This is a genomic window from Allobosea sp. LjRoot9 (assembly GCF_964252745.1).
Lineage (GTDB): Bacteria > Pseudomonadota > Alphaproteobacteria > Rhizobiales > Beijerinckiaceae > Allobosea.
The window spans coordinates 1,188,248-1,273,100 of record NZ_CAXUPC020000002.1; the positions used below are offsets into that span (position 1 = coordinate 1,188,248).

The window sequence follows — 84,853 nt, forward strand, 5'->3', positions numbered from 1 at the left end:
CTGCCGATAGCGGTCTCATAAGGGCTGCCGCACATGAACAGCGCGGGACAGAGCTGATAGAGATCTTTGCGGTTGCCGAAGAGGGCCTGCATGGAATCCGACTGGCTGATCGCATATTGCAGCGCCTGCCTGATCTTGATGTTGTCCATCGGCGGCTGCGTGTGGTTGATCACCACCTGGAGGTTCTTGCCGAGGACAGGCGCCTTCTCGACCTTGATCGACTTGTCCTTCTCCAGCACCGGCAGCATCTCAGGGGGCAATTCGGCGACATAGTCGATCTCGCCCGCCAAGAGCGCGTTGACCGCGCTCAGATCGTCGCTGAACTGGATGCGTTCGATGCGGTCGACACCGGCGATCTTGCCGCCGGCCAGCCCGCTCGGCGCTTCGCTGCGCGGCTTGTAGTCCGGGTTCTTCGCGAGGACGAATTTCACGCCGGGAATCCAGTCCTCCGGCATCAGCTTGAAGGGTCCCGAACCGACGAACTCCTTGAGCTCGGTGGTTGCCGGCGTCTTCGCCAACCGCTCCGGCATGATGAACAGCGGATAGGCCGTCATCCGGGCAAAGCCGTCGAGAATCCGCGCGAAGGGTTCCTTCAGCCGCACCTCGAATGTCGCGGGATCGACCGCCTTGATCGCCTCGAGCCGCTTTTCGAGCTCGGCGCCGAGGCTGTCCTTTTTCATCCAGCGCTCGATCGAGGCGATGCAGTCCGCGCTCGTGACGGGCTTGCCGTCGTGGAACTTCAGCCCGTCGCGCAGCTTGAACAGATAGGTCCGGCCATCCTGCGAGCGCGTGTAGCCATCGACCATCTGCGGCTGGACCTGGTAGTTCCCGTCCAGCGAAAACAGCGTGTCGTAGATGAGATAGGCCATGTCCCGGGTCGGATAGGACGAGGTGAAGAGCGCATCGAGCTGCTTGATGTCGCCCGTGTTCTTGATGCGCAGGACCGTTTCGGCCTGCGCGGGGGCGCGTGCCCCTGCTGCGAGCACGAGCGACCCGGCCAGCCCTGCTGCGATGACAGCGGCTCTCAACATGGTTTCCTCCCAGCGTTTCCGTAACGTCGACCCGATCTGCGCCGGGCTTGTCGTTGGCCAGCGAACCTAGCGAAGCGCCATCCCTGCACCTAGTCCCGCGCCTGCGATTCAGATATAAAAAACTGTTATATCCAACCGGTCGAGGCGGGCGTGAAACTGCGGCAGCTCAAGAATTTCCTGCTGATCGCGGAGACCGGCAATCTGCTGCGCGCCGCAGCCCATCTCGGCGTGGCACAGCCCGCGCTCAGCCGGGACCTGAAGCTGCTCGAGGAAGAGCTTTCGACACGCCTCTTTGTCCGCGACGGACGCGGCGTCAGCCTGACCCGGGATGGCGCAACCTTTCGGGCCGCGATCGCCTCGCATGTCGCGGGGCTGGACGCGGCGAAGCAGGCGCTGATCGGGCGCCGGAACGGAACCGCCGGATCGATCCGCCTGGGCTGGACGGGCACGATCAGCATTCCGCTTGCGTCACGGGTCATCTCGGCGTTCACGCAGCGCTTTCCCGGTGTGGAGCTCCATGCGCGCGGCGGGTCCAGCTTGCAGATCGCCGAATGGCTGGCGCGCGACGAGATCGACATCGGGGTTTTCAACTCCGAGCGCGCCGCATCCGGTTCCCTCGTCGAGACCCTGATGAGCGCGCGGCTGTTCCATGTCGCGCGCGCCGGAGGCGAGGCCGCGCCGACGATCAGCTTCGCAGAGGCGACTGCGGCGCCCTTGTTCATGCACAGCCGCGAGAACGCGCTGGGGCGGATCGTCGAAACCTGCGCGCGCGAGCACGATATCGCCCTCAAGATCTATGCGGAGGTCGATGATTTCGTCGCCGTGCGGCCGATGATCGAAGAGGGGCATGGAGCCGCGATCGTGCCGCTGAGCCTTCTGCATGGCGGCGGCCTGGATCGCCTCGCCATCCGGCAGGTGACGGACCCCGATCTGACCCTCTATTTCCACCTCGCAGTGTCCAAGATCAAACGCAGCAACCCGACCGTTCGCGGCCTCGCCGACACGATCCGGAGCGAGCTGCGGCAAGCCATCGCGCAGGGCCATGTCGACGGCGAGTTCCGGCCTGCCTGACCCATGGACGGCAGGCAGGGTCGATCTTCCGCCGGCAAGGCGCGGAATGGCTCGTCTCATTCCGCCCCTGCCGCGACGCATCCCTCCATCACCGTGGCGATTTCGGCAGCAGACAAGGCAGACAGCTCGGCGATGAACACGATCCGCGCGCGCGGCAGACCCGGTGCCGGCGCACCTGCCGGAACCAGGGTCGCCCGACCGCCGGCGAGCTGAAACAGGAACTGCCGGCCCGGTTGCTCCACCGTCTCGAACAGCCCCTTGGCGCGGGCGAGCTTCGGGGCAAGCCGAGCGATCGCCTGTTGCAGGCGCGGCAGCGAGACCGGCTGGTCGGAGGTCCAGCTCAGGCTTTCGAACCGCTCGAAGCTTGGACGGCGGCTGCCGGGAGCGCGCGGTACGGGCGGCCGGTCCGGACTATCAGGGAAAACCAGCTCCAGCGGTACCTGGCCGTGCGGGGCCTCGATCTGGAGCACGCCCGGGCGGATCGCCGCGACGGCATCGGCAATCCGCTGCCGCTGCGCTGCATCGACGAGGTCGACCTTGCTCAGCGCCACCATAGTGGCGGCGCGAAGCTGCGCGCGCAGCAGGGGATCGTCCAGCCCTGCGGGAGACATCGTCGCATCCACCACGCACAGCACCGTCTCGAGCGGCGCCTCCTGGAAGGTCACGGGATCCAGGAGATTGCGGACGATGTCCTCGGGGTCGGCGACGCCGCTCGTTTCGATCAGGATAGCGTCCGGCCTGGGCTTGCGCCGCAGGATCATCGCCAACGTGCGCAGCAGGTCGCCCTCCAGCGAGCAGCAGATGCAGCCATTGGCCAGGCTGACGACCCCGTCGCTGGCCCCGGCGATGAGCTCGGCGTCGATATTGATGGCGCCGAAATCATTGACCACGGCGGCGATGCGCCGCCCCTCGGCATGGGCCAGGATGTGGTTCACCACCGTCGTCTTGCCGGCCCCCAGAAAGCCGGCCACGAGCAGGATCGGGACGGGCATGCCGGTTCAGGCGCCCGAGGCGACGGGCCGGCGCACGGGCTGGCCGGGGCGCGCCGCCACCTCCATGACGCCGTCACTGATCACGGCCTGCCCATTGACCAGAAGATGCTTCACGCCCTCGGCCGGGCGGTTCATTGCCGTGAATTCGGCCCGGTCGGTCAGCGTCTCGAAATCGAAGACGACGATATCGGCATCGGCGCCGCGCCGCAGCCGCCCCTTGTCGCGCATGGCAGGCGTGCTCGCCGCCAGGATCTCCGCCGGGATCAGCGTGCATTTCGCGATGCCGTCCAGCAGCGAAACCGCCTGGCGCTCGCGCACCCAGTGGCGCAGGAAGCGGGTGAAGGTGCCAGCCGAGCGCGGATGCGAGGTCGCGTCCTCGGGCAGAGGCCAGGTATCGCCGGTATAGGTCGTGGCATCCGGCAGGCTCCAGGGCATGGCGTCGGAGGCGATCGCGCCGCCGGGATAGAGCACGGAGAGATCGAGCATGCGGCGGTGCTGTTCGTTGTTCTCGGTGTCGAGGATGTGCCAGAGCACCAGCGTGGAGGGCTCCTCGGCCTGCGCCGCCAGGAGCTCCTGGCGGTCGCGGAAGCGGCGCCCATCGGCGACGCGCTGCACGGAATCATAGCCGGTGCCGTTGCGCGTCTCGAATTCGGGATCGCTGAAGAAGGCGGCCGCCAGCACGGTGGAGCCGGTGCCATAGGGATAGGCCTCGACCGTGATCGGCAGGCCCTGTGCCTGCGCCTTCATCACCAGCTCGGCGCAGCGTTCCACATCGGTTTTGCTGGAGCTGTTGAAATGGCAGATATGCATGTGCGCGCCGGTCGCGCCGGCATAGCCGATCAGGCGGATATAGGCCTCGACGGCACTTTTCGGGTCGATGCGCGACATATAGGCGATGTGGGTGAATGTCGGCACGCCCTGCGCCGCCGCGAGCTGGCAGACCGCCGTCAATTCCTGCACGCCGGCGCCCGGCGCATAGGCATTCAGAATGCCGATGCCGATGCCGCCCTCGTCCAGGCCCTGCGCGATGCGCGCGATGATCCCGGCCTGCTCGCCGTCGCTGGCGATATTGTCCATCCAGCGCGGGTCGCGCATGGCGCGGCCGAACGCCTCCAGCGACGATTCCTCGTTGATGCCGACCATGGCGCCGATCCGGGCGAAGGCCCAGTTGGTGGAGGCGCCATAGTTCAGGATCCGCCCCTGCTCGGCCTGGCGCCGATACCAGGAGGCGACCGGCATCACGCCGGCTTCCAGATCCAGCGTCGTGGTGACGCCGTCGAAGGCCTGCATGCGGTCGGCAGGGATGGACTGGCCATGCGCGTGCAGGTCGATGAAGCCGGGCGCGACGACCAGCCCCGTCGCGTCGATGACCCGTTCGGCCTCGCCGAGCCCGGTTCCAACAGCGGCGATCTTGCCGTCGAGCAGCGCTATCTCGGCCACCGCATCGATCCCGCTTTCAGGATCCACCACCCGGCCGCCCCGGATCACCAAACCGCTCATTTCGCCGCTCCGCATGCCAAAACCCTGCGCCTCGGGCCGGTGTCGCCCTCAGGCGACGCATTCGACCGGCCACGGGCGAACAGGGCCGGCAGTAGAGGCAGATTCTCCGGCGACCGCAATCGGCTGGCGACGCATGACATGGCCGCGGATTTGCTTTCGCAGCGTGACGCAGCAGCGCTCACGCTGACGAGGCTGGCCTCATGGCCAACAGTTCAGCCGCTTTGGGCACATGCCGCAGGAATCAGGAGCACAGATCAGCATGAAACGCCGTCACTTCCTTCTGGGCGCAGGCGCCGCCCTGGCCGGCAGCCGCCTCGCGGCTCCCAGCATCGTCCGAGCGCAGGACGCCAAGGTGCTTCGCTTCGTGCCCCAGGCCGACCTGCCCAATCTCGACGCCGTCGCCGGCACGCAGCTTGTGGTGCGCAATGCGAGCCTCTTGGTCTTCGACATGCTCTACGGCATCGGCGCCGACCTCACCCCGAAGCCGCAGATGTGCGAGGGCCATGAGGTCTCGGCCGACGGCAAGACCTGGACGCTGAAGCTGCGCGACGGCTTGAAGTTCCACGATGGCGAGCCGGTGCTGACCAGGGACGTCATCGCCAGCATCAACCGCTGGATGCCGCGCGACGGCATGGGACAGATGATCCAGTCCCGGCTCGATGCACTGGAGGCGGTCGATGACCGCAGCTTCCGCTTCCGCCTGAAAGCGCCGTTCCCGAAGCTGCTTTACGCGCTTGGCAAGAGCAACACCCCGCTGCTGGTGATCATGCCGGAACGGATCGCCAGGACCGACCCCTTTACCCAGATCAAGGAATATGTCGGCTCCGGCCCGATGGCCTTCAAGCGCGACGAATGGGTCTCGGGTTCACGCGCCGTCTTCCAGCGCTTTGCCGGCTATCAACCGCGGCAGGAGAAGAGCGATTGGCTCGCCGGCGGCAAGATCATGAAGCTCGACCGCGTGGAATGGATGACCATGCCCGACCCCGGCACGGCCGCGAGCGCGCTCCAGAACGGCGAGATCGACTGGTGGGAGAACCCGATCGCAGATCTCGTTCCGCTGCTGGCCAAGAACCGCGCCATCAAGGTCGGCATTGCCGATCCGCTGGGCAATGTCGGCGCCATGCGCATCAACCACCTGCTGCCGCCCTTCAACAACAAGCTCTGCCGCCAGGCACTGCAATGGGCCGTCAGCCAGGCCGACTATATGCAGGCCATCGCCGGCGAGGACACCGCGCTGTGGAAGGAGATGCCGAGCTTCTTCACGCCCGGCACGCCGCTCTATACCGAGGCCGGCGCCGAGCGCCTGAAGGGTCCGCGCCAATACGACAAGGCGAAGGAGCTGCTGAAGCAGGGCGGCTATAACGGCGAGAAGGTGGTGATGCTGGTCGCGGCCGATGTGCCGATCACCAAGGCCCAGGGCGACGTCACCGCCGACATGCTCGGCCGCATCGGCGTCAATGTCGACTACCAGTCGCTGGACTGGGGCACGGTCGGCTCGCGCCGCACCAGCAAGAAAGCGGTCACCGAGGGCGGCTGGAACATCTTCTTCAGCTGGCATTCCGGCGTCGATTGCATCAACCCCGCCCCTTACAAGGGCGTCAGCGCCAGCGGCGACAAGGCCTGGTTCGGCTGGCCGAGTAATGACGAGGTCGAGCGGAACATCGCGGCCTGGTACGATGCGCCCGACCTCGCCGCCGAGAAGACGGCGATCGAGGCGGTCAATCGCGCCGGCATGGACGATGTCACCTTCGTGCCGACCGGCTTCTTCCTCGGCCATTCCGCCTGGCGCAATGCGCTCTCGGGCGTGGCGCAGGCACCGTTTCCGCTGTTCTGGGACGTCAGCAAGAGCTGAGCAGCAAGGGCTGAGCAGAACCTCTTGCCAGATCTCCGTTCCGGAGCCGGGATTTCGTGTCCGCGGTCTCCGGAATGGACGCCTCTGCAACGCGAAGCAGCTGCTTCCGTTCAGGCGACGCTGTCTGCCTCTTGCCGATAGCCGAGCCGCTCGCTGATCTGCCGGCAGGCCTGCTTCAGCATCATGACGAGCTCGTGGCTGCGGGCGTGGTAGCGCATCGTCACCACGCCCAGATTGAGCGCCGCCACGACGCTGCCGTCCCGGCCGTGGATCGGCGCGGCGAGGCCTGTCGAGCCGGTGACATGCTCTTCGTCGCAGACGGAAACGCCCTCCGCGCGTATCCTCACGAAGAGAGCGCGGATCGCCTCGGGATCGGTCACGGTCTTCGGCGTTCGCGCGATCAGGGGAACGCGCGCCAGATAGGCATTGGCGAGGCCGGCCTCCCAATGCGCCAGCAGCAACCTGCCGGTCGCGGTGCAGTAGGAATCGCTCTGGCCATCGAGATCGACATCGAAACGGATGGCCTGGCGGCTCACGCATTTCGCCAGCCGCTTCGATTCACCCCGGGTGGTGCGCACGGCCAGGACGACGGTCTCGCCGGACATGTCGCGCAACCGCTCCATGATCGGATGCGCGGCGGAGAGCAGCCTTGCCTCATGGGCGCGGGTCGCGGAGCGATGGCGGCTGGCGTGAACCAGCACATAGCGTTCGGTGGAATCCTGGATGGCGTAGCCGCGGGACACCAGGGTCTGGGCGAGCGCATGGGCGCTGCTTTTGGGGAAGCCCAGCGCGGCGACGATCTCCTTGAGTTTCACCGGCTCAGCGCAGCCCGCGAGATACTCCAAGAGATCGAGGATCCGGGCCGCCGACTTCACTTCAGTATTCATATATGTGAACCCGATCCTGCTTGTCGAACAAATTAGCCGACGATACGCTCCCCTTCAATCCTGATGAATTCAACACGTTCACGCGGCAACACTTGCAAGCGGCAACACCTGCAAGCGGAGTGAATTCAGCGCATGACGGCAGCGAGCGAAAGATCAGTGGCGATCGTGACCGGTGGCGCGCGCGGCATCGGCCGGGCTTGCGCCAAGGCGCTCGCCGGAGCCGGCTTCGACATCGCGCTCGTCGATCTGCTGCGACCGGAGCTTGACCGAACCGCCGGCGAAATCCGCGGGCTTGGCCGAGAGGTCCTGACCTTCGAGGCGGATGTCTCCTCTTTCGCGGATGCACAGCGCATCGCCACGGAGATCGTCGCGGAATTCGGCCGCATCGACGTGCTGCTGAACAATGCCGGCCGCTCGATGGCCAAGGGCATCCTCGAGATCACGGAAGACGAGTTCGACCGCACCATCGCGATCAATCTGAAGAGCTGCTTCAACTATGTCCGCGCGGTCGCCCCGGCCATGCTGGCGCAGGGCGGCGGCCGCATCGTCTCGATGTCGTCGCTCAACGCGCATTCCGGCGGTGTCACCGCAGCCGTCAGCCGCTTCGCCTATGCCTCGGCGAAGGCCGGCATCATCGGCATGACCAAGGCCCTGGCCAAGGAGCTGGGGCCGACGATCCTCGTCAATGCGATCTGCCCGGGCGTGATCGAGACCGAACTGGGCAATGTGCTGACGCGCGAGCGCGGCGCCGCCATCGCCGCAAATGGCATCGCGCTGCATCGCCTCGGCACCCCGGAGGATGTCGCGCAGCTCGTGCTGTTCCTGGCCGCCTCAAAACCCTGCTTCATCACGGGCCAGGCGATCACCATCGACGGCTTCCAGTATCAATGGTGAGCGCCCGCCAATGACCTTCTCCATCCGAAGCGAGCCCCGGATCTGGCCCGGGGATGTCCGACGCAACACGGCCGATGCTGCTCACGCCGGCACGCCAGGCATCCCTGTGATGCCGAACGGGCGGAGCTGAATCATGGGCTATCGCGTCGGCGTCGATATCGGCGGCACCTTCACCGATTTCTGCGTGTTCGACGAGGACAGCTCTGCGCTCCGCACGCTCAAGGTGCTGTCGCGGCCGGACGCGCCGGGAGCCGAGGTGCTGCAGGGGCTCGACGAGATCGAGCGCCGCTTCGCGATTTCACCCGGCGCCATCTCCTATTTCACCCATGGCTCGACCGTGGGCGTGAACAGCATCATCCAGGGCACCGGCGCGAAACTCTGCCTGTTCGTGACCGAAGGTTTTCGCGACGTGCTGGAACTGGCGCGCCTGAAGATCCCCGACCCTTACGACCTGTTCTCGCGGAGGCCGCCGCCGCTGGTGCCGCGCGACCGCGTGATCGAGCTCGGCGAGCGGATGAACGCGGCCGGCCAGGCCGAACGCGTGCCCAGCGATGCGGCCATCGCTGACGCGCTGCGGCACGCCGAAAAGGCGGGCGCGGAAGGCATCGTTCTCGCCTTCCTGCACAGCTACACCAATCCGGCGCATGAACGGCTGGTCAAGGCCCGCATCGCTGAGCTCAACCCGGCACTGCCGGTGTTCTGCTCGGCCGATGTCTGGCCGATCGTGCGCGAATATGAGCGCACCATCACGGCCTGCATTCACGGCTCGGTGCAGCCGCGCGTGTCGCATTACATCGGCCGGCTCGAGGCGGCGCTCACCGAGCGCGGCGTTGCGCCTGCCCCGATGATCACCAAGTCGAATGGCGGCGTCATGACCGCCGCCGCCGGCAAGGACCGCAGCATCGAGATGCTGCTCTCGGGCACGGCGGCGGGCGTGATCGGCGCCGGCTTCGTGGCGCAGCGCTCCGGTTTCAGCCGGGTGATGAGCCTCGACATCGGCGGCACCAGCGCCGACGTCGCGCTGCTCCGCGACGGCATGCCGGATTTCCGCTCCGGCGAGCTCGTCGGGCGCTATCCGATCTATCTCCCGACCGTCTCGGTCTCGTCGATCGGGGCCGGGGGCGGCTCCGTCGCCAGCGTCGATACGCTCGGCGTGCTGCGCGTCGGGCCGGAAAGCGCCGGATCGACACCCGGCCCGGCCTGCTATGGACGCGGCGGCGAGCGTGCGACGATCACCGACGCATTCGCCGCCATGGGCGTCCTTGGCGCTGGCGGCCTCGGCTATGGCGCCGTCAATGTCGACCGGGAGCGGGCGCTTGCGGTCCTCGCGCCACTGGCGGCGGGGCTTTCACGCGATGTCGCGGCAACCGCCGAGGCGATCGTCGATCTCACTGTCGCCAACATGTATCGCGAGATCAGCCGCCTGTTCTCGCAGGTCGGCGAGGAGCCGAGCGGCTATGCGCTGCTCGCTTTCGGCGGCGCCGGGCCGATGCTGGGTTGCCTCGTCGCCGAGGCGATCGGGATGGAGGCGGTGATCATCCCCGAGACGCCCGGCGTGCTCGCCGCGCTCGGCGGCCTGCTCGCCGATCTGCGCTCCGATTTCGTGCGCGTGGTCTTCCTGGACGCGACAGCCGAGGCGATGGGCGCGCTGGCCAATGCGTTCGAAGGGCTCGCCGCGGAGGCGCGGGACTGGCTCCACGGCAGCCAGGGCCACTCCGGCGAGGCTGCCCTCACCATCTCCGGCGACATGCGCTATCGTGGCCAGTCCTACGAGATCGAAACGCCTCTGGAGGCGGCCTGGATCAGCGCAGGCGACCAGGCTGCGATCGCTGCCGCCTTCCACGCCAAGCATGCCGAGATCTATGGCCATGCCGACGACAAGGCGGCGGTGCAGATCGTCGCGCTGCGCGTCGTCATCGCCGGCCGCACGCCCAAGCCGGCCTTGCCGGCGCGCGAGATGACGAAGACCCATGTCGTCGCCAGCCGAAGGCTGACCGTCACGCATCGCGGTGCGGATATTGCGGCCGGCCTGTTCGAACGTCACGAACTGCCGCCCGGCAGCCGCTTCGATGGGCCGGCCGTCGTGATCCAGGACGACACCACAACATGGGTGCCTCCCGGCTTCACCGGCGAGGTCGACGCCTACGCCAACCTCATCCTGCGACGGAGCGGCATGGGACGGAGCAATACGGGACGGAGCAGCATGACATGAGCACGCTCGACCCGGTCACGCTCCAGATCCTGAAGAGCCATTTCGAGGCCGCGGCCGAGAGCATGGCCTATACGCTGCTGCGCACGGCCCATTCCGCCTTCGTCAAGGAGACCGAGGATTTCACCAGCGGGCTGACCACGCCATGCGGGCAGACCTTCGCCAGCCCGAAGGATCTCGGCGCGACCTGGTTCATCGGGCTCGACTATGCCGGCGCCATCGAAGCGATCGCGGATTACCGCCCCGGCGATATCTGCGTCACCAACGATCCCTATTCCGGCTTCGTCTGCACGCATGCGCCCGACATGCATCTGTGGATGCCGATCTTCGCGGGCGAGCGACTGATCTGTTTCGCCGTCGGCCATATCCACAACACCGATATGGGTGGCGCGGTGCCGGCCTCGCTGTCGCGGGCGCTGACGGAGGTCCATCAGGAGGGCATCCGGATTCCGCCGATGAAGCTCGTCGATGCCGGCCGAATGAACGACGCGGTGCTGCAGATCATGCTGCGCAATGTGCGCATGCCGGATCAGAACTGGGGCGACCTCAAGGCCCAGATCGCCTCGCTCAAGACGGGCGAGCGCAAGATCATGGACGCGGTTGCCCGCTTCGGCGCTGAGACGGTCTGCGACGCGATGTATGGCGTGCTCGACCTGGCCGACCGGCAGGCCCGGCGCCTGTTCGCGGAGATGAAGGACGGCGACTACGTCTTCACCGACTATATCGACGAGGACAGCCCCGGCGGCGTGCCGTGCCGATTGAAGCTCTCAGTACAGGTGCGCGGCGACGAGGCGGTGTTCGATTTCAGCGGCAGCGACCCGCAATTGCAATCGGCGCTCAACATGCCGACCGGCGGGCTGCCGAGGCATATCCTGCCCCTGGTCGGCTACAACTATGTCGTCTACTCGCTCGACACGACGGTGGCGCTCAATGCCGGGCTGCTGCGGCCAGTGCGCTGCATCCTGCCCGAAGGATCGGTGGTCAATCCGGTCTATCCGGCGGCGACCGGCATGCGCAGCCTGACCTGCACCCGGATCCAGGGCATGGTCGTGGGCGCCTTCTCCCAGGCCATGCCGGACCGGCTGCCGGCAGGCCCCGCCGGCGGCGGCGGCATCCTCAATGTGCGCACCACCGACAGCCGAACCGGGCGCCTCGCCATGGCCTCGATCAATCCGATCACGGGCGGCGGCGGCGGCTCGGCGCGCGAGGACGGACAGGACGGCTCCAACTCCTTCCTCAAGAACACGCCGATCGAGATCACCGAAGCCGAGGTGCCGATCAAGGTGCTCGGCTACGGCCTGGTGCCCGATAGCGGCGGCGCCGGGCGCCATCGCGGCGGGCTGGCCGCCCAGATGACGTTCCAGCTGTTCTCGCCGAACTCGGTGGTCACGGCACGCAACCGCGACCGCGTGCGTTTTTCCTGCTGGGGCCTGGAGGGCGGCCAGCCCGGCGCGACCTGCGGCTTCCTGCGCAACCCCGGGACCGCAGGCGAGGAAGCGCTCGGCAACACCGATGTGGTGCGCTGCGCGCCCGGTGACGTGCTGATGATCTCGGCCTCGGGCGCCGGCGGCTGGGGCGATCCGTACACACGCCCCCTCGCCGAGGTGCGCGACGATGTCGCTCAAGGCAAGGTCAGCGAAGCCGGCGCCTTGGCCTATGGCGTGGTGATCGAAACGGGCATCCTCGACCAGGAGAAGACGCTCGCCTTGCGCGCCCGGCCAAACCCGGCGCCGAACGGCCTGACGTTCGATCCGGCGCGCCTCGCCTTCGAGACGATCTGGTCCGATGCCGCCTGGGACCATCTCTCGGAGAGGCTCTTTGCCCTTCCCGTCGAATGGCGCTTCTTCATGAAGCACCAGATCTTCGCGGCCGTGAGCGTCGACGCTGCCGCCGCAAGCGATCCCGTCGCTGCGATCGAGCGCGCCTATGCGAGCCTTCTGGTGTTGTATCCGCAGATGGCGCCCCCGACGATCGGAGCAGCGGCATGAACATCACGTTCGCGGGCCAGAGCGTGCTGATCGCCGGCGCCGCCCGGGGCATCGGGCGCGGCATCGTCGAGAGTTTTGCCACGCGCGGAGCCAACGTCTTCGTCGGCGACCGATTGGCCGACGAGATGGCCGGGCTCGAGGCGCACAAGACCGCGCTCGACCTGCGCGACAAGAGCCAGGTTCAGGCCTGGGTCGCAGAGAGCGAGACGATCGCCGGCCGGCCGGTCGATGTGCTGGTCTATGTCGCGGGCGGCGTGCTCGGCCAGAGCGCCAAGCCGCTCGAAGAGGTCGATGAGGCGGATTGGCGCGCCATTCTGGACGTCAACCTGACCGGGGCCTTTCTCGCCGCGCAGGCGGTCGCGCCCGGCATGAAGTCACGCGGCAAGGGCCGGATCGTGCTCATTGCCAGCGGCGCGGGCCTGCGTACCTCGCTCACCGGCATCCAGGCCTATGCCTCGGCCAAGGCCGGTGAGATCGGGCTTGCGCGCCAGCTCGGCCAGGAGCTCGGCCCCTTCGGCATCACGGTCAATGCGGTGGCGCCGGGCTTCCAGCGCACCAGCCCCGATTACGAGCGCCAGTGGAATTCCTATTCGCCCGAGCGCCAGGCCGGCATGATCGAGAACACGGCGCGCCGGCGGGCGGGGACGCCGCAGGATATCGCGCATGCCGTGATGTTCCTGGCGTCCGACTACGCCGACTTCATCACCGGTCAGGTGCTTTCGGTCACGGGAAGCCCCTGACCCAGCAACAGAGGAGGATGGCATGACCAAGACACGCAGAGATGCTCTGAAGACGGTTCTGGGTTCGGTCGCCCTCTCCTCGGCCGGATGGGCCGGCGCCTCGGCGCAAAGCGGCGGCAAGTTCGTCTATGCGAACAACAGCCCCTACGACAATCTCGACCCCCATACGATCTTCGACACCGCCCGGGCCGCGTCGCGCTTCAACCTCTATGACGGGCTTTACCGCTGGGTCGACAATCCCCCGAAGATGATCCCCTGGCTCGCCGAGAGCCACAGCGTCTCCAGTGACGGCAAGGTCTACACCTTCAAGCTGCGCCAGAACGCCAAGTTCCATGACGGAAAACCCGTCACCGCCAACGATGTGGTCTATTCGATCGAGCGCATCATCGCGCTGAAGAAGGGCGCGGCCAGCCTCTATCTCGATGCGATCAAGCCCGGCTCGACCAAGGCGCTCGACGCCCACACGGTCGAGTTCAATCTCAGCCAGCCTTCCGCGATCTTCCTGACCACGGTGCCCGACATCCTCGTCGTCAACAGCGAGCTGGTGAAGGCCAATGAGAAGAACGGCGACTGGGCCGAAGCCTGGCTGGCCCGCAACGAGGCCGGCAGCGGCTCCTATGCCCTGCGCCGGCATGATCCGGCGGTTGGTTGGACCGGCCGGCGCTTCGTCGAGCATTTCGCCGGCTGGACCGGGCAGCCCTTCGACGATGTCGAGTTCCGCACCGTGCTGGAGACCAATACCCGCGTGCTCGGGCTGATCCGCGGCGATTATCAGGGCGCGGACGGTTACCTGCCCTACGACCAGATCCAGCGCCTCAAGCAATCGCCCAATGTCCAGATCATCGACCAGGAGTCGATGCGCGTCTTCATCCTGGCGCTGAACACCAGCAAGCCCCTGATGAACAACGTCCATTTCAGGCGGGCCCTGGCCTATGCCTTCGACTATGACGGCTTCATCGCCAACATCATGAAGGGCTCGGTCAACCGCAATCCGGGTCCGAACCCCAACAACATCTGGGGCACGCCGCCGGGGCTGAAGGGCTACAGCTACAATCTCGACCTCGCCCGCGAGGAGCTGAAGAAGGTGACCGAGCCCTTGCGGCCGATCACCATCAACGCGCTGGCCGGCTTCAGCGAATCCGAGCAGGCGGCGACCTTGTTCCAGAACACGCTGCGGCAGATCGGCGTCGAGGTCGTGGTCGAGGTCTCGCCCTGGTCGGTCGTCTCAAACCGGATGCGCAACGCCCAGACGCAGGCCGACATCATCCCGCTCTGGAAGAGCACCTATTATGTCGACCCCAACAACTGGGTCGGCGAGCTCTACGGCACGCGCTACCACGGCACGCGGACCTTCTCCTATTACAGCAATCCCGAGATCGACAGGCGGCTCGACCGTGCCCTGGTCTCGAGCGACCAGGAGGAGCGCCGCAAGCTCTATGAGGAGATGACCCAGATCGTCAGCGACGAGGCGGCGGGCATCTTCGTCTACAACACCAAATGGTACGGCCCCTATTCGAGCAAGGTCGAGGGCATCCGCTTCTCGCCCGTCAGCAACGGGCAGGACATCCGCTGGGCCTCGTTGAAACGAGGCTGAGCAGGCGATGCGAGCGGAGGCGACTGCATGAACTGGCTGTCCCTGGTGGCGAACCGGCTGATCTGGTTTGTGCCGACCATGCTTGGCCTGCTTGCGATCGTCTTCGTCCTGTCGCGCGTCGTGCCGATCGACCCCGCGCTTCTCGCCGCCGGTGAAAACGCCTCCGCCGAGCAGCTGCAGCAGGTGCGGGAGCGCTTCGGCTTCGACAAGCCACTGCCGGTGCAGTTCCTGCGCTATGTCCTCGATGTCGCCCAGGGCAATTTCGGCATCAGCCTGTTCACGCAGCAGCCGATCATCCACGACCTCGTCGCGCGCCTGCCGGCAACGCTGGAACTGACCCTCGTGGCGGTGCTGATCGCGGCGCTGGTCGGGATTCCGCTCGGCGTGCTCTGCGGGCTCAACCGCAATTCCTGGATGGACCACATCCTGCGCGTCGTCACGGTGTCGGGGCTTGCCGTCGCCTCGTTCTGGTTTGCGATGCAGCTCCAGTTCCTGTTCTCGATGAAGCTCGGCTGGCTGCCGCTCTCGGGGCGGATCGAGGGCTTTCCGCCGACCCCGGTGACGAATCTCATGGTCGTCGACGCCCTGATCGAAGGCGATGGCGAAATGCTGGGCGATGCGTTGCGCCATCTGGCACTGCCGGCGCTCACGCTGGCCTTGCCGGCGGCCGCGACGGTGGTGCGCTTCACCCGCAACGGCGTCATCGGCGTGATCAACTCGCCCTCCGTCGCGTATCAGAAGGCGATGGGCTTTCCGCGCCGGGTGATCGTCTGGAAATATGTGCTGCGCATGGCCATGACGGCCACGGTGACGCAGCTCGGCCTGATCTTCGGCATCCTGCTCGCCGGGGCCGTCGTGGTCGAGACGGTGTTCGACTGGCCCGGCCTTGGCGCCTATGCGGTGCGCTCCATCCTGCAATCCGACTACAACGCCGTGATGGGCTTCACGCTTTGCACCGGAGCGCTGTTCGTCTTCATCAACCTGCTGGTCGACCTGCTGCAGGCGGCGATCGACCCGCGCGGAGCAGCCTGATGCTGGCGCTGCTCAAACGCTTCGCGCGCGACAAGGCGGCCCTGCTCGGCGCCTGCCTGCTCGGACTCCTCGTCATCGCGGCGATCTTCGCGCCATGGCTTGCGCCCCATCCCGGCGACATCACCGATTTCCACATCGAGCGGCGTCTGCAGGCGCCGGCGGCCGCAGCGCTGTTCGGCACCGACCGGATGGGCAGCGACATCTTCAGCCGCCTGCTCTTCGGGGCGCGCATCACCTTGATGCTGGCCGCCATCGCCGTCGGCTCGGCCCTGCTCATCGGCGTCCCGATCGGCCTCGTCGCCGGCTATTACAAGAACTGGGTCAGCGACGCCCTGATGCGCATTGCCGAGATCTTCCTGGCGGTGCCGCAGATCGTTCTCGCCATCGCCATCGCGCAGACGCTCGGCCCCTCCATCGAGAACGTCATCCTGGCGCTGTCGCTGACCTATTGGCCGTTCTGGGCGCGGCTCGTCTATGCCGAGACGCGCTCGATGCGAAACGAGGTCTTCATCGAATCCGCCGTGGCGCTGGGGGCCTCGCCCTGGCGCGTCATCGTGCTGCACATCCTGCCCAACATCGCCTCGCCGATCATCGTCCGCACCTCGATCGGCATGGGCGCGACGATCCTCACCGCCGCGACGCTCGGCTTCCTGGGCCTGGGCGCTCCGCCGCCGACCCCGGAATGGGGCCGCATGATCGCCGAAAGCCGCGAATATCTGCCCGAAGCCTGGTGGTATGCGCTCGCGCCGGGCATCGCCATCTTCCTGACCGTGCTCGGCTTCAACCTGTTCGGCGACGGCCTGCGCGACATTCTCGACCCGCGCACACGGCGGAGCGTCTGAGGCGATGGTGCCCCTGCTCAACATCGCGAAACTCTCCCTCAGCTTTCGCACCGAGAGCGGGCCGGCGCGCGTGCTCGACCAGATCGACCTTGTCGTGCAGCCCGGCGAGATCGTCGGCCTCGTCGGCGAATCCGGTTGCGGCAAGACCACACTGGCCCGCGCGATCCTCGGCACCTTGCCCGAGCGCCTGACCGAAATCGGCAGCGGCCATATCCGCCTCGACGGCGTCGACATGCTCCGCGACGACCAGGCGGCCGAGAGCCTGCGCGGCCGGGTCGTGACCTTCGTTCCCCAGGACCCCTTCGCCAGCTTCAACCCGCTGTTCCGCATCAGTGCCCAGATCGGCGACCTGATGCGCTGGAAGACGCCGCGCAGGACGGCCTCGCGCTTCGGCTGGCGTTCGCGCGCGGAGCAGAAGGCCGATGACGAGGCCGTGCTCGCCATGCTGGATACGGTGCAGTTGCCGCAGCCGCGCCGCATCCTGGAGAAATACCCCCATGAGCTCTCCGGCGGCCAGCGCCAGCGCGTGATGATCGCTATGGCGCTCCTGCCGGAGCCGCGCCTGATCATCGCCGACGAACCGACCACGGCGCTCGACGTCACGGTCCAGGCACAAATCCTCGGCCTGCTGCGCCGGCTGGCGGTCGAGCGCGGCGTCTCGGTGCTGTTCACCACCCATGATCTCGGCGCCGCCTGGGAGATCTGCGACCGCGTCGTCGTGATGTATGCCGGGCAGACCGCCGAGATCGCACCGCGCGAGGCCTTCTTCGCTCATCCCCGCCACCCCTATACCCGCATGCTGCTGCAGAGCCTGCCGGAAGAAGGGCGCGACGCGGTCGGCATTCCCGGCGCGGTGCCAAGCCCATTGCAGCCGCCGCCGGGCTGCCGCTTCAACCCGCGCTGCCCGCAAATGACCGGGATCTGCCGCGACGAGCGCCCTGCCTTGTCCGGACAGCACGGCGCCCATCAGGTCGCCTGCCATCATCCCGTCGCGGTGAGCGAGGTCGCTGGGAATGTCTGACCTCCCGGCGCCGGCCCTGCTCGAGGTCGATCGGCTCGGCCGCCACTTCCCGGTGCGCGGCTTCCTCAACCGCCGCGTCGGCACGCTGCGGGCCCTGGACGATGTCAGCTTCGCGGTCGGGGAAGGCGAGGTGCTCGGCATCGTCGGCGAATCCGGCTGCGGCAAATCCACCCTCGGCAAGACCCTGATGGGCATTCACGAGCCGACCAGCGGCGAAGTCCGCCTGCAAGGCGAGCGCATCGCCGCGCCCGGCCAGAAGCGCGCCGCGGCGGTACGGGCCAAGCTGCAATATGTCTATCAGGATCCCGGCGCCTCGCTCGATCCCCGCTGGACCTTGCGGCGCTCGCTGCATGAGCCGTTGATCATCCACACCGACTGGTCCCGGGCCAAGCGCGAGGAACACGTCCAGGCGATCGTCAGCGCAGTCGGCCTGCCGCAGGCGCATCTCGACCTCTACCCGCATGAGATCAGCGGCGGCCAGCAGCGCCGCGTCGGCCTGGCGCGCATCCTCGTGCTCGGCCCGCAATTGATCATCTTCGACGAGCCGACCTCGGGCCTCGACGTCTCCGTGCAGGCGACGGTGCTGGCGCTGTTTCGCGACCTGCGCGAGGAATTCGGGCTGACCTATCTCTTCATCAGCCACGACCTCGCCGTCGTCCGCTCGATCTGCAACCGCATCGTCGTGATGTATCTGGGCCGCATCGTCGAGATCGGCGACACCGCAGAGGTCTTCCGCGCCCCGCGCCACCCCTATACCCGCTCGCTGCTCGCCGCCGCCCCGCGCATCGGCGGGCCGCGCGTCACCGAGAGCTTCACCCTTCAAGGCGAGCCGCCGGACCCGTCCAACGTGCCGTCCGGCTGCCGCTTTCGCACACGCTGCCCGCTCGCGATCGACAAATGCGCGACAATCGAGCCGGCTATCGATTTCGAAAGCGGCCATGGCGTCGCCTGCCTGCGCTGGCGCGAATACGCCGCGTGAGGTCATCGATCACGCAACTCATTCCCAAGTCCTCTGACCCCACGGGCTGACCCAAGCGATGTCTTCAGACGAGGCACGGCCGGCGGCCGACAGTTCCGATGCTCCGCCGCAATGGATCTCGGCGCTCGTGACCATGACCGCCGTCCAGGCGGCAACGGCGTTCCTGACGCGCATCCCGCCGACGCTCGCGCCGGCCTTCACGGCGGAACGGGGCTGGTCGGATGCGATCATCGGCTATCTGGCGAGCCTGGGCACGCTCGGCTCGATCATCTTCCTGACGCTCGGCGCTCCGATGCTGCGCCGGCTGGGCTCGGTCCGCGCGCTGCAATGCGGGCTCTGCCTCGGCGTCATCGGATTGCTGCTGCTCCTGCCGCCGTTCTGGCCGGCGGCCGCCGCTGCCTCCCTGCTGATCGGGCTGGGCTACGGACCGTCCTCGCCGGCGGGCAACGATGTGCTGCACCGGACAGCGCCCGCGCGCTACCGCGCGATGATCTTCTCGATCAAGCAGGCCGGCGTGCCGGCGGGCGGCATCGTCGCCGGCCTGATCCTGCCGCCGGTCGTGGAAGCCTTCGGCTGGCGGGCCTCGCTGCTGGTATCCGCTATTCTGGTCATGCTCGTGCTTCTCGCCGTGCAGCCCATGCGCGAGCGGCTGGATGCCGGCAGGACGCGCGACCAGGCGGTGACGGTGCGGGCCTTCCTGTCACCGGCGAATATCCGGGCACCACTCGCGGCGCTGACCAGCTCGGCCTCCATCGTCAGGCTCGCCATGGCTGGGGCGTGCCTGGCGCTCGGCCAGGGCATCTGGTTTGCCTATCTGATGACGTTCTCGGTCTCAGGCCTAGGGCATGATCTCCGCGCGGCCGGCATCGCCTTCGCGATCATGCAAGCGAGCAGCGTCGTCGGCCGCATGCTGCTCGGCTGGCTGGCGGACCGGCTCGGTTCGCCGCGGCAGCTTCTCGGGCTGATGGGCCTGGCCTCCGGCCTGACCTCGCTCGCCATGGCCTTTGCCGGGCCGGAATGGTCCTACGGGCTTTTCTGCATTCTCGCAGCGGTGGCGGGTGTCACCGTATCGAGCTGGAACGGCGTCCAGTTGTCGGAGGTCGCCCGGGCCTGCCCGGCGCATCTCGTGAGGGAAGCCTCTGCCGGCGCGACCTTGATCATCTTCCTGGGCTATGTCGTGGGTCCATCCGTCTTCGCGGTTCTGCTGATGCTCACGCATCGTTTCGATATCGGCTTCCTCCTATGCGCTCTCTTCGGCGTCATCTGCTTCGCGATCATGCCGCGTCGCGCTTCGACCGCGCCTGGCAGCCACGACTAGAGCCGGATCAATGCGAAAAGCCGGTTCCCGCTTTTTCGCATCGTGCTCTAGGTTGCGGCTCGATCACATTGGAGTTGGCTGCGATGAGGATGGACGTCCTGGGCCTGCAGGCTTTCGTCAGCATTGCCGAACGCGGCAGCTTCCGGGCGGCGGCCTCGCATCTCAACCTGTCGCAGACCGCGCTCAGCCATCGCATCCGCAAGCTCGAGGAATCGCTTGCGACGCCGCTCCTGCTGCGCACGACCCGGCAGGTCTCGCTCACCCCCGCCGGCCTCGCTTTGCTGCCACGGGCGCGCAAAATCTTCGAGGAGCTCGGCTCCGCGATCGACGAAGTCCGGGCCGATGCGAAGGATGGCGGCGAGCAAGTCGTCATGGGGTGCCTGCCAACGGTGGCGATGCATTGCATGCCAGGCGTGATCGCCGAATTCGAGAAGCGCTATGACGGCTTTCGGGTCAGGGTCCATGACAACTCGGCCTCCGAGATCGCCAGCAAGGTGCAGTCCGGCGAGGCGGAGTTCGGCGTGACCATCGTTGCGGCCAATCGCTGGGACCTCGAGCTCAAGCCGGTGGTCAAGGAGCCCTTCCTCCTCGTCTGCCATCGCAGCATGCCGCTCGCTCAATCCGAATCCCTGACCTGGGCGCAATTACAGGGGCTGCCGCTGGTGCGCATCAGCGCCGAGACCGGCAACCGTATCCTGATCGACGATGCGCTCGGATCGCGCCGCGAGACGCTCACCTGGCGCTATGAGGTGCAGCGCGTCATCACTGCCGTCAGCCTGGTTCGCTCGGCGATCGGCTATGCCATCGTGCCGCAGCTCGCACTGGACATCGTCGATGCCGGCGAACTCGTCGCGATCCCGCTGCGCTCGCCTACGGTGACGCGCACGCTCGGCATCATCACCCGCAAGAACCTGCCGCTGAAGCCCCCCGCCCGATACCTCCTGAAGCTGATCAGCGAGGCCCTCAAGCGCAGCGTCTCGGTGCGGTGACCACAATCATTGCTGCATAAAAATCATCAATCGCTGCAAAGTGATCATTTGAAGTAAGAATAACTAGGCCCCAGGCTTGTCGCGGGACATGGAAACGCACAAGCAAGGGGTCGACGGATGGCTGAAGCCACACCGGCAACGATCGCATTCATCGGATTTGGCGAGGTCGGGCAGACCTTTTCGCGCGGCCTGCTCGCCAGCGGCCGCGTGCGCATTCGCGCCTATGACGTGCTGTTCGGATCAGGCGCAGGACAAAAGCTCGAGACGGCGGCGGGCACCATCGGCGTCGCGACGGCGGCATCGCTCGAAGAAGCCTGCGCCGGGGCCGATATCCTGTTCTCGGCCGTGACCGCCGACAAGGCGGAAGCGGTCGCGGCCCAGGCCGCGCTGTGGCTCAAGCCCGGACAGATCGTCGTCGACGTCAACTCGGCCGCGCCATCGACCAAGCAGCGCGCGGCGAAGGCCGTCGAGGCCGGCGGAGCGGATTATGTCGAGGGCGCCGTCATGGCTCCCGTGCTCAAGCCCGGCATCAAGGTGCCGATCCTGGCCGGCGGCCCGCTCGCCGAACTGACCGCGACCTCGCTCAACAGCCTGGGCATGAATCTGACGCCCGTCTCGGAGGTCCATGGCCGCGCCTCGGCGATGAAGCTGTGCCGCAGCATCATGATCAAGGGCCTGGAAGCGCTGATGGTCGATTGCACGGCAGCCAGCGAAGCCTGGGATGTGAAGGACGCGGTCTTTGCGAGCCTCCACGCGACATTCCCCTCGATCGATTTCCACGCGCTGTCTGCCGACATGCGCGAGCGTGTCGCGACGCATGGCGTCCGCCGGGCAGCGGAAATGCGTGAAGCCGCCGAGATGCTCGCCGCGCTCGGGCTGGATCCCGAGCTCGCCCGCGCCGTCGCCGACAGCCAGCAACGGGGTGCTCGCCCAAGCTAGCCCAAGGCCTGACCAACCAACTCAAAAAGCAAGATTAAGAGGGAAACGCACCATGTCGCTCAATCGCCGCTCGCTGCTCGCAGGAGCGAGCCTTTCAATGGTTGCCGCCGCCGCGCCGCGCGCTTTCGCGCAGGCCGACACGATCAAGATCGGCCTCATCGCTCCAATGACCGGGCCCTTCACCTCGACAGGGCGCATGCTCGATGCCGGCACGCGGCTTTATATGCGCCAAAAGGGCGAGACGGTCGCCGGCAAGCGCGTCCAGCTCATCCTGCGCGACGACACCGGCGTCGCCGATGTGACGCGCCGCATCGCCCAGGAGATGGTCGCCAATGACGGCGTCCATGTGCTGGCCGGCTTTGGCCTGACGCCGCTGGCGCTGGCCGTCGCGCCGCTCGCGACACAGGCGAAGGTGCCCCAGATCGTGATGATGTCGGCGACCTCCGTCGTCACCGAGCGCTCGCCCTTCATCATCCGTACCGCCTTCACCCAGGCCCAGACCACGGTGCCGCTGGCGCAATGGGCCTATGCCAACGGCGTGCGCAAGGTGGTGAGCCTCGTCGCCGACTATGCGCCCGGAATCGATGCGGAAGCCGGCTTCAACAACCGCTTCAAGGCGCTCGGCGGCGAGATCGCCCAAACCATCCGCGCCCCGCTCGCCAACCGCGACTTCGCGCCCTTCCTGCAGCGCGCCGCCGACGCCAAGCCCGATGCCTTGTTCGTCTTCGTGCCGACCGGGCTGGGTGCTGCGCTGATGAAGCAGTTCGTCGAGCGCGGCCTCGACAAGGCCGGCATCCGCGTCCTCGGCGAGGGCAGCGTCACCGAGGACGACATCATCACTCAGATGGACGATTCCGTACTCGGCATGGTGACCTCGCACCATTACTCGGCCGCCCATCCCGGGCCCGAGAACGAAGCCTTCTGCAAGGCTTTCCGGGCGGAGGCCGGCACGCGGCCAAACCATATCGCCGTCCATGCCTATGACGGCATGCACCTGATCTACGAGGCCCTGAAGAAGACCGGCGGCGCGACCGGCGGCGAAGCGCTCGTCGATGCGATGAAAGGCCTGTCCTGGCAGAGCCCGCGCGGCCCCCTGAGCATCGACCCCGAAACCCGCGAGCCGATCCAGAACATCTACATCCGGCGCGTCGAGCGGGTGAATGGCGAGCTCTTCAATGTCGAGTTCGCGACGGTGCCCAACGTCAAGGATCCCGCGAAGGTCAAGGCCTGAGCGGTCGGCACCGGCACGGAGGGACAGGATCATGATCAACCGACGCAGCGTTCTGGCCGGGCTCGGCCTTGGCGGCTTCTCCGGCTCAGGGCAATTGATGGCCCAGTCTCCCTGGCCGTCGCAGATCATCAGGCTCGTGGTGCCGTTCACGCCCGGCGGCAGCACGGATGTGCTGGCGCGCCTGATCGCCAACAAACTCGAGCGCACGATCCCGGGCAAGGGCTTCGTGATCGAGAACCGTCCGGGTGCAGGTGGCATGAACGCCGCCGGCCAGGTCGCTAAGGCAGAGGCGGACGGATACACGCTGATGATGGGCCATATCGGCACGCTGGCCTTCTCGCCCTCGCTCTATCCCAACGTACCCTACGACCCGGTGAAGGATTTCCAGCCGGTCGCGCTGGTCGCGATGCTGCCCAATGTGCTGGCGATCAATCCCAAGCTCCCGGTGAACGGTTTCCAGGAGTTCGTCGCCTATGCGAAGGCCAATCCCGGCAAGCTGAACTACAGCTCCGGCGGTCAGGGCAGCGCCGCCCATATCGCCGGCGCCTATCTCTGCTTCCGCGCGGGGATCGAGGCGGTGCATGTGCCTTATCGCGGCACCGCTCCTTCCGTGAACGACCTCGTCGCCGGCTCGGTCGATTTCACGCTGACGGGCGGGCCAGCGGTATTGCCTCTTGCCGAAGGCGGCCAGTTGAAGGTTCTGGCCGTCGCCAACCGCGACCGCGTCCCCTTCGCCCCGAACCTGCCCACCATCGCGGAGAGCGGCCTGCCCGGTTTCGAGGCGGTCCAGTGGTATGGCGTCGTCGCGCCGCGGCGCACGCCGATGGAGATCGTCACCCGGCTCAACCGCGAGATCAATATCCTGCTCGGCGAACCGGAATTCTCCGCCGCGCTGATCCGCGACGGTGCGATCGCCCGGCCGGAAACGCCCGACGGCTTCGGCAAGCTGATCGCATCCGAGCTCGTGCTGTGGCGCGACGTCATCACCAAAGCCCACATCACGGCTGGAGGCTGAGCGATGCAACGCGCGACCCCCTGCATGCTGATCCGCGGCGGCACCTCGAAGGGCGCCTATTTCCTCAGCGATGACCTGCCCACCGACCCGGCCGCGCGCGATGCGTTCCTGCTCGCGGTGATGGGCTCGCCGGACAAGCGTCAGATCGACGGGCTCGGCGGCGCGCATCCGCTGACCAGCAAGGTCGCGATCGTCTCACGCTCGAGCGAACCCGGCTGCGATATCGATTTCCTGTTCGCGCAGGTCGGCATCGAGGCGGCCAAGGTCGACACCACGCCCAACTGCGGCAATATCCTCGCCGGCATCGGCCCCTTCGCCATCGCGCGCGGGCTCGTCACTGCTACGGGCGCATCCACGACCGTGCGGGTCAGGACGCTGAACACCGGCACGATCGCCGATCTGGTGCTGGAGACCGCGGACGGCCAGGCGAATGCCGATGGCGATGCGCGCATCGACGGCGTGCCCGGCACCTCGGCGCCGATCAAGATCAGCTTCCTCGATACCGAAGGCTCCGTCTGCGGCGCCTTGCTTCCGACCGGAAACACTGTCGACATCGTCGATGGCGTCGAGGTCACGCTGATCGACAACGGCATGCCGGTCATCGTGCTGCGCGCGGCCGATGTCGGGCGCAGCGGCTATGAGCCGCGCGAGGTGCTGGACAAGGACACTGAGCTCAAGGTCCGGCTCGAGCGCATTCGCCTCGCCGCCGGTCCCTTGATGAATCTCGGCGATGTCTCGGCGAAGGTCGTGCCCAAGATCGCTCTGGTCGCGCCGCCGCGCGAAGGCGGCGCCATCGCGACGCGCAGCTTCATTCCCCATGAATGCCATGCCTCGATCGGCGTTTTTGCGGCCGTCACGGTCGCCACCGCTGCGGCTCTGCCCGGCTCGCCGGCTGCCTCAGTCGTCGCCATGCCGGCGGGGCGCGAACGCTCGATCTCGGTCGAGCATCCGACCGGTGAGTTCACCGTCCACTTGACCATGGGCGGCACTGCGGAGCGCCCGGTGGTCGAGCGGGCCGGATTGCTGCGCACCGCGCGCATCCTGATGGAGGGCATGGCCTTCGTGCCGGCGCGCGCCCTCGAGCACAACACAGACGGCGCTCTCCGCGCCGCCGAATGAACCCGAGACGAGAGGATTTTCGAGATATGTCGAGCCTGCAGAAGACAGGTCTGGTGATCACCGCCCATCCCGGCGATTTCGTCTGGCGGGCCGGCGGTGCGATCGCGCTCCATGCCAAGCGCGGCTTCCGCGTAAAAATCCTCTGCCTCTCCTATGGCGAGCGCGGCGAGAGCCAGTTCGCCTGGAAGAAGGCGGGCGTAGAGATGGCGGACGTCAAGGCGCAGCGCCGCGACGAGGCGGAACGGGCCGCCGCGATCCTCGGCGCCGAGATCGAGTTCATGGATGCCGGCGACTATCCGCTGCGCACCACGGACGCCATGCTCGACCGCGCGATCGACATCTTCCATGAGCTTGGGCCGAGCTTCGTGCTGACCCATGCGCTCGAAGACCCCTATAATGTCGACCATCCCGAGGCGACGCGCTTTGCCCAGGAGGCGCGGATCATCGCCCAGGCGGCCGGCCACAAGCCCGATCCGGAGCGGGCCTATGCCGCCCCGCCGGTCTTCCTGTTCGAGCCGCACCAACCCGAACAGTGCAATTTCAAGCCGAACGTGATCCTCAACATCGACGAGGTCTGGGAGGCGAAACGCCAGGCCTTCGAGATCCTCGCCGCCCAGAAGCATCTCTGGGAGTACTACACCCGCGTGGCGCTGAACCGCGGCATGCAGGGCGGGCGCAATTCCGGCAAGGCCATGACCTATGGCGAAGCCTATCAGCGGCTCTTCCCCGAAGCGTTGGAGGCGCTGGCATGACCCCCGTCGTCATTCGCACCAACAAGCGCGCCGCCGCCTCCGACATTGTGGACTTGGCCGAACTCGGCGTCTCCACAACCCATGAGGCAATGGGGCGCAGCGGGCTGCTGAAGCCCTATATGCGGCCGATCTATCCAGGAGCCTTCATCGCCGGCTCCGCCGTCACCGTGCTGGCGCAGCCCGGCGACAACTGGATGATCCATGTCGCGATCGAGCAGGTGAAGCCGGGCGATGTCCTCGTCGTCGCCTGCACCACCGACAACACCGATGGCATGTTCGGCGACCTGCTCGCGACATCGCTCAAGGCACGAGGCGGTATCGGCCTCGTCATCGATGCCGGCGTGCGCGATGTCCGCGTGCTCACCGAAATGGGCTTCCCGGTCTGGTCGCGGGCGATCTCGGCCAAGGGCACGGTCAAGGCGACGCCGGGCAGCGTCAATGTTCCCGTCATCTGCGCCGGCGCGCTCATCCATCCCGGCGATGTGATCGTCGCCGATGATGACGGCGTCGTCGTGGTGCCGCGCCTGGATGCAGCGACCGTCGCGGCTGCCGGGCGCAAGCGCGAGGCGAATGAGGAGGAGAAGCGGCGCCGCCTGGCGTCGGGCGAGCTCGGCCTCGATATGTATGCGATGCGCGAGGGGCTGGCGAAGGCCGGTCTCGTCTATCGCGACGACCCGGAAGGGTGAGGCCATGCTGACGATCCTGTTCGACGGCGTGGCTTATGGGATGCTGCTGTTCATCCTGGCTTCGGGCCTGGCCGTGACGCTCGGCCTGATGAACTTCGTCAACCTGGCCCATGGCGCCTTCGCCATGGCCGGCGGCTATGTCACGGTCGTGCTGATGCAGCGCTACGATGTGCCTTTCGTGGCGACATTGCCCTTCGCCTTCCTGGTTCCAGCCGCCATCGGCGCCGTGCTGGAGCGGACGATCTACCGGCCGATGTATGCCAAGAGCCATCTCGACCAGGTGCTGTTCTCGATCGGCCTCGTTTTCATGGTGGTGGCGGCGGTCGACTACGTCATGGGCTCGCAGCAGCAGCTCATCCGCCTGCCGGCCTGGCTGCAGGGCCGCTTCGACATCGCCGGTATCGGCATCGGGCGCTACCGCAGCTTCGTGATCGCGATCTGCGTCGTCCTGACCATCGCACTCCAATATGTGCTGGTGCGCACGCGCTTCGGCAGCCGCCTGCGCGCGGCGGTTGACGACCAGCAGGTGGCGCGCGGGCTCGGCGTCAATGTCGGCGTGATCTTCTCGCTGACCTTCGCCGTCGGCTCGGGCCTTGCCGGGCTTGGCGGGGCGCTCGGGGTCGAGATGCTCGGGCTCGACCCGACCTTCCCGCTCAAATTCATGATCTACTTCCTGATCGTCGTGACCGTGGGCGGCCGCTCAGGCCTGATCGGCCCGTTCACTGCTGCGCTGCTGATCGGCGTCGTCGATGTCGCCGGCAAATATTACGTGCCCCAGCTCGGCGCCTTCCTGATCTATGCCCTGATGGTCGCAGTGCTGTTCCTGCGCCCGCAAGGCCTGTTCGCGGTGGCGCGATGACCATGGCTCTCGACACACCGCGTCCGGCGCTGAGCGATCTGGTCGGCAAGACCCTGTCGCGGCGGCGACGCTGGAAACTGGGCGAGGTCGTCTTCTGGGGCCTCACGGCCGCCGCCCCCTTCATGCTCCCGCGCGGCATGTTGCTCCTGAACGAGGTCGCGATCCTGGCGCTGTTTGCCTTGTCGCTCGACCTGATCCTCGGCTTCGCCGGCATCGTCTCGCTCGGCCATGCCGCCTTCCTCGGCGCTGGCGCCTACGCGGCCGGGCTCTTCGCCCTGCATGTCAATGCCGATCCGTTGACGGGGCTCGTCGTGGCCGTGCTCGCAGCAGCGCTGCTCGGCTTTCTCACAAGCTTCCTCGTCCTGCGCGGGACCGATCTGACGCGGCTGATGGTGACGCTGGGCATTGCCCTGCTTCTGTTCGAACTCGCCAACAGCTTCAGCGCAATCACCGGCGGCGCGGACGGCCTGCAAGGCATCAGCATGGGCCCGCTGCTCGGGCTGTTCCCCTTCGACCTGCAGGGGCGGACGGCCTATCTCTATTCGCTATCGGTCTTGTTCGTCCTGTTCCTGGCGGCGCGGCGGATGATGGCCTCGCCCTTCGGCCTGTCGCTGCGTGCGATCCGCGACAATCCGCTGCGCGCCTCGGCGACGGGCGTGGCGATCAACGGCCGGATCGTCATGGTCTATACGATCGCGGCGGCCTATGCGGGCGCTGCCGGCGCGCTGATGGCCCAGACGACGCAGTTCGTCTCGCTCGACGTGCTGGAGTTCCACCGCTCGGCCGATCTGATGCTCGTCGTTATCATCGGCGGCGCCGGCTGGCTCTATGGCGGCATCATCGGCGCGATCCTGTTCAAGGTGCTGCAGGACGCGATCTCGCTGGCGACACCGCAATACTGGCAGTTCTGGATCGGTCTCCTGCTGGTCGTCTTCGTGCTCGGCGGCCGGGAGATCCTCCACGGCCTGCTGGCCAGGTCGCGCGCAGCGCTTGCGAAACTCGTCTCGCGGAGAGCGCCATGACTGCGCCGGCGCTCCAGACCATCGGGCTGGTCAAGCGTTTCGGCGGGATCGTCGCGACCAACGACGTCTCGCTCACGATCGAACGCGGCGCCCGCCACGCGCTGATCGGCCCCAACGGCGCCGGCAAGACGACGCTCGTCAACCAGCTTACCGGCGTGCTCAAGCCCAGCGCAGGCAGGATCCTGCTGGAGGGCCGCGACATCACCACGGCCAAGCCGGAAGCACGCGTGCGCCTGGGCATGAGCCGGACCTTCCAGATCAACCAGCTCTTCCAGTCGATGACGCCGCTCGACATGCTGCTGCTCGTCCTCTGCGAGCAGAACGATCTCGGGCTGAAGCTCTGGCAGAAGCTGGACAAGAGCGGCGATCTGGCGCGGGAGGCGGCTGCGATCGCCGAGCGCTTCCGGCTCGACGACGTCATCGGGGAGAAGATCTCGACCTTGCCCTATGGCAAGCAGCGCCAGCTCGAGATCGCCGCCGCTTTCGCCGCCCGACCGCGCGTGCTCCTGCTCGACGAACCGGCAGCCGGCGTGCCGGAGGCCGAACGCCGCGACCTGCTCGCAACCGTCGCCGATCTTCCCGCCGATGTCAGCGTGCTCCTGATCGAACACGACATGGACCTCGTCTTCCGCTTCGCGACCCGCATCACCGTGCTCGTCAACGGCACGGTGATCACTGAGGGAACACCGGCCGCCATCGCGGCCGACCCCGCTGTGCGCGCCGCCTATTTGGGGGAAAGCCTCGATGCCTGACCTGCTTTCCATCACCGGCCTGTGCGCGGGCTATGGCGAGGCGGCGATCCTGCATGATGTCAGCCTCTCGCTCGGCGAGGGCCGCTCGCTGGCGCTGCTCGGCCGCAACGGCGTCGGCAAGACCACCCTGATCAACAGCATCGTCGGCGTCACCCGCCGGACGGCAGGCGAGATCGGCCTCGGCGGCGTCGCGCTGACGCGGCTCAAGCCCGAGCGCCGGGCGCTGGCCGGCATCGGCTGGGTGCCGCAGGAGCGCAACATCTTCCGCTCGCTGACCGTGACCGAGAACCTGACGGCCGTCGCCCTGCCCGGCCCCTGGACACCGGAGCGCGTCTTCGCGATGTTCCCGCGCCTGGCCGAGCGCAAGCGCAATCTCGGTCACCAGTTGTCCGGCGGCGAGCAGCAGATGCTGGCGATCGGCCGCGCGCTGGTGCTGAACCCGAAGCTCCTCCTGCTCGACGAACCGACCGAAGGCCTGGCGCCGATCATCGTCGAGGAACTGCTCAGGGCGTTGAAGCGGATCTTCATGGAAGAGAGGATTTCAGGGATCATCGTCGAACAGCACGCCCAGAAGATCCTCAGGATGACCGACGACGCCATCATCATCGAGCGCGGGCGGGTGGTTCATGCGGCGCCCAGCGCGACGCTGCTCGCCGACCCCGCCACGCTGCAGCGCTATCTCGGCGTCACGCATCAGGCCGGGCCGCCACCATCCGACCGCGCGGCCTAGCCACGCTGTCGCAACCACCAGCTCGAACGAGCATGACCAAAAAGCAGGCCGCATCGACGGCCAAAGACCAGCGGGAGCAGACGCCATGAAGCCCGAACCGATCCACGACATCGCCCATCTCGCGCATGTCGAACTCCTGACCGACAAGCCCGAGGCCAGCCTCGACTTCTTCGTCAATGTTTACGGCCTGACCGAAGCCGGCCGCGAGGGCGACAGCGTCTATCTGCGGGCCTGGGACGATTACGAATTCCACACGCTGAAGCTGACGGCCTCGAACACCACCGGCGTCGGCCATATCGGCTACCGCGCGACGAGCGAGCAGGCCCTCCTGCGGCGGGTCGCAGCGATCGAGGCGCTCGGCGCCGGCATCGGCTGGGTCGAGGGCGATCTCGGCCATGGCCGCGCCTTCCGTTTCCGCGACCCCGACGACCACATCTTCGAGATCTATTTCGATACGCACAAATATGTCGCGCCGCCCCAGGAAAAGCCGGCCCTGAAGAACCAGCCGCAGCGCAACCATGGCCGGGGCTGTGCTGTGCGCCGCCTCGACCACCTCAACCTGCTGGCGCGTGACGTCGCCGCGATCCGGGACTTCCTGCCGAAAGCGCTGGGCAGCCGCGTCACCGAGCAGATCGTGCTCGATTCAGGCGAGGTCGGCGGCTGCTGGTTCACCGTCAACAACAAGAGCTACGACATCGCCTATACGCGCGACCACACCGACAGCCTGGGCCGCTTCCACCATGTCACCTATGCGGTCGACCAGCGCGAGCATGTGCTGGAGGCCGCCGATATTTTCCTCGAGAACGGCGTCTTCATCGAGACCGGGCCGCATAAGCACGCGGTCCAGCAGACCTTCTTCCTCTATGCCTATGAGCCGGCCGGCAACCGTGTCGAGATCGCCAATGCCGGCGCGCGCCTGATCCTCGATCCAGACTGGCAAACCGTGACCTGGACCGAAACCGAGCGGAAGAAGGGGCAGGCCTGGGGGCTGAAGACGATCGAGAGCTTCCATACCCATGGCACCCCGCCCGTGCCGACAGCGGGGCATTGAACCGGTCTGGCCGATCTCTGGAATCGTCGCCCCAGGATGCCGCTCCTTTGCCTTCTTTGAGTGGCTTTTCCGCAGGTGACAGCGGTCCCACCGTGTGCGGCGGTTCCGGCTGCCTGTCATTGCTTCGGCGCAGGATGGATCGATGGACGGACAAGTTACGGCTGTACTCGAAGCCTATCATGCACGAATGCAGGAAGAGGTCGGGACGAGGCAGGCCGCGTCGCAGGCCGGCCTCAAGGACGCTCTGCGCGATCAGTTCCTGCTTTCCGTGGGGCCGGAGAGCGGGCAACTCATCAACATTCTGGCGCGCAGCCTGAAGGCACCGAACATCCTCGAACTGGGGACGTCCTACGGCTATTCGACCATCTGGCTGGCGGAAGCGGCGCGCTCGGCCGGCGGGCGGCTGACGACGATGGAACTGCACGACTACAAGGCAGCCCATGCGCGCGACATGGCAGGGAAGGCCGGGCTGGCCGAGCATGTCGACTTCAAGGTCGGCGATGCGGTCCGGATGATCGCTGAGCTTCCAGATGGGATCGATTTCGTGCTGATCGACCTCTGGAAGGAGTTCTACGTGCCCTGCCTGGAGGCGTTCTATCCCAAGCTCAATCCCGGCGCGATCATCGTCGCCGATAACATCATCCGCCCCGGCAAGGACGGCGCCCTGCGCTATGTCGAGGCCGTGCGCGCCAAGCCCGGCATGAGCAGCATCCTGCTGCCGGTCGGAGCGGGGCTGGAGGTCAGCCGCTTCGACAGGCCGTAGCCGCCAGGCACGCGTCGATGATCGGATGACGCAGCCGCACCCTCAATCCTGCCACTCGAAGCGCAGCGGCGCCTCGCGGAAAGCGAAGCGGTCGAGATGGCTTGCAACGACGCCTTTCAGCGCCGCGAGCTGCTCGGGCACGCTGGCCTCGATGCGGCATTCGAGATTGTCGTCATGGGCCTGCAGGTCGAGCGTGGCGTCACCGGGCCAATCCGCGCCGCGTACATCTCGCGGAAAGGTCACCCGTCCCATTTGAGGCGTGAACGTGACCTCAAGATTATGGCTCCAGTGCTTGCAAAGCTGCTGGAGATAGCGGTTGCCATTTTCGGTCGGCACGCGCGCGCTGCTGGAAACGGTCATGGTCTCTCCTGAATGCGATGGGCCGCGGGCGGGATGGGCCGCCCGCCTGGCCTGTTCTCTTCAAAGCCGTTCGATCCGCTGCGCAGCCTCGTCGAGGATCGCGGCGATGTCGTGAACGATGGCCTGGTCGGAATCGCTGCCGCCGAGACGGCCGCGTAGCGCAACCTTGAGGTTCTCCATGGCGCGGCGAATCGGCCCGCCATCGGTGCGCTCGCGCATGGTGGCGATCGCGGCGAGGCGCGCCATTTGAGACGCGACCTTCTCAGCATTGACGGCAAGATCGGCCTTGCCCGTCTCGGTGACGGCGAAGGCCTTGCGCGCGCCTTCCGAGGCGACTTCGCCGATATGTCCGAGGTCCTGCAGCATCGACAGCGCGGGATAGATGACGCCGGGGCTGGGGACATAGCTGCCGCCCGAGGCCTCCTCGATCGCACGGATCAGGTCGTAGCCGTGGCGCGGTTGATCGGCGATCAGCTTGAGCAGCACGAGGCGCAGATCGCCGGAATCGAAGACGCGCCTGCGGCCACCGCCGCGCTCTCCACGCTCCCGGCCCCATTCATGGCCGAAATGATGGGAATCGCGCGAGCGGTGCTGAGCAAATTCGCGGGAATGCGGATGCCCGCGGTGGTTTCGATGTGAGTGACGAGTGAAATCCATCTTGATGTTCTCCATTCTAAGATGCGTCTACGATATATCGCAGAATATCTAAATTACAAGAGGCCCGTTTCATCGCGAACGGTGACAGCTTCCCGTGCAGCAAAACGGAATGGTATGAGGCTCGACGATCGGTTGATTTCGGTTTCAGGCTTTCAGCCCGCACTGAGCGACGATTTTTCCGATAGCAAGCCCAGCGAAAGGCGAGGCCACGCGCCATGGATGACGATGCCGCCCCGTCTTCGCGCGAGCGCCAGCCGCTGGTCTTGATCCCCGGCCTCCTGAACGATGCCGACCTCTGGCGCGATCAGATCGCGGCGCTCGGCGATATCGCCATGTGCCAGGTGGCGGATATCTCCCAGGGCGAGACATTGGAGGCCCTGGCCGAAAGCCTGCTGGCGGCGGCTCCCGCACGCTTCTCGCTGGCCGGGTTTTCGATGGGCGGCTATGTCGCCCAGGAGATCATGCGCCGCGCGCCCGACCGGATCGCGCGGCTTGCGCTGCTCGACACCTCGCTGCGCGCCGACACGCCCGAGCGCCTCGCGACGCGACGCGCCCTCGACAAGACTGCGATCCTGCCGGGCAAGTTCCACGGTTTCGGCGACCGGCTGCTGGGAGCCTATCTCGCTCCCTCGCACCTGAAGGACGAGGTGATCATCGGCCGCATCCGGGCCATGACTGCAAGGCTCGGCGCGGAGACCTTCCTGCGACAGAACGGGATCGAGCGAAAGGACGGCGTCGCCGTGCTGCGCGCGCTGTCATGCCCGCTGCTGATCCTGTGCGGCGAGCATGACAGCTTGACGCCGGTCGCGGACCATCGGGCCATGGCGGCGCTCGCTGCGCATGCGACGCTCGTCATCGTGCCCGATAGCGGCCACATGACGCCGCTGGAAAACCCGAAGGCGGTGACGCAGGCCTTGCGGAGCTGGCTGGAGAAGCCGCTCGTTTAGCACCCATCCTCAAGCGTCCAGGACGAGATCGGTCAATGGCACCGCCTGACAGGTCAGGCACTGGCCATCCTCCAGGTCCGGACAGTCGACGAGATGGCGGACCTGGCCCTGCTTGATCGACACGAGGCAGCTCTCGCATTGCCCGACGCGGCAGCCGCTCGGCACGGTCAGGCCAGCCCCCTCGGCCAGCGCCAGGATGCTGCCGAGCGGCGCATCGGGCGACCAGGTCACCGTCTTGCCCGAGCGGGCGAAGGCGATGCTCCGCGGCTTGAGCCCGTCCAGGGCCGGCGGCTCGGGAGAGCGGAAGCGCTCGGTGAAGATCTCAAAGGCGGGAACGCCGCGTGCCTTCAGCCCGGCGCCAACCTCCGCCATCATCGCGTCGGACGCGCAGATATAGATGCGCGCGCGCCGGCGTAGCAGCTCCGCATCGATATCGGCGGCAGTGAAACGGCCTTGCCGATCGAAACGGTCGCCGCCCACCGGCCGGCTGAGATGCGTGATCAGCTTCAGGTTCGGCAGACGCTGCCGCAGCACCTCCAACCGCTCCCGGAAGGGCTGGCTGTCGCCATCGCGGCAGCCGTAATGCAGCGTGATCTCCGGCTCGTCCGCCCCGCCTTCCAGCGTTTCGAGATAGGACAGGAACGGGGTGATGCCGATGCCGCCGGCGATCAGCACGATCGGGAATTCGTTGCGCAGGGGCAGGACGAAGCCGCCCTTCGGCGCCTGCAGCTCGACCGTATCGCCGGGAGCAAGCTCGCGCCGGATCGCCCCTGAAACCTGCCCGCCCTCGATATGGCGGACCGCGATCCGATAGGCCTCGGGCTCGGCCACCGCCGGTCCGATCAGGGAATAGGACCGTATCGCGCCAGCGAAGCGCAACCCGACATATTGGCCAGGCCGGAAGCCAGACAAAGGACGGGCGTCGACAGGGTGAAGCGTCAGCGCCACGACCTCGCCGGCCTCCTCGCGACGCCCGACGACGACGAAGGACCGCCACCCCGGCCAGGTGACGGCCTCGTGGCGCTCGACATCGCAGGCGAAGGAGCGCAGCGCCAGCGAGCCGCTGAGCGGGTCACGCTCACTTTCGGAAATGATCGCATTGAAGCTCCCGCCGATCGGGCTCGCCGCATCCGGCAGATAGCCGGGCAGGCCGAGATCGGGCGCCGGCTGCCACCAGCCATAGTCGCTGGCGACCACATCCTCGGCGAGCGCGTCGTTCAGCGCCACGCGCAGCCTGATCTGGCCCTTGCGCGTGCGCACCCGCATCCAGTCGCCCTCGCTGAGGCCCTTGCGGCGCGCCAGTTCGGGATGGATCTCGGCTGTCGGCTCCTGGCGCTTGCGGCGGAGCGCCGTGATGCCGCGATGCTGGCTATGGCAGAAATAGCCGCTATTGGCCGAGAACAGCGTGAGCGGAAACGCCTCGCTGCGCTGTTCGGCCGGCGCGACGAAACGTGGGACCGCCGGATAGCCATGGCGATGCAGCAGCTCCGAATAGAGCTCCGCCTTGCCGGTCTGCGTCGCGAAACCGGTCTTGCGATATTTCCGGTGGCTATGCGGCAGCGGGATACGGATGCCCTCGGGCTTGGCGCGCAAGGTCGCGAGATCGAGGCCGAGCGGGGCGAGGAGATGGGCAAAGCCCTTCTCGACATCGCCGTCGAAGAACAATTCGCCCATGCCCAGCCGCTTGGCGAGCTGGAAGACGATCCACATGTCGGAGCGCGCCTCACCCTGACGCGGGATCATCTGCGGGCGCAGCTGCACCAGCTCCTGCGCCTCGGGCGAGATCTCGAAGCCGAGCCTGAGCGCCTCATGCTCCCATGGGCTCGAGACCGGCAGCACGATATCGGCCATCTCGGCGGTGGGATTGAGGAAGAGGTCGCAATGGACCTGGAAGTCGAGCGCCTTCAGCGCCTCGCGCCCACGCTCCGGCGCCGGATGCGAGACCAGGAGATTGGAGCCGAAGGTGAGGAGCGCGCGGATGCGATAGGGCTTCGCCTGGAGGGCCGCGTCGTAGAAATCGCTGGAGGTGATCCAGCCATCGGCAGGCGGGCCGATCGGACGCTCGGTCAGGCCCAGCGTCTTCGCCCTGGTCTGCGGTGGGATCATTGCCATCGCATGCAGTGCCGGCACCGGCAGGGCCGGCATCCGGACATTGCCGCCCGGCGCATCGAAATGGCCGGTCAGGGCGTAGAGCGTCGCGATCGCGCGCTCGGTCTGAGCGGCATTGGTGTGCTGCCCGATGCCGGTCCAGCCGTGATAGCTGATCGAGCCGGCAGCAGCGATCGCGCTCGCCAACTCCTCGACCTGGGCGGCGGGAATGCCGGTAATGCGCTCCACGGTCTCGGGATCGTAGTCAGCCGTCGCGGCGATGTAGTGGTCCAAGCCCGTACGACAAGCGATCGACCCGCCGGGGGCTGCGACCTCGAAGCGCCCTTCCAGCGCCGCTCCGGCGAGCCCGCCTTCTGCCGGAACCGCCTTCGCCTGAGCTGCGTCCCAGACCAGAAAGCCATCGCCTGCCAAACCGAGATCGGCCGGGCGCAGGAAGAGACCATTATCCTCGCGTATGAGGAAGGCGGCGTTGGTCCAGTGCCGCACGAAGTCGGCGTCATAGGCGCGGTTGACGATGAGCCAGCGCGCGAGCCCAAGCGCCAGCACTGCGTCGGTGCCGGGCTGGATGCGCAGCCAGAGATCGGCGTCGCGCGCCGAACCGGCTCGGCGCGGATCGATCACGGCGAGCCGCGCGCCTTTCGTTCGCGCCGCGCCGATCGCCTCGGCCTGGGCGAGCCAGACATTGGCGGGGTTGTGGCCCCAGAGCAGGATGAGGTCGGAGTTGCGATAGTCCGCCGTCGGCAGCCCGCAGCCGAAGGTGAAGGCGTGGGCGTGGTCCTTGTGCCAGTTACAGATCTCGGTCGAGAACACGGTGTTGGGACTGCCGAAGCCGCGCACGAAGCGTTGCAGCCAGTCGATGCTGTCAGAGGTCGAGGAGGAGGAGCCCGAGGTGATGGCGAAGGCGACCGATTCCGGGCCGGTCTCGGCGCGATAGCGGCCAAGCTTCCCGGCGATCTCCGCCAGAGCCTCGTCCCATGAGATCGGAACGAAGCCCGGATCGGCCGCGCCCTTGGGCGCGGTGCGGCGCAATGGCGTCTTCAGGCGGCGAGCGGAATGGGCGATCTCCGGCGCGGCACGGCCCTTGGGGCACATCGCCTTGCCGGTGGGATGGTCGGGGTTGGGCCTGACGGCGACGAGGCGATCATTCTCGACAACATTGATCGTGCCGCAGCGCGAACGGCAGAGCGTGCAGAAGCCGGGTTTCTCAAGCGTCGCCATCGCCATCTCCCCTCGGCCTTCGCGGCTCAGGATGCCGCGCGGGCCATCTCCGGCGTCGGTTCACCCGCAAGCAGGGTCGCCGCCGCTAGATCCTCGATCGCGGCGCCCACGGATTTGAACAGCGTGATCTCGTCCTCGGTGAGGCGGCCGGGCTTCGCGCCACCAGTCAATTCCTGCAGATCGCCGCAGATCGCATCGGCCTGCCAGCGGCCGGACTTGATCGGCTGCAGCAGATCGCCGGCCTCGGCAAGCGCGCCGGCATAGGTGTCGACGAAGACGCGGCTGCGCGCGAGCGCCTCGTCGTCGCTCTCACGCATCTGCGGCGTGAAAGCGCCGACGAGATCGAGATGCGTGCCTGGCTTGAGATCCCGCCCCATGACCAATGGCTCGCGCGAGGTGGTGGCGCAGCTGACGATGTCCGCCTGTGCGAGCGCCGCCGGCAGATCGGTGACGGGGGTGGCATCGAAGCCCTGGCGAGCGAGCGCCCCGGCAAGCGCCAGCGCTCGCTGCGGATGGCGACCCCAGATCAGGACCTTGTCGATCGGCCGCACGGCACGGTGCGCGGCCGGCAGATGCGCCGCGACATGGCCGGTGCCGACCAGGAGCAGCGTGCGGCTGTCGGGGCGCGAAAGATAGCGCGAGGCGAGCGCGGAGGCCGCCGCCGTGCGCCGGTTCGTCAGTGCTTCGCCATCGACCAAAGCACGGGGCTGGCCGGTCTCTCCGTCGAACAGCACGTAGATCGAGGAGATCGCGCCCAGACCGCGCGAGGCGTTCTGAGGGAACGCCGTCACGAGCTTGACGCCCAGCGCCTTGCCGCGCTCCCAGGCCGGCATGGTCAGCAGATGGCTCGGCTGGCCAGCCAGGCCGACCTCATAGCTCTGGCGGACCGGCATCGCCTCACCGCCGCGGCGGAAGGCCTCGCCCAGGGCTTCGATCAGCCGGGGATAATCGAGCGCGGCCTCGACGTCCGAAGCGGAATAGTGGCGCAGCACGGCAGGTGTCCTCATGATCTGGTCATTCAAGCGCGGTGATGCCGGTGCAGATCCAGAGGATCTCGGCATCCTCCTCGCTCAGCGAGACGACGGCGTGCCCCATCTTGCTGTCGAAATAGGTGCTGTCGCCGACATCGAGCACGACCGGCGAGTAGAACTCGGTGAAGACCTGGACGCGGCCCGAGAGCACGCAGAGGAACTCCTCGCCCTCATGGCGCACCCAGCCGGGAAAATCATCGAGGCTGCGCGCCGTCACCCGCGCCTTGAAGGGCAGGATCTGCTTCTGCGAGAGGTCGGTCGCTAAGACCTCGTAGCGATAGGCCCCGGTCAGATGCGGCTTGCCCTCGCCGCGCTTGGTCACGCTGCGCCGCCCAAAAGGCGCGTTCTGGCGGCGCGCATCGAACAGTTCGACGATGTCGAGCCCGGTGCCGCGCGTGATCTTCTGCAGCACGTCATAGGTCGGCGACATCTGGCCGTTCTCGATCTTCGAGAGCGTCGAGCGCGCCACGCCGGTACGCTGGCTGACATCCTCGAGCGTCCAGCCATTGTCGACGCGCATGCGCTTCAACCGCAGGCCGAGATCGACCGGGCTGTCCTCGGCCCTGGCCTCGGCGGCCGAGAACCGGGCCGGCATCACAGTCGCCGCCAGAGTGGCCGCGTCGCTGAGGCCGGACCGGATCGCATTCTTCTTCGTCACAAGCCTATCCTTGCCGAGGCGGTCGCGGGCGGCGGTTGCGCCGCCCGGCGAGAGTTCACTTCTTCACAAGCGCGCATTCGCTCTGGGCGAGAGGCAGGAAGGCCTGCTCGCCAGGAACGGTCGCCAGCACGTCATAATAGTCCCAGGGCGCCTTGGATTCGGAAGGCTTCTTGACCTGGACGAGCAGCATGTCGTGCACCATGCGGCCATCCTCGCGGACCTTGCCGTTCTTGGCGAAGAAATCATTCACCGGCAATTCCCGCATCTTGGCGGAGACAGCTTTCGCCTCGTCGGTGCCGGCGGCCTGGATCGCCTTGAGATAGTGCATGACCGAGGAATAGACGCCTGCCTGCAGCGCCGTCGGCATCGCCTTGCGCGCTTCAAAGAAGCGCTTGGCGAAGGCCCGCGTCTCGTCGTTCTGGTTCCAGTAGAAGCCTTCGATGAAGGAGATGCCCTGCGCGGTCGGCAGGCCGAGCGCATGCACGTCGGAGATGAACATCACCGGGGCGGTGAGGAGCTGCCCGCCGGCGGTGACGCCGAACTCATTGGCCTGCTTGATCGCCGTGGTCATGTCCTTGCCGGCGGTCGCCAGCATGATGACCTTGGCCTTCGAGGCCTGGGCCGGCAGCAGGAAGGCCGAGAGATCGGTCGCGCCGAAGGGATGGCGGATGGTCCCGACGACCTTGCCGCCATTGGCCTTGATCGCTTCGGTTGCGATCTTCTCCAAGGAATGACCGAAGGCGAAGTCCGCCGTGATGATGAAGAAGGTGTCGTTGCCCTTGTCGATCAAGGCCTTCACCGGGCCGACCGCGTTGGAATAATTGTCATAGACCCACTGGACGCCGGTCGGCGAGCACTGCTTGCCGGTGAGATCGGTGGTGCCGGGCGAGGAGAACAGCGCGACGCGGTTGGTCTCGCGGGTCAATTGCTGCACGGCAAGCGCGATCGCGCTGTTGGTGACGTCGGAGATCGCGTCGACCTTCTCATTCTCGATCCAGCGCCGCGCGATGCCGACGCCGACATCGGCCTTGTGGAGATGGTCGGCGCCGATGATCTCGATCGGCTTGCCCAGCACCGTGCCACCGAAATCGGCCGCGGCCATCTGTGCTGCGAGCAGCGAGCCCGGCCCGTTCATGTCGGACCATTGGCCGGACATGTCGGTCAGCACACCGATCTTGACGACATCGTCGCTGATCTGCGCCGAGGCCTGCCCCGCCATGCCGAGCGAGCCGAGGCAGAGCGCGGTCGCAAGCCCGCGCATGAGATTGAAAGCGGTCCGTTGCATCGTCGATCCCCTTGTTGTCCGGTCCTGTTCGGCCGGGTTTTGCTTGAGCCTTCGCTGGACCGGTTTGAGCGGCCCGGTTTCCTTTCGGACATCATGTCTCATTCAGCGGGTGCCGCTGCCGGAGTTTGCCGAGCCGCATCCGCTGGCGGCGACGCCTGGCGCCGGCGATGCCAGAACTCGATCAGCTCACCGACGATGCCGCGCCGGAAGGCGAGCACGCAGAGCACGAAGATCAACCCGTGAATGACGGTGACCCACTGCCCGAGCGCAGCCAGGTAGTTCTGCATGGCGACCACGATGAAGGCGCCGACGACCGGGCCGTAAAGCGTGCCCACGCCGCCGAGGAAGGTCATCAGCAGGATCTCGCCCGACATCGACCAGTGCGCATCGGTCAGGCTCGCGATCTGGCTGACGATCGCCTTGGTCGAACCGGCGAGCCCCGAGAGCGCGGCCGATAATGTGAAGGCGACGAGCTTGTAGCGGCTGGTCTCGAAGCCGAGCGACTGCGCCCGGGGCTCGTGATCGCTGATCGCCTTCAGCACCCGGCCGAAGGGCGAGCCGACGAGCCGCATGATCAGGAAGAAGCCGCCAAGGAAGATCGCCAGCACGAAGGCGTAGAGATTGGCTGGCCTGGAGAGGTCGACGAGCCCGAACAGCAGACCGCGCGGCACGCCTTGCAAGCCATCCTCGCCGCCGGTGAAGGGCGCCTGCAGCGCGACGAAATAGATCATCTGCGCGAAGGCCAGCGTCACCATGGCGAAATAGATGCCGCTGCGGCGGATGGCGAGCCAGCCCGAGGCGAGCCCGAGCAGCGCTGCCGTCGCGGTTCCAGCCAGGATCGCCAGTTCCGGCGTCAGCCCCCAGATCTTGGCGGCATGGCCGCAGACATAGCCGGCCGAGCCAAGGAACATCGCATGGCCGAAGGAGACGAGCTTGCCGTAGCCGGCGATCAGGTTGAAGGCGCAGGCGAAGAGTGCGAAGATCATCGCCTTCATCATGAAGCCGGGATAGATCACCAGCGGCGCTGCGGCGAGGCAGGCGGCGATGGTCAGGAAAACGAGCGTCTGCGTGCGGGCCGAGGGGGCAGGCGCCGAAAGCGAGGCCTGCTGATGGCCCGCAGTGGCTTCCGGCTTCGAGCCGAACAGCCCGGCCGGGCGGATCAGCAGCACAACCGCCATGACGACGAAGACGACCGTGCTCGACAATTCCGGATAGAACGCCTTGGTCAGGCCCTCGATCAGGCCGACGAGGAAGCCGGTCACGATCGAGCCCATGATCGAGCCCATGCCGCCGATCACCACGACCGCGAAGACGACGATCAGGAGATCCGCGCCCATGGTCGGGCTGACCTGGTAGATCGGCGCCGCGAGCACGCCGGCCAGCGCCGCCAAAGCAACGCCGGCGCCATAGGTCAGCATGATCATGCGCGGCACGCGGATGCCGAAGGCCTGGACCAGCATCGGGTTCTCGGTCGCCGCGCGCAGATAGGCGCCGAGCTTGGTGCGCTCGATCACGTACCAGGTGGAGAGACAGACGACGAGCGAGACCAGGATGACCCAGGCCCGGTAATTCGGCAGGAACATGAAGCCGAGATTGCGCCCGCCGGTCAGCTCGGCCGGGATCGCATAGGGCTGGCCCGACGCGCCGAACCAGTTGCTGAAGGCCCCTTGCACCATCAAGGCGAGGCCGAAGGTCAGCAGCATGCCGTAGAGATGATCGAGCTTGTAGAGACGCCGAAGCAGCAGGCGCTCGATCACGACGCCGGTGAGCCCGACCGCCAATGGCGCAAGCAGGAGCGCCCACCAGTAGCCGATGCCGAGAAAGTTCAGCAGCAGCCAGGCCACGAGCGCGCCCATCATGTACTGCGCGCCATGGGCGAAGTTCACGATGTTCATCATCCCGAAGATCACGGCCAGGCCGAGGCTCAGCATGGCGTAGAAAGCGCCGTTGATCAGGCCGAGCAGGAGCTGGCCGTAGAGAACCGCGGACGGGATGCCGAAGATCGTGGTCATGGCGCCTCTTGTTCCTGTCGACAGCCGCTCAAAGGCCGAGATAGCCCTTGAGCGCGCCGAGCCGGTTCTCCAGCTCGCCGCCCGGGATTTCCTCGACGACGCGGCCGAGCTCGACGACGTAGTGCCGGTCGGCGAGCTGCGAGGCGAAGCCGACATTCTGCTCGACCAGCAGGATGGTGAAGCCCAGCCTCTTGAGCTCGACGATGGTGCGGCCGATCTGCTGGATGATGACCGGCGCCAGCCCCTCGGTCGGCTCATCGAGCAGGAGGATGCGCGCGCCGGTGTGCAGGATGCGCCCGAGCGCCAGCATCTGCTGCTCGCCGCCCGAGAGCTTGGTGCCCTGGCTGTCGAGCCGCTCCTCCAGATTGGGGAACAGGGTCAGGATCTGGTCGATCGTCATGCCGCCATTGGCAATCTTGGGCGGCAGCAGCAGGTTCTCGCGCACGCTGAGGCTGGAGAAGATGCCGCGCTCCTCGGGGCAGAAGGCGATACCCTTGCGGGCGATGTCGTAGGGCGCTGCCGCGATGATCTCGCCGCCATCGAGCCTGATCGAGCCCGCCCGCTTGTCGAGCAACCCCATGATCGCCTTGAGCGTCGTCGTCTTGCCGGCGCCGTTGCGGCCGAGCAGCGTCACCACCTCGCCGGCCCGGACGGTGAAGTCCATGCCGTGCAGGACCTGCGATTCCCCGTACCAGCCTTCGAGGCGATTGACGGTAAGGGTCTCAGCCATGCGCCTGCCCCGTATAGGCCGCCATCACATCGGGCCGCGCCGAGACCTCGGCATAGGTCCCTTCCGCCAGGATCTCGCCGCGCACCATCACGGTGATCCTGTCGGCGAGCTCGGCGACCACGTTCATGTTGTGCTCGACGAGCAAAACCGTGCGGCCCTGCCCGGCCTCGCGGATCAATTGCGTCACCCGCCCGATATCCTCGCGCCCGAGCCCGGCCATCGGCTCGTCGAGGAGCAAGACCTTCGGCTCCAGCGCCAGCGTCGTGGCAAGCTCCAGCACGCGCTTGCGGCCATAGGAGAGGTTGCCGGCCATGGTCTGCGCCTGGTCGGCAAGGCCGAAGCGCTCGACGAGCGCGTCCGCCTGTTCCGAGACGCCGCGCCGGCTGGAAATCCGCCCGAGCAGGTTCCAGGCGAGGCCGCTCGCGCGCAGCAAGGCGAGCTCGACATTCTCGCGCACCGTCAGCCCCGCGAACACCGCCGAGATCTGGAAGGAGCGCACCACGCCGCGCTTGGCCATTGCCGGCATGGCCAGGCGCGTGACGTCCTCACCGTCATGCAGGATCGCGCCCGCGGACGGCATGAGATATTTCGTCAGGAGATTGAACAGCGTCGTCTTGCCCGCGCCATTGGGGCCGATGACGGCATGCATGCTGTTCTGCGCAAGCCGGAAATTCACGTCCCGCACGGCGAAGAAGCCGCCGAATTCGCGGCTCAGGCCCTGGGCCTCCAATGCGTTTTCTCCGCGCAAACGCTTCGCGTTTGTCGCGAGGGAACCGGCGTCCACTTCGCTCGAAAACGCTCTAGTGCCGCCCATTCGTCACGCCCGCCTTCGCAAAGCTGAACCAGCCGAGGAAGGCGAAGGTGGAACCAAAATTTCCTATCGTCAACAAATTCCACTATGTCGACCGCCTCGATTTTGGGCTGCGTGACCAAATAAGAGCAGGATGCGAAAAAGTGGGAACCGGTTTTTCGCATTGATCCTGCTCTCACTCCTGGATGAGAGACGGATTCAGATTTCAGATGGAATCACTCTGTGATCCCATCTGAAATCATCCGGCTCTCGCGGCAGCTCATTCCGGCTGGATGCCGGCGGCCTTGACGATATCGGCCCATTTTTTGATCTCGGTTCCGACGAAGGCCCGGAGCTCCTGGGATGTGCTGGTCTCCGGCTCGATGCCGGCGGCGAGCAGCTTCTCCTGCGTGGCCTTGTCATTGATCGCGGCCACGAGCGCCTGGCGCAGCTTGTCGATGACCGGCTGCGGCGTCTTCGCGGGAACGAAGGCCGCGAACCAGGCGGCGAGGTCGTATCCGGCGACGCCCGACTCCGCCATCGTCGGCAGCTCGGGCGCCAGGGCGCTGCGCTTGGCGGTGGAAACGCCGAGGCCATTCACCTTGCCGGCCTTGATCTGGGGCAGCGTCGTCGAGATGTCGGCGAAGACAATGTTGATCTGGCCGCCGAGAAGATCGGTGATCGCCTGCGGATTGCTGCGATAAGGCACATAGGTGAGATCGATGCCACCGAGCGTCTTGAGCATCTCGCCGGCGATCCGCGAGGAGCTCGACCCCGCCCCGAAAGTGAGCTTGCCCGGATTGGCCTTGGCATGGGCGATCAGCTCCTGCACAGTCTTGGCCGGCACCGATGGGTTGGTCGCCAGCGCAAGCGTGATGGTGCCGAGCTTGGTCACGGGCTCGAAGCTCTTCTCGGCGTCATAGGGCACGCTCTTCAGCAGGCTCTGGTTGGCGCCATGCGTCGTGTTCGTCGTGATCAGCACGGTGTGGCCATCCGGCGCGGCGCGCGCCACGTTCTGGGCCGCGAGGATGCCGCTGGCGCCAGCCATGTTCTCGATGACGATCGTGCGGCCCAGCGTCCGCGATGCGTGATCGCCGAGGATGCGCGCCAGCGCGTCGGTCGCGCTGCCGGCCGCGAAAGGCACGATGAATTTGATGTTCTGCGTCGGATAAATATTCTGCGTCGGATAGTCTTGGGCCGCGGCCGGCAGGCCTGCCAGCAAGGCGCCGCCGAACGCCAGGGCGGCAAGGCTCCAGCTCTTCGATGTCATGGTCGTTTCCTCCGAAAGTTAGTGGTCGCCGTCTTGTCGCGGCGTCGCGCGGGAAGGGCTTTCGCCGGGGATATCGAGATCGAGCAGGGCCGAGCTCAGGCCCTTGCCGTGCGTGTCGAGGGTGAGCGAACGGGTCACGCCGCCACTGAGGGCCTGGCGCAGGACGAAGTTGAGTGCGCCGAGGCTGGGAATCTCGTATCGCACCACCTCGCCGGCCACGAGCTCGCCGAAATGCGCCTTGACGCGCTCGGCCGTGACGTGGCGCAGCAGCAGGGCATAGTCGGCGGCCTCATAAGCGATCACCGAGATGCTCGAGGTGTTGCCCTTATCGCCGGTGCGGGAATGAGCGATCTCGCGCAGCTTCATCTCAGCTCTCGACATAATGGATGGCTGTCGTGACGCGCTCGCGCGGGATCAGGGTCGAGAGAATGCCGACCACCTCGCGGGCGAATTTCGTGACGCCGCCCCCGCCCGCCGGACCGTTGGTGTAGAGCGTCTCGACCTCGTTGCCGATGCGCAGGGCCTCAATGAGGCTGTCGGTACGTCCCGCGACGCGAACGCGCACTTCATAGGGTTCATGGCCACCGCCATGGTTCGAGAGCCTCTCGCCATGCAGCGCATTCGCGCCGATCAGGTCGAAGCGCAATTCGCTCGTGCGCACCCCGGTCAGCGCCAGGCGCTCGCGGACGATCTCCAGCGCCAGAGCACCCCGCGCCCGCGCGCCGGGACCCGCATAGGAGATCTGGCCTTCGCCGACGAAGCCTTCGACCGTCCCGAGCGACACTTTCAGCGTCCCGGTCCGGGGATGGCCGGAGGCGCCCTGGATGCGGACGCGATCGAAGCCGATCTCCTCGACGGTGACGTTCGAGAAATCGGCCACGACATCGGGAGTGAGATAGCGTGCCGGATCGTGGATCTCGTAGAGGATCTGCTCCTTGCAGGTGGCGGGCGTAACCTGCCCGCCGGAGCCCGCGACCTTGGTGACGACGACGGAGCCATCCTCCCCGACCTCGGCGATGGGGAAGCCGAGTCGGGCGAGATCGGGCACGGATTTGTAGCCGGGATCGGCGAAGTACCCGCCCGTGACCTGGCCCGCGCATTCCAGGAGATGCCCGATCAGCGTGGCCTGGCCGAGCCGATGCCAATCATCCATCGCCCAGCCGAAGGCATGCACCAGCGGCCCGACGAACAAGGACGGGTCGGCCGCGCGGCCGGTGATGACGATGTCGGCGCCATTCGCCAGCGCCTCGGCAATGGCTTGCGCCCCGGTATAGGCGTTCGCCGAAATCAGGCTGCCGCCGAGATCGGCAACGGAGGCGCCGGTCTCGTCGATGCGATAATCGCCACCAGCCACGGACGACAGGACATCGTCGCCCGTCACGGCCGCGATCTTCACCCCGGTCAGGCCCAGTTCGCGGGCGATCGTCTTGATGCGTTCCGCGCCGGCCACGGGGTTGGCCGCGCCCATATTGGTGACGATGCGCGTACCGGCCTGCCGGCACGGCCGCAGCACCGCCCGGAACCGCTCCGCCAATAGCGGATCGTAGCCCGCCGCCGGATCCTTGAGCTTCGCCTGCTGGGCCAGCGCGATGGTGCGCTCCGCCAGGCATTCGAAGACCAGGTAATCGAGCCCGCCTTTTTCGGCGAGTTCGATCGCCGGTTCGATCCTGTCGCCGGAATAGCCCGCGCCTGCGCCGATCCGAACCTGCTTCACCATCGCCTCCAGAAACCGGCGACATAGGAGCATCGGCCGATTGATCACACAATTGAAATGAATCAATCAGAGTGATAGCTATTCGCTATGAATATCGGCGTTCGGTAGTTGCGCGCATTCGTCGCCGTGGCGCAATTCGGCAGCTTCACGCGGGCGGCCAGTTACCTGAACCTGTCGCAGCCGGCGCTGACGGTTCAGATCCAGAAGCTCGAGGACGGGCTCGGCGTCCGTCTGTTCTACCGCAACACCCGCAGCGTGTCGCTCACCCGGATCGGCCGGGAGCTGGCGCCTCAGCTCGGGCGTATTCTCAGTGACCTCGATACGGTCGTCGGCGATACGCGCCAGCTCGCGCAAGGCCAGCAAGGGGTGGCGCGGCTGGCCGTGCTGCCGTCCTATGCCTCAGGCATCCTTCCGGAGATCATTGCGGCCTTCCGCCCGACAAACCCGCAGGTCAGTTTCGTCATCCGCGACGTGATCGCAAGCCGTGTCGCCGAGCTGACCCGGCAGGAGCAGGTCGACCTCGGCATCATGGGCGGAGCGCTCAGCGGCCCTGACCTCGAAGTGCTGTTCCGAACACAGGATCACATGCATGTGGTTTTTCCCGATGGTCACAAATTAGGCAATCTCGATTCGGTCACCATCGACGACATCGCGCCTCTCCCGCTGGTCCTGATGGACCCCGCGACCAGCGTCAGGGCGATCGTCGATGCCGCCTTCCTGGCTGCCGGCCATCAGCCGATCGTCGGCGCGGAAGCGACCTATATGTCGACCGCGGTCGGGATGGTGCGCGCGGGCCTCGGGGTCGCGATCCTGCCGGGCTCGGCGATGGAGGTGCGCGCCGAGCAGACCTTGCGCTCCCGGCCCCTGAACGCCGCAAATTTCGCGCGCCAGGTCGCGCTCATCAAGCGCAGCGGCCGGACATTACCCCCAGTGAGCGAGAGCTTTGCGCTGATGCTGATGAAGGAATTGCCGGCCGCGCAAGGCGTGGACACGGCCTGAAGCAAGCCAGGCTACGCCGAGAGCCAGAACGCCGTTGCAGCCTCATATCGACCCTTCAATGACTGCTTGCCCGCCTTCCCCCGTTCCGGTCGCCGACCCCATCCCAACCCGCGCGCATGGGGCCGAACCGCGGCGAGATGACGCAAGGAGATGAGGGAACCGGCAGGGGGTGAGCACAATTTATTCGCAGATGGGTAAAACAAAAGGGGTAGTGCTCACTTTTGCACATTGCCAGCCCGGCGCTTGAGAGCGATTCTGGCACTCGATAGCAGATGCTGATTCGCAGTTGACGTGCGCCGTGTTTCGACCAGGGGCGTAGCTGATTCTCGTTTGCCTGCGTCGAGCCGCGGCATAACCATATGCAGAGGGCTCATGTACAACGACTCTTTGTTCAACGCTTTCGCTCGCTCCTATGAGGCACGCCGCGAAACGGATATGCCGATCTCCGACTACTTGGAGGCCTGCAGAGGCGATCCGATGCTATACGCTAATGCAGCCGAACGGCTGCTGGCGGCCATCGGCGAGCCTCAGATGATCGATACGGCCAAGGACCCTCGCCTTGGCCGTATTTTTTTGAACCGAACCATCCGGACCTATCCGGCCTTCGCCGGCTTCTACGGCATGGAAGAGACGATCGAGCGTATCGTCTCCTTCTTCCGTCACGCCGCCCAGGGCCTGGAGGAGCGCAAGCAGATCCTCTATCTGCTCGGCCCTGTCGGTGGTGGTAAGTCGTCTCTCGCCGAACGGCTCAAATCATTGATGGAGGTCCACCCCATCTATGTGCTGAAGGCCGGCGACGAGATCAGCCCCGTCTTCGAGAGTCCCCTGAACCTCTTCGATCCCGGGACGATGGGCCCCATCCTCGAGCAGCGCTACGGCATCCCGCAGCGGCGGCTGACGGGCCTGATGAGCCCCTGGTGCCTCAAGCGGCTCGAGACGTTCGGCGGCGACATTTCCCGCTTCCAGGTCGTCAAGCTGCAACCCTCGCGCCTGCGCCAGATCGCCATCGCCAAGACCGAGCCCGGCGACGAGAACAACCAGGACATCTCCTCGCTCGTCGGCAAGGTCGACATCCGCAAGCTCGAAAACTTCTCCCAGAACGACCCCGACGCCTACAGCTATTCGGGCGGCCTCAACCGCGCCAACCAGGGCGTTCTCGAATTCGTCGAGATGTTCAAGGCGCCGATCAAGATGCTGCATCCGCTGCTGACGGCGACGCAGGAGGGCAACTACAACGGCACCGAGAACATCGGCGCCATCCCCTTCTCCGGCGTCATCCTCGCGCACTCCAACGAGGCGGAGTGGCAGAGCTTCAAGAGCAACAAGAACAACGAAGCCTTCATCGACCGGATCTGCGTCATCAAGGTGCCCTACTGCCTGAGGGCGACCGAAGAGCAGAAGATCTATGACAAGCTGATCGAGGGCTCGGCGCTGAGCAGTGCCCCTTGCGCGCCGGGAACTCTGTCGATGCTGGCGCGATTCTCGGTTCTCTCGCGGCTGCGCAACCACGAGAACTCGACCTTGTTCGCCAAGATGCGCGCCTATGATGGCGACAGCCTCCGGGAGACCGACCCGAAAGCCCGCAGCGTCCAGGAATATCGCGACGCCGCCGGCATGGACGAAGGCATGGACGGCATCTCGACGCGCTTTGCCTTCAAGGTCCTGGCGGCAACCTTCAACCACGACACGATCGAGCTCGGCGCCGATCCGGTGCATCTGATGTATGTGCTGGAACAGGCCATCCGCCGCGAGCAGCTCCCCGATGAAACCGAGAAGCGCTATCTCGAATTCATCAAGGCCGACCTTGCCCCGCGCTATGCGGAGTTCATCGGCCACGAAGTCCAGAAGGCCTATCTCGAATCCTATGCGGATTATGGGCAGAACCTGTTCGACCGCTATGTCGACTACGCCGACGCCTGGATCGAGGATGTCGACTTCAAGGATGCCGACACCGGCCAATTGCTCGACCGCGAACTCCTCAATCAGGAGCTGACCAAGATCGAGAAACCGGCAGGAATCGCCAATCCGAAGGATTTCCGCAACGAGATCGTCAAGTTCTGCCTGCGCTCACGGGCGAGCAATGGCGGCAAGAACCCGTCCTGGACCGGCTATGAGAAGATCCGCGAAGTCATCGAGAAGCGGATGTTCTCGCAGGTCGAGGACCTGCTGCCGGTGATTTCCTTCGGCTCGAAGAAGGACGGCGAGAGCGAGAAGAAGCATGGCGAGTTCGTCTCGCGCATGGTGGAGCGTGGTTATACCGAACGCCAGGTCCGGCGTTTGATCGAATGGTACATGCGCGTGAAGCAGGCTGGCTGAGCCAGGCGCGGGAGCCATCATGAACATTGTCGACCGACGCCTGAACCCACGCGGCAAGGCTCTCGAGAATCGTCAGCGTTTTCTGCGCCGGGCCAAGGGCGTCGTGCAACAAGCGGTGAAGCAGTCCCTGCAGAACCGCAATATCCGGGACGTGCTGGAGGGTGGGGAAGTCAGCATTCCGATGGACGGGATGGAGGAGCCGAGCCTTCGCAGGGGGACAGGGGGCACGCACGACCACGTGCTGCCCGGCAACAAGACCTTCATCGAAGGCGATGTGCTACCGCGCTCGGGCGGCGGGGGCAGCGGCAAGCCCGACAAGGCCGGCGAGGGAGCCGGCGAGGATGCCTTCCGCTTCGTCCTGACCCGCGAGGAGTTTCTCAACGTCTTCCTCGACGATCTGGAGCTGCCCGATCTCGCCAAGCGACGGCTCACCGAGATCGAGCATGAAAGCCCCGTCCGCGCCGGCTACTCGGTCTCGGGCTCGCCGGCCAACATCGCGGTCAACCGCACGACGCGGCTTGCGATGATGCGCCGGATGGCGCTGCGCCGCCCGAACCCCGAGACGATCGCGCGGCTTCAGGCGGAAATCGCCGCATGCGAGGAGGATGGCTTACGTCTGGTGCTCGAAGACAAGGTCAAGGCGCTCGAAGCCAAGGTGCGGCGCATTCCCTATATCGACCCCGTCGATGTGCGCTACCGCCGCTATGAGAACGAGCCGAAGCCGGTCGCGCAGGCCGTGATGTTTTGCCTGATGGATGTGTCCAGCTCGATGACGGAGCACATGAAGGACCTCGCCAAGCGGTTCTACATGCTGCTCTATATCTTCCTGGCGCAGCGCTACCGCCATGTCGAACTCGTCTTCATCCGCCACACGGACCGGGCCGAGGAGGTGGATGAGGACACCTTCTTTCACAGCCCCGCGACGGGCGGGACGCTGGTTTCGAGCGCGCTCGAGGCGATGCGCTCGGTCATCGCGAAGCGCTATTCTCCCGAGGACTGGAACATCTACGCCGCCCAGGCCTCGGACGGGGATAATTCCTATTCGGACGAGGCCACGACAGAGCGCCTGCTCAAGGACGCGATCCTGCCCGCCAGCCAGTATTTCGCCTATCTCGAAGTCGGCGAATCCGACCGCGAATCCATGTCCCACTCCGCCCTGTGGCGGCTCTATGAGAGATTGCGCTCGGAGGGCGCCCCGCTCTCGATCCGCAAAGTCAGCCATCGCAGCGAGATCTTCCCGGTCTTCCGCGAGCTGTTCCAGCGCCGCCAGGGCCATGAGAAGGCCACATCATGACAACAGCCGCGACGGAACCGCTTTTCGAGGGAGCCGATTGGAGCTTCACCACGCTCCAGCGGATCCATGACGCCTGCCAGGAGATCGCGCTCTGCGAACTCGGCCTGGATGTCTATCCGAACCAGATCGAGGTCATCACGGCCGAGCAGATGCTCGACGCCTACTCCTCCACCGGCATGCCGTTGTTCTACAAGCATTGGTCCTTCGGCAAGCATTTCGCCCATCACGAGGCGTTCTACCGCAAGGGCCTGAGGGATCTGGCCTACGAGATCGTCATCAACAGCTCGCCCTGCGTGTCCTACCTCATGGAGGAGAACACGGCGACGATGCAGACGCTGGTCATCGCGCATGCCGCCTTCGGCCATAACCACTTCTTCAAGAACAACTATCTGTTCAAGACCTGGACCGATGCGGAAGGCATCCTCGACTATCTCGACTTCGCCAAGGGCTATATCGCGCGCTGCGAGGAGCGCCACGGCCAGGCGGCCGTCGAGCGGACGCTCGACGCGGCGCACGCGCTGATGTCCCACGGCGTCCACCGCTATCCCGGCAAGAGCAAGCTCGACCTGCGCCAGGAGGAAAGGCGCGAGCGCGATCGCCGCGCGCATGAGGAGCAGATCTTCAACGACCTCTGGCGCACCGTGCCGGCCGGCCCCAGCAAGAGCGCGCTGGATCTCGGTGCCGAGCGGCGGCGCACCGTCCTCGGGCTACCGCAGGACAATCTGCTGTATTTCCTGGAGAAGTCCGCCCCCCGCCTGCAGGCCTGGCAGCGCGAGATCCTGCGGATCGTGCGCCATGTCGCGCAGTATTTTCATCCGCAGCGGCAGACCAAGGTGATGAACGAGGGCACCGCGACCTATGTCCATTACCGCATCATGACGCGGCTGCACGAGAAGCAGGCGATCAGCGACGGGAACTTCCTCGAATTTCTCACCTCGCATTCCAACGTCGTGTTTCAGCCAGCCTTCGACCATCCGCGGTTTCCCGGCTTCAATCCCTATGCGCTCGGCTTCGCGATGATGCAGGATCTGGAACGGATCGTCACCGCGCCCGAGGCGGAGGACCGCGAGTGGTTTCCCGATATCGCCGGCACCGGGGACGCGATGGCCGTCCTGCGCGACATCTGGGCCAATTACCGCGATGAGAGCTTCATCAGCCAGTTCCTCAGCCCGCGCCTGATGCGGCAAATGCGCATGTTCCACATCTGCGACGACCCGGCACGGAGCGAAGGCGTGACGGTCGAGGCGATCCATGACGAGAGCGGCTATCGCCGGATCCGTCGCCAGCTCGCCCGCGAATACGACATCAGCTGGACCGACCCCAATATCGAGGTCGTCGATGTCGACCTCGCCGGCGACCGGCGCCTGCTTCTGCGCCATACCGTCGTGAACGGATGCCTGCTTCAGGACAAGGCCGCAACGCATGTGCTCCAGCACATCGCCGACCTCTGGAGCTATGACGTCCGACTCCAGGAGGTCGATCCCACAGGCACGGTCCTGAAGGAGCATGTGGCCAGCCCGCGCGGCATGACCCGCGCGGCCTGAGCGGCGCGACCCGGGACAAGCCGATGCCCTAGAATGCAGCGATTGGAGCGTTGAGCCCGCCAAGCGCGAGCGCAGGCGACTGCACATCCGCCGCCTCGCCTGTAGAGCCGCCCTCATGCGCGGCGATGAGGAGATTGGCGAAGAGCCGGCCGGGCGAGGATAAGGGCCGGCTTTTCTCATAGGCCAGGAAGAACTGCGTCTTGTAGAAGACCGGCCCGGCGCCTGCGACCTCGCGCAGGCGATAGCTTTGCGACAGCTCCGAAGCGTAATGCGCCGGCAGAAAGCCGACGAAGCCGCCGGCGGCGAGAAAGGTCGCAACCGCTTCCAGGCCCGACGCCACGGCCTGCCTGGTCAATTTCAACCGCGTGGCCAGGGCGCGGGGCCGGGCGTCGCCGTCGCGCGTGACGAGAACGTAGCCAAGACGCTCCAACTCGCCGATATGCGGCGCCGGATCGTCGGGCCCGCCGCTGACATAGAGCCGGAACTCCTCGTCGAAGATGTGCTGGAGGGTGAATTTCCCGTGCTCGCCCGGCATGCCCGTGACGCAGAGATGCAGATGGCGCGTCGCGAGATCTTCGAGCAGCTGGGCCGGCGGACGGATCGACATGTGCAACCGGACGCCAGGCGCCTGCAGCCGGAAGGCAGCGACAGCCGAGACGATGCGCGCATGGGGATTGCTGAGGCAGTTGTCGGCGAGGCCGATCATCAGATCGCCCGTCATGACGCTGCGGGCGAGGTTCAGCTCGTCGCGGACATGGTCGAGCGTGTCGCAGGCGGTGATCGAGGCGCGCAAGGTCGTGCGGCCGAGCTCGGTCAGTTCGAACCCTGCCGGCCCGCGCATGCAGAGCTGGCCGCCGAGACGTTCTTCCAGAGCTTTGATATGACGGCTGATAGTTGAACGCTCCATATGGAGCTTGGTTTCCGCAGCAGTCAGGCCGCCTGATTCAGCAACGACGCGGAATATCCGCATCAACCGAAGATCAGCTTCGGTTATGCTGGCAATCTCTTTGTGCATCCTGATGTTCATGTTGCACAAACCACAACCATGGTTTCTCAGATTGCAATTGCGGCAACCAGCCCTCAACCCATAACCTTCTGAAGGTGATGTTTAATCGATCAAATGTAAGCTCAAATAATACGCTTGTGCACAGCTTTTGATCGAGCGATCCGAAAGGCTCCAGCGCATATGACCCTGCCTCTGACCGTGCCGCCCAAGCCCGGACACCAGACCTTCCTCTGGTCGCCCCTGGTCACGGACCTCGACACGCTGGACGCCCATATCGCCATCATCGGCATGCCCTATGGCAACGCCTATGAGCCGCATGCGGTCTCGAATGATCAGACCAGAGCGCCCGATGCCGTCAGGAGCGTGACCGACCGCGTCTGCCGCAGCCTAGAGCGCTATGATTTCGATGTCGGCGGCCCGATCTATGCCGACCGCGCCCTCAAGGTCGTCGATATCGGCAACGTGCCCTTCGACATCCATGACCACAGGAGCCATTTCGGGCGCGCCGAGGCGGCCGTGCGCAAGGTCCTGAAGGCCGGCGCCATGCCGATCACGATCGGCGGCGATCACGGTATCCCGATCCCGATCTTCCGCGCGCTCGACGGCGAGGGGCCGGTGACGCTGATCCAGGTCGATGCCCATATCGACTGGCGCGAACATGTGAACGAGGTGCATGACGGCCTGTCGAGCCCGATCCGGCGCGCCTCCGAGATGGCCCATATCGACCAGATCTTCCAGATCGGCATTCGCGCCCAGGGCAGCGCCCGCAGCGAGGAGGTCGCGGCGGCGCGCGCCTATGGTGCCAACATCATCCCGGCCTTCGAGGTGCATGACGCCGGCATCGACGCGATCATCGACCGCATCCCCGATGGCGGCCGCTACTACATCACCATCGACGCCGACGGGCTCGACCCCTCCGTCATGCCGGCCGTGGAAGGTCCGGCGCCGGGCGGCCTGCTGTTCCATCAGGTCCGCAAGCTGATCCATGGCCTGGTCCGCAAGGGCCGCGTGCTCGGCATGGATATCGTCGAGATCACTCCCTCCGCCGACGTGAACAACATCACCAGCATCGTCGCCGGCCGGCTGATCGTGAACCTGATCGGGGCTGCCGTGCGGGCCGATTATTTCGACGCGCCTCCGCTCTGACCGGGCAGCGACCGCAAACCTGCCTAAGCCCAGCCGACGCCTTTCCCGCCATCACGCCAGAGCGCTCTGGCCATCAGAGGAGCAGCATCATGTCGCATCCGAGCCGCAGGCAATTCGGCATCATGGCGGGGGGCACGGCGCTTGCCGGGCTGCTGCCGCCCTCCCTCGCCTTCGCCGAGACGACGCTGGAGAAGATCAAGCGCCTCGGCACCGTCACCGTCGGCACCGAGGCTGCCTTCCCGCCCTTCGAATTCGTCAAGGACGGCAAGATCGTCGGCTATGGCAGCGATCTCCTCGTCGAGATCGTCAAGGAGCTCGGGGTCAAGGTCAACCAGCTCGACCTGCCCTGGCAAGGCATCCTGCCCGGCGTTCTCGCCGGCAAGTTCGATTTCGTCGCCACCACCGTCGGCATCAATGAGGAGCGGGCCAAGCGCTACGCCTATACGATGCCGATCGCCAATGGCGTGCCCTATGCGATGATGCGCAAGGGCGACAAGATGAAGGTCATCGAGGATCTGAACGGCAAGGTCGTCGCAACCCAGCTCGCCTCCTCGACCGAGCCGACCTCGCGCGCCATGGACGCCAAGCTCAAGGCCGCCGGCGGCGCGGGCTTCAAGGAATTGAAGCTCTTCACGGCCTTCACCGAAAGCTATGTCGCGCTTGCCAGCGGCGAAGTCGACGCCGTGATCCAGTCCCTTCCCAGCCTCGCCGTGCTGGTCAAGGAGAAGCCCGACACCTTCGCGCTGCTCGCCCCCGTCACCGCCGGCAGCCCCTATACCTATCTCGCCTGGGTGACGCGGCCCGACGACAAGGAACTGCGCGACTTCATCAACGGCGTCATCCGCAAGATGCGCGACGATGGCCGCCTCGCCGCGCTGCAGGAGAAATGGTTCGGCTTCAAGATGGAGATCCCCGATAGCGGCTATCTTCCGCCGGGCGCCGTCTGAGGCGCTGTCCAGCAGGGTCGGGAGCGCAGCCTTGTCGTTTCAATTCGCCTATCTGCTCTCGGTCCTGCCCACGCTGTTTGCCGCCGCCCTGGTCAATGCCCGCCTCGCCGCGATCATCGTGGTGATCGCCGTCCTCGGCGGCACGGCGTTGACCATCCTGCGCTCCTTCAAGATCGCTTGGGTCAACGCGGTCATCGCGTTTCTGATCAGCTTCATTCGCGGCACGCCGCTGCTGATCCAGATCTTCCTGTTCTACTATGTCCTGCCCGCAATCGGCCTCGACCTGTCGCCCGAGGCTGCGGGTATCGCCGCGATCGCGCTGAACAGTTCGATGTTCATCACCGAAATGATGCGCGGCGGACTTCAGACCATCGACCCCGGGCAGATCGAGGCGGCGACCGCTTTGTCCCTGCCGCGGCGGGCGATCTGGCAAAGCGTGGTGCTGCCGCAATTGTTCCGGCGCATCCTGCCGGTGCTGATCAACGAGATCACGATCGTGGTGAAGGGCACCGCCCTGCTTTCGGTCATAACCGTCGTCGACGTGCTGCGCACCGCCCAGCAGATCGCCAGCGCCAGCTACCGCCCCTTCGAGACGCTCGCCGGGGCTGCCCTGATCTTCCTCTTGATGAACCTCGTCGTAATCGCCGCCGGCTCGCTGACCGAAGCCCGGCTCGCCGTCAGGAGGGGCTGAGCCATGGCGTTCGACCCCTCGATCCTCGTCCAGTACTGGCCGCTTTTCGCACAGGGCGCCTGGCTGACGATCCAGATCACTGCCATGGCCTTCGTGCTCGGCTATGCCGTCGGCATCGTCGTGGCGCTGATCGCGCAGATTCCCAACCGGCTGGTGCGCATCCTAGTGGCCGCTTATGTCGGGGTTCTGCGCGGCATCCCCTTCATCATCATCCTCTTCCTGGTCTATTACGGCCTGCCCTTTGCCGGCATCAGGCTGCCGGCCTTCGTCACCGGCACGGTCGCGCTCGGCCTCTTCGCCAGCGCCTATTATGCCGAGATCATCCGCGCCGCGATCCTCGCCTTGCCGCGCGGCCAGTTCGAATCCGCACGCGTCGTCGGCATGTCGCCGCTCCAGGCGATGCGGCACGTCATCGCCCCGCAGATCCTGCGCAGCCTGGTGCCGCCCTCCACCAACATGACGCTGACGATGATCAAGGAATCCTCCGTGCTGAGCTCGATCACGGTGGCCGAGCTGACCTATCAAGGCCTGATCGTGCAGGGGAACACCTTCGCGCCTTTCGAGGTCTTCGCGGCGGTGACGCTGATCTACTGGGCCATCACCATGGTGGTGGCCTGGCTTGCCGGGCTGATCGAGGCCCGCGTCGGCCAGGCCCAGCAGGAGACGATCATCCGCAACCCGCTCGCCGCGGAGTTCCTCTCCTTCGACAGGAGGCCGGTGCGATGAGCGCCCCTCCCATCCTCGGCGTCTCCGGGCTCACCAAGCGCTTTCGCGGCACGACCGCCCTGGACCAGGTCTATCTCGACATCGCCAAAGGCGAGGTCGTTGCGCTGATCGGCCCGAGCGGCTGCGGCAAGAGCACCTTGCTGCGCTGCCTGACCTGGCTCGAGCAGCCCGATGACGGCTTCATCACCATCGAGGGCAAGCCGTTCGGGCGCGAGACCAACGGCACCGTCGTCAGACGCCATGGCGGCCGGCAGATCGACGCCATGCGCCCGCGCATCGGCATGGTGTTCCAGCAGCTCAACCTCTGGCCGCATCTGAGCGCGATCGAGAACGTCATCCGGCCGCAAATGGTCGTGCTCCGCCGGCCGCGCGAGGAGGCGACGCAACGTGCCCGCGCCCTGCTCGCCAGCCTCAGCCTCGCCGACAAGGCGCAGCACTATCCCGATGCGCTGTCCGGCGGCCAGCGCCAGCGCGTCGCCATTGCGCGCGCCCTGGCCATGGACCCTGCCCTGATGCTGTTCGACGAGCCGACCTCGGCGCTCGATCCGGAACTCGTCGGCGAGGTGCTCGCCCTGCTGCGCGAGCTCGCCGGCACCGGCATGACCATGCTGGTGGTGACGCATGAGATCGGTTTTGCAGCCCATGTCGCCGACCGCATCGCCTTCATGGACAAGGGCCGCATCATCGAGGACGGCCCGGCGGCGCAAGTCATAAACCGGCCGGCCGACCCGCGCGTCGCCGCCTTCCTCGACCTGATCGGCTCCGGGCGAGCCCCGCTGGAAACATACGCATCATGAGCCGCATCGACAGGCCCTATGTCGGGATCCCCTCCTTCCTGCGCGCGCCGGTCGCCGGTGACCTTGAGCGGCTCGATGCCGCCATCGCCATCATCGGCGTGCCCTTCGACGAAGGCTCTCCCTTCCTGCCGGGCAGCCGGCTAGGCCCGCGCGCCCTACGCGAGCATTCGCTGCGCTTCACCGGCGGGCTCTACGATCCGGCGACGCGGCGCGACTTTCTCACGGAAGAGCTCGCGAAGGGGTTGATCGCCGATCTCGGCGATGTCGACATCGCGCCCACCAATGTCGAGCAAAGCTTCGCCAACATCACCGCCACCATCCGCAAGGCGCTGGACGCCGGCGCACTTCCCGTCGTGCTCGGCGGCGATCACTCGATCACCTATCCGATCTTCCGCGCTTTCGAGCGGCCCGCGCATGTCCTGCATTTCGATGCACATATGGACTATGCCGACGAGGCCAACGGCCTGCGTTACACCAATGGCCACGCCTTCCGCCATGTCGCGGCGCTCGATACCGCACTCAGCCTGACCCAGGTCGGGATCCGCAGCCTGCGCAGCGCCCGCAAGCAGCATGAGGATATCGAGGCGGGCGGCAACCGCGTCGTGCCGATGCACGAATTCCGCGCGCTCGGCCCCGCCGGCATCGCAGCGCTGCTGCCGGAGGGAGCGCCGGTCTATGTCAGCATCGATGTCGACGCGCTCGACATGTCGCTGGTGCCGGGCTGCGTCTCAGCCGAGCCAGACGGCATGAGCTATCCCGATCTGCGCGACACGCTGAAGGCCGTCGCCGAGCGCAATGAGGTCGTCGGCTTCGACTTCGTCGAGGTGAACCCGCCGCTCGATGTCGGGACCGGTGTCACCGCCTATCTCGGCGCGCTCGTCGTGATCGGCTTCCTCGGCGAGATCTGCGCCCAGCCGCGCTGGCGCGCCCGCCTCAAAGCCCGCTGAACACCAGGAGGATCATCACCATGTCGAGCACGACCGTCACCATTCCCGCCCGCCGGGGCAAGGCCGCCCATGTCAGGCAAGGCCAGATCGTCAAGGTCATCAACACTCATGGCGACCAAGTCGTCGACACCTGGGCCTTCAACGCCCAGGACCTGAAGGAATTCATGTCGATGGAGCACAGCCGACCACATATGCTGAAGACGATCCCGGTCGTCGGCGACATCATGCGCAGCAACAAGCGCCGCCCGATCCTGACGCTCGTCGAGGATACCTCCGGCGGAATCCATGACACCCTCATGGCCGCCTGCGATTGCCATCGCTACAAATTCCTCGGCGTCGAGGCGTATCACGACAATTGCGAGGATAATCTCCACGCCGCGATGCGCGAGATCGGCCTCGAAGCACCGGAGACGCCAAGCCCGCTCAATCTCTTCATGAACATTCCGGTCAAGCCCGACCGCTCGCTCTCCTTCGAGGCGCCGGTCTCGACGCCCGGCAGCTATGTCGCGCTGCGCGCCGAGATGGATCTCGTCATCGCCTTCAGCGCCTGCCCGCAGGACATCCTGCCGATCAACGGCGTCGGCCATATGCCGACCGAAGCGCATTTCACGGTGGAATGACGCGCGACATGTCCCTGCTGCTGACGACCATTCCCGCCGGCCATGGCAAGGCGCTCCGGCTCAAGGCCGGCCAGACCGTGCGATTGATCAACACCCATGGCACCCAGGTCGTCGATTGCTGGGCCTGGAACGCCCATGATCTCGACGAGCATATGTCGATGGAGGCAAGCCGGGTCTGGAGCCAGCGGCTCAACCCGATCATCGGCGACAGCTTCGTCAGCAATTACCGCAACCCGATCCTGACGCTGGTCGAGGACACCTCGCCGGGTGTCCACGACACCTTCATGGCGGCCTGCGACTGCCATCGCTATCGCCGCCTCGGCGTCGCGGGCTATCACCGCAACTGCCTGGACAACATGTTCGAAGGCCTCGCGGAAATCGGCCTCACAGTGCCGAGGCCGATCCTGGCCTCGTTCAACATCTTCATGAACATCGCCGTGCAGGCCGATGGGCGCAGCCTCAAGACCGCGCCGACACCGGGCCGGGCGGGCGATTACATGAGCCTGCGCGCCGATATGGACTGCGTGGTCGCCTTCTCCGCCTGTCCGCAGGATATCGTGCCGATCCAGGGCGGAGCGGCCAATATCCCGCGCGATGCGCATTACGGCGTGATCGAGGACAACTTCCCGGCCATCCCGCCCTCGCAGCCCTGGGTTCCTTGAAGGGGCTGGGCTGAGGGCGTGGTTTCGCCGCTCAGAACTCCTCCCAGCCGGCGTCGCCGGCGCGGCTGTTGGCGACCTTCCTGGCCGGGGCATGCGGCGCTGGCGCAATGGCCTGGGCTTGGGCCTGGGCCCGGGGTGCCGGCGCCGCCGCCCTGGTCTGGCCGAAGGCGGCTTCGGCGAGCTTGCGCAGGCGCTCGGGCTCGGAAGCCGTGCCGGACGCTGTCGCCCTCACTGGAGCCGGGGCGTAATTGGCCGATGAGCCGGTTGCAGCCTCGGGGCCAGTCCTGAAGGCCGCGACGAGGTTGTTGAGCTCACCGATGCGCGAGGACAGCGAGGAGGCGGAGGCGGCGCTCTGTTCGGAGAGCGCCGCATTGGCCTGCGTCATCTCGTCGAGATGGGCGACGGCCTGGCTCATCTCGTCGATGCCATTGGCCTGCTCGCCCGAGGCCGCCGAGATCTCGGCGATGGTGGCCGCGACCTTTTGCGAAGCGGCCAGGATCTGGGTCAGGGCGTCGCCGGCCTGGCGGACCAGCTTGACGCCGGCACCGACCTCCATGTTGGAGGACGAGATCAAGCCGGAGATGTCCTTGGCGGCGGCGCTCGAGCGTTGCGCCAGGGTGCGGACCTCGGAGGCGACGACAGCAAAGCCCTTGCCGGCATCACCGGCGCGTGCCGCCTCCACCGCCGCGTTCAGCGCCAGGAGATTGGTCTGGAAGGCGATGTCGTCGATCACCCGGATGATGTCGGAGATCTTCTGCGAGGCGCTCTCGATGCGCGCCATCGCAGCCACGGCCTCCGTCGCGATCGTACCGCCCGACTGCGCCGCCTGCATCGCCTCTGTCGAGATCGCGGCCGCCTGCTTCGAAGCCTGGGCCGAGGCCTTCACCGAGGCTGCGAGCTCCTCGGTCGTGGCTGCGGTCTCTTCCAGCGACGAGGCCTGCTCTTCCGTGCGCTTCGACAGATCATCGGCGCCCATGGTGATCTCGCGCGCCGCCAAGCCGACATCCGCAGAGGTCGTCTGGATCGTGCGCACCGTCGAGGACAGACGATCGACGGTGGTGTTGAAGTCGTCGCGAAGCTGCTCATAGGCCGCCGGAACGGCGATCTCGATGCGATGCGTCAGGTTGCCATAGGACAATTCGGCGAGGCCGCGAGCCAGCTCCGTGACGACATTTTCCAGCTCCTTCGCCTGCTCGAGCTGCTGCTGTGCTCCCGTCAGCCGCTCGGCTTCGGTCGCGTGGCGGGTGTCTTCGATCAGGCGCGCTTGCGCGACGGCAGCGGTTTCGAGCTCCGCCTTCTCGATCGCGGCGCTGCGCAGGACACCGACCGCATCGGCCATTGCCGCGATCTCGTCGCGGCTGCGGATGACGGGGATGGTGGCTTCGATATCGCCCGAGGCAAGCCGGTGCATCGCCGCCTTCAGGCTGCCGAGCGGCTTCATCATGCGGCGCAGGACCAGCAGCAGCACGGCGCCGCCCACCAGCGCGATCAGCAATCCGGCGATCACGTTACCCCAGATCATCTCGTCGATCACGACCAGGAAATCGGCCTGCCTGATGCCGACGAACAGGATGCCGATGACCTGGTTGTTCGATTTCTGGATGATCGGCTCATAGATCGTGAAATAGGGCAGGCCCAGAATGTCGGCCGCGCCGGAATAGGTCTTTCGATCCTTGAACACGGCGTCATAGGCAGGCCCCGCGGCGAGCTTGGTGCCGACGGCGCGCGAGCCGTCGGGCTTCTGCACGTTGGTGGCAACGCGCACATCGCCCATGAAGACCGTCGCCACGCTGCCGGCGAGTGCCTTGACCTTGTCGACGGCAGCGAAATTGCCGTTCACCGGCTCGGCACCGAAATAGAGCTTGTCGCCCTCCAGCTTCGGCTCGCCCTTGGCGACGAGGATATCGCGCAGCAGGTTGATGTTGACGGAGAGGCTGGACTGCGCCCGCTCGCGCATCGCCTTGTCGGCGGCATGGATCGAAACCAGGACGGATGCGGCGACAGCCGCGCCCACGATGAGGACCCCGACGATAGCCAGGCGAGTCGCGATCGGCAGTCGAAATAGAAAGAGCTTCTTCATGAGGCGGCTCATTGTTGAATGGGCGAGGTGACACACCCAAGGCCGCTTCAGCTTTATCAATAATAATGAAAAGCTGCTTAATTTTAGAATTATCACCACGCCCCGCGCATAGGCGCCGAATTTTCTCCGAAGAGATACGCGCACAAAAGCCTGCGTAAACGAATACATCGAAGATCGTTCTTATTTTTTTCATATTATTTCTTCATTTCTATATTTTTACTAGCAATTACTGTAGGGCACACCTCGAGCATAGCTCTCACCCTTCAAGATGCCGCAGCGCCGCCTCTCAGGATGAAGGCTCGGCCCGATCTCCAACCAAACCATCGATCGACCTGGATTGATCGGCCTTCCGTGACGAGATTGTCATCGGACGGTCATCGGCCGATGCGTAGTTCGCCCGCCATGAGCGACGCTCCCACACATCACTCGACCGCGCAGGAGGTGTCGCCCTCGACGCTCCCTCGCCTGGGGGACGCTGCACCGCCTTCTCCACCGCTGCTGGCGCTGGAAGCCTTCACGGTCTCGTTCCGCAACGGCCCTAGCGCGACCCGGGTCGTGCATGGCGTCGATCTCACGCTTGCACCCGGGGAAGCGCTCGGCATCGTCGGCGAATCCGGCTGCGGCAAGAGCGTCACCTGGCTTGCGGTCTTGCGGCTTCTCGGCAAGGGCGTCGCCACCTCCGGCAAGGTGCTGCTCTCGGGCCAGGACATCACGCATCTCGGCGAGCGCGAGATCGCGCGCATTCGCGGCGGCCGGATCGGCCTGATCTTCCAGGACCCGACGAGTTCGCTCAATCCGGTGCATCGCATCGGCACGCAGATCGGCGAAGCGCTGCGATTGCATCGCGGCCTCTTCGGCGCGGCGGGGCAGGCGGAAGCGCTGCGCCTGCTCGACCGTGTCGGCATCGCCGATGCGCCGCGGCGGCTGCGGCAATACCCGCACGAATTGTCGGGCGGCATGAACCAGCGCGTGATGATCGCAATCGCGCTGGCAGGCGAGCCCGACGTGCTGGTCGCCGACGAGCCGACGACCGCGCTCGACGCCACCATCCAGGCCCAGATCCTCGATCTCATCCGCGACATCCGCCGCGACACCGGCATGGGCCTCGTGCTGATCTCGCACGATCTCGGCGTCGTGGCCGATCTCTGCGACCGTGTCGCGGTGATGTATGCCGGCCGCGTCGTGGAGACCGCAGCGACCTCGGCGCTGCTTCACGAGCCGCACCATCCTTATACGCGGGGGCTGCTCGCGGCGCTGCCGGAGCTGGAGGGGCCGCGCCTGCGCTTGACGCCGGTGCCCGGCACGGTGCCCTCGCCCGATGCGATGCCGGCGGGCTGCGCCTTCGCGCCGCGCTGCACATCAGTTGCCGCCATCTGCCAGGTCGCGCCGCCGCCGCTCGCGCCGGCGGGCGGCGTCCGCCAATCCGCCTGCCTGCGGCTCGATGCCTTGCCGCCCTGGCAAGGAAGCCCGGAGCAGCGGGCCTCGGATCGGCGGGAGCCGTGCCTGCAAGAGCTTGTCGGAATGTCCTCATGAGCGCGCTTCTGACGGTGAAAGATCTGGCGCGGCACTACCCCGTCGCTGGCGCGCGCGGCGAGCGGCGCCTGCTGCACGCTGTCGATGGGGTGAGCTTCTCGCTCGACGCCCGCCGCACGCTCGGCATCGTCGGCGAGTCGGGCTGCGGCAAGTCGACCACGGCCAAGCTGGTGCTGGGCCTTCTCGCGGCCTCGTCCGGCCGGATCGATTTTGCCGGCGAGCCGGTCACGGCGGTGCGCGACGCCAGATGGCGCGCCATGCGCCGTTCCATGCAGATGGTCCCCCAGGACCCGCTGGCGGCGCTCGACCGGCGCCTGACGGTCGGCGAGCAGGTCGTCGAGCCGCTGCAGATCCACAATCTTGAAGCCGGCCCCAGGGCGCGGCAGGAGCGGGCGCTTTCGCTGTTCGAGGCCGTGGGGCTGCGTCCCGACCTGTTCGACCGCTATCCGCATGAATTGTCGGGCGGCCAGCGCCAGCGCGTCGTGCTGGCGCGCGCGCTGGTGCTCGACCCCAGGCTCGTGGTCTGCGACGAGCCGATCTCGGCGCTCGACGTCTCCGTCGCGGCGCAGGTCATCAACCTGCTGCAGGACCTGCAGGGGCGCTTCGGCATGGCCTATCTCTTCATCAGCCACGACCTCAAGGTGGTGCGCCAGATCGCCGACGAAGTCGCCGTGATGTATCTCGGCCGCATCGTCGAGCAGGGTCCGCCCGATGCGCTGTTCCACGCACCTGCCCATCCCTATACCGAGGCGCTGGTCTCCGCGGTGCCGACACCCTGGCGGCGCCTGCGCGAGCGCATCGTGCTCTCGGGCGATCCGCCCAACCCGGTCGACCGGCCCAGCGGCTGCGCCTTTCATCCGCGCTGCCCGCGCGCCATGGCGCAGTGCGCGACGGAGGCTCCGGCCCTGCGGCGCGTGGCGGATGGGCGGCTCGCCGCCTGCCATCTCGTGCCAGCCATCGACAGCCCGGTTGCCGTAGCCGCCTGAGTGCGTCAGGAACCGCTTCCATATCCTTCGGAGACAGACGATGGCGCAGACTGAACAGACGATCACCGAGCGGGTGATCGTGGCGGTATTCGACGGTCTCCGGCCCGACATGGTGACGCCCGAGCTGACACCGAACATCCTGCGCCTGGCGGCGCGCGGCACCTGGTTCCGGCAGGCGCGCAGCGTCTTCCCCTCGCTGACGCGCGTCTGCACGAGCGCGATCGCCACCGGCGCGCCGCCGACCACGCATGGCATCGTCGGCAATGCCTTCTACCATTCCGCCGCCATGCCCGAACATGTCTTCGACACCGGCCGCATCGACCATCTTCGCCGTGTCGAAGCCCATCATGGCGGGCGCCTCATCGACGTGGATACCTTTGGCGACGTTCTCGCCCGCGCCGGACGACGGCTCTGCGTGGTGCATACGGGTTCGCCCGGCTCGGCGCATTTCATCAACCCGCGCGCCCGCGACAACGGCCACTGGACCTTCTCGATGCATGGCGTCGACGGCACCCAGACGCCCCAGGCCGTGACCGAGGCGCTGGAGACGGTCGGGCCGCTGCCGGAGCGCGAGATGCCGCGCCTGGGCGAATTGCGCTACGCGGCGCGGCTGATGGTGGAGCATGTCTTGCCGGTGCTCGCTCCGGATGTCGCGCTGGTCTGGTTCAACGAGCCCGACACGACCTTCCACTACAAGGGCCTCGGCTCGCCTGAAGCCAAGGCCGGCCTGCAGGAAGCCGACAAGGCCTTCGGCGCCATACTGGACTGGGTCGACGCCCAGCCGGGTGCGGAGCGCATCGCCGTCATCGTCGCCTCCGACCACGGCCAGATCTCGACCCGCGCCATTCACCCGCTCTTCGACGACGCCCGCCAGGCGGGCTTTGCGGTTGCCCAGCGCGACGAGCTCGACGGTGCGGCCTTCATCGCCACCGGCGGCATCAGCGGCGAGATCCGCCGCCTCAATGGCGACCGCGACGGCCTCGAGCGCATCGCCCACTGGCTGATGCAGCAGCCGGCCGTCGGGCATGTCTTCTCGCCCGCCCGCAACGAGGCCGATGGCGTCGTGGACGGCACCTTGTCCCTCGCGCTGCTGGGCAATGGGCATGAGCGCCAGCCGGACCTGATGTTCATCCTGAAATCGGATCTCGCGGCTGACCAATACGGCCTGCCGGGCCTGGGTGCGATGACGCCGGGCGACGTGCCGCTCGGTGGCGGCATGCATGGCGGCATCAATCCGCACGAACTCAACACCGTGCTCATCGTCGGGGCCGAGACGGCGGAGGGGCGCGGCTCCCTGTCCTCAGTGCCCGCCGGCATCATCGATATCGGCCCGACCGTGCTCGGCCTGCTCGGAGTGGCGCCAGCGCAAACCATGCAGGGCCGCAACCTCGCCCGCCCCGCCCGCGAGGAGGCGCGCGTCACGCGTCATTCGGCCGGTCGCGGCCGCTTCAACCAGCATGTCGACATCGTCGAGCAGGATGGCCGCCGCTTCATCCTGGGCGGCGGACAGTAGGCGCGCTTTCAGCTGCGGCCGAAGGACAGGTTGTCGGGCCGCAGATCCATGAAATAGAAGGTGTTCGGCCGCCAGGCGATCGACTTCTTGATCGCGTAGGCCTCGCTCGGCTGGTAGAGGATCGTGGCCGGGGCTTCGTCCTCCCAGATGTCGAGCATCTCGGTGAAGAGGGCCTTGCGCTTCGCCGGATCGACCTCCGCCTCGAGCGCATTGCCCGCCTTGTTGAAAGCCCCCGCCGAGGTCCAGAACTTCGAGACCTGGATCTCGCCGGCAGGCCCCCAGGCCACCCAGATCGAGCCCAGCGGATCGGGCAGGCGGGTCGAGTTCGACCAGTTGAAGATCTGCGAACCGGGTCCGCGCAACTGGGCCGAGTTCTCGACGACCTGCAGTGAGGCGTTGAGGCCAACCGCCTTCCATTGCTCGACCAGGACCTGCGCGGCTTCGAGCGCGTTGGTGTAGTAGTTGGCCATCGTCCGGTAGACGACCGGCTCACCCTTGTAGCCCGCCTCCTTCAGCAGCGCCTTCGCCCTGGCCGGGTCATGGGGCAGCTTGCGGCCCTCGACGAACATCTCGCCGTATTCGGGGAAGTTGTGGCTGGCCGGCACCAGGGCCGTGCCCTGCCACAGCGTGTCGACGAGCTTCTGGCGGTCGATGGAGCAGACCAGCGCCTGGCGGATGCGCTTGTCGGAAAGCAGCTTGTCCTGATCGTTGAAGGCGAGCACATGCACGTTCGCCAGCACGACCGAGCGCACGTCGATGTCCTTGTAGCCGCCGACGATGCTCATCTGGTCGGGCGGAATATTGGTGATGAGGTCGTAGTCACCCGCCACGAGGCCGGCGACGCGGGCGGCCAGTTCCGGCACGCGCTTGAAGATGACGCGTTTGGCTGACGGCCTGGCCATGAAGTAATCGTCGAAGGCCTCGAGCACGGTCGCGTCGGCGGCGCTGTGCGACACGACCCGGTAGGGCCCGGTCGCGACGGGCTTCCGCGAATAGGCCTCGAAGCCCATCGCCTCATAGGCGCGCTTGTTGACGATCCAGGCGCACCAGGAGGCGAGCCGCTGCTCCAGCAGGACGTCGGGTGTCCTGGTGCGGAAACGCACGCTGTAGCGATCGATCGGCTCGACGCCGGCCAGCACGCCGAAATAGGCCTTGCCGCCCGGGATCTGGGCCTTGTCGCCCCAGAGCCGCCCGTCGCGGAAGGTATAGGCGACGTCCTCGGAGGTGAGCTCGTCGCCATTATGGAACTTCACGCCCTGGCGCAGCGTGACGATCAATTCCTGCGGCGAGACACGCTCCCATTTCGTGGCGAGATGCGGCTTGAGCTCCGAGCCGCCGCCATCGGCCGTGCCGAGGAAATCGCGCCGGATCAACGTGTCGAAGATCGAATAGGTGACGCGCGTGCCGACATTGGAGAGTTCGCGGGCCGGCTCCAGCGTCGGCGGCAGATCGGCGACCGCCACGGTGAAGTTCGGGCGGGTCTCGCCGGCGGCGAAGCCTGGCTGGGCGTTCAGCGCGATGGGGGTGGCGATCGCGCCTTCCAGGAAGCGGCGGCGGGATATCGTGACCCGGGACATCGTGACCATTATGCATCCTTGGAACAGCCGGTGCGGCCAAGCCGACGAGGTCAGCGCGGCGACGGCACCAGTGGAACGGTGAATGCGTGCCTTGCCTCAGCCAGGCGACAATCCGGTGACATCGGCCTGCCGGGCGATGGCCGCGACCAGCAGGCGCGGATCGTCGAGCAGGACCGCGTCCGGCGACAAAGCAAGCAGCCGGTCGAGCCCGTCACGATCGGCGCGCCCGACCGGGAAAGGCGGATAGTCCGGCAAGGCCACCGAACGCGGCTGGCCGACCATAACCGCAAGCTTCAGGCCCTCGGCGCGAACCGCAGCCGCGCGTTCGGCCGTAGCGGTGCCTTGCCATAGCCGGAACCAGTCTGCGCCGGCGGCGCGAGCCATGGCAGCCGAGTCCGGATCGGCAGCGAAAGCGAGCAACGCGACCTCGCGCGCCTGAGCGCGCGCCATGGCGATGAGATCGAGATCGCGCAGACCGAGCAGCGTGCGCCCGGCCGCGCCGGCTTCGTTCAGCTCCGCCAGGATGCGCGACACGACGGCGCGCTCGGTGAGCTTCACGTCGAGCAGCAGCCCGAGGGAGCCCGAGGCCGCGATGGCGTCCTGCAACGTCATCACCGACGGCAGCAGGCGGCGAATGGTGGCGAGGTCGAGCTCCGCCACCGCACGGGGGTCGCCGCAGAGGCGTTTCAGATCGGCATCGTGCAGGCAGACGAGGACGCCATCGACTGTCAGCCGCAGATCCGTCTCGACCATGTCGGCTCCGGCAATTGCCGCGGCCCGAAAAGCCTCTGCCGTATTCTCGGGCGCGAGCAGCGCCCCGCCACGATGAGCGATGACGAGCGGACGTCCCGAAGCCGGCGACTGTGCGGACACCATCATCCCGCCCTTAACCCCGATCGACCGTGGGATCGAACCTGTCGCGCAGCCAGTCGCCGAACAGGCTCATCGACAAGGTCGTCAGGAAGATCGTGAGCCCGGGGAAGACGGCGATCCACCAGGCGTTGAGCAGATAGCGCCGCCCCTCGCCCAGCATCAGCCCGAGCGAGGTGCCCGGCGGCTGCACGCCCAACCCCAGGAAGGAAAGCGAGGTCTCGAGCAGGATCGTGCCCGGAAAATTCAGCGTCGCCTGCACCACCAGCGCCGCGACGATATTGGGCAGGAGATGGCGCATGATCACCCGCGCTGGCCGCGCGCCGAGCGCCTCCACCGCATTGATGTACTCGCTCTCCTGCTCGGAGACGACGAGGCCCCGCGCCAGCCTGGTATAACGATCCCAGCCGTCGATGCTGACCAGGATGATGAAGAGCAGGATGTTGTTGCCGAAGAAGGCCAGCATCGTCAGCGCCAGGAACAGCGCCGGGATCGCGGCTTGCGCATCGACCAGCATCATGATGCCCTGATCGACGAGCCCCTTGAACCGCGCCGCGACGAAGCCGAGCAGCGTGCCGAAGACCGCGCCGATCAAGGTGCCGAGCACCGCGATCAGGATCGAGGTGCGGATGGCGAAGATCAACCGGCTCAAGATATCGCGCCCGAGCTGGTCAGTGCCGAGCCAATAGGTCATGCCGCCGCCCTCGGACAAAGGCGGGCGCAAGCGCGCGGCGAGGTTCTGGGTGGTGAAGTGGATCGGCGCCAGCCAGTCAGCGAGCAGCGCGACGAGCACGGTGAGCAGGAGGAACGCCGCCGACGCTTTGACGATGGGCGACATCGCCGCCCGCGCCGGGCGGGAGCGAAGCGGCGGCGGCGCGAGAGCCGCGCTGTCGAGACCCGTCGTCATGCCCGAGCTCCCCCAGCTTGCCGGAAGCCGCCCAGACGGGGGTCGATCAGGATATGCAGGATGTCGACGAGCAGATTGGCTGAGATCATGATGACCGTGATGGTGAGGATCACCGCCTGCACCACGGCGAGATCGCGCGTCGCCACCGAATCGACCAGCAAGCGGCCGACTCCAGGCCAGGCGAAGATCGTCTCGACCACGGCACTGCCGGCCAGGATGCCGCCGATCTCGATGCCGAGGAACATCAAGAGCGGCACCGACGCATTCGGCAAGGCGTGGCGGATGATGACGCCGAAGGGCATCACGCCGCGCCCGCGCGCCGCGCGAATGAAGGGCTTGCCGAGCACCTCCAGCGTCGAGGTTCGCGAAAAGCGAGCGAGCCGGCCCGCCAGCGGCAGTCCGAGCGTCACCATCGGCAGGATGAGATGGGCCGGTGTGTCCGACCCTGCCGAAGGCAGAACGCGCAGTTTCAGCGCGAACAGCAGGATCAGCAGGATGCCGAGGAAGAAGATCGGAATGGCATAGCCGAACACGGCCGAGGCCATAGCCAGCCTGTCGATGGCGCTGTTGTGCCTCAGCGCCGCCAGCACGCCGAGCGGCAGGCCGACCAGCAAGGCCAGCAGGAGTGCAGATGTCCCGAGCAGCGCCGTCTTCGGCAGGGCCTCGAGTACCGCAGCGAAAGCCGGCCGGTCATCGGCGAAGGAGGCGCCGAAATCACCCCTGGCGGCGCTGAGCAGATAGCGCAGATATTGCTGGTGGAGCGGCTGATCGAGACCCCAGAGGTCGCGGTAATAGGCGCGCACGTCCGGCGGCGTATCGATCGAGAGCATGATGTCGGCGGGGTCGCCCGCCAGGCGCAGCGCGATGAAGACCGCCGAGACGCAGATGAGGAGCGTGAGGATGGCGCGCCCCGCGCGCAGGGCCAGGAACCGAAACATGGATAAAACCGATCGACACGACCTCGTGACAAGCGGCGCATCTGCAAAGCCGGCGACGACAGATTGATGACAGTCGCGCGCTTTCCATCTCGATCAGGCTCACGCGTACTCCGATCAGGCCGCTGCCCCCCATCGCTGCCGCCAGGCATTGCCCGCCAGCGCCGCGACGCAGTCGATCAGCGGGGTGGGAACTCCGGCCCTTCGGCCGAGCTCGGCGACCGCGCCTGCGATCGCGCCCAACTCCAGCGGCCGGCCAGCCTCCATATCCTGCAGCATCGAGGTCTTGACGCCAACCAGAGTGGGCGGAAGCTCCAGGCGCACCTCAAGGTCGGGCCGGTCCTCGATGCCGAGCGCTGCGGCGACGGCGACGCATTCCGCCATGATCGATTTGGCGACGCTCCGGAGCGCGGGGTCGCCGATGATGGCGTCGATCGTCGCTCCCGTCAGCGCCGAGACCGGATTATAGGCGGCATTGCCGAGGAGCTTGTGCCAGACCGCGCTTCGAATCTCCGCGCTCGGCTCGGCGTCGATGCCGCCCGCCTTCAGGAACGCCACGACATCGGCAAGCCTCGCGCTCGTCGGCACTAGGGGTTCGCCGATGACCAGGCGCTTGCGGCCGTTCCAGGCGATGCGGTTCGGCGCCGGGCGATTGGCGCCAACATAGACGACGCAGCCGAGAATCTGGGTGGTCGGAAGCGCCGCCGCGATCGCGCCTTCGGGGTCTACGGAGGTCAATTTCCGATCGCCGTATCCCTCGTCCAGCCCATCCAGGTACCACCATGGAATGCCGTTCAGCATCGGCAGCACGATCGTCTCGGGTCCGAGCAGAGGCGTCACCAGATCCAGGCCCGTCGGCCAGTCATGCGCCTTGTAGCCGACCAGAACGAGATCCTGCACGCCGGCCGAGGAGGGATCGGCGGTCGCGTTGACGGACAGCGTTTCGGTGGATGATGCGGTTTCGAGGATCAGGCCGTCGGAGGCGAGCAGGGCCGCCGTCGCCGGGCGCGCCACGATGAGGGGACGCTGCCCCGCCTTGGCCATATGCCATGCGATGACGCCCCCGATCGCTCCCGCACCAACAATCGCCACCCGCATGGTCCGCTCCCGCTTTGTGAATCGAGAGCGGACTATAATGCGCCGAAGCGGATGCGACAGTCTCGATCCCGGGCAGGTTGCCTACTTGATCATCACCGAGGGCAGCCAGGTCACGAGCCCCGGGAACAGGCAGCAGATGATCACCGCCAGGAACATCAGCACGACGAAGGGCATCGTGCCCCAGATGATGTCCGAGAGCGGGATGTCGGGTGCGATGTTCTTGATGACGAAAATATTGAGGCCGACCGGCGGGTGGATCAGCCCCATCTCCATCACGATGGTCATGACCACGCCGAACCAGATCAGGTCGAAGCCCGCGGCCTTGAGCGGTGGCAGCACGATCGGCGCGGTCATCAGGATGATCGAGACCGGCGGCAGGAAGAAGCCGAGCACGATGACGAAGAGCAGGATCGCCGCCAGCAGCACCCATTTCGACAGCGACAGCCCGATCACCCAGGCGGCCATCGCCTGGCTGATATGGAGATAGCTCATCACATAGGCATAGAGCAGCGACATGCCGATGATCATCAAGAGCATGGTCGATTCGCGCAGCGTGCCGGTGACGATCGGCATCAGCTTGGAGGGCCGCCAGATGCCGTACATCGCGCCGATGACGATCAGCGCCAGCACCGCGCCGACGCCGGCCGTCTCCGAGGGCGTCGCCCAGCCGGCATAGAGCACGACCATGACGCCGGCCAGGATCGAGACGAAGGGCGCGACCCAGGCGATCATCCTGAGCTTCTGGCCAAGCGTGTAATGCTCTTCGGTCAGCAGCGCCGAGCGGACACCGGTCTCGGCTGCGATCGTCTGAGCCACCGCAAATTCCTTGCGGTAGCGCAGCACCGAATAGAGCGCGAACAGCGTGATCAGCAGCAGGCCCGGCCCGATGCCGGCGAGGAAGAGCTTGCCGAGCGAGACCTCGGCCGCGACCGCATAGAGCAGCATGGTGACCGAAGGCGGCAGCAGGATGCCGAGCGTGCCGCCGGCCGCGATGATGCCGGCGGCGAAACCGCCGGAATAACCGCGCTGGCGCATCTCCGGGATGCCGGCCGAGCCGATCGCCGAACAGGTCGCCGGCGACGAGCCCGCCATGGCGGCGAAGAGGCCGCAGGCGATGGTGTTGGCGACGCCGAGCCCACCGGGAATCCGGTGCAGCCAGGCATGCAGCGCCGAATAGAGGTCCTTGCCGGCGTTGGAGCGCCCGATCGCCGCGCCTTTCAGGATGAAGAGCGGGATCGCCAGGATGATGACATTGGCGAGCTCCTCGTAGAAATTCTGCGCGATCGTATCGACCGAGGCCGACGGCATGAACAGCAGCATGAAGACGAGTGCGACGACGCCGAGCGCAAAGGCGATCGGCATGCCGGAGAACATCACGACGAGCGTCGCCACGAAATAGGCGATGCCGACCTGGGCCTGCGAGAGGCTCGTGACCAGCGGCCTGACCGGCCTCTCCCACATCAGCAGCGCCACCACAGCCAGCACGACGACGGCGAGAACCAGCAGCGAGCGCTGGCCGACCTGCAGCGCGACCTGCACGGCCAGCAGCGCCATGCCGAAGGTCAGCAGCGAATAGGGAATCCAGAGCGGCGGCCCCCAGGCCGAATGCGAGGTCTGACCCTCATGCAACGCCTCCTGCAGCAGGCCTCCGGCCTTCCAGGCGAAGAACAGGCAGAAAGCCAGCACCACGGCATCGACCGTGGCGCGCCGGGCCGCGTTCAATCGCGGTGAGAGCATATGGTCGAGGAAGTCGATGCCGATATGGCCACGCCGCTGCTGCACGGCGCCGGCCGAGAGGAACATCGCGCCGGCGACCAGGAAGATCGTGACCTCGTCCTGCCACTCGACGCCACGACCATAGAGATGTCCGGCGATGACGCCGAAGGTCAGGACCAGCGCGGCTGCGAGCAGCGCAACGGCCGAGAGCTTGAACAGCGTCTCGTTGACCGCACCGATGACGGCGGCGATGCCGCCCGTCACCGGTGTCGAGGTCCTGATGTCGCTGGCGAGGATGGCGTCGTGCTGCAGGCCGCCCGCCATTTCAGGAAACCGCGCGGGCGAGCTTCAGGAGTTCGGCGGCTTCGGTCGATTTTGCCGCATAGTCCTTCCAGGCGCTCTCCTCGGAGATCTTGCGCCAGGCCGCGAGGTTGGCGTCGGTCTGGTCGACGACCTGCACACCCTTGGCGGCATAGACCTTGGCGACCTCTTCATCGTCCTTCTTGGCCTCGGCCGTGCCCCAGGCTTCCATCTCGGCGCCGACATCGAGCAGCGCCTTCTGCTGCTCGGGCTTGAGGCTGTCGAAGATCGCCTTGGACATCAGCATCGGTTCGAGCATGAACCAGAACGAGCCCTTGCGGGCCGCCGTCAGCGATTTCGACAATTCTTCCAGGCGAAACGAGATCAGGCTGGTCGAGGAGGTCACGGCGGCGTCGAGCGCGCCGGTCTGCATGCCGATATAGACCTCGTTCGACGGCATGGTCGACACCTGGGCGCCTGCGGCCGTGAACATCAGATCCATCTCGCGGCTGCCGCCGCGGATCTTGATGCCCTTGACGTCGTCGGGTCCGCTGATCGCGCCCTTGCGCGAGGCGACGCCGCCAGCCTGCCAGATCCAGGAGATGACCTTGATGCCCTTGTCCTCGACGATCTTGGTCAGCGCCTTGCCGACCTCCGAGGTCTTCCACTTCGCGCCCTGCTCATAGCTCGTGACCAGGCACGGCATCAGCCCGAGATTGCAGGCGTGCAGCTCGCCACCGGCATAGGCGATCGGGTAGAGCGACATATCGAGCGCGCCCTTGCGCATCGCCGAGAACTGGGCGTTCGTCTTCATCAGTGACGAGTTGGCGTAGACCTCGAATTTGAGCGAGCCCGCTGTCCGCTTCTCGACCTCGCGCGCCATGATCCGGCAAAGCCGATCGCGGAAATCGCCCTGGTCGATGCTGCCGCCGGGAAACTGGTGCGAGATCTTCAGCGTCGTCGCGCTCTGGGCGGAGCCCGGCCGGCTGAAGGTCAGGACGGCGGGAGCCGCGATCAGGCCGGACAGGACGTGGCGTCGGTCGAACTGCATGTCTTCCTCCCATGGAAGAGCCTGGGCGAAGAGCTCTCCGCCTGCTGTTTTCGCTCGTTTTATACGGGCGCGCGTTCCTGCAAATAGAGCATGCTTCAGAGACCGATGCCAACATGAGCAGCTGACAGTTTGTCTGTTTTCCCGGTCCGTGACGGCGATCGCCGCACAGGCCTGCTCCCACTGCATGGCGTGGAGATTGCGCCGGCCACCGAACTTCCCCGACACTCGCTGCCAGCGATCGCTCGATCGATGAGGAGAGACCGAAATGCTGGATTGGGCGCGCGCCAGGGCCGAGGCTGCAAGCATCACCGAGAGCTGGCGACAGGAAGGCGGCCCCGGCGGAGCGGTCGTGATCTTCGACAGCAACGGCGTGCGTGAGGCGCTGAGCGGCGGCTTCGCGGTGATCGAGCACGGGCTCGCCTTCACCCCGGATACGACGAACCGCTTCGCCTCGATCAGCAAGCATATTCTGGCGACCCTGCTGCTGCAGGCGGATGTGCCCTTGGACGCCGCGCTCGGGACATGGCTTGCGGATCTGCCCGAGGCCTTCGCCCGACTGCCGCTCGGCCGTGCGCTCGACATGACCGGTGCCTTGCCGGACATGATGGAGGTGTTCTGGCAGCGCGGCGTGCCCTACACCGCCAGCCTGAGCGCCAGCGAAATCCTCGCCGTAGCGCAACGCCTGCCGTCCCTGAATGGCGAGCCCGGGCTGGAGATGGCCTATTCCAACACCGGCTGGCGTCTCGGCCAGCTCGTGCTGCAGAAGCGGCTCGGGATCGATTATGCCGAGGCCGTGGACCGGCTGATGGCGGAATTCGACCTGCCGATCCGGTTTCCGCAGGACGAGACCGAGATCGTGCCCGGTCTCGCGACGGGGTATTGGCGTGATGGCGAAAGCTGGCGGCGCGGCCGCTACGGCTTTCATTTCTCGGCCTCGGGCGGGATCGCCGGCAGTGCCGCAGGACTGGCGCGCTGGGCTTCGGCCCTGCTCGCCGGGCGCGGCTCGCTGGCCGGCATGCTGGAGCGCCTGACCGCGCCGCGCGCCTTCACCGATGGCAGCGCCAGCGTCTATCGGCTCGGACTGGTCTGCAGCGCATTGGAGGATGTCGCGCTTGTCGGCCATGGCGGCTCGCTGCCCGGCTATCGCAACCACTTCCTGATGGCGCCCGCCCATGGCGTCGGCGTCGTCGTGCTGACCAATCGCGAGGAGGATGCGCTCTGGCTGAGCCTGCGCGTGCTTGCCGCGCTGCTGGGCCGGGACTTGCCCGGTCCCGCGAACGATGCGCCCACAGGCCTGTTCGCCGCCGAAAGCGGCCCGTACTGGGCGGAGCTCGCGCCGGATTCGATCAGCTTCATGGGCGGCTATGAGCGCCTCGTCAGCGACGGCGACAACGGCCTGCGCAGTCTGCCCGCCTATCTCGACATCAGGCTCAGGCAAACCGACAACGACACGCTCGAGGGCACGATCGGCGGCGTCCGGCGCCGCCTCTCGCGCGTTCCCGCGGGAACGGCTCTCGACCGAGGACTGCCCGGGCGCTGGCGCGAGCGCATCTTCGGCGCCGAGATCCGGATCCACCCGGACGGTGCCGCGGTCATGCCCTGGGCGGGGGACGCTGGAACCAAAACCGTGCTCACCGCCCTGTCAGGCGGTCGCGCGCTCGCCGATCTGAGCCATGGCCCGTGGCGACACCGGCCTTGTCTTTGCTTGCAGGCGGACGGGTCGCTTCATCTCGCCAGCCACCGCGCCCGCGTCCTGCAGTTCGACCGCATTGCCGAACAAGGAACCCGGTCATGAAAATCTCGCGTCTTGCCGCCCTGGTCATCTCAGCCGCCTGTCTTGCCCTCTCCGCTCAAGCGCAGCCGGCGCCCGGAAAAATCCTGCGCGTCGTACCTCATTCCGACCTCAAGAATCTCGACCCGGTCGCATCCTCGATCGTGATCACGCGCATGCATGGGCTGATGATCTACGAGACGCTGTTTGCCTGGGACGCCAGCCTCAATCCCAAGCCGCAGATGGTCGAGAGCTTTTCGACCTCCGACGACAAACTGACCTGGACCTTTACTCTGCGCCCGGGCCTGAAATTCCATGATGGCCAGCCGGTGACGACGCGCGATGTCATTCCTTCACTGAAGCGCTGGATGGCGCGCGACACGATTGGCGGCAAGCTCGGCGAATACACCGAGGGCATGCAGGCCATCGACGACAAGAGCTTCACGCTCAAGCTGAAGCGCCCGATGGCACTGGTACCGTTCGCGCTCGGCTCCGCTGTCGGCCAGATCCCGGCGATCATGCGCGAGAGCGACGCCACCAGCGATCCGATGAAGCCGATCTCCGAGACCATCGGCAGCGGGCCGTTCCGCTTCAACAAGGCGGAATGGCGTAGCGGCGCCAAGGTCGTCTATGACCGCAACCCCGATTATGTGCCGCGCTCCGAACCGGCGGACGGGCTTTCGGGCGGGCGCGTCGTCAAGGTCGACAGGGTCGAGTGGATGATCATGCCCGACCCGGCAACTGCGGCCGCGGCGCTGCAGACTGGTGAGATCGACATCTGGGAGCAGCCCAGTCAGGACCTCGTCCCGGTCATTTCGCGCGACAGGAATGTCAAGATCGAGCGCTACAACAACCTGGCGACCCAGGCGCTGCTGCGCCCCAACCAGTTGCATCCGCCCTTCAACAATCCCAAGGCCCGCCTCGCGCTCGCCTATGCCACCGACCAGGCCGAGTTCATGGCTGGCGGCTATGGCGACGAGACGTGGTGGAAACGCTGCAACTCCTATTTCATCTGCGGCAGCCCCGACGGCACCGAGGCCGGCGCTGAAATCTTCGGCAAGCCCGACCTCGCCAAGGCCAGGCAGCTTCTGGCGGAAAGCGGCTACAAGGGTGAAAAGCTCGTGCTCACTTCGAGCATGGATATTCCAGCGATCGGTCGCATGGCCGAAGTCGCCGCCGACAGCCTCAAGAAGGCAGGCTTCAATATCGACCTGCAGTTCTCCGACTGGGGCACGGTCACGACGCGCCAGCAGAATCGCGGCACCACCGATCAGGGCGGCTGGAACCTGTTCGTGACCACGGCCTCGGGCGCGACCATGCAATCGCCGCTGACCAATATCGGCACCAACATGGCCTGCGAGAAGGCCTGGGCCGGCTGGCCCTGCGACGCGGAAGCCGAGCTCTTGCGCGGTGCCGTCGTCGATGCGCCCGACGACGCCAGCCGTAAGCTCGCGATCGAAGTCCTGCATCGCCGGCTGGCCGAGGTGCAGCCCTATCGGGTGCTCGGCCAATTCGACCAACCCTATGCCCGGCGCAGCAATGTCATGGGCGTGCTGAGCGCGCCCGTGATGCTGTTCTGGAACATCGAGAAGAACTGAAACGGCTCCCGAGGCCCGCCCTGCAAGAGCCGGAGCGTCTTCCGGCTCTTGCAGGGCGGGCCTCGTGGTTTTATATGCATGCGAGTAATTAGCATGCTATTTAATTTTCATGACCACGACCCGCCCCGCCTCCGAACTCGCATTCGTGACCGGTCTCTCGACCGCCAGCCGCAAGATGCAGACCACGTTCGACAGCCTGCTCCGGCAAAAGGGGCTAACGCTGGCGCGGGCGCGGGCGCTGCTTCACATCGCCCGCAACCCCGGTGTGAATCAGAGCGAGCTGGCGAAATTCCTCGCGATCGAAAGCCCAACTCTGGTCCGGCTGCTGGACGCCATGGAAAATCAGGGCTTCATTCAGCGTAGCGCCGTCGAAGGGGACCGGCGGGCCAAGCAATTGTCGTTGACCGAGTCCGCGCAAGGCGAACTCCGGCAGGTCGAGGAACTCTCGCAGATCGTCAGCGCCTTCATGCTGCGCGGCGTCGATGAGGAGGAGCTGGCGGTGGCGACTCGCGTGCTCGGCCGCGTCTTCGAAAACATCGAGGCGGCGATGGACGGGCATGTCGCGTCATGACGAACGCAGCCGAAGACACATCGCCCAAGCCCGCGCCGGCGCCCGCCGTCGCGCCCCCGCCGCCCGACCCGACCCTGCAACGGACCATCGCCTGCATCGGCGCCTCCGTCCTGCTCTGGACGACGCAGGGGCTGGGGATGAATTTCGTCGCCGGCAACACCGCCCAGATCCAGGGCTCGCTCGGCGCGACGCTGACCGAGACGAACTGGCTCATCGCCGCCTATATGGCGCCCAATGTCAGCCTGACCCTGATCCTGACCAAGATCCGCATCCAGTTCGGCTTGCGCCGCTTCGCGCTGCTGAGCCTGGGCGTCTTCGTCTTCGCCTCGATCCTGCACCTGTTCGTGCATGATCTGCGCGCGGCCGTGGCCATCCGCTTCCTCGCCGGCATCGCCAGTTCGCCGGTATCGACGCTGGGCTTCCTCTACATGCTCGAGGCCTTTCCGGCGTCGAAGAAGATGAGCTGGGGCCTGAGCCTGGCGCTGACCTGCACGGCGGCGACGCCGACGCTGGCGCGGCTGCTCGCGCCGGCGCTGCTCGATCTCGGCCAATGGCACGAACTCTATATGATGGAGATGGGGCTGGCGCTGCTGGCGGCGGCAGTCGTCTATCTCCTGCCATTGACGCCGATCGTGCACACCAAGGTGCTGCGCAAGCTCGATTTCGTCAGCTATCCGCTGATCGCGCTGAGCTTCGGCCTGCTCGCCGTCGTGCTCGCGCTCGGGCGCTATTACTGGTGGCTCGAGGCGCCATGGCTCGGCTGGTGCCTGGCAGCCTCGCTCCTGTCGCTGGGCCTCGCAGTCGCGATCGAGGCGCAGCGCGAGGCTCCGCTCTTGAATGTGCGCTGGCTGATGAGCCGCGAGATCCTGCATCTGGCCGCGATCATGCTGCTCTTCCGCCTCGTCCTGTCCGAGCAGACCGCAGGTGCGATCGGCCTGTTCCAGACGGTTGGCCTGCTCAACGAGCAGAGCGCCGGGCTTTACGGCGTGATCCTGCTCGCCTCCGTGGCGGGCGGCCTGACTTGCGGCGCCCTGCTGAAGCCGGAGCGTATTCCGGCGCTGCATGGCCTCGCGCTGATCTGCGTCTGCGTCGGCGCCTATCTCGACAGCCAGGCCACCAACCTGACGCGCCCGGCGAACATGTATTTCAGCCAGGCGCTGATCGCCTTCGGCGGAGCGTTGTTCTTGCCACCGTCCTTGTCCACCGGGCTGTCGGTGGCGATGAAGCGCGGGCCGGAATACATCACCAGCTTCATCGTCACCTTCCTGTTCACGCAAAGCATCGGCGGGCTGATGGGGTCGGCCTTCTTCACCAGCTTCGTCGTGCTGCGCGAGCAGTTCCACTCCAGCTATCTGGTCGAGCGGTTGACGCTGAGCGACCCGCTGGTCGTCGAGCGCGTCCGCCAATTGGCGAGCTCTTACGGCAAGGTGCTGACCGACAGCCAGTTGCTGAACGCGGAAGGGCTCGCTCTGCTCGCGCAACAGGCGACGCGGGAAGCCAATATCCTTGCCTATAACGACATCTTCCTGCTGATCTGCTGGATCTCCGGCTTCGCGCTCTGCGCCCTGACCGCGCATCTGCTTTACCTGAACCTCCGGCAGGCGATCGCCAGCCGGCGATCCCTTACGGCCGCCTAGAACCGAACCTGCCATGTTGAAATCGCTCCGCTCGCCCGCGACCCTGCTCGCGCTTCTCGTTGCCCTCTGCGGGGCGCTGCTCGTGCTCTATGCCTGGAAGCTGCCGCCCTTCCACAGCTCGGTGGAGACGACCGAGAACGCCTATGTGAAGGGCCAGGTCACGATCATCAGCCCGCAGCTGGCCGGCTATGTGAAGACGGTGGCCGTGCAGGACTACCAGCTCGTCAAGGCCGGTGACCTGATCGTCCAGATCGACGACCGGATCTATGACCAGAAGGTCCAGCAGGCGCAGGCGCTGCTCGCCGGCCAGAAGGCCAATCTGGCCAACGCCGACCAGAGCGTCCGCTCGGGCCAGGCCAAGATCGGCTCGAGCGAGGCGCAGATCGCCAGCGCGCAGGCGGCGCTGCGGACGGCGGAAGCCACCGACGAGCGCATCAGCGCGCTGCTGGAAAAGCACATCTCGAGCCAGGCCACTGCCGACCAGGCGACCCAGGCGCTCGACCAGGCGCGCGCGGGCCTGCGGCAGGCACAGGCCGCGCTCGAAGTGTCGCGACAGGATCTGCAGTCGATCGTCGTCAACCGGCAGTCCTTGGAAGCGGCGGTGCAGAGCGCCGAGGCTACGGTCCAGCTCGCCGAGATCGACCTGCAGAACACCCGCGTCCTGGCGCCCCAGGATGGCCGGCTCGGCGAGATCGGCGTGCGTCTCGGGCAATATGTCTCGGCCGGGACGCAGCTCGCCTCGCTCGTGCCGGCCCGCAAATGGGTGATCGCGAACTTTAAGGAAACCCAGCTCTACGGCATGAAGCTCGGCCAGCCGGTGAGCTTCACTGTCGACGCCCTGCGCCACCAGACGCTGACCGGGCACATCCAGGAATTCTCGCCCGCGACCGGCTCCGAGTTCAGCGTGCTGAAGGCCGACAACGCGACCGGCAACTTCACCAAGATCGCCCAGCGCCTGCCGGTCCGCATCGCGATCGACGACAATCAGCCGCTGGCCGCGCAGCTCGCACCGGGCATGTCCGTCGTCGTCAAGATCGATACGGCGGCAGCCGCGGAGAGCGTGCCGGCCCTGCGCTGACGAGAATTCGGTCGTGCGGTTCGAGCCCTTTTGCCGTGCTTCGCGACCCGCCCGGTACAATTGCGATTATCGTTAACGGGTTTTTTGACGTTCCCGGACGATTCTAATGACCCGATTCGCTCAAGCCGTCAGTTGCTCATGGGTCAAGTCCTGCAGTTCCGCCTCCCGCTTGCCGATGCCAGCGAGGCCCTCCCCGACATCGATCTGATCACGGCGGTCGATGTCGCCTTGCGCGACCTCGCCGATATCGCGCCCCATGTCGCGCTTGCTTCGGCGCGCGCCCAACTCGCGGCCTGCCGCGAGATGCTCCAGGCCTGTTTCGACGCCGCCGTCGAGCCTCACTAAGAGCGTCGCACTCGGCCTCACGGGAACCGCATCGCCAGCCTGACGTTCCCTTGCGGAGATTTTCCAGCGAGGAGGCAGGCCATGCCACGCGGCGACAAATCCGCCTATACCGACAAGCAGAAGCGCAAAGCCGAACATATCGAGGAGAGCTACGAGGAGCGCGGCGTCCCGCATGACGAGGCGCAGGCGCGCGCTTGGGCGACCGTCAACAAGGAGAGCGGCGGCGGCAACAAATCCGGCTCAGGCCGAGGCGTGCCCGACACCAAGGTCTCGGCAAAACGAGGCGGGAAGATCGGCGGACAAGCCTCCGCCTCCCGGCCCGCAGCAGAGCGCTCCGCTGCCGCGAAGAAGGCCGCCGAAACGCGTAGGAAGAAGGCGTCCTGAGCGGGGCTTGGCGTCATTGCGAGCGCAGCGAAGCAATCCAGAGGGTTCCGCTCGACGGCCCCTGGATTGCGTCGTCGCTGCGCTCCGCGCAATGACGGCGGGATTCAGCCGCCGATATTGAAGGCAGCGAGCGCCGCCATGTTGACGATGTCGCTATCCTTGGCGCCCAGCGGCACGATCTGCACGGGCTTGTCGAGGCCGACGATCAGCGGGCCGATCACGGTCGAGCCGCCGAGCTCCTGCAGCATCTTGGTCGAGATCGAGGCCGAGTGGAACGCCGGCATGACCAGCACATTGGCCGGACCGCTCAGGCGGCAGAACGGATACTGGCTCATCAACTCGCGATTCAGCGCGACATCGGCGGCCATCTCGCCGTCATACTCGAAATCGACGCGCTGGCCGTCGAGCAGTTTCACCGCTTCGCGAACCTTCTCCGAGCGCTCGCCGGCCGGGTGGCCGAAGGTCGAGAAGGCGAGCATGGCGACCTTGGGCTCGTAGCCAAGACGACGGGCAACACCGGCGGCCTCGATCGCGATCTCGGCAAGCTGCTGCGCCGTCGGCATTTCGGTGATCGCTGTGTCGGCGACAAGCACGGTGCGCTCGCGTGAGAGCACGATCGAGACGCCGATCAGCCTGTGGCCAGGCCGATCGTCAATGACGCGGCGAACCTCCTCCAGCGCGATCGAGTAGTTGCGGGTCACGCCTGTGACCATCGCATCGGCATCACCAAGCGCCACCATCGCGGCGGCGAAGTGGTTGCGGTCCTGATTGATCAGGCGCAGGCAATCGCGAAAGAGATAACCCTGCCGCTGCAGCCGCTCATAGAGATATTGCGCATAGGCGCTGTTGCGGCGCGAGAGGCGGGCGTTCTGGACCGAGATGCCCTTGGCCTCGAGGTCGACGCCGAGGAAGGTCGCGGTCTCGTAGACGCGCTCCTCGCGCCCGACCAGGATGGCGTGGCCGAGCCCCTGGTTGACGAAGGACACCGCCGCGCGGATGACCTGTTCCTCCTCGCCCTCGGCGAAGACGACGCGCTTGGGATAGCGCCGGACGCGCTCGAAAATGCGGTTCAGCGTACCGGCAACGGGATCGCGCCGCGCAGAGAGCTGGGCCTTATAGGCGGGAATATCGACGATCGGCTTGCCGGCGACGCCGGTCTCCATCGCAGCCTTGGCGACGGCGACGGGTACGACATGGATCAACCGCGGGTCGAACGGCACCGGGATGATGTATTCCTTGCCGTAGCGCGGCCGCGAACCCTGATAAGCGGCGGCGACCTCGTCGGGCACATCCTCGCGGGCGAGCGAGGCCAGCGCCTCGGCCGCAGCGATCTTCATCTCCATGTTGATCGTGGTGGCGCGGACATCGAGCGCCCCGCGGAAGATGAAGGGGAAGCCGAGGACGTTGTTGACCTGGTTGGGATAGTCCGAGCGGCCCGTCGCCATGATCGCGTCGTCGCGGATGGCGTGGACCTCCTCGGGCGTGATCTCCGGATCAGGATTTGCCATGGCGAAGATGATCGGGTTGGGCGCCATCGAGGCCACCATCTCCGGCGTCACGGCGCCCTTCTGGCTGAGGCCGAAAAAGGCATCGGCGCCCTCCATCGCCTGGGCCAGGGTGCGCCGGTCGGTAATCGCCGCATGGGCTGATTTCCACTGGTTCATACCCTCGGTGCGACCTTGGTAGATCACACCCTTGGTGTCGCAGAGGATGACGTTATCGGGCTTGAAGCCCATCGCCTTGAGCAGTTCCGTGCAGGCGATCGAGGCTGCGCCGGCGCCGTTGATGACGAGGCGGGTCGATTTGACGTCGCGGCCCGTCAGGTCGAGCGCATTGATCAGGCCCGCAGCAGCGATGATCGCGGTGCCGTGCTGGTCGTCATGGAAGACCGGGATGTCCATCAATTCGCGCAGGCGCTGCTCGATGATGAAGCATTCCGGGGCCTTGATATCCTCCAGATTGATGCCGCCGAAGGACGGACCGAGATAGCGCACCGCGTTGATGAAGGTGTCGGCGTCCTCGGTGTCGACCTCCAGATCGATCGAATCGACATCGGCGAAGCGCTTGAACAGGACCGCCTTGCCTTCCATCACCGGCTTCGAGGCGAGCGCGCCGAGATTGCCGAGGCCGAGGATCGCGGTGCCGTTGGAGATCACCGCGACGAGATTGGCCCGCGCGGTATAGTCATAGGCCTTGGAGGGGTCTTCCGCGATCGCCAGCACCGGCACGGCGACGCCGGGCGAATAGGCCAGCGAAAGATCGCGCTGCGTCGCCATCGGCACGGTCGGGACGATCTCGAGCTTGCCCGGCCGCCCTTCCGAATGGAACAGCAGCGCCTCCTGATCGGTGAAGGTCGGGCGAGCGCGTTTGATCGGTGGCTGGTCGTTCATGAACGTATTCTTTTTTGTGAGCGTTTCCTGAAGGAGGCGGACCATAGGCAAGCCCCCGCCTGCCCACAAGATACGCGCAACGATCAACGCTCATGCCGGCAAGGCGAAAATCACGCGGCGAGGCGCTCAGTGCCGTCAGAGCCGGCCGCGCACGCTCTGCACGAAATCGCCGACATAGC

General features: G+C 66.3%; 74 protein-coding genes and 2 pseudogenes (1 of these 76 only partly in view). 48 read left to right on the plus strand and 28 right to left on the minus strand.

Features of this window, described 5'->3' with window-relative positions:
- On the minus strand, nucleotides 1–1,031 hold the 5' portion of the coding sequence (locus tag ACSQ3P_RS14175; protein WP_436166146.1) for an ABC transporter substrate-binding protein. Its footprint begins 556 nt before the window's first position; 1,031 of the gene's 1,587 nt are visible here — the first part of the coding sequence; the start codon lies at nucleotides 1,029–1,031; the stop codon falls past the left edge of the window.
- A 150-nt stretch (nucleotides 1,032–1,181) separates the two neighbouring features.
- On the opposite strand from ACSQ3P_RS14175, the gene ACSQ3P_RS14180 reads away from it, so the two are divergent.
- The gene (locus ACSQ3P_RS14180; RefSeq protein WP_436166147.1) at nucleotides 1,182–2,102 is read left to right on the plus strand and encodes a LysR family transcriptional regulator; all 921 of its coding nucleotides are present in this window, start codon (nucleotides 1,182–1,184) and stop codon (nucleotides 2,100–2,102) included.
- Between the two features lie 56 nt (nucleotides 2,103–2,158).
- Here the strand turns inward: ACSQ3P_RS14180 and ACSQ3P_RS14185 are convergent, their stop codons facing one another.
- Nucleotides 2,159–3,094: a CobW family GTP-binding protein gene (locus ACSQ3P_RS14185; RefSeq protein WP_436166148.1), complete on the minus strand. Its 936-nt coding sequence runs from the start codon at nucleotides 3,092–3,094 to the stop codon at nucleotides 2,159–2,161.
- 6 nt (nucleotides 3,095–3,100) lie between these two features.
- The gene (locus ACSQ3P_RS14190; RefSeq protein WP_436166149.1) at nucleotides 3,101–4,594 is read right to left on the minus strand and encodes an amidohydrolase family protein; all 1,494 of its coding nucleotides are present in this window, start codon (nucleotides 4,592–4,594) and stop codon (nucleotides 3,101–3,103) included.
- Nucleotides 4,595–4,853: 259 nt separating this feature from the next.
- Between ACSQ3P_RS14190 and ACSQ3P_RS14195 the strand changes: the two genes are divergently transcribed.
- Nucleotides 4,854–6,446: an ABC transporter substrate-binding protein gene (locus tag ACSQ3P_RS14195; RefSeq protein WP_436166150.1), complete on the plus strand. Its 1,593-nt coding sequence runs from the start codon at nucleotides 4,854–4,856 to the stop codon at nucleotides 6,444–6,446.
- A 110-nt stretch (nucleotides 6,447–6,556) separates the two neighbouring features.
- Here ACSQ3P_RS14195 and ACSQ3P_RS14200 read toward each other — a convergent pair whose 3' ends face one another.
- Nucleotides 6,557–7,333: an IclR family transcriptional regulator gene (locus tag ACSQ3P_RS14200; RefSeq protein ID WP_436166151.1), complete on the minus strand. Its 777-nt coding sequence runs from the start codon at nucleotides 7,331–7,333 to the stop codon at nucleotides 6,557–6,559.
- A 132-nt stretch (nucleotides 7,334–7,465) separates the two neighbouring features.
- On the opposite strand from ACSQ3P_RS14200, the gene ACSQ3P_RS14205 reads away from it, so the two are divergent.
- The 23 genes from ACSQ3P_RS14205 to ACSQ3P_RS14315 all read left to right on the plus strand — a co-directional run bounded on the left by ACSQ3P_RS14205 (nucleotide 7,466) and on the right by ACSQ3P_RS14315 (nucleotide 31,858).
- On the plus strand, nucleotides 7,466–8,227 hold the full coding sequence (locus ACSQ3P_RS14205; protein ID WP_436166152.1) for an SDR family NAD(P)-dependent oxidoreductase: 762 nt from the start codon (nucleotides 7,466–7,468) through the stop codon (nucleotides 8,225–8,227).
- Nucleotides 8,228–8,360: 133 nt separating this feature from the next.
- On the plus strand, nucleotides 8,361–10,439 hold the full coding sequence (locus ACSQ3P_RS14210; protein WP_436166153.1) for a hydantoinase/oxoprolinase family protein: 2,079 nt from the start codon (nucleotides 8,361–8,363) through the stop codon (nucleotides 10,437–10,439).
- Entirely contained in the window at nucleotides 10,436–12,424 is a 1,989-nt protein-coding gene (locus tag ACSQ3P_RS14215) for a hydantoinase B/oxoprolinase family protein (RefSeq protein ID WP_436166154.1), read from the plus strand. Before ACSQ3P_RS14210 ends, ACSQ3P_RS14215 begins: the two co-directional genes overlap by 4 nt.
- Nucleotides 12,421–13,164: an SDR family NAD(P)-dependent oxidoreductase gene (locus ACSQ3P_RS14220; RefSeq protein WP_436166155.1), complete on the plus strand. Its 744-nt coding sequence runs from the start codon at nucleotides 12,421–12,423 to the stop codon at nucleotides 13,162–13,164. The genes ACSQ3P_RS14215 and ACSQ3P_RS14220 overlap by 4 nt, the downstream gene beginning before the upstream one ends.
- 22 nt (nucleotides 13,165–13,186) lie before the next feature.
- On the plus strand, nucleotides 13,187–14,758 hold the full coding sequence (locus tag ACSQ3P_RS14225; RefSeq protein ID WP_436166156.1) for an ABC transporter substrate-binding protein: 1,572 nt from the start codon (nucleotides 13,187–13,189) through the stop codon (nucleotides 14,756–14,758).
- 27 nt (nucleotides 14,759–14,785) lie between these two features.
- Nucleotides 14,786–15,790: an ABC transporter permease gene (locus ACSQ3P_RS14230; RefSeq protein WP_436166157.1), complete on the plus strand. Its 1,005-nt coding sequence runs from the start codon at nucleotides 14,786–14,788 to the stop codon at nucleotides 15,788–15,790.
- Nucleotides 15,790–16,632: an ABC transporter permease gene (locus tag ACSQ3P_RS14235; RefSeq protein ID WP_436166158.1), complete on the plus strand. Its 843-nt coding sequence runs from the start codon at nucleotides 15,790–15,792 to the stop codon at nucleotides 16,630–16,632. Before ACSQ3P_RS14230 ends, ACSQ3P_RS14235 begins: the two co-directional genes overlap by 1 nt.
- Before the next feature lie 4 nt (nucleotides 16,633–16,636).
- Nucleotides 16,637–17,653 (plus strand): ABC transporter ATP-binding protein, encoded by a 1,017-nt coding sequence (locus ACSQ3P_RS14240; RefSeq protein ID WP_436166159.1) that lies wholly within the window; start codon nucleotides 16,637–16,639, stop codon nucleotides 17,651–17,653.
- Entirely contained in the window at nucleotides 17,646–18,632 is a 987-nt protein-coding gene (locus tag ACSQ3P_RS14245; protein ID WP_436166160.1) for an ABC transporter ATP-binding protein, read from the plus strand. The genes ACSQ3P_RS14240 and ACSQ3P_RS14245 overlap by 8 nt, the downstream gene beginning before the upstream one ends.
- Before the next feature lie 133 nt (nucleotides 18,633–18,765).
- Nucleotides 18,766–19,950, plus strand: coding sequence for an MFS transporter (locus ACSQ3P_RS14250; protein ID WP_436166267.1), 1,185 nt, complete (start codon nucleotides 18,766–18,768; stop codon nucleotides 19,948–19,950).
- Between the two features lie 83 nt (nucleotides 19,951–20,033).
- A complete protein-coding gene (locus ACSQ3P_RS14255; protein ID WP_436166161.1) occupies nucleotides 20,034–20,939 on the plus strand; it encodes a LysR family transcriptional regulator in 906 nt (301 codons plus the stop codon).
- Nucleotides 20,940–21,056: 117 nt separating this feature from the next.
- On the plus strand, nucleotides 21,057–21,878 hold the full coding sequence (locus tag ACSQ3P_RS14260; protein ID WP_436166162.1) for a DUF1932 domain-containing protein: 822 nt from the start codon (nucleotides 21,057–21,059) through the stop codon (nucleotides 21,876–21,878).
- Between the two features lie 52 nt (nucleotides 21,879–21,930).
- Nucleotides 21,931–23,109 carry an ABC transporter substrate-binding protein gene (locus ACSQ3P_RS14265; protein WP_436166163.1) on the plus strand — a complete coding sequence of 393 codons (1,179 nt, stop codon included), beginning with the start codon at nucleotides 21,931–21,933 and terminating at the stop codon, nucleotides 23,107–23,109.
- A 31-nt stretch (nucleotides 23,110–23,140) separates the two neighbouring features.
- Nucleotides 23,141–24,124, plus strand: a complete 984-nt coding sequence (locus tag ACSQ3P_RS14270) for a Bug family tripartite tricarboxylate transporter substrate binding protein (RefSeq protein ID WP_436166164.1) — start codon at nucleotides 23,141–23,143, stop codon at nucleotides 24,122–24,124.
- Between the two features lie 3 nt (nucleotides 24,125–24,127).
- Entirely contained in the window at nucleotides 24,128–25,243 is a 1,116-nt protein-coding gene (locus tag ACSQ3P_RS14275; RefSeq protein ID WP_436166165.1) for a 4-oxalomesaconate tautomerase, read from the plus strand.
- 26 nt (nucleotides 25,244–25,269) lie between these two features.
- Complete coding sequence (locus ACSQ3P_RS14280; RefSeq protein WP_436166166.1) at nucleotides 25,270–25,995, plus strand: PIG-L deacetylase family protein; 726 nt, start codon at nucleotides 25,270–25,272, stop codon at nucleotides 25,993–25,995.
- Entirely contained in the window at nucleotides 25,992–26,681 is a 690-nt protein-coding gene (locus ACSQ3P_RS14285; RefSeq protein ID WP_436166167.1) for a 4-carboxy-4-hydroxy-2-oxoadipate aldolase/oxaloacetate decarboxylase, read from the plus strand. The genes ACSQ3P_RS14280 and ACSQ3P_RS14285 overlap by 4 nt, the downstream gene beginning before the upstream one ends.
- A gap of 4 nt (nucleotides 26,682–26,685) precedes the next feature.
- Nucleotides 26,686–27,540, plus strand: coding sequence for a branched-chain amino acid ABC transporter permease (locus ACSQ3P_RS14290; RefSeq protein ID WP_436166168.1), 855 nt, complete (start codon nucleotides 26,686–26,688; stop codon nucleotides 27,538–27,540).
- Between the two features lie 2 nt (nucleotides 27,541–27,542).
- On the plus strand, nucleotides 27,543–28,562 hold the full coding sequence (locus ACSQ3P_RS14295; RefSeq protein WP_436166169.1) for a branched-chain amino acid ABC transporter permease: 1,020 nt from the start codon (nucleotides 27,543–27,545) through the stop codon (nucleotides 28,560–28,562).
- A complete protein-coding gene (locus ACSQ3P_RS14300) occupies nucleotides 28,559–29,314 on the plus strand; it encodes an ABC transporter ATP-binding protein (protein ID WP_436166170.1) in 756 nt (251 codons plus the stop codon). Before ACSQ3P_RS14295 ends, ACSQ3P_RS14300 begins: the two co-directional genes overlap by 4 nt.
- A complete protein-coding gene (locus ACSQ3P_RS14305; protein ID WP_436166171.1) occupies nucleotides 29,307–30,044 on the plus strand; it encodes an ABC transporter ATP-binding protein in 738 nt (245 codons plus the stop codon). The genes ACSQ3P_RS14300 and ACSQ3P_RS14305 overlap by 8 nt, the downstream gene beginning before the upstream one ends.
- A gap of 85 nt (nucleotides 30,045–30,129) precedes the next feature.
- Complete coding sequence (locus tag ACSQ3P_RS14310; protein WP_436166172.1) at nucleotides 30,130–31,095, plus strand: catechol 2,3-dioxygenase; 966 nt, start codon at nucleotides 30,130–30,132, stop codon at nucleotides 31,093–31,095.
- A 142-nt stretch (nucleotides 31,096–31,237) separates the two neighbouring features.
- Entirely contained in the window at nucleotides 31,238–31,858 is a 621-nt protein-coding gene (locus ACSQ3P_RS14315) for an O-methyltransferase (protein ID WP_436166173.1), read from the plus strand.
- 42 nt (nucleotides 31,859–31,900) lie between these two features.
- Here the strand turns inward: ACSQ3P_RS14315 and ACSQ3P_RS14320 are convergent, their stop codons facing one another.
- Together ACSQ3P_RS14320 and ACSQ3P_RS14325 are read right to left on the minus strand one after the other, a co-directional pair.
- Nucleotides 31,901–32,218, minus strand: a complete 318-nt coding sequence (locus tag ACSQ3P_RS14320; RefSeq protein ID WP_436166174.1) for a DUF2218 domain-containing protein — start codon at nucleotides 32,216–32,218, stop codon at nucleotides 31,901–31,903.
- 60 nt (nucleotides 32,219–32,278) lie between these two features.
- The gene (locus ACSQ3P_RS14325) at nucleotides 32,279–32,875 is read right to left on the minus strand and encodes a PadR family transcriptional regulator (protein WP_436166175.1); all 597 of its coding nucleotides are present in this window, start codon (nucleotides 32,873–32,875) and stop codon (nucleotides 32,279–32,281) included.
- 215 nt (nucleotides 32,876–33,090) lie between these two features.
- Between ACSQ3P_RS14325 and ACSQ3P_RS14330 the strand changes: the two genes are divergently transcribed.
- Nucleotides 33,091–33,822, plus strand: coding sequence for an alpha/beta fold hydrolase (locus ACSQ3P_RS14330; protein WP_436166176.1), 732 nt, complete (start codon nucleotides 33,091–33,093; stop codon nucleotides 33,820–33,822).
- A 9-nt stretch (nucleotides 33,823–33,831) separates the two neighbouring features.
- On the opposite strand, the gene ACSQ3P_RS14335 is transcribed toward ACSQ3P_RS14330, so the two are convergent.
- From ACSQ3P_RS14335 to ACSQ3P_RS14385, 11 genes and pseudogenes are all read right to left on the minus strand, one after another.
- Nucleotides 33,832–37,149 carry a molybdopterin-dependent oxidoreductase gene (locus ACSQ3P_RS14335; protein WP_436166177.1) on the minus strand — a complete coding sequence of 1,106 codons (3,318 nt, stop codon included), beginning with the start codon at nucleotides 37,147–37,149 and terminating at the stop codon, nucleotides 33,832–33,834.
- A gap of 26 nt (nucleotides 37,150–37,175) precedes the next feature.
- The gene (locus ACSQ3P_RS14340) at nucleotides 37,176–38,156 is read right to left on the minus strand and encodes an ornithine cyclodeaminase family protein (protein ID WP_436166178.1); all 981 of its coding nucleotides are present in this window, start codon (nucleotides 38,154–38,156) and stop codon (nucleotides 37,176–37,178) included.
- A 7-nt stretch (nucleotides 38,157–38,163) separates the two neighbouring features.
- A complete protein-coding gene (locus ACSQ3P_RS14345; protein WP_436166179.1) occupies nucleotides 38,164–38,838 on the minus strand; it encodes a helix-turn-helix domain-containing protein in 675 nt (224 codons plus the stop codon).
- Between the two features lie 55 nt (nucleotides 38,839–38,893).
- Nucleotides 38,894–40,123, minus strand: coding sequence for an ABC transporter substrate-binding protein (locus tag ACSQ3P_RS14350; RefSeq protein WP_436166180.1), 1,230 nt, complete (start codon nucleotides 40,121–40,123; stop codon nucleotides 38,894–38,896).
- 98 nt (nucleotides 40,124–40,221) lie between these two features.
- Complete coding sequence (locus ACSQ3P_RS14355) at nucleotides 40,222–41,121, minus strand: branched-chain amino acid ABC transporter permease (RefSeq protein ID WP_436166268.1); 900 nt, start codon at nucleotides 41,119–41,121, stop codon at nucleotides 40,222–40,224.
- A 138-nt stretch (nucleotides 41,122–41,259) separates the two neighbouring features.
- Nucleotides 41,260–42,135, minus strand: a pseudogene (locus tag ACSQ3P_RS14360) (branched-chain amino acid ABC transporter permease); the annotation flags it as partial.
- Nucleotides 42,136–42,163: 28 nt separating this feature from the next.
- Nucleotides 42,164–42,865 (minus strand): ABC transporter ATP-binding protein, encoded by a 702-nt coding sequence (locus ACSQ3P_RS14365; protein ID WP_436166181.1) that lies wholly within the window; start codon nucleotides 42,863–42,865, stop codon nucleotides 42,164–42,166.
- Nucleotides 42,858–43,595, minus strand: a complete 738-nt coding sequence (locus ACSQ3P_RS14370; protein WP_436166182.1) for an ABC transporter ATP-binding protein — start codon at nucleotides 43,593–43,595, stop codon at nucleotides 42,858–42,860. The genes ACSQ3P_RS14365 and ACSQ3P_RS14370 overlap by 8 nt, the downstream gene beginning before the upstream one ends.
- A gap of 340 nt (nucleotides 43,596–43,935) precedes the next feature.
- Nucleotides 43,936–44,925, minus strand: a complete 990-nt coding sequence (locus ACSQ3P_RS14375; protein ID WP_436166183.1) for a Bug family tripartite tricarboxylate transporter substrate binding protein — start codon at nucleotides 44,923–44,925, stop codon at nucleotides 43,936–43,938.
- Between the two features lie 18 nt (nucleotides 44,926–44,943).
- Nucleotides 44,944–45,291 carry an AtuA-related protein gene (locus tag ACSQ3P_RS14380; RefSeq protein WP_436166184.1) on the minus strand — a complete coding sequence of 116 codons (348 nt, stop codon included), beginning with the start codon at nucleotides 45,289–45,291 and terminating at the stop codon, nucleotides 44,944–44,946.
- A gap of 1 nt (nucleotide 45,292) precedes the next feature.
- Nucleotides 45,293–46,639, minus strand: coding sequence for an acyclic terpene utilization AtuA family protein (locus ACSQ3P_RS14385; protein ID WP_436166185.1), 1,347 nt, complete (start codon nucleotides 46,637–46,639; stop codon nucleotides 45,293–45,295).
- Between the two features lie 108 nt (nucleotides 46,640–46,747).
- Between ACSQ3P_RS14385 and ACSQ3P_RS14390 the strand changes: the two genes are divergently transcribed.
- The 4 genes from ACSQ3P_RS14390 (at nucleotide 46,748) to ACSQ3P_RS14405 (ending at nucleotide 52,792) form a co-directional block, all read left to right on the plus strand.
- A complete protein-coding gene (locus ACSQ3P_RS14390) occupies nucleotides 46,748–47,638 on the plus strand; it encodes a LysR family transcriptional regulator (RefSeq protein WP_436166186.1) in 891 nt (296 codons plus the stop codon).
- Between the two features lie 372 nt (nucleotides 47,639–48,010).
- Nucleotides 48,011–49,954 (plus strand): PrkA family serine protein kinase, encoded by a 1,944-nt coding sequence (locus ACSQ3P_RS14395; RefSeq protein ID WP_436166187.1) that lies wholly within the window; start codon nucleotides 48,011–48,013, stop codon nucleotides 49,952–49,954.
- A 19-nt stretch (nucleotides 49,955–49,973) separates the two neighbouring features.
- Nucleotides 49,974–51,248 (plus strand): YeaH/YhbH family protein, encoded by a 1,275-nt coding sequence (locus tag ACSQ3P_RS14400; RefSeq protein ID WP_436166188.1) that lies wholly within the window; start codon nucleotides 49,974–49,976, stop codon nucleotides 51,246–51,248.
- A complete protein-coding gene (locus tag ACSQ3P_RS14405) occupies nucleotides 51,245–52,792 on the plus strand; it encodes a SpoVR family protein (RefSeq protein WP_436166189.1) in 1,548 nt (515 codons plus the stop codon). Before ACSQ3P_RS14400 ends, ACSQ3P_RS14405 begins: the two co-directional genes overlap by 4 nt.
- 28 nt (nucleotides 52,793–52,820) lie before the next feature.
- On the opposite strand, the gene ACSQ3P_RS14410 is transcribed toward ACSQ3P_RS14405, so the two are convergent.
- Nucleotides 52,821–53,819 carry a LysR family transcriptional regulator gene (locus tag ACSQ3P_RS14410; protein ID WP_436166190.1) on the minus strand — a complete coding sequence of 333 codons (999 nt, stop codon included), beginning with the start codon at nucleotides 53,817–53,819 and terminating at the stop codon, nucleotides 52,821–52,823.
- Nucleotides 53,820–53,978: 159 nt separating this feature from the next.
- On the opposite strand from ACSQ3P_RS14410, the gene ACSQ3P_RS14415 reads away from it, so the two are divergent.
- From ACSQ3P_RS14415 to ACSQ3P_RS14450, 8 genes are all read left to right on the plus strand, one after another.
- Nucleotides 53,979–54,944, plus strand: coding sequence for an agmatinase (locus ACSQ3P_RS14415; RefSeq protein WP_436166191.1), 966 nt, complete (start codon nucleotides 53,979–53,981; stop codon nucleotides 54,942–54,944).
- Between the two features lie 89 nt (nucleotides 54,945–55,033).
- Entirely contained in the window at nucleotides 55,034–55,891 is an 858-nt protein-coding gene (locus ACSQ3P_RS14420; RefSeq protein WP_436166192.1) for a transporter substrate-binding domain-containing protein, read from the plus strand.
- Nucleotides 55,892–55,922: 31 nt separating this feature from the next.
- Nucleotides 55,923–56,582 carry an amino acid ABC transporter permease gene (locus ACSQ3P_RS14425; RefSeq protein ID WP_436166193.1) on the plus strand — a complete coding sequence of 220 codons (660 nt, stop codon included), beginning with the start codon at nucleotides 55,923–55,925 and terminating at the stop codon, nucleotides 56,580–56,582.
- A 3-nt stretch (nucleotides 56,583–56,585) separates the two neighbouring features.
- Entirely contained in the window at nucleotides 56,586–57,308 is a 723-nt protein-coding gene (locus ACSQ3P_RS14430; RefSeq protein WP_436166194.1) for an amino acid ABC transporter permease, read from the plus strand.
- A complete protein-coding gene (locus ACSQ3P_RS14435) occupies nucleotides 57,305–58,105 on the plus strand; it encodes an amino acid ABC transporter ATP-binding protein (protein WP_436166195.1) in 801 nt (266 codons plus the stop codon). The genes ACSQ3P_RS14430 and ACSQ3P_RS14435 overlap by 4 nt, the downstream gene beginning before the upstream one ends.
- Nucleotides 58,102–59,052, plus strand: a complete 951-nt coding sequence (locus ACSQ3P_RS14440) for an arginase family protein (RefSeq protein WP_436166196.1) — start codon at nucleotides 58,102–58,104, stop codon at nucleotides 59,050–59,052. Before ACSQ3P_RS14435 ends, ACSQ3P_RS14440 begins: the two co-directional genes overlap by 4 nt.
- A 20-nt stretch (nucleotides 59,053–59,072) precedes the next feature.
- Complete coding sequence (locus ACSQ3P_RS14445) at nucleotides 59,073–59,672, plus strand: DUF1989 domain-containing protein (protein ID WP_436166197.1); 600 nt, start codon at nucleotides 59,073–59,075, stop codon at nucleotides 59,670–59,672.
- An 8-nt stretch (nucleotides 59,673–59,680) separates the two neighbouring features.
- Nucleotides 59,681–60,334 carry a DUF1989 domain-containing protein gene (locus tag ACSQ3P_RS14450; protein ID WP_436166198.1) on the plus strand — a complete coding sequence of 218 codons (654 nt, stop codon included), beginning with the start codon at nucleotides 59,681–59,683 and terminating at the stop codon, nucleotides 60,332–60,334.
- Between the two features lie 31 nt (nucleotides 60,335–60,365).
- On the opposite strand, the gene ACSQ3P_RS14455 is transcribed toward ACSQ3P_RS14450, so the two are convergent.
- Nucleotides 60,366–62,414 carry a methyl-accepting chemotaxis protein gene (locus tag ACSQ3P_RS14455; protein WP_436166199.1) on the minus strand — a complete coding sequence of 683 codons (2,049 nt, stop codon included), beginning with the start codon at nucleotides 62,412–62,414 and terminating at the stop codon, nucleotides 60,366–60,368.
- Nucleotides 62,415–62,816: 402 nt separating this feature from the next.
- Between ACSQ3P_RS14455 and ACSQ3P_RS14460 the strand changes: the two genes are divergently transcribed.
- From ACSQ3P_RS14460 to ACSQ3P_RS14470, 3 genes are read left to right on the plus strand one after another with little or no spacing between them, the layout of a single operon-like run.
- Complete coding sequence (locus ACSQ3P_RS14460) at nucleotides 62,817–63,947, plus strand: ABC transporter ATP-binding protein (RefSeq protein ID WP_436166200.1); 1,131 nt, start codon at nucleotides 62,817–62,819, stop codon at nucleotides 63,945–63,947.
- Entirely contained in the window at nucleotides 63,944–64,933 is a 990-nt protein-coding gene (locus tag ACSQ3P_RS14465) for an ABC transporter ATP-binding protein (protein WP_436166201.1), read from the plus strand. The genes ACSQ3P_RS14460 and ACSQ3P_RS14465 overlap by 4 nt, the downstream gene beginning before the upstream one ends.
- Nucleotides 64,934–64,973: 40 nt before the next feature.
- Nucleotides 64,974–66,446, plus strand: a complete 1,473-nt coding sequence (locus ACSQ3P_RS14470; protein ID WP_436166202.1) for an alkaline phosphatase family protein — start codon at nucleotides 64,974–64,976, stop codon at nucleotides 66,444–66,446.
- 8 nt (nucleotides 66,447–66,454) lie between these two features.
- On the opposite strand, the gene ACSQ3P_RS14475 is transcribed toward ACSQ3P_RS14470, so the two are convergent.
- From ACSQ3P_RS14475 to dctP, 8 genes and pseudogenes are all read right to left on the minus strand, one after another.
- Complete coding sequence (locus tag ACSQ3P_RS14475) at nucleotides 66,455–68,032, minus strand: ABC transporter substrate-binding protein (protein WP_436166203.1); 1,578 nt, start codon at nucleotides 68,030–68,032, stop codon at nucleotides 66,455–66,457.
- 87 nt (nucleotides 68,033–68,119) lie between these two features.
- A complete protein-coding gene (locus ACSQ3P_RS14480; protein WP_436166204.1) occupies nucleotides 68,120–68,902 on the minus strand; it encodes a glycerophosphodiester phosphodiesterase in 783 nt (260 codons plus the stop codon).
- A 7-nt stretch (nucleotides 68,903–68,909) separates the two neighbouring features.
- A complete protein-coding gene (locus tag ACSQ3P_RS14485) occupies nucleotides 68,910–69,800 on the minus strand; it encodes an ABC transporter permease (protein ID WP_436166205.1) in 891 nt (296 codons plus the stop codon).
- Nucleotides 69,797–70,738 (minus strand): ABC transporter permease, encoded by a 942-nt coding sequence (locus tag ACSQ3P_RS14490; RefSeq protein ID WP_436166206.1) that lies wholly within the window; start codon nucleotides 70,736–70,738, stop codon nucleotides 69,797–69,799. The genes ACSQ3P_RS14485 and ACSQ3P_RS14490 overlap by 4 nt, the downstream gene beginning before the upstream one ends.
- A 114-nt stretch (nucleotides 70,739–70,852) precedes the next feature.
- Nucleotides 70,853–71,833 carry a ketopantoate reductase family protein gene (locus tag ACSQ3P_RS14495; RefSeq protein WP_436166207.1) on the minus strand — a complete coding sequence of 327 codons (981 nt, stop codon included), beginning with the start codon at nucleotides 71,831–71,833 and terminating at the stop codon, nucleotides 70,853–70,855.
- An 81-nt stretch (nucleotides 71,834–71,914) separates the two neighbouring features.
- A complete protein-coding gene (locus tag ACSQ3P_RS14500) occupies nucleotides 71,915–73,294 on the minus strand; it encodes a TRAP transporter large permease (protein WP_244546504.1) in 1,380 nt (459 codons plus the stop codon).
- A 69-nt stretch (nucleotides 73,295–73,363) separates the two neighbouring features.
- A pseudogene (locus tag ACSQ3P_RS14505) lies at nucleotides 73,364–73,873 on the minus strand (TRAP transporter small permease); the annotation flags it as partial.
- 1 nt (nucleotide 73,874) lies between these two features.
- Nucleotides 73,875–74,900, minus strand: a complete 1,026-nt coding sequence (dctP, locus tag ACSQ3P_RS14510) for a TRAP transporter substrate-binding protein DctP (protein ID WP_436166208.1) — start codon at nucleotides 74,898–74,900, stop codon at nucleotides 73,875–73,877.
- Nucleotides 74,901–75,165: 265 nt separating this feature from the next.
- On the opposite strand from dctP, the gene ACSQ3P_RS14515 reads away from it, so the two are divergent.
- The 7 genes from ACSQ3P_RS14515 to ACSQ3P_RS14545 all read left to right on the plus strand — a co-directional run bounded on the left by ACSQ3P_RS14515 (nucleotide 75,166) and on the right by ACSQ3P_RS14545 (nucleotide 82,284).
- Nucleotides 75,166–76,695, plus strand: a complete 1,530-nt coding sequence (locus ACSQ3P_RS14515; RefSeq protein WP_436166209.1) for a serine hydrolase domain-containing protein — start codon at nucleotides 75,166–75,168, stop codon at nucleotides 76,693–76,695.
- Nucleotides 76,692–78,269, plus strand: coding sequence for an ABC transporter substrate-binding protein (locus ACSQ3P_RS14520; RefSeq protein WP_436166210.1), 1,578 nt, complete (start codon nucleotides 76,692–76,694; stop codon nucleotides 78,267–78,269). The genes ACSQ3P_RS14515 and ACSQ3P_RS14520 overlap by 4 nt, the downstream gene beginning before the upstream one ends.
- Nucleotides 78,270–78,378: 109 nt before the next feature.
- Nucleotides 78,379–78,840: a MarR family winged helix-turn-helix transcriptional regulator gene (locus ACSQ3P_RS14525; protein ID WP_436166211.1), complete on the plus strand. Its 462-nt coding sequence runs from the start codon at nucleotides 78,379–78,381 to the stop codon at nucleotides 78,838–78,840.
- On the plus strand, nucleotides 78,837–80,477 hold the full coding sequence (locus ACSQ3P_RS14530; RefSeq protein ID WP_436166212.1) for an MFS transporter: 1,641 nt from the start codon (nucleotides 78,837–78,839) through the stop codon (nucleotides 80,475–80,477). Before ACSQ3P_RS14525 ends, ACSQ3P_RS14530 begins: the two co-directional genes overlap by 4 nt.
- 13 nt (nucleotides 80,478–80,490) lie before the next feature.
- Entirely contained in the window at nucleotides 80,491–81,555 is a 1,065-nt protein-coding gene (locus tag ACSQ3P_RS14535) for an HlyD family secretion protein (protein ID WP_436166213.1), read from the plus strand.
- 138 nt (nucleotides 81,556–81,693) lie between these two features.
- A complete protein-coding gene (locus ACSQ3P_RS14540; RefSeq protein WP_103721182.1) occupies nucleotides 81,694–81,900 on the plus strand; it encodes a hypothetical protein in 207 nt (68 codons plus the stop codon).
- 81 nt (nucleotides 81,901–81,981) lie between these two features.
- Entirely contained in the window at nucleotides 81,982–82,284 is a 303-nt protein-coding gene (locus ACSQ3P_RS14545) for a plasmid stabilization protein (protein WP_436166214.1), read from the plus strand.
- A gap of 104 nt (nucleotides 82,285–82,388) precedes the next feature.
- On the opposite strand, the gene ACSQ3P_RS14550 is transcribed toward ACSQ3P_RS14545, so the two are convergent.
- Nucleotides 82,389–84,674, minus strand: coding sequence for an NADP-dependent malic enzyme (locus tag ACSQ3P_RS14550; RefSeq protein WP_436166215.1), 2,286 nt, complete (start codon nucleotides 84,672–84,674; stop codon nucleotides 82,389–82,391).
- Nucleotides 84,675–84,853 lie beyond the last annotated feature (179 nt).

Excerpts from the sequence above, each read along its gene's own strand:
- ACSQ3P_RS14365 (WP_436166181.1), bottom strand. The coding sequence starts at position 42,865 with ATGGCTGAGACCCTTACCGTCAATCGCCTCGAAGGCTGGTACGGGGAA.
- ACSQ3P_RS14430 (WP_436166194.1), top strand. The coding sequence starts at position 56,586 with ATGGCGTTCGACCCCTCGATCCTCGTCCAGTACTGGCCGCTTTTCGCA.
- ACSQ3P_RS14295 (WP_436166169.1), top strand. The coding sequence starts at position 27,543 with ATGGCTCTCGACACACCGCGTCCGGCGCTGAGCGATCTGGTCGGCAAG.
- ACSQ3P_RS14270 (WP_436166164.1), top strand. The coding sequence starts at position 23,141 with ATGATCAACCGACGCAGCGTTCTGGCCGGGCTCGGCCTTGGCGGCTTC.
- ACSQ3P_RS14195 (WP_436166150.1), top strand. The coding sequence starts at position 4,854 with ATGAAACGCCGTCACTTCCTTCTGGGCGCAGGCGCCGCCCTGGCCGGC.
- ACSQ3P_RS14375 (WP_436166183.1), bottom strand. The coding sequence starts at position 44,925 with ATGACATCGAAGAGCTGGAGCCTTGCCGCCCTGGCGTTCGGCGGCGCC.
- ACSQ3P_RS14420 (WP_436166192.1), top strand. The coding sequence starts at position 55,034 with ATGTCGCATCCGAGCCGCAGGCAATTCGGCATCATGGCGGGGGGCACG.
- ACSQ3P_RS14525 (WP_436166211.1), top strand. The coding sequence starts at position 78,379 with ATGACCACGACCCGCCCCGCCTCCGAACTCGCATTCGTGACCGGTCTC.
- ACSQ3P_RS14285 (WP_436166167.1), top strand. The coding sequence starts at position 25,992 with ATGACCCCCGTCGTCATTCGCACCAACAAGCGCGCCGCCGCCTCCGAC.
- ACSQ3P_RS14515 (WP_436166209.1), top strand. The coding sequence starts at position 75,166 with ATGCTGGATTGGGCGCGCGCCAGGGCCGAGGCTGCAAGCATCACCGAG.
- ACSQ3P_RS14230 (WP_436166157.1), top strand. The coding sequence starts at position 14,786 with ATGAACTGGCTGTCCCTGGTGGCGAACCGGCTGATCTGGTTTGTGCCG.
- ACSQ3P_RS14320 (WP_436166174.1), bottom strand. The coding sequence starts at position 32,218 with ATGACCGTTTCCAGCAGCGCGCGCGTGCCGACCGAAAATGGCAACCGC.
- ACSQ3P_RS14210 (WP_436166153.1), top strand. The coding sequence starts at position 8,361 with ATGGGCTATCGCGTCGGCGTCGATATCGGCGGCACCTTCACCGATTTC.
- ACSQ3P_RS14220 (WP_436166155.1), top strand. The coding sequence starts at position 12,421 with ATGAACATCACGTTCGCGGGCCAGAGCGTGCTGATCGCCGGCGCCGCC.
- ACSQ3P_RS14315 (WP_436166173.1), top strand. The coding sequence starts at position 31,238 with ATGGACGGACAAGTTACGGCTGTACTCGAAGCCTATCATGCACGAATG.
- ACSQ3P_RS14240 (WP_436166159.1), top strand. The coding sequence starts at position 16,637 with ATGGTGCCCCTGCTCAACATCGCGAAACTCTCCCTCAGCTTTCGCACC.
- ACSQ3P_RS14475 (WP_436166203.1), bottom strand. The coding sequence starts at position 68,032 with ATGGTCACGATGTCCCGGGTCACGATATCCCGCCGCCGCTTCCTGGAA.
- ACSQ3P_RS14470 (WP_436166202.1), top strand. The coding sequence starts at position 64,974 with ATGGCGCAGACTGAACAGACGATCACCGAGCGGGTGATCGTGGCGGTA.
- ACSQ3P_RS14435 (WP_436166195.1), top strand. The coding sequence starts at position 57,305 with ATGAGCGCCCCTCCCATCCTCGGCGTCTCCGGGCTCACCAAGCGCTTT.
- ACSQ3P_RS14550 (WP_436166215.1), bottom strand. The coding sequence starts at position 84,674 with ATGAACGACCAGCCACCGATCAAACGCGCTCGCCCGACCTTCACCGAT.
- ACSQ3P_RS14335 (WP_436166177.1), bottom strand. The coding sequence starts at position 37,149 with ATGGCGACGCTTGAGAAACCCGGCTTCTGCACGCTCTGCCGTTCGCGC.
- ACSQ3P_RS14260 (WP_436166162.1), top strand. The coding sequence starts at position 21,057 with ATGGCTGAAGCCACACCGGCAACGATCGCATTCATCGGATTTGGCGAG.
- ACSQ3P_RS14520 (WP_436166210.1), top strand. The coding sequence starts at position 76,692 with ATGAAAATCTCGCGTCTTGCCGCCCTGGTCATCTCAGCCGCCTGTCTT.
- ACSQ3P_RS14410 (WP_436166190.1), bottom strand. The coding sequence starts at position 53,819 with ATGAACATCAGGATGCACAAAGAGATTGCCAGCATAACCGAAGCTGAT.
- ACSQ3P_RS14310 (WP_436166172.1), top strand. The coding sequence starts at position 30,130 with ATGAAGCCCGAACCGATCCACGACATCGCCCATCTCGCGCATGTCGAA.
- ACSQ3P_RS14250 (WP_436166267.1), top strand. The coding sequence starts at position 18,766 with ATGACCGCCGTCCAGGCGGCAACGGCGTTCCTGACGCGCATCCCGCCG.
- ACSQ3P_RS14340 (WP_436166178.1), bottom strand. The coding sequence starts at position 38,156 with ATGAGGACACCTGCCGTGCTGCGCCACTATTCCGCTTCGGACGTCGAG.
- ACSQ3P_RS14495 (WP_436166207.1), bottom strand. The coding sequence starts at position 71,833 with ATGCGGGTGGCGATTGTTGGTGCGGGAGCGATCGGGGGCGTCATCGCA.
- ACSQ3P_RS14235 (WP_436166158.1), top strand. The coding sequence starts at position 15,790 with ATGCTGGCGCTGCTCAAACGCTTCGCGCGCGACAAGGCGGCCCTGCTC.
- ACSQ3P_RS14300 (WP_436166170.1), top strand. The coding sequence starts at position 28,559 with ATGACTGCGCCGGCGCTCCAGACCATCGGGCTGGTCAAGCGTTTCGGC.
- ACSQ3P_RS14500 (WP_244546504.1), bottom strand. The coding sequence starts at position 73,294 with ATGTGGGAGAGGCCGGTCAGGCCGCTGGTCACGAGCCTCTCGCAGGCC.
- ACSQ3P_RS14185 (WP_436166148.1), bottom strand. The coding sequence starts at position 3,094 with ATGCCCGTCCCGATCCTGCTCGTGGCCGGCTTTCTGGGGGCCGGCAAG.
- ACSQ3P_RS14485 (WP_436166205.1), bottom strand. The coding sequence starts at position 69,800 with ATGACGACGGGTCTCGACAGCGCGGCTCTCGCGCCGCCGCCGCTTCGC.
- ACSQ3P_RS14290 (WP_436166168.1), top strand. The coding sequence starts at position 26,686 with ATGCTGACGATCCTGTTCGACGGCGTGGCTTATGGGATGCTGCTGTTC.
- ACSQ3P_RS14255 (WP_436166161.1), top strand. The coding sequence starts at position 20,034 with ATGAGGATGGACGTCCTGGGCCTGCAGGCTTTCGTCAGCATTGCCGAA.
- ACSQ3P_RS14350 (WP_436166180.1), bottom strand. The coding sequence starts at position 40,123 with ATGCAACGGACCGCTTTCAATCTCATGCGCGGGCTTGCGACCGCGCTC.
- ACSQ3P_RS14265 (WP_436166163.1), top strand. The coding sequence starts at position 21,931 with ATGTCGCTCAATCGCCGCTCGCTGCTCGCAGGAGCGAGCCTTTCAATG.
- ACSQ3P_RS14530 (WP_436166212.1), top strand. The coding sequence starts at position 78,837 with ATGACGAACGCAGCCGAAGACACATCGCCCAAGCCCGCGCCGGCGCCC.
- ACSQ3P_RS14330 (WP_436166176.1), top strand. The coding sequence starts at position 33,091 with ATGGATGACGATGCCGCCCCGTCTTCGCGCGAGCGCCAGCCGCTGGTC.
- ACSQ3P_RS14460 (WP_436166200.1), top strand. The coding sequence starts at position 62,817 with ATGAGCGACGCTCCCACACATCACTCGACCGCGCAGGAGGTGTCGCCC.
- ACSQ3P_RS14225 (WP_436166156.1), top strand. The coding sequence starts at position 13,187 with ATGACCAAGACACGCAGAGATGCTCTGAAGACGGTTCTGGGTTCGGTC.
- ACSQ3P_RS14465 (WP_436166201.1), top strand. The coding sequence starts at position 63,944 with ATGAGCGCGCTTCTGACGGTGAAAGATCTGGCGCGGCACTACCCCGTC.
- ACSQ3P_RS14215 (WP_436166154.1), top strand. The coding sequence starts at position 10,436 with ATGAGCACGCTCGACCCGGTCACGCTCCAGATCCTGAAGAGCCATTTC.
- ACSQ3P_RS14480 (WP_436166204.1), bottom strand. The coding sequence starts at position 68,902 with ATGATGGTGTCCGCACAGTCGCCGGCTTCGGGACGTCCGCTCGTCATC.
- ACSQ3P_RS14400 (WP_436166188.1), top strand. The coding sequence starts at position 49,974 with ATGAACATTGTCGACCGACGCCTGAACCCACGCGGCAAGGCTCTCGAG.
- ACSQ3P_RS14355 (WP_436166268.1), bottom strand. The coding sequence starts at position 41,121 with ATGATGAAGGCGATGATCTTCGCACTCTTCGCCTGCGCCTTCAACCTG.
- ACSQ3P_RS14440 (WP_436166196.1), top strand. The coding sequence starts at position 58,102 with ATGAGCCGCATCGACAGGCCCTATGTCGGGATCCCCTCCTTCCTGCGC.
- ACSQ3P_RS14305 (WP_436166171.1), top strand. The coding sequence starts at position 29,307 with ATGCCTGACCTGCTTTCCATCACCGGCCTGTGCGCGGGCTATGGCGAG.
- ACSQ3P_RS14245 (WP_436166160.1), top strand. The coding sequence starts at position 17,646 with ATGTCTGACCTCCCGGCGCCGGCCCTGCTCGAGGTCGATCGGCTCGGC.
- ACSQ3P_RS14275 (WP_436166165.1), top strand. The coding sequence starts at position 24,128 with ATGCAACGCGCGACCCCCTGCATGCTGATCCGCGGCGGCACCTCGAAG.
- ACSQ3P_RS14540 (WP_103721182.1), top strand. The coding sequence starts at position 81,694 with ATGGGTCAAGTCCTGCAGTTCCGCCTCCCGCTTGCCGATGCCAGCGAG.
- ACSQ3P_RS14190 (WP_436166149.1), bottom strand. The coding sequence starts at position 4,594 with ATGAGCGGTTTGGTGATCCGGGGCGGCCGGGTGGTGGATCCTGAAAGC.
- ACSQ3P_RS14545 (WP_436166214.1), top strand. The coding sequence starts at position 81,982 with ATGCCACGCGGCGACAAATCCGCCTATACCGACAAGCAGAAGCGCAAA.
- ACSQ3P_RS14445 (WP_436166197.1), top strand. The coding sequence starts at position 59,073 with ATGTCGAGCACGACCGTCACCATTCCCGCCCGCCGGGGCAAGGCCGCC.
- ACSQ3P_RS14415 (WP_436166191.1), top strand. The coding sequence starts at position 53,979 with ATGACCCTGCCTCTGACCGTGCCGCCCAAGCCCGGACACCAGACCTTC.
- ACSQ3P_RS14490 (WP_436166206.1), bottom strand. The coding sequence starts at position 70,738 with ATGTTTCGGTTCCTGGCCCTGCGCGCGGGGCGCGCCATCCTCACGCTC.
- ACSQ3P_RS14380 (WP_436166184.1), bottom strand. The coding sequence starts at position 45,291 with ATGAAGCTGCGCGAGATCGCTCATTCCCGCACCGGCGATAAGGGCAAC.
- ACSQ3P_RS14325 (WP_436166175.1), bottom strand. The coding sequence starts at position 32,875 with ATGGATTTCACTCGTCACTCACATCGAAACCACCGCGGGCATCCGCAT.
- ACSQ3P_RS14535 (WP_436166213.1), top strand. The coding sequence starts at position 80,491 with ATGTTGAAATCGCTCCGCTCGCCCGCGACCCTGCTCGCGCTTCTCGTT.
- ACSQ3P_RS14395 (WP_436166187.1), top strand. The coding sequence starts at position 48,011 with ATGTACAACGACTCTTTGTTCAACGCTTTCGCTCGCTCCTATGAGGCA.
- ACSQ3P_RS14205 (WP_436166152.1), top strand. The coding sequence starts at position 7,466 with ATGACGGCAGCGAGCGAAAGATCAGTGGCGATCGTGACCGGTGGCGCG.
- dctP (WP_436166208.1), bottom strand. The coding sequence starts at position 74,900 with ATGCAGTTCGACCGACGCCACGTCCTGTCCGGCCTGATCGCGGCTCCC.
- ACSQ3P_RS14405 (WP_436166189.1), top strand. The coding sequence starts at position 51,245 with ATGACAACAGCCGCGACGGAACCGCTTTTCGAGGGAGCCGATTGGAGC.
- ACSQ3P_RS14200 (WP_436166151.1), bottom strand. The coding sequence starts at position 7,333 with ATGAATACTGAAGTGAAGTCGGCGGCCCGGATCCTCGATCTCTTGGAG.
- ACSQ3P_RS14450 (WP_436166198.1), top strand. The coding sequence starts at position 59,681 with ATGTCCCTGCTGCTGACGACCATTCCCGCCGGCCATGGCAAGGCGCTC.
- ACSQ3P_RS14280 (WP_436166166.1), top strand. The coding sequence starts at position 25,270 with ATGTCGAGCCTGCAGAAGACAGGTCTGGTGATCACCGCCCATCCCGGC.
- ACSQ3P_RS14455 (WP_436166199.1), bottom strand. The coding sequence starts at position 62,414 with ATGAAGAAGCTCTTTCTATTTCGACTGCCGATCGCGACTCGCCTGGCT.